At 58.7% G+C, this 115343-nt stretch carries 86 protein-coding genes, 18 pseudogenes and 1 other annotated feature; of the genes and pseudogenes, 43 read left to right on the top strand and 61 right to left on the bottom strand.

The annotated features are described in order from the left end of the window. Window positions 1–117 precede the first annotated feature (117 nt). The 4 genes from ACVINW_RS19575 to ACVINW_RS19560 form a co-directional block, all read right to left on the bottom strand. The gene (locus ACVINW_RS19575; RefSeq protein WP_456752794.1) at window positions 118–306 is read right to left on the bottom strand and encodes a hypothetical protein; all 189 of its coding nucleotides are present in this window, start codon (window positions 304–306) and stop codon (window positions 118–120) included. A 464-nt stretch (window positions 307–770) separates the two neighbouring features. After that, on the bottom strand, window positions 771–1187 hold the full coding sequence (locus tag ACVINW_RS19570) for a hypothetical protein (protein ID WP_456752793.1): 417 nt from the start codon (window positions 1185–1187) through the stop codon (window positions 771–773). Between the two features lie 590 nt (window positions 1188–1777). After that, a complete protein-coding gene (locus ACVINW_RS19565; RefSeq protein ID WP_456752792.1) occupies window positions 1778–1984 on the bottom strand; it encodes a cold-shock protein in 207 nt (68 codons plus the stop codon). Window positions 1985–3019: 1035 nt separating this feature from the next. Then, complete coding sequence (locus ACVINW_RS19560) at window positions 3020–3268, bottom strand: DUF3551 domain-containing protein (RefSeq protein ID WP_456752791.1); 249 nt, start codon at window positions 3266–3268, stop codon at window positions 3020–3022. Between the two features lie 575 nt (window positions 3269–3843). Here ACVINW_RS19560 and ACVINW_RS19555 point away from each other — a divergent pair. The 4 genes from ACVINW_RS19555 to ACVINW_RS19540 all read left to right on the top strand — a co-directional run bounded on the left by ACVINW_RS19555 (window position 3844) and on the right by ACVINW_RS19540 (window position 6129). Then, window positions 3844–4824: a lytic transglycosylase domain-containing protein gene (locus ACVINW_RS19555; protein ID WP_456752790.1), complete on the top strand. Its 981-nt coding sequence runs from the start codon at window positions 3844–3846 to the stop codon at window positions 4822–4824. A 218-nt stretch (window positions 4825–5042) separates the two neighbouring features. Further along, window positions 5043–5225 carry a hypothetical protein gene (locus ACVINW_RS19550; RefSeq protein WP_456752789.1) on the top strand — a complete coding sequence of 61 codons (183 nt, stop codon included), beginning with the start codon at window positions 5043–5045 and terminating at the stop codon, window positions 5223–5225. Window positions 5226–5322: 97 nt separating this feature from the next. Next, window positions 5323–5535, top strand: coding sequence for a hypothetical protein (locus ACVINW_RS19545; protein ID WP_456752788.1), 213 nt, complete (start codon window positions 5323–5325; stop codon window positions 5533–5535). Window positions 5536–5979: 444 nt separating this feature from the next. Next, window positions 5980–6129 (top strand): hypothetical protein, encoded by a 150-nt coding sequence (locus tag ACVINW_RS19540; RefSeq protein ID WP_456756607.1) that lies wholly within the window; start codon window positions 5980–5982, stop codon window positions 6127–6129. Between the two features lie 285 nt (window positions 6130–6414). On the opposite strand, the gene ACVINW_RS19535 is transcribed toward ACVINW_RS19540, so the two are convergent. The 3 genes and pseudogenes from ACVINW_RS19535 to ACVINW_RS19525 form a co-directional block, all read right to left on the bottom strand. Next, window positions 6415–6804, bottom strand: coding sequence for a PRC-barrel domain-containing protein (locus ACVINW_RS19535; protein ID WP_456752787.1), 390 nt, complete (start codon window positions 6802–6804; stop codon window positions 6415–6417). A gap of 411 nt (window positions 6805–7215) precedes the next feature. After that, window positions 7216–7924: pseudogene (locus ACVINW_RS19530) on the bottom strand (patatin-like phospholipase family protein); the annotation flags it as partial. A gap of 166 nt (window positions 7925–8090) precedes the next feature. Next, entirely contained in the window at window positions 8091–8879 is a 789-nt protein-coding gene (locus ACVINW_RS19525; RefSeq protein WP_456752786.1) for an effector protein NopP, read from the bottom strand. A 1356-nt stretch (window positions 8880–10235) separates the two neighbouring features. On the opposite strand from ACVINW_RS19525, the gene ACVINW_RS19520 reads away from it, so the two are divergent. Then, on the top strand, window positions 10236–10763 hold the full coding sequence (locus ACVINW_RS19520; RefSeq protein ID WP_456752785.1) for a GNAT family N-acetyltransferase: 528 nt from the start codon (window positions 10236–10238) through the stop codon (window positions 10761–10763). A gap of 1039 nt (window positions 10764–11802) precedes the next feature. Here ACVINW_RS19520 and ACVINW_RS19515 read toward each other — a convergent pair. From ACVINW_RS19515 to ACVINW_RS19505, 3 genes are all read right to left on the bottom strand, one after another. Next, a complete protein-coding gene (locus tag ACVINW_RS19515; protein WP_456752784.1) occupies window positions 11803–12153 on the bottom strand; it encodes a hypothetical protein in 351 nt (116 codons plus the stop codon). An 84-nt stretch (window positions 12154–12237) separates the two neighbouring features. Then, complete coding sequence (locus tag ACVINW_RS19510; protein WP_456752783.1) at window positions 12238–13470, bottom strand: type II toxin-antitoxin system HipA family toxin; 1233 nt, start codon at window positions 13468–13470, stop codon at window positions 12238–12240. Then, a complete protein-coding gene (locus tag ACVINW_RS19505; RefSeq protein WP_456752782.1) occupies window positions 13470–13841 on the bottom strand; it encodes a helix-turn-helix domain-containing protein in 372 nt (123 codons plus the stop codon). Before ACVINW_RS19505 ends, ACVINW_RS19510 begins: the two co-directional genes overlap by 1 nt. 205 nt (window positions 13842–14046) lie before the next feature. Between ACVINW_RS19505 and ACVINW_RS19500 the strand changes: the two genes are divergently transcribed. Together ACVINW_RS19500 and ACVINW_RS19495 are read left to right on the top strand one after the other, a co-directional pair. Then, on the top strand, window positions 14047–14517 hold the full coding sequence (locus tag ACVINW_RS19500) for a hypothetical protein (RefSeq protein WP_456752781.1): 471 nt from the start codon (window positions 14047–14049) through the stop codon (window positions 14515–14517). After that, a pseudogene (locus ACVINW_RS19495) lies at window positions 14516–15023 on the top strand (SOS response-associated peptidase family protein); the annotation flags it as partial. The gene ACVINW_RS19500 and the pseudogene ACVINW_RS19495, both read left to right, overlap by 2 nt. Here ACVINW_RS19495 and ACVINW_RS19490 read toward each other — a convergent pair. Beyond that, window positions 14998–15294: pseudogene (locus tag ACVINW_RS19490) on the bottom strand (efflux RND transporter permease subunit); the annotation flags it as partial. The pseudogenes ACVINW_RS19495 and ACVINW_RS19490 overlap by 26 nt on opposite strands. A 22-nt stretch (window positions 15295–15316) precedes the next feature. On the opposite strand from ACVINW_RS19490, the pseudogene ACVINW_RS19485 reads away from it, so the two are divergent. Beyond that, a pseudogene (locus tag ACVINW_RS19485) lies at window positions 15317–15808 on the top strand (LysR substrate-binding domain-containing protein); the annotation flags it as partial. Window positions 15809–15858: 50 nt separating this feature from the next. Here ACVINW_RS19485 and ACVINW_RS19480 read toward each other — a convergent pair. Continuing rightward, window positions 15859–16194: a hypothetical protein gene (locus ACVINW_RS19480; RefSeq protein ID WP_456752780.1), complete on the bottom strand. Its 336-nt coding sequence runs from the start codon at window positions 16192–16194 to the stop codon at window positions 15859–15861. Window positions 16195–16864: 670 nt separating this feature from the next. Between ACVINW_RS19480 and ACVINW_RS19475 the strand changes: the two genes are divergently transcribed. Together ACVINW_RS19475 and ACVINW_RS19470 are read left to right on the top strand one after the other, a co-directional pair. Continuing rightward, window positions 16865–17260, top strand: a complete 396-nt coding sequence (locus ACVINW_RS19475; RefSeq protein WP_456752779.1) for a hypothetical protein — start codon at window positions 16865–16867, stop codon at window positions 17258–17260. Window positions 17261–17609: 349 nt separating this feature from the next. Then, entirely contained in the window at window positions 17610–19298 is a 1689-nt protein-coding gene (locus ACVINW_RS19470; protein WP_456752778.1) for an outer membrane beta-barrel protein, read from the top strand. Window positions 19299–19498: 200 nt separating this feature from the next. Here the strand turns inward: ACVINW_RS19470 and ACVINW_RS19465 are convergent, their stop codons facing one another. Continuing rightward, entirely contained in the window at window positions 19499–20641 is a 1143-nt protein-coding gene (locus ACVINW_RS19465) for a tyrosine-type recombinase/integrase (protein ID WP_456752777.1), read from the bottom strand. 472 nt (window positions 20642–21113) lie between these two features. Here ACVINW_RS19465 and ACVINW_RS19460 point away from each other — a divergent pair, with 472 nt between their 5' ends. From ACVINW_RS19460 to ACVINW_RS19450, 3 genes and pseudogenes are all read left to right on the top strand, one after another. Next, entirely contained in the window at window positions 21114–21362 is a 249-nt protein-coding gene (locus tag ACVINW_RS19460; RefSeq protein ID WP_456752776.1) for a transposase, read from the top strand. A 200-nt stretch (window positions 21363–21562) separates the two neighbouring features. Further along, window positions 21563–22414: a hypothetical protein gene (locus ACVINW_RS19455; RefSeq protein ID WP_456752775.1), complete on the top strand. Its 852-nt coding sequence runs from the start codon at window positions 21563–21565 to the stop codon at window positions 22412–22414. A 393-nt stretch (window positions 22415–22807) separates the two neighbouring features. After that, window positions 22808–24035 (top strand): annotated as a pseudogene (locus ACVINW_RS19450) (IS3 family transposase). Further along, window positions 23092–23208, top strand: a sequence feature (AL1L pseudoknot). It overlaps the preceding pseudogene by 117 nt. A 183-nt stretch (window positions 24036–24218) precedes the next feature. On the opposite strand, the gene ACVINW_RS19445 reads toward ACVINW_RS19450, so the two are convergent. Next, window positions 24219–25850, bottom strand: coding sequence for an acyltransferase family protein (locus ACVINW_RS19445; RefSeq protein WP_456752774.1), 1632 nt, complete (start codon window positions 25848–25850; stop codon window positions 24219–24221). An 833-nt stretch (window positions 25851–26683) separates the two neighbouring features. Here ACVINW_RS19445 and ACVINW_RS19440 point away from each other — a divergent pair. From ACVINW_RS19440 to ACVINW_RS19430, 3 genes are all read left to right on the top strand, one after another. Then, window positions 26684–28924, top strand: coding sequence for a tetratricopeptide repeat protein (locus ACVINW_RS19440; RefSeq protein WP_456752773.1), 2241 nt, complete (start codon window positions 26684–26686; stop codon window positions 28922–28924). Between the two features lie 363 nt (window positions 28925–29287). Continuing rightward, window positions 29288–30466: an MFS transporter gene (locus ACVINW_RS19435; protein ID WP_456752772.1), complete on the top strand. Its 1179-nt coding sequence runs from the start codon at window positions 29288–29290 to the stop codon at window positions 30464–30466. After that, the gene (locus tag ACVINW_RS19430) at window positions 30459–30848 is read left to right on the top strand and encodes a DUF3088 domain-containing protein (protein ID WP_456752771.1); all 390 of its coding nucleotides are present in this window, start codon (window positions 30459–30461) and stop codon (window positions 30846–30848) included. The genes ACVINW_RS19435 and ACVINW_RS19430 overlap by 8 nt, the downstream gene beginning before the upstream one ends. A 14-nt stretch (window positions 30849–30862) precedes the next feature. Here the strand turns inward: ACVINW_RS19430 and ACVINW_RS19425 are convergent, their stop codons facing one another. The 3 genes from ACVINW_RS19425 to ACVINW_RS19415 form a co-directional block, all read right to left on the bottom strand. Continuing rightward, entirely contained in the window at window positions 30863–31834 is a 972-nt protein-coding gene (locus ACVINW_RS19425) for a LysR substrate-binding domain-containing protein (RefSeq protein WP_456752770.1), read from the bottom strand. A 447-nt stretch (window positions 31835–32281) separates the two neighbouring features. Further along, a complete protein-coding gene (locus ACVINW_RS19420; RefSeq protein ID WP_456752769.1) occupies window positions 32282–34441 on the bottom strand; it encodes a prolyl oligopeptidase family serine peptidase in 2160 nt (719 codons plus the stop codon). Window positions 34442–35039: 598 nt separating this feature from the next. Beyond that, a complete protein-coding gene (locus ACVINW_RS19415; RefSeq protein ID WP_456752768.1) occupies window positions 35040–36905 on the bottom strand; it encodes an alpha,alpha-trehalose-phosphate synthase (UDP-forming) in 1866 nt (621 codons plus the stop codon). 137 nt (window positions 36906–37042) lie between these two features. Here ACVINW_RS19415 and ACVINW_RS19410 point away from each other — a divergent pair, with 137 nt between their 5' ends. Then, window positions 37043–37165, top strand: a complete 123-nt coding sequence (locus ACVINW_RS19410) for a hypothetical protein (RefSeq protein WP_456752767.1) — start codon at window positions 37043–37045, stop codon at window positions 37163–37165. A gap of 584 nt (window positions 37166–37749) precedes the next feature. Here the strand turns inward: ACVINW_RS19410 and ACVINW_RS19405 are convergent. The 3 genes from ACVINW_RS19405 to ACVINW_RS19395 all read right to left on the bottom strand — a co-directional run bounded on the left by ACVINW_RS19405 (window position 37750) and on the right by ACVINW_RS19395 (window position 39629). Next, window positions 37750–38283 (bottom strand): DUF2285 domain-containing protein, encoded by a 534-nt coding sequence (locus tag ACVINW_RS19405; RefSeq protein ID WP_456752766.1) that lies wholly within the window; start codon window positions 38281–38283, stop codon window positions 37750–37752. A gap of 58 nt (window positions 38284–38341) precedes the next feature. Then, entirely contained in the window at window positions 38342–38533 is a 192-nt protein-coding gene (locus ACVINW_RS19400) for a transcriptional regulator domain-containing protein (protein WP_456752765.1), read from the bottom strand. A gap of 463 nt (window positions 38534–38996) precedes the next feature. Beyond that, complete coding sequence (locus ACVINW_RS19395; protein WP_456752764.1) at window positions 38997–39629, bottom strand: type VI secretion system ImpA family N-terminal domain-containing protein; 633 nt, start codon at window positions 39627–39629, stop codon at window positions 38997–38999. A gap of 510 nt (window positions 39630–40139) precedes the next feature. Between ACVINW_RS19395 and aepX the strand changes: the two genes are divergently transcribed. From aepX to ACVINW_RS19375, 4 genes and pseudogenes are all read left to right on the top strand, one after another. Next, complete coding sequence (gene aepX, locus ACVINW_RS19390) at window positions 40140–41009, top strand: phosphoenolpyruvate mutase (RefSeq protein ID WP_456756443.1); 870 nt, start codon at window positions 40140–40142, stop codon at window positions 41007–41009. Window positions 41010–41492: 483 nt separating this feature from the next. Continuing rightward, window positions 41493–42272 carry a phosphocholine cytidylyltransferase family protein gene (locus ACVINW_RS19385; RefSeq protein WP_456752763.1) on the top strand — a complete coding sequence of 260 codons (780 nt, stop codon included), beginning with the start codon at window positions 41493–41495 and terminating at the stop codon, window positions 42270–42272. 38 nt (window positions 42273–42310) lie between these two features. Further along, window positions 42311–42919: a CDP-alcohol phosphatidyltransferase family protein gene (locus ACVINW_RS19380; RefSeq protein WP_456752762.1), complete on the top strand. Its 609-nt coding sequence runs from the start codon at window positions 42311–42313 to the stop codon at window positions 42917–42919. A gap of 111 nt (window positions 42920–43030) precedes the next feature. Next, a pseudogene (locus tag ACVINW_RS19375) lies at window positions 43031–43184 on the top strand (IS66 family transposase); the annotation flags it as partial. Window positions 43185–43281: 97 nt separating this feature from the next. Here the strand turns inward: ACVINW_RS19375 and ACVINW_RS19370 are convergent. The 25 genes and pseudogenes from ACVINW_RS19370 to ACVINW_RS19250 form a co-directional block, all read right to left on the bottom strand. Beyond that, a complete protein-coding gene (locus ACVINW_RS19370; protein WP_456752761.1) occupies window positions 43282–44457 on the bottom strand; it encodes a cytochrome c in 1176 nt (391 codons plus the stop codon). Window positions 44458–44892: 435 nt separating this feature from the next. Further along, complete coding sequence (locus ACVINW_RS19365; RefSeq protein WP_456752760.1) at window positions 44893–46296, bottom strand: hypothetical protein; 1404 nt, start codon at window positions 46294–46296, stop codon at window positions 44893–44895. Then, window positions 46293–47636 (bottom strand): DUF1552 domain-containing protein, encoded by a 1344-nt coding sequence (locus tag ACVINW_RS19360; RefSeq protein ID WP_456752759.1) that lies wholly within the window; start codon window positions 47634–47636, stop codon window positions 46293–46295. Before ACVINW_RS19360 ends, ACVINW_RS19365 begins: the two co-directional genes overlap by 4 nt. Before the next feature lie 10 nt (window positions 47637–47646). Beyond that, window positions 47647–49320, bottom strand: a complete 1674-nt coding sequence (locus ACVINW_RS19355; RefSeq protein ID WP_456752758.1) for a DUF1592 domain-containing protein — start codon at window positions 49318–49320, stop codon at window positions 47647–47649. Beyond that, window positions 49317–50267, bottom strand: coding sequence for a hypothetical protein (locus tag ACVINW_RS19350; protein WP_456752757.1), 951 nt, complete (start codon window positions 50265–50267; stop codon window positions 49317–49319). Before ACVINW_RS19350 ends, ACVINW_RS19355 begins: the two co-directional genes overlap by 4 nt. Window positions 50268–50597: 330 nt before the next feature. Then, window positions 50598–51446 carry a carbohydrate ABC transporter permease gene (locus tag ACVINW_RS19345; RefSeq protein WP_456752756.1) on the bottom strand — a complete coding sequence of 283 codons (849 nt, stop codon included), beginning with the start codon at window positions 51444–51446 and terminating at the stop codon, window positions 50598–50600. Beyond that, window positions 51443–52393: a carbohydrate ABC transporter permease gene (locus ACVINW_RS19340; RefSeq protein WP_456752755.1), complete on the bottom strand. Its 951-nt coding sequence runs from the start codon at window positions 52391–52393 to the stop codon at window positions 51443–51445. The genes ACVINW_RS19345 and ACVINW_RS19340 overlap by 4 nt, the downstream gene beginning before the upstream one ends. Further along, window positions 52390–53569: pseudogene (locus ACVINW_RS19335) on the bottom strand (ABC transporter ATP-binding protein). Before ACVINW_RS19335 ends, ACVINW_RS19340 begins: the two are co-directional and overlap by 4 nt. A gap of 604 nt (window positions 53570–54173) precedes the next feature. Continuing rightward, the gene (tnpC, locus tag ACVINW_RS19330; RefSeq protein ID WP_456752754.1) at window positions 54174–54806 is read right to left on the bottom strand and encodes an IS66 family transposase; all 633 of its coding nucleotides are present in this window, start codon (window positions 54804–54806) and stop codon (window positions 54174–54176) included. Next, window positions 54754–55020, bottom strand: a complete 267-nt coding sequence (locus tag ACVINW_RS19325; RefSeq protein WP_456752753.1) for an IS66 family transposase — start codon at window positions 55018–55020, stop codon at window positions 54754–54756. The genes tnpC and ACVINW_RS19325 overlap by 53 nt, the downstream gene beginning before the upstream one ends. Window positions 55021–55058: 38 nt before the next feature. Further along, entirely contained in the window at window positions 55059–56324 is a 1266-nt protein-coding gene (ltrA, locus tag ACVINW_RS19320) for a group II intron reverse transcriptase/maturase (RefSeq protein ID WP_456752752.1), read from the bottom strand. Window positions 56325–56538: 214 nt separating this feature from the next. Further along, window positions 56539–56673 (bottom strand): hypothetical protein, encoded by a 135-nt coding sequence (locus ACVINW_RS19315; RefSeq protein WP_256436599.1) that lies wholly within the window; start codon window positions 56671–56673, stop codon window positions 56539–56541. Window positions 56674–56874: 201 nt separating this feature from the next. Further along, a pseudogene (locus ACVINW_RS19310) lies at window positions 56875–57649 on the bottom strand (IS66 family transposase); the annotation flags it as partial. A 70-nt stretch (window positions 57650–57719) separates the two neighbouring features. Beyond that, window positions 57720–57950 (bottom strand): IS66 family insertion sequence element accessory protein TnpB, encoded by a 231-nt coding sequence (gene tnpB, locus ACVINW_RS19305; protein ID WP_456752751.1) that lies wholly within the window; start codon window positions 57948–57950, stop codon window positions 57720–57722. Further along, on the bottom strand, window positions 57947–59221 hold the full coding sequence (gene ltrA, locus ACVINW_RS19300) for a group II intron reverse transcriptase/maturase (protein WP_456752750.1): 1275 nt from the start codon (window positions 59219–59221) through the stop codon (window positions 57947–57949). Before ltrA (ACVINW_RS19300) ends, tnpB (ACVINW_RS19305) begins: the two co-directional genes overlap by 4 nt. Before the next feature lie 513 nt (window positions 59222–59734). Beyond that, entirely contained in the window at window positions 59735–59953 is a 219-nt protein-coding gene (tnpB, locus tag ACVINW_RS19295; protein ID WP_456752749.1) for an IS66 family insertion sequence element accessory protein TnpB, read from the bottom strand. Beyond that, window positions 59950–60345 carry an IS66-like element accessory protein TnpA gene (gene tnpA, locus ACVINW_RS19290; protein ID WP_456752748.1) on the bottom strand — a complete coding sequence of 132 codons (396 nt, stop codon included), beginning with the start codon at window positions 60343–60345 and terminating at the stop codon, window positions 59950–59952. Before tnpA ends, tnpB (ACVINW_RS19295) begins: the two co-directional genes overlap by 4 nt. Before the next feature lie 147 nt (window positions 60346–60492). Continuing rightward, window positions 60493–60807, bottom strand: coding sequence for a DUF1592 domain-containing protein (locus ACVINW_RS19285; protein WP_456752747.1), 315 nt, complete (start codon window positions 60805–60807; stop codon window positions 60493–60495). A gap of 6 nt (window positions 60808–60813) precedes the next feature. Next, window positions 60814–61101 carry a hypothetical protein gene (locus ACVINW_RS19280; RefSeq protein WP_456752746.1) on the bottom strand — a complete coding sequence of 96 codons (288 nt, stop codon included), beginning with the start codon at window positions 61099–61101 and terminating at the stop codon, window positions 60814–60816. A gap of 181 nt (window positions 61102–61282) precedes the next feature. Then, window positions 61283–63124: a DUF6351 family protein gene (locus tag ACVINW_RS19275; protein ID WP_456752745.1), complete on the bottom strand. Its 1842-nt coding sequence runs from the start codon at window positions 63122–63124 to the stop codon at window positions 61283–61285. Further along, window positions 63121–63327, bottom strand: a complete 207-nt coding sequence (locus tag ACVINW_RS19270) for a DUF1587 domain-containing protein (protein ID WP_456752744.1) — start codon at window positions 63325–63327, stop codon at window positions 63121–63123. The genes ACVINW_RS19275 and ACVINW_RS19270 overlap by 4 nt, the downstream gene beginning before the upstream one ends. Window positions 63328–63538: 211 nt before the next feature. After that, a complete protein-coding gene (locus tag ACVINW_RS19265) occupies window positions 63539–64285 on the bottom strand; it encodes a TonB family protein (RefSeq protein WP_456752743.1) in 747 nt (248 codons plus the stop codon). 10 nt (window positions 64286–64295) lie between these two features. Further along, entirely contained in the window at window positions 64296–64691 is a 396-nt protein-coding gene (locus ACVINW_RS19260; RefSeq protein ID WP_456752742.1) for an ExbD/TolR family protein, read from the bottom strand. A 3-nt stretch (window positions 64692–64694) separates the two neighbouring features. Continuing rightward, window positions 64695–65378 (bottom strand): MotA/TolQ/ExbB proton channel family protein, encoded by a 684-nt coding sequence (locus ACVINW_RS19255; protein ID WP_456752741.1) that lies wholly within the window; start codon window positions 65376–65378, stop codon window positions 64695–64697. A gap of 27 nt (window positions 65379–65405) precedes the next feature. Next, on the bottom strand, window positions 65406–67538 hold the full coding sequence (locus ACVINW_RS19250; protein WP_456752740.1) for a TonB-dependent receptor: 2133 nt from the start codon (window positions 67536–67538) through the stop codon (window positions 65406–65408). Window positions 67539–68121: 583 nt separating this feature from the next. On the opposite strand from ACVINW_RS19250, the gene ACVINW_RS19245 reads away from it, so the two are divergent. Next, entirely contained in the window at window positions 68122–69045 is a 924-nt protein-coding gene (locus ACVINW_RS19245) for an ISAs1 family transposase (protein ID WP_456752739.1), read from the top strand. Here ACVINW_RS19245 and ACVINW_RS19240 read toward each other — a convergent pair. Together ACVINW_RS19240 and ACVINW_RS19235 are read right to left on the bottom strand one after the other, a co-directional pair. Continuing rightward, complete coding sequence (locus ACVINW_RS19240) at window positions 68968–69288, bottom strand: hypothetical protein (RefSeq protein WP_456756606.1); 321 nt, start codon at window positions 69286–69288, stop codon at window positions 68968–68970. The two genes, ACVINW_RS19245 and ACVINW_RS19240, sit on opposite strands and share 78 nt — an antisense overlap. A 202-nt stretch (window positions 69289–69490) precedes the next feature. Further along, complete coding sequence (locus ACVINW_RS19235; protein WP_456752738.1) at window positions 69491–71323, bottom strand: hypothetical protein; 1833 nt, start codon at window positions 71321–71323, stop codon at window positions 69491–69493. 362 nt (window positions 71324–71685) lie between these two features. Here ACVINW_RS19235 and ACVINW_RS19230 point away from each other — a divergent pair. The 6 genes and pseudogenes from ACVINW_RS19230 to ACVINW_RS19205 all read left to right on the top strand — a co-directional run. Next, window positions 71686–71805 (top strand): annotated as a pseudogene (locus ACVINW_RS19230) (DDE-type integrase/transposase/recombinase); the annotation flags it as partial. 106 nt (window positions 71806–71911) lie between these two features. Further along, window positions 71912–72202 carry a hypothetical protein gene (locus tag ACVINW_RS19225; RefSeq protein WP_456752737.1) on the top strand — a complete coding sequence of 97 codons (291 nt, stop codon included), beginning with the start codon at window positions 71912–71914 and terminating at the stop codon, window positions 72200–72202. 1101 nt (window positions 72203–73303) lie between these two features. Continuing rightward, window positions 73304–74347, top strand: a complete 1044-nt coding sequence (locus ACVINW_RS19220; protein ID WP_456756442.1) for an aminotransferase-like domain-containing protein — start codon at window positions 73304–73306, stop codon at window positions 74345–74347. A gap of 309 nt (window positions 74348–74656) precedes the next feature. Further along, window positions 74657–75469, top strand: coding sequence for a class I SAM-dependent methyltransferase (locus ACVINW_RS19215; protein WP_456752736.1), 813 nt, complete (start codon window positions 74657–74659; stop codon window positions 75467–75469). 154 nt (window positions 75470–75623) lie between these two features. After that, window positions 75624–75782 carry a hypothetical protein gene (locus ACVINW_RS19210; RefSeq protein ID WP_456752735.1) on the top strand — a complete coding sequence of 53 codons (159 nt, stop codon included), beginning with the start codon at window positions 75624–75626 and terminating at the stop codon, window positions 75780–75782. A 105-nt stretch (window positions 75783–75887) separates the two neighbouring features. Beyond that, window positions 75888–76187, top strand: a complete 300-nt coding sequence (locus tag ACVINW_RS19205; RefSeq protein ID WP_456752734.1) for an ATP-binding protein — start codon at window positions 75888–75890, stop codon at window positions 76185–76187. A 385-nt stretch (window positions 76188–76572) separates the two neighbouring features. On the opposite strand, the gene ACVINW_RS19200 is transcribed toward ACVINW_RS19205, so the two are convergent. The 4 genes and pseudogenes from ACVINW_RS19200 to ACVINW_RS19185 all read right to left on the bottom strand — a co-directional run. After that, complete coding sequence (locus tag ACVINW_RS19200) at window positions 76573–77664, bottom strand: aminotransferase-like domain-containing protein (protein ID WP_456756441.1); 1092 nt, start codon at window positions 77662–77664, stop codon at window positions 76573–76575. 121 nt (window positions 77665–77785) lie between these two features. Continuing rightward, window positions 77786–79066, bottom strand: a complete 1281-nt coding sequence (locus ACVINW_RS19195; protein ID WP_456752733.1) for an extracellular solute-binding protein — start codon at window positions 79064–79066, stop codon at window positions 77786–77788. Continuing rightward, the gene (locus tag ACVINW_RS19190) at window positions 79047–80087 is read right to left on the bottom strand and encodes a hypothetical protein (RefSeq protein ID WP_456752732.1); all 1041 of its coding nucleotides are present in this window, start codon (window positions 80085–80087) and stop codon (window positions 79047–79049) included. Before ACVINW_RS19190 ends, ACVINW_RS19195 begins: the two co-directional genes overlap by 20 nt. Window positions 80088–80570: 483 nt before the next feature. Beyond that, window positions 80571–81460: pseudogene (locus ACVINW_RS19185) on the bottom strand (transposase); the annotation flags it as partial. Window positions 81461–81816: 356 nt separating this feature from the next. Between ACVINW_RS19185 and ACVINW_RS19180 the strand changes: the two are divergent. Both ACVINW_RS19180 and ACVINW_RS19175 read left to right on the top strand, forming a co-directional pair. Then, window positions 81817–83712 (top strand): hypothetical protein, encoded by a 1896-nt coding sequence (locus ACVINW_RS19180; RefSeq protein ID WP_456752731.1) that lies wholly within the window; start codon window positions 81817–81819, stop codon window positions 83710–83712. Between the two features lie 468 nt (window positions 83713–84180). Further along, window positions 84181–84966, top strand: coding sequence for a class I SAM-dependent methyltransferase (locus tag ACVINW_RS19175; protein ID WP_456752730.1), 786 nt, complete (start codon window positions 84181–84183; stop codon window positions 84964–84966). A gap of 416 nt (window positions 84967–85382) precedes the next feature. Here the strand turns inward: ACVINW_RS19175 and ACVINW_RS19170 are convergent, their stop codons facing one another. Both ACVINW_RS19170 and ACVINW_RS19165 read right to left on the bottom strand, forming a co-directional pair. Continuing rightward, window positions 85383–86537: a DegT/DnrJ/EryC1/StrS family aminotransferase gene (locus ACVINW_RS19170; RefSeq protein ID WP_456752729.1), complete on the bottom strand. Its 1155-nt coding sequence runs from the start codon at window positions 86535–86537 to the stop codon at window positions 85383–85385. Between the two features lie 27 nt (window positions 86538–86564). Continuing rightward, window positions 86565–87509 carry a dTDP-glucose 4,6-dehydratase gene (locus tag ACVINW_RS19165; RefSeq protein ID WP_456752728.1) on the bottom strand — a complete coding sequence of 315 codons (945 nt, stop codon included), beginning with the start codon at window positions 87507–87509 and terminating at the stop codon, window positions 86565–86567. A gap of 1046 nt (window positions 87510–88555) precedes the next feature. On the opposite strand from ACVINW_RS19165, the pseudogene ACVINW_RS19160 reads away from it, so the two are divergent. The 6 genes and pseudogenes from ACVINW_RS19160 (at window position 88556) to ACVINW_RS19135 (ending at window position 96285) form a co-directional block, all read left to right on the top strand. Continuing rightward, window positions 88556–89571: pseudogene (locus tag ACVINW_RS19160) on the top strand (IS110 family transposase). Window positions 89572–90193: 622 nt separating this feature from the next. After that, window positions 90194–90742: pseudogene (locus tag ACVINW_RS19155) on the top strand (glycosyltransferase family 2 protein); the annotation flags it as partial. 414 nt (window positions 90743–91156) lie between these two features. Further along, window positions 91157–91416 (top strand): annotated as a pseudogene (locus ACVINW_RS19150) (transposase); the annotation flags it as partial. A gap of 1120 nt (window positions 91417–92536) precedes the next feature. Continuing rightward, window positions 92537–92977: a very short patch repair endonuclease gene (locus tag ACVINW_RS19145; RefSeq protein WP_456752727.1), complete on the top strand. Its 441-nt coding sequence runs from the start codon at window positions 92537–92539 to the stop codon at window positions 92975–92977. Then, window positions 92978–95365 carry an ATP-binding protein gene (locus tag ACVINW_RS19140; RefSeq protein ID WP_456752726.1) on the top strand — a complete coding sequence of 796 codons (2388 nt, stop codon included), beginning with the start codon at window positions 92978–92980 and terminating at the stop codon, window positions 95363–95365. It begins immediately after the preceding gene. Next, window positions 95362–96285 (top strand): hypothetical protein, encoded by a 924-nt coding sequence (locus ACVINW_RS19135; protein ID WP_456752725.1) that lies wholly within the window; start codon window positions 95362–95364, stop codon window positions 96283–96285. The genes ACVINW_RS19140 and ACVINW_RS19135 overlap by 4 nt, the downstream gene beginning before the upstream one ends. Here ACVINW_RS19135 and ACVINW_RS19130 read toward each other — a convergent pair. Next, window positions 96235–97509 carry a DNA cytosine methyltransferase gene (locus tag ACVINW_RS19130; protein ID WP_456752724.1) on the bottom strand — a complete coding sequence of 425 codons (1275 nt, stop codon included), beginning with the start codon at window positions 97507–97509 and terminating at the stop codon, window positions 96235–96237. The genes ACVINW_RS19135 and ACVINW_RS19130 overlap by 51 nt on opposite strands. Window positions 97510–98028: 519 nt before the next feature. Between ACVINW_RS19130 and ACVINW_RS19125 the strand changes: the two are divergent. Next, window positions 98029–98421, top strand: a pseudogene (locus ACVINW_RS19125) (IS21 family transposase); the annotation flags it as partial. A 477-nt stretch (window positions 98422–98898) separates the two neighbouring features. Here ACVINW_RS19125 and ACVINW_RS19120 read toward each other — a convergent pair. Together ACVINW_RS19120 and ACVINW_RS19115 are read right to left on the bottom strand one after the other, a co-directional pair. Further along, window positions 98899–99723: a PD-(D/E)XK nuclease domain-containing protein gene (locus tag ACVINW_RS19120; RefSeq protein WP_456752723.1), complete on the bottom strand. Its 825-nt coding sequence runs from the start codon at window positions 99721–99723 to the stop codon at window positions 98899–98901. Beyond that, complete coding sequence (locus tag ACVINW_RS19115; RefSeq protein WP_456752722.1) at window positions 99710–100534, bottom strand: hypothetical protein; 825 nt, start codon at window positions 100532–100534, stop codon at window positions 99710–99712. The genes ACVINW_RS19120 and ACVINW_RS19115 overlap by 14 nt, the downstream gene beginning before the upstream one ends. Window positions 100535–102257: 1723 nt before the next feature. On the opposite strand from ACVINW_RS19115, the pseudogene ACVINW_RS19110 reads away from it, so the two are divergent. The 3 genes and pseudogenes from ACVINW_RS19110 to ACVINW_RS19100 all read left to right on the top strand — a co-directional run bounded on the left by ACVINW_RS19110 (window position 102258) and on the right by ACVINW_RS19100 (window position 107006). After that, window positions 102258–103656 (top strand): annotated as a pseudogene (locus tag ACVINW_RS19110) (IS1380 family transposase). Between the two features lie 1176 nt (window positions 103657–104832). Further along, complete coding sequence (locus tag ACVINW_RS19105) at window positions 104833–105705, top strand: isocitrate lyase/phosphoenolpyruvate mutase family protein (protein WP_456752721.1); 873 nt, start codon at window positions 104833–104835, stop codon at window positions 105703–105705. 392 nt (window positions 105706–106097) lie between these two features. Then, a complete protein-coding gene (locus ACVINW_RS19100; protein WP_456756440.1) occupies window positions 106098–107006 on the top strand; it encodes a LysR family transcriptional regulator in 909 nt (302 codons plus the stop codon). Window positions 107007–107250: 244 nt separating this feature from the next. Here the strand turns inward: ACVINW_RS19100 and ACVINW_RS19095 are convergent, their stop codons facing one another. From ACVINW_RS19095 to ACVINW_RS19085, 3 genes and pseudogenes are all read right to left on the bottom strand, one after another. Next, a complete protein-coding gene (locus tag ACVINW_RS19095) occupies window positions 107251–107895 on the bottom strand; it encodes a DUF2285 domain-containing protein (protein WP_456752720.1) in 645 nt (214 codons plus the stop codon). A 13-nt stretch (window positions 107896–107908) separates the two neighbouring features. Further along, a pseudogene (locus ACVINW_RS19090) lies at window positions 107909–108037 on the bottom strand (transcriptional regulator domain-containing protein); the annotation flags it as partial. Window positions 108038–108201: 164 nt separating this feature from the next. Then, window positions 108202–108426, bottom strand: coding sequence for a DNA -binding domain-containing protein (locus ACVINW_RS19085; protein ID WP_456756439.1), 225 nt, complete (start codon window positions 108424–108426; stop codon window positions 108202–108204). A gap of 740 nt (window positions 108427–109166) precedes the next feature. Here ACVINW_RS19085 and ACVINW_RS19080 point away from each other — a divergent pair. Continuing rightward, a complete protein-coding gene (locus tag ACVINW_RS19080) occupies window positions 109167–109499 on the top strand; it encodes a helix-turn-helix domain-containing protein (protein ID WP_456752719.1) in 333 nt (110 codons plus the stop codon). 208 nt (window positions 109500–109707) lie between these two features. Next, window positions 109708–109932, top strand: a complete 225-nt coding sequence (locus ACVINW_RS19075) for a helix-turn-helix domain-containing protein (RefSeq protein ID WP_456752718.1) — start codon at window positions 109708–109710, stop codon at window positions 109930–109932. Window positions 109933–110543: 611 nt separating this feature from the next. Here the strand turns inward: ACVINW_RS19075 and ACVINW_RS19070 are convergent. Beyond that, a pseudogene (locus ACVINW_RS19070) lies at window positions 110544–111943 on the bottom strand (IS1380 family transposase). A 143-nt stretch (window positions 111944–112086) separates the two neighbouring features. Next, window positions 112087–112308, bottom strand: a pseudogene (locus ACVINW_RS19065) (NTP transferase domain-containing protein); the annotation flags it as partial. A gap of 1352 nt (window positions 112309–113660) precedes the next feature. On the opposite strand from ACVINW_RS19065, the gene ACVINW_RS19060 reads away from it, so the two are divergent. After that, window positions 113661–114440, top strand: a complete 780-nt coding sequence (locus ACVINW_RS19060) for an amidohydrolase family protein (protein ID WP_456752717.1) — start codon at window positions 113661–113663, stop codon at window positions 114438–114440. Window positions 114441–115343 lie beyond the last annotated feature (903 nt).

Raw genomic sequence — 115343 nt, 5'->3', positions numbered from 1 at the left:
TCCGCCTCTTTCGACGCATCGCTGGATTGGATGGCGCATGCGGGCGAGCGAGCAACGCGGTCGCTCGTTCGCGTGATTCCAGGCGCGATGATTGTACTGATAGCGCCGGCTCTGAAATCAGGACGGGCGGACGGGCGGCCTGCATGCCGGCAAGTCAGGGCGATCCAGCTCTGCTCTTTCGGGCCGATCAACGCGACGTTCGTAATTGGCGGCCAGCTGCAACAAGCGCTTCTTGATGAACGGGTCAGCTTGCTCTGCAAGTTCCCGCACGATCCGCGCTCTCTCTCTACAAAACTCGTCGTCCATGGCATCCCACCAGAAACTGCCTCCCGGATAATGCAGTCGAGAAGGTAGGCTGCATATGACCCAAGTTAAACTGCAAGATATCTTCCCGCAGTCCTTCGGCCCTGGAAGCTTGCCTTCGCGTCGTTCAGCACAAGCGCAACTCTTTGGGTTGCCCCTTTCGGCAGACGACTTTGCACGACAGGTCCCGTTCGGCGGACGACGACCATGAACTTTTTAGGGATGTAGCGATGGACAGTCGTCCTTCTTGCTGCGCTCCTCCTGATACTCCGCAGGCACAGTACAAAGAGAGAGACGAAATCCGATCATGACATTATCGCAATCACGCCCAGACTTTCTCCGCTCGGAAAGCCATCATTCCGGGTCCATCAAGAACCGATATGTTTTGATCGACCTCGGCGAGAACATAGCATTTTTTGCGCAAGTTTAGCGCCGCGCGCGCCTCGCTTAGGATTAAGCCGGCCACTTCATGCTGTACGTCGATTGGCTCCACCTTTCCGTCGGCGCCGCCGCGAGCTCTGATGGCGCGCGCGGGGAGGAATTAGTGATTTTGCCGCATCTGTGACCGCTTGCGCAGCGACTTCCTTGGATGCGGGATCGATGGTCGATTGAGGCAGCTCTCTTTGATCGGCGACGGCCTTTTCGAGCGCAGAAAGGAATCGCCGCCCTTCTTGCGTGATTTCCCATCCGAGAGCATCGCGAATGATAAGCTTCGCCGAAAAAATATTCAGATCCGGCGCCTGTTCGGCCAACCGCTTCATGCGATCGGTCCAGTCACGGCCGCTGTTCATCAGGATTTCCACGGCCCGTCGGATTTCGGCAATCGACGCCCGCCCAGCGGACTGGCCGGCCAGCACTTTCAGGACGGTCAGCTGGAAGGACACTTGCCGTGTCTCCGATGGGTTGGGTGTGCGGTTCCCGTCCAATGGTTCAAGATCAGGCGAACATCGTCAACAACGTGCCTTGGTTAACCTCAACTATATTGGCTACCTGAGCTTGCCCGCGTCCTCGGATTATATGCCGAAGCATCAAGCTCATGCCGACCTTGCCCTCGAGTGCGCACGGACGTCAGCGCAGCAGAATAGGCCTCAGGCCGCAGCGCCCAGGCCAGTGTTGTCCATAACGGACGAAGTCTCGCTCTGTGAGCTCTTTCATACGCGACAGCACAACGCCTGCGTTGCGAGCACCGGCCGGCACGTATGCTTTGAGCCATGCGCGGCGTACACCTCCTGGCCTGCGGGACAGGAGCGTACGATTCGGACCGTTCACGGCACTGCGGAAATCGGCCGGTCCCACACCGCACGAAGGCGGGCAGAACTGCCTTGGCATCGGCAAGCAACGCCTCGAATGAAGTGCCGCCCAGCTTGCCGCATTACCTCGGTGGAGGCGACGGTCTTACCGCGCGGCGGCACCAGATACCAAGACAGGCGCGAGATCACACGTTGCAGGGGCAGCAGTCCGGATGCGCACTTCGTCAACCAACCCGAAGATCCTCAGCTGACGCCTTGCCTGAGCGCCCGCTCTTGAGCTCGTAACTCACCCGAGCCCCCTCTTCGAGGGTGCTGTAGCCGGCCTTTTCCACGGCACTGATGTGCACGAAGACATCGGCACTTCCGTCCTCGGGCCGGATAAAGCCATAACCCTTGCTGGAATTGAACCACTTCACAATACCAATTGCCACGGCGTCATCTCCATAGTGAACCTTCGTGATCTAGCGAAGAGTCTTGGAGCCATCAAGACGCGTGGCAAAAAGACGCTCGTCCGCTCTGGGAATCGCGTCCGCAAATTTTTGCTCTGTAACTGAAGTGCCGGCTATTTTGTTCAGCGTCACCCCTGATCTCGAAACCCCTTCGCTTCAGAGGTCGATGGGCGACCAGCCTGCGGCTCATTTATTGCGGATTACCGCGCTACGGGAGAATTGCAGAGCCGAGCCGTAAGCTTCTTTGCGCAACCCGGAGCAGCATCGGCAGTGCGCGCCACCTCTGTACATAACGTACACTCGCCCCTCATCCATGTGGACAAGGTTGCCTCCGAGCACGACGTGATCGGGACGGCGCTCGAACAAACCGCTCGAGAGCTTTAGCAGCAGCGTGCGCGTCGCCAAGGCGTTCTTACGGTCCCGGAGCGGCTGCACCTTTGAGCGCGGACCGACGATTTCTAGAAATTCCGTGTCAGCCTTCCGCCAGTCAAATCCGTATGAGGCGATTAGAGGCCATGTTGGTCGCCGCGATCTCGCGGTCCTGCTGCAGATGAGACCGCATCTTCTCGTCGGCATTCGACGATATCTCGTTCTTGAGGACAAGTTCGGCTCGGCATGGAAGTCGAATGCGTTCTCTGCGTTGACGAACGAGACGGCCTCATCGATACCCGGACGCAGGCGCTTGCGGATCAGTTGCCTCTTCCGTAGTCGAAGATCGCGGCCATGCGACCACGAAACCATATCCGCGCGGGTTCGAACGCGGCCATTCGTTGGACACAACCGTGCAGAACGGGTGGTCAACGTCCGTGACCGCTATCGCCATGTCGGCCAGCGGTCGCTTATGGTCGGAGAGGTTGTCCTGATGCCTTCGACCGCCGCAGACCAACGAACGACAGCGTAGTGCTACTGCCAATAATGGCGCGGTGTCGCATTCGAACCCACTCTGACCTGGAGACCATTGGCGATTTCTAGGCCTGTCCAGGCTCGGACAGTGCCGGGGCTCCCTTCGGACATGCACTAGCGATGTCGATCTCTGTAATGCCGCCGCTGCTCGCCAAATGCCGCCCGTGGGTTGAGCCCGCACGTCACGTTTCGCCCGGACGCAGATGCGAGGCACTGTGCACGGGTCTGGTACATGCAATCGCCGGGATATCCGACGCCTCTCCCCTGCACGCACCATGGAAAATCCCGAGCGCTCGCCGGAATAACGGTTACGTACCCCGCGATCCCAAACGCCAGAGCGGCAAACAACAGAGACACACGCATTGGTGACTCCTCAGCTCGAAGCCCGATTGTTCCAACGGAGCGAACGATCTATAGTTCCCCTTGAAAGCTCATTAAAGATGATTCAGGCCGGCTGAGACTTTCAGCTCTAAATTCCCGCGTCGGCATGTGCACGCAGAATTCCCGGCGTTCAGATGCGAGCTCATACCAACGCCATGATAGCCGCCCCCGACGCGCCGCACCGATCATATGCGAACCGGTCGTTCTGGTTAGCGCGCTCGTCCATCTATCGAAAGCCTGGTGACGCCAGCAGGCATTACGATCGAGACTTTCCGTCCTCTGTGCGGTAGCCGTCTGCCTATCGACTTCGGGGCCCGGCGCGATCGAGCACATTAAGTTTGACCGGCCTGGGCAGGGCGACGTCAGGTCGGCCAAATGTGCAGTCGGTCGACCGCGCCAATTCTACCCTCCCGCTCTTGCCTGCGGGCGTGCTAGCCTGATCCAGCAGGTCGCTTGCCCGGAAGCCGCAGCCGCATGGCACTCAGGCTCGCGATCGATCGAGATGGAACGGGACGGGTGCTTCGACGTTGTGCGCAAGCCATGCGAAAGCTATCGCCATGAGCTTTGAGCTCTGTCAAATTCTGAGGCTTGGCGGCTTCGGCCGGACTTCCGACTTCCTGTTGATAGCCCTTGTGTACTCGACCATAGCAGCTATGGCTCCGCCTGCATGCGCATCCGACGCGATCGATCATTCATCGCGCGAGCAGCCCTCCCGCGAAAAAGACCGAACAGAAGCAGGTCAGCAGCCGACGCAAGATCGCGGGCTCGAACTGACCACTCCAGTGAAAGCACCAAGCCTTTGTGAGGCACTCGCCGCGGCGGCAACGACCAGTGGTCTGCCGGTCGATTTCTTCACTCGCCTGATCTGGCAGGAAAGTCGCTTCAAGTCGGACGCCGTCAGCCCGAAAGGTGCACAGGGCATAGCTCAATTCATGCCGACAACGGCAAGATCGAATGGACTTGAAAACCCCTTCGATCCGGTGGATGCGATAGCAAAATCAAGTAACCTGTTGCGCAACCTGCGCAATGAGTTTGGCAATCTTGGTCTTGCCGCGGCCGCGTACAATGCCGGACCTGGTCGTGTCCATGAATGGCTTGGCAGTCACCGGCCGCTCCCGCAAGAGACGCGCAGCTATGTGCGGATCATTACTGGACGTGATGTCGAAGAGTGGGTCGGAGGCCACGCCGCTCCAACGGACATAACGTCGGTCGTGGGCCTGTCGTGCGATGCGCCGGCAGTCGCTCAAATTGCATCCAAGCCAAACGCGCTCGAGCCGACACCTGAACCCGTCAAACCATGGGGCGTTGAGGTCGTCGGCGGACCGACACCGGCGAAGGCTCTTGCTCGCTATCGGGAATGGCAGCCGAAATACGCGACGATCGTTGCCGACCGCCGGCCTCATGTCGTCATCCGGGGAGTGTTAGGCCAGATGGGCGCGGCGCGAGTACGAATTGGCGAGGACAGCCAGATCGGGGCCAGGAAGCTGTGTGAAGTGCTGCGAGCAGCCGGAACCTATTGTGAGGCGCTCCGGAATTGATTTCGCGAGCGGACTGAATACCGTCGAACCATCCTACATAAGACGTCAATCGCCCGCTTGATCGCGGAACTCACCGCCGCTCAGAGGCGGCCGAGACCTCACAATCAAAGTCTCGTTGCGCCGCAACGCAGAACAGATCGGCACCGATCTCGCCTTAACGAATGGTTAACCCTATCGGCGCAAGCAGGGTTATGGTCAAGCGAGCGATGGGAGCAACCATGGATTCTGCGTTTGCGCGTGGTCAGAAGGTCAGAAATGAGCGCGGCCGCGTAGGCATCGTCCGCGCGATTTTCATCAATCGAGACGGTCAGAAAATGTGCGCAATCGAGCAAGGAGAGGTGCTGGATTTCGTCGAACAATCCCGGTTGTCCTCGATCATTGAGTCAGAGATGGCGGCATAACGCATTCTTCGACAGAAACCGATATCGGGGAAGCATGCGCCCGAGACTGTGTCAGCACCATTTGAGGAATCACTTCAAGGACGGCAGGTTGGCACGCATGAGCAGCGGCCAGATCTGTATCATCCGTGACCTCGGTCCGGTCAAAGGAGGCAAAGGCCTCCGGCATCATGAAGTTATCCTGACAGTCTCCTGGTTCGGCATTATGCAATTCGCCAAGAATATCTTCTGGCGTCGTGCCAATCGCGTGAGAGATCTATCGCAGCCGGAAGAACATGCCCTCGCAAGTCGCGAAGGCAATGTGGCTCGTTAGGCAGGATTGATATCAGGGGCCGCACCGCCACTTTGGTGTTGTCCCGCACCGGCCGCGCCGCCGATCGCCTCGAAGACGCCGATGTGTGGTCGCGAGCGCTCGGTGGCAGTGGGTCAGTTTGAAGACTGACCCCGAAAGAATTCTTTTGGTTAATCATGGCGGGAGCTGGCAGCCGTTTGTAACGAAAACGTTGCGGTGGCACAAATTGCACATGCCATCTGGTCCTATTGGGCGTAGGCTCTGGTTCTAACGCCGGAGTTGTGTCATGGGCAGTGAACTCCTTAAAAGCGTCTGGATCGTCCTATTCGGCCTGAGCCCCTTCCTCATAATCGGCATAGCGATGTTCGCGCCGTAGACCACATTCAACAAATAGGCCGCCTCAGTGGGCGGCCTATTTGGTTCTAGTCTCTAGCAATCAGCCTTGCGACTTCTCTCGCAGTCCCAGTGCTGGTGTACGCATTCAAGGTCGACGATCCACAGGTCGACACTAACCCGACGACCACGACCACCACGATCGTGGGCGACGGCGTCTACAAGACCAAAACCGAGGCCGAGCCCGCGGTAAAAACCACCAAGGTTTGCACCGAGCAATAGGACTTTGTGGAGACAGCGGAAGCCTCCCAAACCATAGCAATTGGAGACCATGCCGCACTGCAGTTGAGCGTCATCCCTGCCGTCATCGTCGTCAGTGGTGCCGGCTACCTGTTGGCCCACATGCACTGAGTAACAGGCTCTATGCGAAAAGCCCGCTCGGCTTCCCGAGCGGGCCTTTTTTGCGGCGTTCGCAATGGCGCCAGCGTGAACCCACCCGCACGTCTTTCGACAACAGCGTCAGATAAACCGACGAGCGGACGCGTGGTCGCTTCAGCTTCGGGCTCGTTACTTTTCAGCAACCCAGGTCGTGCTGGCCTTATCGTACTTGAAGCCCGGTGCAGCTTTCAAACTATCTTTCGTTTCGTCCAACGTGAGCCACCACTTGTCGTCCTTTTTTTCGGTCTTAACCGCAGCAAACGGCACAATCACGTCCTTCTCGCCCGCTCCCAAAAATCCACCGACCCCGACGACAAGCCCGGTCAATTTACCGGATTTATCGACCAGCACGTCGTCGATCGTGCCGATTTTGGATTCCTTGGAATCGTAAACATTCTGCTTGTAGTAGTTGGTCACGGTCCAGCTTTCAGGCGGAGCAGCCGTCATCGCGTCCGCACCAAAAGCGGCCGAACAAGATGCGATGATCCCGAATGCCGCCATGATAGTCGTCAACTTCATTGTTCTATTCTCCGATAAGCCCTAATGACGGGCCCGGGGAAACGTGACTCGGCACTCCTTGTTCCTAACGCGGCGGAGGCATCCACGGTAGCTCGGCCGTGCGGGCAAAGTGAAACTTCGATCGCTCAGCACAACGGCGAGAGGTGCGCGAGCTGGTTGAAGCGCTTCCGCTCTCGTCTTGGGACGCGTTGGTTTCGGGCCTCTTCAGCTCGGGAGCAACCGAGCACGAGCGGATGGGCCGCGTTGTCGTCCGAGCCGACCCAAGCAATTGAACTTCAGTAGTCGCACTCGCAGCATCTATGGCGAATCCGCTGACTCACCTCGAGAGCCGCCATTCTCTCCTTTGTCAATGTAGCTTATTTCAGCCCTGCGCCAGTGGTTCTTACTCTCGGGTCCTTAGCAGGCTGCTCGACCAGCCTCCGCGACCTGCCGCAGCAGCGCGATCATGCGCTGCTCCTTGAGCAGCGTGGCGTTGAACGCAACCTCGTTCAACCGATCGAGGATCTCGCGCGCGGAGCGCGGTGTTCCGGGTCGTTCGACCGGGTTGACCGCGACGAGAAACGTGTCGCGCGAATCGCACTCGCGCACGAGCGGCGTGATCGTCGGCTTCCCGGAGTTTCCACCATTCCAATAGGGCTGGCCATCGATCTCGATCGCTCGGAATAGGGCCGGCAAGCACGCGGAAGCAAGCAGAACGTCGGGTGTAAGCCCGGCATTGCGAAACACACGCCCGGGCCGGTATGAACGTTGGTCGCCGTCACGAACAACCGGATCGGGGAGTTCGCAATCGTCGAAAATCGACCGGGTCGGCGAGGACTTGATGCAAAGGGTTAATGCCGGCAAGATTCAGGTCGTAGTGCGAGAACACGCGGCTCGCCAGATCGAAGGCGAGATTAAAGGGCGGCGTATCAAGGGTTCAGCGACCGAGGATGACGTCCAGCGGGCTTCGCCGTATGGGACTGAACCGTGCTGAGTCAGCGACGCGCCGCCAGAAGCTATCCAATGCAGACTTGGCGCCGGCCGGGCCGTTGGTCATAAAACCGCCCGCCAACGCGACGGCGTTCATCGCGCCGGCCGACGTGCCGGATATCGCCTCGATACGCAGCCACGGCTCATCAATGAGCCGATCGAGCCCCCAGGCGTCAGGACATTAACGGCCACGCCCTTAAGCTTGGCCGGCTTGCTTTCCTCAAGGATCGCGAGAAGCCAATTATCCTCAGCCAAGGGTCTATGACATGCCACCTAGAAAGGCAGAATGGCTGCTGCCGGAATATCGGGCGAGTTGTCTATTGTTGGGCAAGGAGTTCGTCGAGCGCGCGAGTGAGTTCATCTATTTCAACGTCATCGTCGCACGACTCGGTCGAGATACTTACAACACTCTGGTCATCGTCATCCTTGGTGTCCCGTGCTTTAGAAAGGTACAGTTCAGGTTTATTTGCACGCTGCCATTCACCGTCAGCATTCCTAGTCCACTTATCGGGACGCTGGGCAGGATCAAGCACCATGTTGGCTTCATCCACCTCAACAAAACCCATCGCCGCAAGGCGGGATTGCGCTTCCAGACTGACCGGCGTGGAATTGATCAATGGTCGCTCGCCGTCGAGCCGAAGTTGATATTCCAGCAGAATATCCCCCGCGTTGTCGACAAGCGGATGACTAAGCCGAAGAGCTGTGGTCGATGTGATTTCAGTTCGCCCGGGAAACAGTTCCCGCCACTTTTCGCCTTCGAATATCTCATCCATGCGAAATCCGGCTTCTGTTCTTAGAAGCCCAACGCTTTCGTTGCCTAACTCATAGCTGAAATATCGGGCGTCGTGGGTATGTCTTCTCGCCGTACCGGAGCCCTCGGCCAGACCTGCTGTGCGCGCAGCTTTCGAGGATACGAAAGGCGAATACTCTTGTGAGTTCGCGGCAATATGCTTGATTTCAGCGCTATGAAAATCCCTCATCTTTTTCTTGAATTGAGACCTTGTGACCTCGATGACAGGAGGTTGTTGAGCGAGGAAGTACGACGGCGCTGCCGCCGCCGACGAACCAGCGTTCGGATTCGGCGTCGCCTGAATGCCTGAAAGCACGTCCACAAACCTCAGGGTATCTGTGTCAGGTTGCGTGGCACTGTTTACTGAGTGCTCGACTTCATCAACCTCCCTTGCATGAGGGAGCGATTCGATACTCGACGAACTGATAGGCCGGTTATGCATGGTAAGTCGTACTCTTATCCGCGGCGTTCTTGTCGCATGGAGCCATTCCGAGTCCGGTCGCAAACAACGAGCTGAGACTGTACAATATGACGCGGCGCACGATTCAAGCCCCATCGATGGTTCTTGCGTGAAAACTTGCGGCTCAACCCTGAGCGCCGTCAGTTTTCGGTGGCGGTAGAGCTGTTCACAACATTGCGTCTGACGCAGGCGTGACGGAATAGATCGTTGCCAATGTCGTCCCGTCCAGGCACCAGCAGCTACGCTGCGGCGTCGTCAGCTTTTCGAAAGCTTGCTCTGGTAGGACGTCCGCTCAGCTGATCTTGGACGTGAGGCTACGTGGACCCGCACAATTGTGACCCGTCGAATGTAACAGTTTGGTCGCAGGTGCAGCATGCCACCTCGAAAGAGCAGCAAGAGGGATCGGCGAGGCAAAAGGCGTTTGAGCCGTTCTTGTCGACGGCGCTCCCTGCCGGCACTGGTACCTGTCCTCATCAGTCTGAAGAATGCGGGCGCCGAATTGATGACGCGACTAATAATGCCGCGGCTCGGGATCATTAACAGGGCACATCAAAGCCGTACGCCACCGAACTTCGCCGATCAAGGGCATATTCTCCGCCTTCGAGAAGCGTTTGATCTGCGCAATCAGCAATCCCATCGCTCATGTCGACGAATTCCAATAACCGAACGATGAAGGCGCCGTTGAGCAATCTTCACGTTTGCTGCGAGCCGGCTGCTCGCAGCGAGATTCCGCCCAGGTCCCCCACAGAGGGCGACGAGAGTTTCATTGAAATGATGACTCGTGCCAATAGGCGCAGCGAGAACGCACTTGACCAGCATCGCCCTGCTCTTCGCAGATTCTCCGAGGCGCTTATTCAAGAGGGCCAGACGATATCTGGACTGGACCACGACTCGCGGGTCAGCTCCGCTCGGAGGCTGTTTCCGCGCGACAAGAATCTTATCTCCGCGTTGACTTTGTTTCGTGCTGCGGAGCTCCGCGCTAAATTTGGTTCGTGATGCGGAGCGCGCCTTCCGGTCCTGGCGCTTCGAGCGGGCAGCTGAGTGCCTTGGCGAACTCAATAGTCATTCGCACGGCTTCGGTCGGGTTGGGCGACACGGCACGTGACCATCTATGGCATTCAAGAGCATGTCGCTCGCTATTTCAGTGATGTTAACAATTAACCTACCGTCCGACCTGGCCCGGGGCAATCGGCTCGCTCTGTCCGAAATCAGATGACGGACGATATTCAGGTACGGCGCATCGGTGCCGACGAAGTCGATAAGCGTTTGGAGCGTCTCGCCGACATCCTCATTGACTGCGTCGCCCACGGCGACTCGGTCAGCTTTCTGCCACCGCTAACTCGACGACGTGCGCTGGTGTATTGGCGTAGCGTCGCGGACGCGGTCGTTTGCGATGGATGCGTGTTATTAGCTGCGGAAGATGGCGCAGGTCAGATTGTTGGCTCGGTCCAGATGGTACCTGCCGCGTCTGAGAACCAATTGCATAGCGCTCGCGTCGTCAAAGTCCTGGTTGAAAGAAGTGCACGCCGTCGCGGCATCGGGCGCCGGCTGCTCTCGGCAGTCAGCGGGTTGGCACGAACGGAGGGAAAGACGTTGTTGACGCTCAGCACTACCACAGGTTCTGCTGCCGAGCGTCTTTACGCCAGCGAGGGATGGCAGCGGGTGGGTATCATACCTGGGTGTGTGCTCGCCCCTGACGGAACATATCGCTCGGCGACCTTCTTCTACAAGCATCTCTGATACTGCGTAGCCGGGGTTCGCGCTTGCTATTCACAGACAAGATCTGCCGGGTATCGTCCTGATAAATGATCATCGTCGGGGAGCATCACTGACATTGCAGCTTTGTTTTATGGTTTTATGAACAACGACGACTTGGGACCTCGAAGACTGCCATGGGGCTTGCGGCAAGGCTCAGTTGGAAGCGACGGTCGTAAAGGACCGCCCGGCGCACCAGATACAAGGCATCGCCGGACAGGTGCAAGATCAAGGCAGCCCGGAGGCGCACGTCAATCAGCCAACCCGAAGATCGACGCGCTCGTTGAGTCGCTGGTTCAGTTCCTCGTCCTCTCTCGAAGAGCTGCCGCGACGGGCGCGAAGGACAAATACGCATCCGATCAAAACGATCGAAACCAGCGCGTAGAACCCCATCCCATAGATTGATCTCAAATGGACGCTCGCAAGGACGAGCGGAAAAAGTCATCGTTCAAGCCTGTAACGGCGCGCCGATCTCGGCCATAGGCTGGCGCGTAAAAGGGATTGACCAGACAGGTCGCCGGAAGTCCCGCAGCGCCGGCCTCTGATTCAGCGACGCGAAGTCGCAGTCCATTCGGTCGCCGAGAGCGCGCGACAAGACGATGTAGTATCTCCGCCGGCAGGAGATGACGATCCTGCTGTGCGACGCGAGCCAGCTTCCGCTCGACCAAGCGAGGTACATCGCCAAGCAGGTCCAGCTCGCCGCTTCCATGAAGCGCGACCTCCGCGACGTCGTCCGGATCCTCCTGAACTATGCCGACTTCCCCGAGTCCGTTCGCACCCGACAAGGAACGATCCCGGTTCGACCGCGACACAGCCGCGCGGATCGATCACGGGCTCGTCCAGCTCGAGAAGGCCAGAAAGGGGCCGGCCTCGGAAGCAAAGCCCTTTTGGACCTGTAAGAAGCTGCGGGAGAAATTCCTCAAGTACAAGCTGCCGCAACTGAAGGAGAGCTACCGGGAGGACTACAAGCATTATCTCGAGCTCGAGCCGTTCAAGGCCGTCGAGGACAAGATGGTTTGCGAGATCAAGCTCGGCGACCTCGAGCGCGTCCGTAACCGTCCGCATCGTCACCGGCGAGAAGGTCCGCGGCGCGATCGAGCCCGCGCTCGCCGCGCGCATCGGTCTCGCCGAGATCGGCATCGCGGTCCGCTTCGACCGTTCGGCCGCCGAATGCGCGTCGCTGCTGCGCGGGCTCGCCGCCGCGAAGGAGCGCCACGTCGACGCGTTCACGCGCTTTTCCCACCGTCTCTGCGCCGCCGGCGGCGAGGGTATCGACACGCAGGAGCTCGCCGTGCGCATCTACGACCGGTCGCCGGCGACGAGGCGCGCCGCGGTATCTCTCGTCCGGACCATCGAGCCGCCGTCGATCTCGCACGGCGTCCCGCCACCCGTCCAAAAGCGCACAGGCAACTGGTCATATATGACCAGTTTATTATTAATATTGGACGTATACGACCAATTATAGAGCTTTTGCGATCTTGGATTCGCCGTGGTCGAAGGCGGCTTCGTAGTCGCGCAATCGTGCCCCGCTCACGCCTGCCTGCCGGAAAGCCTCGCGCCATTCATCGGATACCCGTCCAGCCGTTTCTCGGATGATCTTCCGCGCGTCGGCCTCGGGAATTTCGAAGAACTCGCATGCTTCGAGGGCGAGCTTGATCGACCGGTCATGCGCGCCGCCTTCCATGATCGCCGTCTCCAGATGCGGATCGCGATCGGGTGCGGGATTCACGTCGAACATCGGAGAGAGGCCCCAGCGTCCCGAACCGACGTACAGAAATCCGTGGTTCTTCAGATGATCGTCCTTGTTCGAGACGAGTATGGTGAAGACCATTCGCCTGTAGAGCTCTTGGAAATCCGCCTTCGGCTCGGCAGCGGACGTCCTCATGAAATCGACGATCTCCGTGTACGAACCGAGTTCCGTGCCCGTCTTTCCGAGCGCCGTCCTTGCGGAGATGTAGGGAATACGCGCGCGTCCGCGTCGATCGAAACGTTGGACGAGCGCGACAGGAAACTGCGTGTCGGCGAGCTCCAACCTGACTTCGGGAATGCGGATACCGCACGACTTCGCGAGCCTCAGCGTCGCGACTTCGACCTGTTCGATCGGGTGCTGGTCGTGGACGGACGTGAACTTGGCGAGCCAGAGAACGTCGCCGTCGCGGACGTTGGCTTTGGGCCGAGCCCCGCCCGAAGCGCCCGCGCCCGCGAGAGCGCGCATCTGCTCCGCCGCCAATTCCTTGCCTTGTTCGTAGGCGCGTGCGAGCGCCGTGATCGATTGCAGATCGAGCAGGCGCGGTACCGCCTCGTCGGCCTTCCCGGTGATGAGCTTTCCATGTTCGTCGATGAAGCGCAGGGCGCCTTGCCTGCACGTGTCGTCCGACAGGGTCAGATATTCGAACTCCGAAAGACCCTTGCCGTAGGCGCGTTCGAGCAGTCTGCGCCCCCAGCTGTCGGGCGCAGCGTCCGAGAACACCCCGGCGAGTGCCTCACGCGGTTCTCCGGATTGCGACGACGCATGGTAAGGCCCACCGTCGAAGGGCATGTTCGGCTGCAGCGCGAAAGCGCGGGCGTCCTGCGACCAGGTCGCATCGTAGGCGAAGACCGAAAACTGGCGGGGACCGGTCTTCGTAAAGCGCAGCTCGCCCACTCGCGTCAGAGCCTCGCCGAGGGCGACCCGGGCGTAGTATTCGCTCATCAGAAGGCCACCCCATTGGGATCTACATCGTTGGGCTCGTCCTTATCATCCGTCGGCTTCCGCCTTCGCAAGGAGGCCGCGAACGATCGACCCCGCTGCGGCGTCCGTTTGGAACTCAGCGCCAGACCCAGATCATCCTTTCGGACGTCGACCAGGTCGGCCAATTTCTCGACGAGTCCCAGAGAAACGAGGACGTTCGCGAGCGTACCTACGGCGACCTTAGGATCGCCCTTCTCCAGTCTTTGGATGGTCTTGGCGGACGTACCGGCGCGCTCCGCCAGATCGGTCACTGCGATCCGGCGGCTCAGCCGGGCCGACCGGAGGTCGTGACCCAAGCGCTCGAGCGCTGTGTTGGATTTAGGCGAGCTCATGATAACTACCCACAAATGACCGGCTAACTCTATTTATAGGTCATATATGACCAGTTGATTAAATCCACAAGAGCGCGTTTAAGGTCTTATCGATACCGATCCGATCCGGTCGGCTTCGATCCGAGACGCGATGGATCTGACTCGCGCTTATGTTCTCCATATGTTCTAATTGGGCATGGTTTCAGACAGACCAGCGAGTTGGCGAATGCCTAGCCCAAAACAGATGGAAAAGATGGCTGCCGGCGCTGCGGTCGACACAAACGGCCGGCCCACGGTGGGTACTGCCGAGCAGATGCCGCCGGAATACTGGGACGGCGTCCTGAGGGACGTCAGCGCCGACGAGAGACAGGTCGGCCGCCCGATCCAGTCCCGCAAGGTGTCTCAGATCGGCCGGCACGTGCTGCGGGTCGCGTGCAACCGCTGCGGCCGCATCGTAGAAATCCAGAAGGCCGACGCCGTCAGGCTCTACGGTCCGGACGCGGCCTGGAAAGACGTGGGGCAAGGCCTGCTCGACGCAACCTGCCAGCAACGGACCGGGCGGCACGAAGAGGACGGCTGCTGGCCTTCGTTCGATTGCAGCGCCGGCGAATGGCGCCGAAGCATCATCCCGCTCCCTTCAGCGGCGGCGACCGCAAGGCCAGGCGCGACGTCGATATCGCCGCGTCGTTACGTCTAGGAAACGCGCCGCAAAGCGCGAGGCCAAGGGCAGCCGGTCGATTTCAAGGAATTGCTGCGAATGGAGCCGGACGGCGGCACGACCAACATCAGAAACGCGAAGAGCAAACACTGGGCACGATGGCAGGGTCCGGAGCACCGCTGTGTCGTGCCGTTCAACTCCTTCAGCGAGTTCACAAGCCGGAAGGCGGTGACGTCTGGTTTGCGCTCGATGACGCCCGTCCCCTCGCCTGCTTCGCAGGTATCTGGACGAACTGGACGTCGGTTTGGAAAGTGAAGGAGGGCGAGACGACCAACGACCTCTACGCCTTCCTGACGGCGGAGCCGAACGCGGAAGTCGGCGCCATCCATCCGAAGGCGATGCCCGTGATCCTGACGACGCCCGACGAGGTGGAAGCCTGGATGACAGCGCCGCCCAGCGAGGCGCTGAAGCTGCAGCGGCCTCTCCCGGACGGGTCGCTCAGGATCGTCGCACGCGGCGTCAAGGAAGATTCCGCCGGACCTTAATTCCTCGAAGTCGATACGGGCGCGACCCAGAGGAGAGACGGCCGATCCAGGCGCGCAGCGCCTCCGCCAACCGACGGATGACGACATCGAACACCCGCGTGAAAAGCAGATCGAACGCGGTGACGCCCAACATCCCGAAGAACACGGTCGTCCCGATCGCGTGCCGCAACTCCGCGCCGGCGCCTTTTGCCGTCATCAGCGGGACCACGCCGAGAACGAAGGCCAGCGAAGTCATGAGGATCGGCCTGAGCCGTAGCCGGCACGCGTGCACGACGGCGTCGACGACGCTCACCGGCTTCCGCAACATCGTCGAGGACGGCTTCGATGCGGGCGTCCGCCTCGGCGAGAGCGTCGAGAAGGACATGATCGCGGTGCGCATCGGTCCGGACTGGCGATTGGTCGCGGTCGCGTCCGCCGCTTATCTCAAGGCGCCCCCGAAGCCGAAGCCCCCGCAGGACCTGCTGAAGCACATTTGCATAAAGCGCCGGGAGGCTGCTGGCGGGCACTACGTGTGGGAGTTCGGCAAGAACGGCTCCGAGCTCAGGGTGCGGATCGACGGGCAGGTGACGTTCAACGATTCCCGCGCGATGATCGACGCCGCCGTGCAGGGCTTCGGTATCGCGTACGTCCCGGAGGACATGGTGGTGCCGCAGATCCGTTCCGGAGAACTCGTCGTCGTGCTGGACGACTGGTCCCCGAAATTCGAAGGCTACTACATCTACTACCCGACGTCGCGGCAGAACTCGGCCACGTTCAAGGTGATCGTCGACGCGCTACGCCGCCACGAAGGCCGAAGAAACAAGGCTAGTCCCGCCGCCCGAACGTGCACCGCCGCTCACGACGACGGTGCATTCGGCGTCTCGTCGGACGTCTTCAAGACGATCGCGTCGAAGCCCATGGTGATGGGATAGGACTCGCCTTTGACCACGTCGGTCCCTCCCAGGTTGAGCACGGCCCGCCCGATCTTTGGAAACCGAAGCGGATCCGGCGAACCCGGGGTCGGGAACGTCATCAGATCCAATTTCTTCCCATTGATGTCCTTATCCTTCTCGGTCGGCAGCACGAACTGGTAGACCTCGTTGCCGTAGCCGAGAACGAAGAAGGCGTAGGGCAGACCGTCCACGCCGTCCTTTCGTCTGAGCACGATCGCCGCAATCACGTCGTTCGGCATCGGCCCGGGCTAAAAAGCGTAGAAGAGGACCAAGTGCGGGAAGCCGCGAAGACCTTCAAGCTTGTCCTCAACGCAGCCACTCACTTTGGCGGAGAAGAGGCTATTGAACTCTGAGAACATTTTCCATTGGGTGTTCTCTAACGTTTTGCAATGGAGCAACTTCCGCGCCTTTTCGTCGGTTCAATGGCGAACCGCGACCGCAAAGAAGTTGCGCAATTGCACGCCCGCGTAGAGCGCCAATACGCGCACTCAACATTCTCCAGCGAAGACGCGGCGCTCGATTTCGTTCATCGTGTTGTCGATGAGGCTTTTCAGCGCGCGGGTCGAGCGCCTCCAAGCGCGGTACGGACAGCGTTTTGCGAATCGGTCTGGGAACTTCTGTTCACTGACCCGTGATCTTTGGCATGCCGGATCCCCCGAACTTCTCCCATCTCTCGTTCGACGCTCTACGGCATTGGCGGCGCCTTCTCACGGTCAAGGACCGCGTCCTAAATGATCCCGCGTTCTACACGGACCTTTGGCGTACCAAGACCATAAGCTTACTGGAAGCGCTCGTACACCAGTTTCCCCCGGTTCATCTTCGATCCCTCGCTTGCCAGCGGCGAGCCGGGCTTTACGGTCTCTCTGATAGACGTTTTTCCGCGTCCGGCTGAGACAGCTCCTTGTCACCATGATCGGGCTCGCAGCGTACACGCGCGCTGATCTTCCTCCGGCTCGTCGGCGCGACTTCTTCGTATACATCGACGAATTTCAGAGCTTCACGACGCTCGCGCTGGCAAACATGCTCTCGGAACTGCGCAAGTACCGGGTTGGGTTTACAGTCGCCCATCAGTACCTGCATCAACTCGATCCGAATATTCGGTATGCCGTTCTCGGCAACGTCGGGACCATCATTTCTTTCCGGGTCGGCGCCGAGGATACGCCATACCTCGCACGCGAGTTTCAGTCCCGCTTTGACGCCATTGATTTCCTCAACCTCGAAAATCACCACATGTATCTCAAGCTCATGATCGACGGCATGCCGAGCCGGCCATTCAGCGCGGTGACGATAAAGGCGCGACAGTGAAGCGGCGCTTCGCTTGCTCATAAGATAGCTTTCTTATCGCGTTACTCCTAAACTAGGTGGTCGATGCCTCGCTTTGCCGCGCGACCACTCCTAGAAATATAAATGTCGCGCATCAGACCATTGTCAGCAAGTTGACGCGACGCACTCTCACGAAACGCCGGCACAACATACGAATTTGGCTCGGCACGGGGATTGCTTCATTCAGGGCACCATCACCAGTCGCAGTACGGTGATCTTCGGGGCCGGCTTGGCGCGCGCAGCGGTTAGTGTCTGATCTGCCCCAACGATTGCCGTGCGGCGAGAACTTAAGGAGCCGAATTATGGACCAGGAAGTGCAGGGCAAACTTTGATGCGATCGAAAACTATTATTTGTGGTGCCACAACAATTGCGCTCGTCGCAAGCAGCGCAGCCAAAGCGGCGGACCTTGAGCAACAACTGAAACTGCCAGCAGCGGTGTGGAATTGGTCGGGCGGCTATATTGGCGGACACGTCGGCGGTGGGTACGGCCGAACCTCCTTCAGCAATCCCTATGGTCCATCAATCTATGGCGGCATCGTCGATACCCCGGCGTTCCTTGCAGGTGGTCAGATCGGCTACAACTGGCAGAAGAACCGCTGGGTATTTGGCATTGAGCTGGACGCCAGCGGTGTTGTCTCCGACGGCACAAATACCTGCCTAGCCCCTTCCGGCTTCGTTGTCAGCGCGAACTGCAAGGCAGGTCCGAGCCTCTTTGCCAGCGGGACCGGTCGCGTTGGTTACGCCTTTGGCGCGCTCGGGCACACGCTGGCCTATCTCAAGGCAGGCGTGGCCTGGCAAAACAATCGGGGTGATGTCGTCAACAACGTTGAAGGCGGCGGCTTGCCACAGGAGAAAACCCATTTCGACGATGGCCGGCTCGGCGGCGTCATCGGGCTGGGCGTCGAGCGAGCCCTTACGCCTGCATGGTCGGTGAACGTTGAGTATGACTATCTGCATTTTGGCGGGCCAAGTGTCGCGACCGCCGCGACAGTACAGTACCCGTCTGCAATTCTGCCGCCGAACACAACCAACCTGTCCAGCAACTATCACATCGGGAAGATTGGCCTGAACTACCATTTTGACGCGGACCCAAAAGCGACAGCATGGGCCAATGCGCCGCTGTACGCAAAGTCAGCCAGCAGCGTACCACCCATTCCCTACGCGTCCGGCTGGTCATTCGAAGGCGGCTCGCGGCTCTGGCTAAGCCGAGGACGATTCCAGTGGGACCACAGCGGGGTGCCCTATGGCTGGCCGCTCGAACCTAGCATACTCATATCGAGGCTCACTTATCACGGACTGGACGGACTGTCCGGGGAGTTATTCGGCCGTCTTGACAGCCCTTGGGGAGTGTTCCTGAAGAGCAACATCGGCACCGGGCGCTTCAACAAAGGAAACATGAACGATGAAGATTGGGGCGGCGCGTATGTCAACACGGTATCAGGGCAAGCAAACGGAAGGTTCACCTATTACACGGCCGATGTCGGTTACGATTTCCTGCGCGGCACCGACTACAAGGTCGGCGGATTTATGGGCTGGACCTACTACGGCCAGAGCTCGGACACGACCGGATGCGTGCAGATGGCAAATCCCCTTACTTCATGTCTTAGCTCGGGCGACAACAGGGTGGTCGGCAGCGAGGATACTCAATGGAATGCGCCCCGAATCGGCCTGAGCGCCGAAACCATGTTGACCGAGCGTTGGCGCTTGAGCGCTGACGTCGCCTACCTGCCATGGACCGATTTCAAGGGGCGGGACTATCATCTATTGCGCCCCAAGACGACCTTTGACGAACAACGCGGCAATGGTGGTGGCGGCGTCCAGATTGAAGGCGTGTTGTCCTACTTCCTCACCGAGAACATCAGCGTCGGCGTCGGTGGCCGCTATTGGGCTATGTGGACCAATAAACGGGGCGACTCTCTGTGCAGCAGCAGCGGCTGCGTGGGTGAGCCGGCCGTACTTGCGAAGTACAGCATGGAGCGCTGGGGTACGTTCTTTCAGGCCTCCTATAAGTTCGATTGAACGGCCCACCAAAGCCAAGCTCCGGATTCCTCTCGACCCATCCGAAGCCGGCTCGTGAGTATCGACGTCGGCGCCACAATCGGGCACCGACGTTGCGGGTATTGACGGTGAAGCATCTCGGGATCCAACCGAGCTCAGCTTGCTTGCGAAGCATGATGCCAGCCGGAGCGAGCCCCAAACGCCTCTCGCGTCGAGCGCTTCTATAAGCATGCGACCAGAGTGTCCGCGCTCACACTTCGCTCGTGGCCAATAATTTCACTGCTAGCATCCCCGCGCTGAGGAGCCGTCGCCACGTTTCGGGTCGGCTCGGAAGCGAGTAGCTGCTTTATAAACCCCTCGTATTTATCAACGGCTTCTCGCATCTCGGCTTGATACTTGTAGTTCTGATAAATGCCGACAATGCCGCTGCGCGTACCCGACACGTGATTTAAGAGCTGCTCGGTTACTTCGAGCGGGACACCAAGCCGCCGCATGACCGTCGCATAGGTGCGCCGGAGGTCATGGTGCGTGCAGTTGGTAACGCCACAGAGCTTGTCGAGCTTCGGCTTGTACCGCTGCCAATTCGTCGATGGCCGTACCTTACTTATGAAAGCAGCAGCCATGTTCGGTATCGGCACCGTATGCTCGTGCCCATTCTTGGTGCCGTCAGCAGGAATGGTGATGCACCCGTTCTCAAACTTATATTCGGTAAAGTGCGAACTCTCGGTGAGACGCTGCCCGCATAGCGCCAACAGCCATATGAGCGCTTTATACGGTTCGTACTCAAGAGAATTGGCGGCCAGGAGCACTTTTTTCCGCTCGGCATCATTGAGGACGCGCCGTCGCGGAATGTAGCTGTGCGGGCTCTGCAGCCCCGCACAGGGGCTGCTTTTGAGATACGTCGGAACGCACCAATTAAAGAACGTTCGGATATCGTTGTAAGCATGATGAGCTTCCGACTTTGCTTTTATGGCTCTGACGGCGTCCTGCACATCTTTATGCGAGATCTTGTCGATGGTCTTTGACCAGTGAAAGTGCTTTTTGAGAAGACGGTTAGTTTCGTAGCGCTCACGCTCACTCCACTGCCCCTGTCCTAAATATTCATCTCTCGCGTCCTCGAAGGACGGTGCGGTGGACGGCTCGTAAGGACTCCCCAAGGCGACGAGCGCCTTCTTCCGATCGTCGGCGAGGGAGAGTGTTGGGTAGTACCCCAGTTTGACCTTGGTGCGGCTCTTGCCGATGACGGCGATCCACGTCATGCGATGCTTGCCAACGCGGATACCGAAGCCCGGTGTTTTATCGTCGTAGAAGTTGCCCTCTTTGAGGGAACGGATGGTGATGTCGGTGAGGTGAAGGGTCGCCATTTTTTGCTCGCTTTGGCTCGGGAAACGTGTCCGACTTCGGCGAGCGCAACCCACTTTAGAGTGACTTTCTTTCGGGGCTCACCGTACGAAATGTACAATTGGCGTGTAGCACATCCTGTCTGAACCTTGATTTCGGCTGGCGGATCCCAAACTTTAGGTCCTCGGGAAGCGCCGCGTTGAGCCTTGAACTTCTGCGAGGTACCTACCATGCGGAAGAGCGACATAACTTGCCCTAGTTGCGGGGCTGGCTTTCGGCGCATCGAGCTCACGTCAGAGCCCGGGACCAAGGGCGAATATCGCTGCCCGGTTTGCGATACCGCGCTTGGGAAATTCAGCGGAGATAAGTTCATTGGTAAGCGGCAAGGAGACCCCGTCTGGCGGAGGGGGTGAACGATTGGCTATCGGCTGCTGAGTTTGTGAGCCGATGTGAGCTTGTATGTCTGCGCCTAGTTCTGGAACTAGAACCTTCCATATGATCGAAGCGGTCGCCGACCGTCTTGAGGGAGCGCCGCGGCAGCTTCGCCGACGCTGGTCGGACGAGTTTAAGGCCCAAGTCGTGATGGAGGCGCTGGAGCCTGGCGCGAGCGTCTCGGCGATCGCCCGCCGGATCGGCATTCACCCGTCGCAGCTGTTCAGCTGTTCGCCTGGCGCCGTGACGCTCGGGCCGAGCGGCGGCGTTAGCCTATTGTCTTCTTCCTACCGTCAGGCTTGCGATATGTAATTTCGATTTTCGTCGCCGCCCCGATAAACATGCCGCGCGTTCCAGTATGTCTCACGCGGCACGTCTCGTGAAGAAATCGTACCTCAAACTCTCAAAGCGGTGATCCTAGGTCTAAGCTAGGTTCATCAGGCATGCTCTCGCGAGCGAGCGGCTCCGGACAAGGATCATCACCGCCTAGCGGCCAACTTGAGGAGTTTAGTATGGAGATCAAGGTAGATCGATGGCATGAGATTCTAAGGGGAATATGGCTAGTACGGTACTTTCCGTTTCTGCAGACACACCTATTCCTGTATTTTCTTATTGTCCTCGCAGTCGTCAGCCTCTTAATTTGGGCATTGAGAAAAACGCATGCCGCCGAGATTTATATAATCTGGCTTTTTTTCACTTTTTTCCTTGTGCTATTTTACCTTCTAGACTCGTTTCCGCTCAATTTGCCAGCCGCAGGGATTGTCTCAGACATCTACGATACTCTTGATGATGCCGATTTCGAAGCAAAGCTTGTGTTCGGTGCATTCGTGCTTCTGATTGCGCCGCAAGTTTTGACGTATTTTCTTAGCGGTCTATCCGGTTCAGCCTCCCGGCCAATGTTGGTCTCAGACATCACCAACGCGGGGCTCTGGAGCTTGGTAAAGTTTCTTGCGGCATTTTCTGGTATAGTTACGGCCACTTCGCTCCATAGTGACGACCCCTGGAGCACGACGACCGGCACATTTATGCTTATCCCGCTCGTTGTGGCTTTTTTACTTGTATGGGTGCGGCACGTTTCTGGACTAGCGATAGCTTATCTGTACCAGAAAGAGATATTCGCTCCATTTCGATGGGTCCATGAAAAGTTCACCAAATATCGGGAGCCCGAGGATAAGAATGCGCTGACGATCAAGGAGCAGATGAGGAAGGAAGTGATCGACACAATTCGCGAAGGCATGCGCGAGGGAGTGCGCGAGGGCGTACAAGAATTGATGCGTGAAAGTGGAAAGCTGCAGGAGCTCATCCGCAAGATTGAAATCAGCGATATTATAGATGTCCCTTCAGGCGTCCCGAAAGGATCATAAATTTATCGAAGATACGCCTTCTCCGTCAGTCGCGCGAGGACAAATACTTCTCTGCAAATACACCCAAGTCCACAAAACCGCTTGTAAGGTCTTTTGTCTCTGCCAAAAATGGGGTTTCCGTCACAGACTCGTCCATAAACCTCATGTTCCGATCTCTTTTTCATAAATGCTGCCTAGCTCGACACGACCGAGTGCGCTTGGGATGAACGCGGCATCAGTTGGTGCCGGTGCGGTGCCTGTTTCGGCGCAATAAGAGAAACGCAGACCACTGGGGTTGCGCTAACGACTTTGCGATGTGTCAGCAAGCATCACATCCCTGAAAGGGTAGCGGCGCTGCGATTGCTGAGCCGCCCCGGGTTTGCCGAAGGCTCCAACTCCTGAGGGGATGGAGCCATGACAAGCAAGACGACGAACAGATTTTCGCCTGAGGTCCGGGACCGTGCGATAGGGATGGTTCTGGATCACGCTGGCGAGCACCCTTCGCGCTGGGCGGCGGTGACATCGATAGCGGCCAAGATCGGCTGCACTCCGCAGACGCTGAACGACTGGGTCAAGAAGGCCGAGATCGATAGCGGGCAGTGAGGTGGCGTTCCGACCGACACGGCCGAGAAGCTGAAGGCGCTGGAACGAGAGAACCGTGAGCTTCGGCAGGCCAACGAGATTCTGCGCAAGGCGAGCGCCTATTTTGCGATGGCGGAGCTGGACTGCCGGTCCAAGCCATGATCGCCTTCATCGATGATCATCGTGGGGCGCATGGGGTCGGGCCGATCTGCAAGGTCTTGCCGATCGCCCCCTCGACCTATCACGCCCATGTGGCCAAACGGCGCGATCCCGCCAAGCTGTCGGCGCGCGCCAGGCAAGACGCTGCGCTGAAGGTCGAGGTGCGGCGCGTCTTCGATCGGAACTTTTCCGTGTACGGCGTTCGCAAGGTCTGGCGACAGCTCAAGCGTGAAGGCTTTGATGTTGCCCGTTGCACGGTGTCGCTTCATGCGGGACATGGGTTTACAAGGGGTGATCGGGGCAAACCTGTCAGGACCAAGATCAGCGACAAGGCCACGCCATGCCCGCTCGATCACGTCAACCGCCAGTTCAAGGCGTCGAGGCCGAACGTCCTTTGGCTCTCCGACTCCAGCTATGTCGCGACCTGGACCGGCTTTGTCTACGTCGCCTTCGTCATCGACGCCTATGCCCGCAGGATCGTGGGCTGGCGGGCCTAGCGCACGGCGCACGCCGGCTTCGTGCTCGATGCGCTGGAGCAGACCTTGTACGATCGGCGGCCGGTCCATCGCGGCGGGCTCGTGCACCACTGCGACAGAGGCAGCCAATACGCATCCATTAAGTACACCGAGCGTCTGGCTGAAGCTGGTGTCGAGCCTTCCGTCGGCAGCGTCGGAGATTCCTATGACAACGCTCTCGCCGAAACTATCAACGGACTCTACAAGGCCGAGGTGATCCATCGGCGCGGGCCATGGCGAAGCTTCGAGGCCGGCGAGTTCGCCACCCTGGAATGGGTCGAGTGGTTCAACAATCGGCGGCTCCTGGAGTCCATCGGAACAGCCCGCCCGCCGAAGCCGAACAACGCTACTATGCCATGTTGGAACAATCCGCCATGGCGGCATAACTTAGACCAATTGGCCTCGGGCAAACCCGGGGCGGTTCACTCGTCCGCTGCGCCGGTCACATCCGCGACCTTTTTGCCGCATGACTCACGCGACCGAGGCTTTGCGCGGCGGCCACAGCAAGACTCTGACGCCGAAGACACCTCGTTTCAGGGCTTCAGGATTCGAATGTCTGAACATGCGGCTCATTCATAACGCGTGACCGCGTTACAGGAGAGTTGCAGAGCGGAGACCATGGCACGCTCATCCGCGGCCGAGCTGGAGCGAATGGTCCGGTCTCCCTTGCAGAGCCAGGCGGCTGTCAACTCCTTCGCACAGCCCGGAGCAGGATCATCAATCCGCGCCATGCCTGCATTGAAAGTGCATTCGTCCTTGCCGTTACAGGCTGCTGCGAGCGCAGCCGTGGCGTTGCCGCGCGCCGAGATCCAGCGGCAGTTGCCGCCATAGGTGGCAGAAACGACCGAAATACCGGATTGCTTGACGGCAGTATCCGCGGTCGCATTCCGCACCGCATATGTGGCCGCCGCACCGACAAGAGCGGCTAGGCCAACACTTCCCATACTTACCAGGCGCGCGCGCTGCCCCGGCGAGGCTGCCTGATAGCAGCTGCGAATTCGCCTTCGGGCCGGCACCTCGAAGCCGAAATGCAGCAGGATCGCGACGCAGGTGGACAGAGTAAGAGCAAGAGCGAGCGCGACGAGATGGCCAAGCAGCTGGGTCGCGGTTTCCCAGCGTACGACCGGAAAACGCCGGTAGATGATAATGTGTACAAGATAAAGGGCAAAGCTGGCCTCTCCGAGGAAGACAAGCCATCTTGCCGACAACAACCGTCCCACACTGCTGACGGGCTGAGCCGCCGCGACAAGGATGAACGCAACCGGCGCTGCCAGGGCGATATTGTTGCGTGCAAGATCGAACAGGCTCATGGTCGCCCCAAATGGCGGCTTGTGGGCGGTAAACCAGAACACCCAGCCTATCGCGCCGACACCAACAATTGCGGCGATATCGAGCAGAGCGCGACATGGTCTGAAATCCTGTCCCGACCACACTTCATGGAGCTTCGCCAAACAGCAGCCGAGGACGAATTCCCATACCCTGCAAAACGGCGAAAAGTAGACGATCCACAGGATGAGCGTGTTCTTCCAGTTCGGCAGAACCGCCTCCGTCCCATAGGCATGAAGCGCAAAAAGATTGATGCGGCCCTGAAGCATGAGCACCGCAAGGTCGATGCCGAGCTCGATCGTGACTGCTCCAATCGCGAACAAGATCGCGGCAGACACGGTTCTGATCCGCGCAAGTAACGGGCAAACGAGCGGAAAAAAGAGATAGAAGAACCATTCGGTGCTCACTGACCAGGAGACGATGCCGATCTCTTCGTACTGCCAGACGGGTGCAACACCGGCGACATTTGCGAAGAACCACGTTTGAATCATCCCGAGTTGAAACGGAACGATTTGCCACGAAAATCCCTCAGCCGCCGCCTCAGTTCCGAGAAACCAGGGCCAGACCATCGGTCCGGTCAGTAATTCGACAAGAAAGAGAACAACAAACAGCGGATAGATTCGCGCTATGCGCGCAACGAGAAAATCCGGGATCGCTTTCCGCGGGCTGCTCACAATCGAGCTGCCATAGTTATACTGAATGACAAAACCACTCAGCGTGAAGAAGACGGACATCCCGAGCAGGCCCAGTGTCCCAATGGTGATATCGAGTGCGAGACTGGGTCCCTGCAGGAACACGCTGCCGCCGTGAGACAAGGCCACCGCTGCTGCCGCGACAAACCGGATACCGGTCAGCGCGGGTATCTGCTTAGCCATCGATATCGCTCGTCATTTGCGAATGCGGTACAAATCCTGGCGATCGATGGCACAGGCAGGCAGCTGGGGAGAGAGCGCAATAGAGGTAAGGAGTGCCGATCGCATCGTGCAAGCGTGCCATGCGATCAGCCAGACTCCTTCGGTAGCTCAGATCCTGATCGGAGCGCCCGCGCACCTTACTGGGAAGCCGACTGGCGCTGAAACTCTGACTTCTGGCAGGGGCAGTTCGGATTCGAGGCCCATATTTGGCGCTCGACCGGCTCTGGCGCCAGGCACGCCCCTGGACCAATCACCGCCATACTCACTGACCCGCATCCTCCCGGAGCGCTTCCCGAATAGAGGGCCGTGGCCAGCCAATTTGCTCGCTGTGCGAGGCGGAGGTTCGGGCGCCGCAGGTGCTCGCTGCAAGTCCACGTCAGAGCAGAGCAAGAGACTGGCATTGGCGACACACGACCAAGCCCAGCCTCCAGTCACGACGGGACCAAGCGACAGATCGGGTCCTTTGGTAGCGCCAATCTGAGCCGCGCGTTCATTTCTTTTGACAGCGACTGTCAAGGAATCTCGCTGCGGATTGGCGCAACAACTCACTATTCTTTTCCTGCACGACTGGCCGCGCTTTCGCTTGGTCCTCGTGCCAGAGAAGGAAAGGAAAACGCGATGAGAAAGAAGATCGCTGAGATCAAGACCACCATCCGTACCACCACTCCGTACACGGGTACGCTCTAGGTTTGTGCAACGGATGCCTTGAATGCATCTAGCTGATGAGAGCATAGCGGCATCGGAGGGTGGTCCTATCGACCACCCTCCTTTGTGACAGGTTTCGGGAGAGTATAATGGTCGATTTGATCCAGCAGCGCGTGCTTCCAGCCATATCATCATCTGTCGAGCTCAGTCCGATTACGATTTTGAAGGCAGAAGCGGGCATGGCTCCGGTGCCGACGATCAAATCGGCACTCGCGAGCTCCAATTCCAACTTCTCCATCACCGACGGCGACTGGCGGACCGGCGGCTATCTTGCCGGGCTGCAAGCGCTCATCGACGTCGAACTGAGGTGGGCGAAAGAAAATAGGCCCGAACTGATTGAGGAGGCGCAACAATCCTTGAAGCGGCTATTCCCCCTCCTGGTCAGCGACGCCTTTACCGTGCCGAAGGATCTCACCAATACTTCGAGCAAGGAGGAGCGTACCCGGTTCTACCATCATGAATATCAAAACAAGCTCCTGGTCGGACTAGCCGAATTCCTGATCAAGTGCGCCCGACAGCTCAGCGAACGTCACATCATCGTCATCGATCGGGCGGCCGCCCTGTCCGGCTCGGCCAAGAATCTGATCAAACTACTCGTCAGGCTGGACGACAATGCGCGGCTGTTTCGGTTCGTCCTGATCGATTATGAACAACGCCTTTATTTTCCGGAGGCCAGCGAAGTTCATTTCGGCAGATATAGCTCGCAAGAACTGGGCACGATCCTTGATCGAGACCTGCCTGCCGATAAACGACGGCAGATCTACGATGCAAGCGGCGGCAATCCGTTGATTGCGGAGGCTTTGAGCAAATGCGCGGCAGCAGGATTGCCGGTCGTCGGCTATCTCGATCCGACCGCGACCGTGGATCTCTATCTAGCGAGCCTCAACACCGGGGAACGGCATAGCCTTCTCAAATCGTACATTGAATCCGATTGCACGACGCCTGATCTGATCGCGCAACGAAACTATGCAATTTTTGAGCACGCGACAGCAGACCATCTGCACGAGCAGTTGCACCGCGCTCGCCTGGACCGCTATCTGGCCGGCGAGGCGCCACTCGTGATGCTTCATGCGCTGTCGGTACGGGACAAATTCAAGCGTCTGGAACTACTTGCAGAGCCGAGTCAGATCCTTCAAAGCATCGGCCTATATGATCTCTGGTTTAGCTACTTCGGGGAACTTGTCGCCGATCCTGCGCTTCGCACCTACGGCTCGGGAGATGCTCCAGTGAACGCCGCCTTCATCAACGCGGCTTTCGTGCTGTATTCGCTTGGCTGCGGGCGGGTATCGGTTCCCTATCTGGATGAATTCTACAAGACCTTCCCCAAGAGCCGATACACGCCAACGGTTCTCTACGCCCAATCAATGACGTATGGACGCTATCAGCAGCCGGTCAACCTCACGGTGGCCGAAGAGTATGCCGTGCGAAACCTGGAAGTTATCGAGCGTGATTTCAAGAATCATGACAAGTACGATTACATCAAGGTGTTTGCAGAGAACGCCTATGCCTACATCAAGGCCAAGCAGGAGAAGTATCAGGAAGCCCTCGCCCTTTGCGCGGAAGGCCTTGGCAAGATGCTCAAGGCGTATGGCGACGAGCGCTTCAGGCTTCACCAGTCGATTCTGATCTACAACACCAGCCAGGTCTATGAACTCGTCGACGACCTTCCCCGGGCCGAGAAGCAGTTGCGTGAGGCCATTGCCTACGATCCCTATTATGGAGAGTATCACAATGACCTGGGTAACCTGCTTTCGAAAGTAGCCGGAAGGGACGCTGAGGCTCTCGAGGCATATGCACGTGCCATCGAGCTTTGCCCACCCTATTACGAGGCTCATCTGAACAGGGCCGCACTTCGCAACAGGATGGGAGATGCCGCGGGGGCGCTGGCCGATCTCGACAGAACACTCGTCATCAAACCGAATGAATGGCGAGCTCACTTCGAGAAGGGTAACATCTTGCTGCGGCAAGATCGGCCGAACGCTGCTCTGGAGTCCTATCTGGCGGCGGCCGAGATCAATCCCAATAATCCCGATTTGCAGAGCAATCTCGGCCTTGCCTATTCCGAGCTTGGCAAGGCGAACGAGAGCATCGCGCACTATCTTCGGGCCCTTGAGCTCAACCCTCGGCACGCGCCGACGCACAACAATCTCGCCATCGAGTACTTCAACGAGGGCCGGCCGGATATATCGCTGAACCACGCCACGGTCGCCGTCGAGATTGGGGGAGATCCGGATTACCTCCTCACCCGTGAGCACATCCAGAAAAGTCTGCAAGCTGACCTGGCTTCGCGGCGGGACCGAGCTTCTGTTTCTCCCGCAAAGCCAGGATGAGGTTGCGGCTCATGGCAGTTTTGCCACCGAATCCGAGCGACGTGCGACAGGAATCGCTAAGGAAATGGGTGCTGCACCTGGAAGGTTCGACGGGGTCTCGCGAACGTTGTTGCGGCAAGCGCTGCAAGCCAGGCTAACCGGCAAGGGGAACGCGTTGGCCGGCATTTTCTGGCGAATGACCGAACTCCGCGAGGAGTTGACAGGTAGTACGATGCCTTTTTCCAAGTCGTCTCGTTGCGAGAGGGTTCGTCATCCCCTTGCGGGCTCATCGCACCGATGCCGCCTCACGAGACCAATGCCATTCATCTTCGGCTTTTCGTCAAGGGACATCCACTCGGCGATGCTCGATGAGCCAGGTCAACAATGAGTGGGGCGAGCACACGTCAGTTCGTCTATCTCTCGCATTTGATCATCCAGATCGGCGGCTGGGCGTTCCGGATCGGCATCCTGATCGGCCTTCTGCAATCCGGCACGAGCGCCGCGGGTATAGGCATTGCGGTCACTTTTGCGCCTATCATGCTGGGGAGCCTCTTGCTGTCGCCGCTGGTCGACAGAGGCGACCCGATCTCAGCCATGATGATCGTCAATGCTGTTCGCATATGCGCGCTGCTCGCCATCTTCGGTACCGGAGAAGCCGATTCATTTCTGAGCTATGCCGCGATGGCTGTCCTGAGCCTGGTCCAGCCCGTTTACTTATCTGCAGAAGTTTCCTTCTTCCGTCGTATCACGTCGGAAGACGGCATGATCTCGGTACTGCGCAACATCGCCAATATCGACTGGCTCACCTATCTCCTGGGAATGTTTGCAGGTGCCATGCTGTCCGATCAATTACACTTGCCAGGCGTTTTGGTCTTCAACGTATCGGCGATCATCTTCTCCTTGATCGTGCTCCTTGGCATCAAGCAGCAGTTCAGAAGGACACCGGCAGTCCTTGAGGCGCGGCCTTCGGGTACCATCCTGGATCTGGCACCACTCTATCCCGCATTCCTTGCCGTCTTTCTGCTCAATCTCGGCGCCGGCATCATCAATGTCTATCCCGCGATACGTGCCACGGCTGACGGGGTTCTCGATAAGAGCGCGCTATTGACGATCGTCATGAGCAACGGCGTTTTCGCCTTGCTGGGCGCGCTCGCCGTCAAGCCGATCTTCGAGCTGTTGGGCGCCTTGCCAACCATCGCCGGGGCCGCAGTGCTGCTTGCGGCGTGCCTTGCAATGATGTCACTCGATGCAGGTCTGTCCGTGGCAATCGTGTCCAGCAGCGCGATGCTTGGCTTTGGCCAAATATTTGCGGCTGCGGCTCACGCGCACATGGTCTCTTCGGTGGCTCCCGACCGAGCCGGTCGCCTTTCGGGGCTATTTCAAGGTTGCACCTATAGCGGCGTTGCGGGAAATGGCTTTGCTTTGTCGGTTTTGGGTGATCGGCTTGCTCTAAGCATGGTTATCCTCCTATGCGCGGGGAGCGCATTCCTAGCATTTGCGGTTGCAACCTTCGCCGTGGTCAGATCGAGGGACTCTCAAGCTGCATGTCCAGGCGATGGCTAGATCAGGGGCCCGCATCATGCCATGGGATCAGCTGTTCCTTTTAGAACGCCCCTTTGCAGATCCGGCCCTTCCAGGACGGGAATTCTATTGCTGGCACTGCTTGCTGCTGGACGGGTTGCTGTCGGCATTTCCAAGCTGCGCTGCGAGGCTCGATGTTCGTCGAATCTCCTGGGCGAGGCCGCGAGCCGCGCTCATCGAGAGGCTTGGGCAGGATCATCAGTCCGCGCCAGTTCTGATTTTAGAGAAGGGGAGCCCTTTACCAGAGAATGCGAGGTACGCGAACGGCCTCGCCTATGTCGACGAACCATTTGCAATCCTTCATCTTCTAGCCGCGCGCCACGGATTTCCGGAGCCTTACCCTCGAACAGTCCGCACCTTGTAGGCGGATGATGGCCGTCAACGACTTGATGCCACCAGGGGACTATCCGGAAGCTTCGATTGAGCGGCTTGCTTGATCTGCCGAGTTGGGACCTCGACGAGCGATGGCTGATGATCCCGGCTCAGTATTTCTGACAGCGCCCAGCGCTCAAACTGTTTGACAGCCGCGTTATTTCGCGCTTGCTCATTGACAAACATGTAGATCGAGCGATTGACCGGCACGAAGCCAAATGGAGCGACAAGCTCTCCTTTCTCAAGGTTGCTTCTGACCAGGATTTGCGAGGATATCGCGGCTCCCAGCCCACTTTTTGCCGCCTCCATAGCCAAGGAAAATGTATCGAACACAACCTTGCGAGATCCCTGCAAGCATATTGCAGCTGCGCCGGCCCATTCGCTCCAGGCGTCCAGCCTGTCGGCCTCGTGCAACAGAGAGATAGAGCGAATATCTTTCGGGTTCTTGATCGCCTCGAGTGTGGCAGGCGCACAGACCGGGCCGATCATCTCGTTTGAAGCGTGCACCTCGCGGATAGGAAGCGGCCACTTCAGCCGGCCGGCGAAAAACAATACGTCCAACGCGCCGACCAAGAGCGCGTCAAGATCGCCTTCGGTTTCAAAGAGAAAGTCTACGTCTTGATGGAGTTGGCGGAACCGGCCTATACGGGGCAATAGGCCGTGCGACAAAAAGGTTGTCGAACACCCGATCACCACGGAACGTCCTGCATGGCGCCTTCGTAGCTCGTAGCATCCTTTCTCGAGCATCGTGAACGCGCTCGCACAGCTGCGCTTGAGCTGTTCGCCGTCGGATGTCAGCCGCACGCCCGAACTATGCCGAATGAATAGCCTCCTGCCGAACCAATCCTCGAGAAGGCGCATCTGGTAGCTTACCGCGCCGGTCGTCATGTTCAGCCGCTCGGCCGCCCTCGAGAAGCTTGGAAACTCGCTGACCGCCTCAAATAGATGGAGACTTTTCAGGATCGGTAACTTGCGCATCTTTCTTTCCTGCCTCTAGCTTGGATAGCTGTCGTGCAGCCTTGCTGTGTGCTCCGATTTTCTCCAGCACGACAACCGCGGTCACTGACTGCCGGGACCGCGCACGACCGGGACCTCTTTCGGGATCGGCCTGGGCCGGAGAACTCAACCGACCTCGCTCCCTGCCCGGTCGGATCTGCGTCCCCAGGGCACAGCTCGCTTCGATATCCATCCGCATACAGAGTTGATTGCGGCACGATTTGTACAGAAGCCGGAACGGAGCTTAGTCTGGAAATCGAAATTCATGAGCAGTCTGCCTTAGCAATACTTCATCACTCGCCGGCGAAGCGCCTCGGCGGCCATGTTGCACGACGCCCTGAGGGTTGAGGAGATCGAAAACCCATCGCCGCGTGGGAACTGCTTCGGTTGCCCCTTAAATCCGTAGCGTCTCACCCGTCGATTGGCTGTTCAGTGTATTGCGTCCCATCCCAGCTTGATGAATTCAGTCGGTTCTTCAGAACAAAGCCGCCTCGATGCATAGGTGTATTCAAGGGCCAGTCGACGCGCAACTTCGATGAAATTGGCCGCAGCGCTGTGTCCCCCATCGATGTTCTCGTAGTAGAAGTAGGGCTGGCCGAGGGCAGCGAGCTTTGCTGCAGCCTTGCGGCCGTGCGCGGGATGCACGCGATCGTCCTTGGTGGAGGTGAGAATCAAAGGAGCGGGGTAGGTCTTGCCCGGTATCAGCTTCTGATAGGGCGAGTAGGCCTCGATCCACGCGCGCTGCTCGGCGATAGCGGGATCGCCGTACTCGCCGATCCAGGAGGCGCCTGCGCCCAATTTGGTGTATCGAAGCATGTCAAACAGCGGCACCTGGATGATCGCCGCGTTGAAGAGCTCGGGGCGCTGGGTGATTGCGGCGCCGACGAGTAGCCCGCCCTGGCTGCCGCCTATCACTCCCAGCCGCCGCGGACTTGTGATCTTGCGGCGGATCAGGTCCTCGGCAACGGCGATGAAATCATCCCACGTCGTTTGCTTCGTTGCCCCCTGGGCTGCCTGATGCCACTGGGGGCCAAACTCGCCGCCCCCACGCAGATTTGCAACGACATAGGCATTGCCCTGTTCGAGCCAGAGCCGTCCCACGGGTCCGAGATAGGAGGGCAGAAGCGAAGCCTGGAACCCGCCATAACCATAAAGAAGTGTCGGAGTGGCGCCGTCAAACCTCGCGTTCTTCGGTCGCACCAGTGAATAGGGAATTGACGTGCCGTCATGCGAAGTCGCTTCGAATTGCTCGACGACATGGTTGGACGCATCAAAGGCGGTGGGTGTCGTCTTCAATTCCTCAAGCCTTTGAGTGTCGGCATCAAAATACCAGACTGACGTTGGCCTCAGATAGCTTGAGACAGCGAACATCGCCTGATCCGCGTCATCGGAGGTGGCCGATACGCTGACATTCGCATGTTCCGGCAGTGGGATCGGCGTCGCCGACCAGGCTCCTTGGTCGTACATGTAAACGAACGCTTTGCTTTGAACGTTGTCTAGGATCGTCAGGATCAACAGGTTCTTTGTGAAGCTTAGCCCGCTCAGGGCCTGGCGCGGCCCAGGCTGGAAGACGAGCGAGGCTTTGGCGCGCAGCGGATCCTGTTTCCATTCGCTCAGGTCATACGAAATCAGCGAGCCGGCACTGAAGCTGACATCACCGGACGGCGTCCAGTCCTCATCAAGCTTCACAAGCAGGCGGTCACTTATGAGGCCTGTGATGGAGGCCTTCTTCGGCAGGTTGAGCCTGACGGGCCCGTCGGGCCGGAAAACCACATGCTCATGCTCGAAAGAGCTGATCACACGGATGGCGCCGGTCGCATGAATATGACCTTCACTGTCACGAAGTACGAGGGGCTGCGTCACAACATCGCCAGCCTCGCCCCGAAAGATCTCGCGAGCTTCGCCGAGCGGCTGACCGCGCTTGAGCTCCTTCACCACAAAGGGGTAGCCGGCCGGCGTCAAAGAGCCCTCGCCCCAATCCCGTGCAACAAGCAGGGTGTTACGATCGATCCAGCTGACGTACTGCTTGCCCTCCGGAAGATAAAAGCCGTCCGCAACGAAGGCCTTGGCCTCGCGGTCGAACTCGCGTATGGACGCGGCATCCTTGCCGCCATCGGAAAGACTGATCAGGCAGAGCCGCTCTTCCGGCGGAAGGCAGTCGCCACCGTGAAAGACCCAATTCCTGTTCTCGGCGACAGCCAGGGCGTCCACGTCGAGGATGGTCTCCCACTGTGGATCCTGGCTACGATAGCTCTCCAGCGTGGTGCGCCGCCAGACGCCGCGCACCTGCTTCTCGTCTTTCCAGAAATTCTCCAACCCGCGCCGTCCGAGCGAGACGTATGGAATTCGATCCTTTTCCTGCAATATGGTGAGCGCCTGCTCGTAGAAACGTTGATAGCGGGGGTCTGATTGGAGCACCCCGAGCGTCTTCTCGTTCTCGGCGCGGACCCAAGCCAATGCGTCTGACCCTTCGATCTCCTCAAGCCAGAGGAATGCATCATCAGGCGCCGCCATAGTTGTTCGCTCCTCCGAAAGCGCCGTGGAGGAGGCAGTCGAAAGCAGCGCTGTGGAGAGGACTGATGTGTTCATGGACTTGCTCCGGCTGAGGTCGAGGGCCACGCTGGCTCGGTACGTCAAGCAGGAGATGTGGAAAGTACGCAACGCATGACATGGCTCGGCTCGCGCTACCGCCTCGTGGACCATCCATTGCAAGCTGCGTGCCGGCTCAAGAGCCGCAAGTTTCAGCCGCTCGGGGCTGCACGAGATGTCCGCTTGCCGACATTGGTTGCCAAGCAGACGCTGAAGTCTCGGCAGCGCCGAGCTCTCAGCACTGCCATTATTATCGGATCTTCACCCGCCAGGAACGGAACACAGACGCGTTGCCTGCCCGCATCGTAACGCTTATCTCCACATATGAGGCACGTTCTTCCGAGCCGGCCGCCGGGCAGATTTGTCGACTGGGGTCATGACCACAAAGAACAGCGCGTTGATCAGCAGCCAGCTCGTGATCAAGCTAAGGGCCGTGCGCATGGCGATCTCCAATTCCTGACTGCCCATCTGCCGAGACGTTCCGCTCATCTTGCGGGCGGCTGCGGGGCCGCAAGAACTGTCTCAGCCGCCAAGTCTATATTGTGCCTCTGTCCTGCTACAGAAGCCCCTCATCCGCCGTGCTGCTCCGCGCGCCCGGTCAATCCTCCCCCGCTCCAGGCTGTTGTTCGGGACGACCACCAATCGGAGCTGTGTCCACCGGCAGATCCCAGAGTCTGTCCTGAGTATGTATCAGTGGGGCCTCTAACGCCTCATAGGCCTTCTTCTCATCTTCAAAGGCCGCCTCCTTCAAGGCGGCATCCGCGGGGTCGATTTCGTTATAGTTGGCCAGCGCCTCGGCATGCCTTCGGAACAGCGGCATTTGAGCCTCGTTGGTCCAGCCGAGACCCAGACGGTGGAACTGATCAGCCGGAACGGTGACCCGGCTTCTGTCGAGCTCTCGAACGTTGTCCGCCGACCAGTCGTGAATGGTAAAGGATTCGATTTTATCCATCATCGAGCGCCAGCGCGTGACACGCTCCTCAAGCGGCATGTTGGCGGCCTTCGAAATAGCGGCGGCGATCTCTTCAGGGTGGTTCGGATCCACCAACAGCGCCTCGTTCTCGTTGAAATCTTCGGCCGCACCGGCAAATTTGGATAGAACCAGCACGCCGGGATCCTGCGGATCTTGTGCAGCAACATATTCTTTTGCCACCAGGTTCATGCCGTCGCGCAACGGTGTCACCACACCAATCTTGGCAGCCCGGTAAAGCCGCGCGAGTGCAGCCTGGCTGAACGAGTCATTCGTGTAGTGGATCGGCGTCCACTCGTCCGTGCCATGCTCGTTGTTGACGCGGTCGATAGCCTTCTCGACGTGGTCTTTATATTTCTGATACTCTTCGACGTCGGCGCGTGAGGACGGTGCGATCTGCAACAGCGAGATGCTGTGCGGCTCGGTCCTTAGAAGCTGATCGAGCCCTTCGACCCGTTTGTCGATACCCTTGGTGTAGTCGAGCCGGTCTACGCCGATCGCGAACTTGGCGCCCTCGAAGTTTTGCAACAGTGACGAGACTTTTTCTTGCTCCGCAGGAGAAAGATCTGCCGCAAGATACTCCGCGAACTGCCTGGGATCGATACCGATCGGGAACTTTTGCAGTCGCGTCTGGCCGCGCTCCGTGGTCACGACGCCATCTTTGCTCTCGAGCCCGAACTGGGTTCGCAGACCGGCCGCGAAATTGTTCAGGTCCCGGTTCGTCTGAAACCCAAGCAGATCGTATTCCAGCATCGACTTCATCAGTTCGCGATGATTGGGCACGCGCTCGATCATGTCGGGCGCCGGCCACGGCGTATGGAGGAAGAAGCCGGTTGGCCGCTCGATGCCAAGGTCATGCAAGGCGGCCCCAAGCGGAAGCAAATGATAATCATGCACCCAGAATGCGTCCCGATCTCGGACGTCGAAGGCCGCCCGCGCAATGAAGTCGTTGATGTTTCGATAGCTGCCATAATCCTCTTCGGAGCCCGACATCTGGTCCGGCAGGGAGTGCAACGCCGGCCACAACGTCGAATTGGAAAAACCGCGATAGTATCCAGGATAGTCCTTGGCCGGCAGCTCGAGCCTGGCCACCTCGCCTGCGCCGGTCTTCACGAGTGGCAAAGGGCGCTCGGTCCCATCGCCGCGGTTTTCGGAGGATCCGATCCAGACCGCGCCGGAGCGCTGCACGACCGGCTCGAGGGCCGCGGCGAGCCCGCCGGTCTGAGGTTTATTGGGGTCGAAGGGCGCGACGCGGTTCGAAATGACGACAAGCTTCAAATCAGGTTGCTGGTTGACTGCATCGCGGCGATCCACCTCGGCCGAGACAGCAGGATCGGAAGGACCTGCATCGGCTTGTTCGTTCAGCTCCGGCGGTATCTCGTCCAGGTGCTGGTCAAAGGCCGCTTCGTCTATCGTTTCATCTCGCTGAGTGGGACCTGATGTACTGCCGGAAGCCGACGTTGCCGTATCGAGCGCGTCATGGATTCGAACCATCTCGTAACTCCGTTTGACGATGTTTGCGTTTGAAGCAGTCGCAGATCGGCCCCCGAGGTGTCTCCACCTCCATAGTGGCAGGTCTAGCTTTCCGAAAGCTGACCAGTCGGCGCGCCAAAGAGCTGAATAGTGCTCCCATGCAGGAGTTCGGCGCGATTGCGGCGGATGATGCGCCGGCATGTCGCATTCTTGCGGTGAAAGAGGCAATCGAGAGCAACGCGGCAGAGAGCAGCGATGTTTTCGTGGCTTGCTCCGGATGAGGTCGAATGTCCGCGCGCACCGGCTTCGCGGTCGGTGCGCAAGCGGCGCAAAACAAGCAGCGACCCCGAAACGCACATAGATGGTTTGTGCCAGCCGGCGGATCATTCACCGCAAGCTGATGCCGGCCAAAGACCGGCATATTTCAGCTGCTCAGGGGCCCCGCGGCCATGTTCGCCTGCCGACACTGGTTGCGGAAACCACCGACATCGACTGGATGCCGGCCGGAGAGCTTGTCAGGCGGCCGGCAGTTTCGATCCTCGGGGGCCATGAACTCAACAGTGTTGCACCCGCCGGCCAGCGCAGTGCTTGTCTCCGGAAAGCTTGCTCCCAGAGCGTTACTGGTCTGACCTGTCGACCTGCGTCATCACGAAAAAGAGCAGCACGTTAATCAGCAGCCAGATCGCGATCAGGCTCAGGGCGGTATACATGACGACCTCAAAATCGTTCACTGCAAGCGTTTGCCGGGCTGGACGTGCTCCGCCGCGATATTCGCACCAGAGGTTTGACCAGCGGGGACATACTTGCTTGCCTACAGGCTGCTGCCCTTGGGAGCACGGCATGCAGCTGGCCGATCAGCGACAGCTCAGGTGGTGCCATCACTGTTTTTTCCCTTGTGGCGAAGCAAGTCACGATAGCCGCCTCGAATGAGGCGCAGCCCCATCTGGACCAGGCGAATGGTCCGGCTGCGCAGATCGTGTGTTTTCCACGCTCGATCAGGGATGCGAGACTTGCCAAAGAGGCCTCGCGCGATGTTGCGGTAGCTGTTGCCTTCGAGCCACCCGTCCACCGCCCGCAAGGCGAGGATGTGCCGACGCCGGGTCCCGCTGGATTGAGCAAGAAGCGGCCGTCCGACGGGGCGCCGTTCGAGCGCCAGCCAGAATCGATGCGCAGCCTGTAAGCGAAGGTCGAAATTCCGGTCGAACGGCAAGTCGACGGCAACCAACGATCCGCACCGCGGAAGTTCTCTCAGCCAAAGCCGATGCTTCGCTCCTCCGAGCGGCACGATGGCATGCCATCCGTCCGGCGCTTCACGAAGCTCGCTGCCCGCCAGGTCGGCGAAATCAAGCTCGTACGGATTGGACGCGGTCGAGCCGACCGCCGTGCGAACGGTCAGCACGCTCGGCAGCGTCTCGGGCGACCAGAAAACAGCCTGTTTGTCGAACGTCTCATTCGGGTCAGCTGCGAAACGTCAGCCCCCACTTCAGACGGAAGTGGTCCCTCCCATCTGACCCTTTGCTCTCGACCAAGGCCCCGAAATCCTTTTGATACTCGCGATCGCGGCGCAGCCACTCCCAGGCTATGTCGGCCGGTTCTGCTTTACTGACATTGTGGTATGCGCTCTCTGATCTCCAGTCGGCACCTGACATCGCACCATTTTCCCCGCAAGCTTTGAATGCATACGCAAGTAAACGGCAGGGTTGTGACGATTTATGGCTGCACTCATTTAGATATTCCACACTGGACGCACTTATGCGATGGAACGATCAACTTTTGCGATGGAAAGGACACACGTCCGCTTCTCACACCGTCACTCTTCCCTTTTGGGCACGCGTGTTGCAGTGATTGCGATTGCTCCAACGCGCTGAACGGCCAGCTGGCGCGCCCAACGGGTCAGGGTGACGCTTGCGAAACTTCGAATCCTGACACGCCGGCAACAAAGCCGATCGGATGCGACGATCGCGCGGCGACGCCGATATTGCACTCACCGCAGAGATCCGGCCAGGCGGGACTCTCATCTTTCCTGCAAGAATAAGCATGTGGTCCATGAAGACATGCCAATCACAACCGGCGCCAGGGATAGCGCTACGTTGGTGCTGCTGCTCAAGCCGCTCAGCCGGGAATGTAGGTGGAGCAACCGCCATTGGGACCCGACATGGCACTGATGCGAGTGGTGGCGCGTTCGTAATACGATTGCAGTGCACGGAACAAAACGTCCAAGGTGAACTGCCCATTGACCAGCTTTCCCCCGAGTGCGCGAGCCAGACCATCGAGCGCGTCACCGGCGGCAATCACTCCCGAAGCGTCAGCTTCAGTCGGCTCGATCGTGGCCAGCGCCGGCCCGAGACGAAGGAGCCAGTCGATCGCTGCGGCCCGCGCATCACCCCTCGTGACCGGCGGAAATAACCCCTCCCAGTGCGCCTCCACCAAGCCGCGAAGGACGCCGAGGCCGATGGCAAGACCCTCATAACCCTCGGCTCGAAACAAGCCATAGGTGGCCCAGGAGGCGACCAGAATGTCTTTTGACCGGTTCGACAGGATGTTGAGCGACAAAGTATTGACCTTGCTCCAGTCAACCGCAGCCGGTCCGTCCAGATCCATACGCCGAACCTCGGCCTCGAGCCGTTTGAAGATGGCGGCCTCTCGAACATTATTGCCGGCAGGTAGAGGACCAGGCACGGGCGCGGCGCCGTGGCGCGAACGCGCAGCGATATTGTCGCGGACTACGATCCAGTAATCAATCATGCTGGCAAAACCATATGCGCGTTGCGATCTGTCGCGTCGTCGGAACAATCGACTTCGTGCCCCCGGGCTGTGTACCGTGAGTCGATGATGCTGAAAGCCACCACACCACTCCTATGCGGCTGGCTTACCGGCTGACATGCGTCGATCAAACCTCATGCCAATTCAGAAAGCCTGATTGTAATACCGTTTGCTCGATCGAACGTGTCATGGGTCGGACAGCATGTTGCACGCCCGACATCAGAGCCGCTGGCAGCCCGGATAGCAGAGGCCGGCAACAACGACCGGAGATGTGGAGATAGAGGGCTTGGCCGTTCCTGCGATCTCCGGCGATGTCTGCCATCCGGGAGCCAGTCAACTACCAACGCTCGTCATTGATCCAGATGACAGACACAGTCACGTTCAGTGACAAACGTCAGCCGGTCAAGCGCACAAGGATTCGGCATGCAGGCCCCGTCACCTTCTGTCCCCGCCAGCGGCCATCCCCGGTCCGCCAACCCATCATTTGCCGAAATGATGCGCGCCCAGGTCTGCTCCAGTGATGAGCTCTCGTTTCTCATGGAAGCGCACGATGGCCTCTCCGCCGCGATCGCCGGGCGCGCGGGCTTCAAGGGCCTTTGGGCATCGGGCCTGTCGATTGCCTGCTCTCTGGGTTACCGGGACGCCAATGAAGCATCCTGGAGCCAAGTCGTCGACATCGTCGGGCGAATTGTGGACTCAAGCCAGTTGCCAGTTCTGGTCGATGGAGATGGCGGCTTCGGTAACTTCAATAACGCTCGTCTGTTGGCCCGCAAACTCCGTCAATGTGGCGCTGCCGGCGTTGCGCTCGAAGACAGTTGTTTTCCGAAGATGAACTCGTTCGTTGGCGATCGGCATCCGCTTGCTGACATCGACGAGTTCTCCGGCCGCCTGCGCGCCGTGAAGGACACAGTCGCGGACGATCTGATCCTTGTGGCCCGTATCGAATCGTTGATTGCCGGACATGAACTCGACGAAGCTATCTCCCGTGCCAACGCATACGCGGACGCGGGATCTGATGCGATCCTCATTCACTCGCGAAGAACCGCCGCGGACGAGATCTTCGCGTTCACGCGTGCTTGGCAGAACAAGTTACCGGTCGTCATCGTTCCAACGAAGTACTATCGAACCCCGGTCTCGGCATATCGCAGAGCTCGCATTTCCACAGTGATTTGGGCCAACCACTCCATGCGAGCTGCAATAGCGGCAATGCGACAGGTCTGCAGTCGTATCATCGCTGAGGAGAATACTGCCAGCATTGAGCCCAGCATTGCGACGCTCGACGAGGTCTTCGAACTTTTTAAGTACAACGAACTCGCCAATGCGGAAGCGCGATATCTGCCCCATCACACTGAGCTAAAATAGCAGGTTTCATCCACGCAACAGCGCACGAAAAGGGTTTTCGCCATGAAACCGCCCACCTTCCACTACGCGCGAATCAATGATTCACCATTGCCATACCATCAAATAGTCCGGCGGCAGCTCTTACGGCGCGCAGCTCTTACGGCGCCCAGTTATACATTACTGCAGACTCCCGCTCCTACTCAGTTGCTGCCTCGTAAGGGCGATCTCGCAGCGAGCTCGCGGACGGGAAGCCGGAGACAGGCTAATCTCGACATTGTCTCGTAGTCGAGGCGCGAGGCGTCTTCAGGGGCCGCTCCGATTTGCTTTCGGAGATGGCTAAGCGATACCAACCATCCTGAGCTTCACCGCGACACCGACGCCTGCGCGTTCGGAACATCTCCCCTACAGTTCCATGAAAAAGAGCCGAGATCAATCTCAGGCTGCTCGTGGAAGCTCTCAACTCGAATTGCCGACGCGGCATCCACGACGACCAAGGAGACCCCGATGGCTGATACCGCTCCTAAAACGGCCATCGTTCTCGCCGCCGGCTTGGGCTCACGCTTGCGACCACTGACCGATCTACGACCAAAACCGCTGATAGAGGTCAATGGAACACCGATACTTCACAACGCTCTACGGCATTTGCAGGCGGTAGGCGTGCAAGACGTGTCGATCGTCGTCGGCTACCGAAAGGACGCTATTCAATATGCCTGTGGCGCTCGCTTCGGCGAACTCAAAATTAACTACGTCGAGTCTTCTGTATTCGACCGCACCGGTAGCGCATATTCCCTCTGGTTAGCTCGCGACGCACTCCTATGCGGCGACATATACCTCCTGGAGGGCGATGTCTTCTTCGAGGAGGACGCCCTGCACTATCTTACTCGGGGCGAGGCTCGTGACGTTGCAGCAGTTGCGCCCTTCAAGGCAACAATGCAGGGATCTGCAGTACTGGTTTCAGACCGCGGATTTGTCTCAGGTTTTCGCATGAAACAGTCCGGCGCCGACCTGTTGCCTGGCCGCCCCAAGCTTTTCAAGACAATGAATTTGTTTCGTCTCTCAGCATCGTCGCTCCGCACGACGATTGTCCCCGCGCTCAACGAGATCGTCGGGTCGGGAGCCACTCAAGCCTATACCGAGGAGCTTTTGGCGTATCTGGTGGAGCGCCGCGGGCTACAGCTCGCAGCGATGCGCTGCGACGATCTACGATGGTGCGAGATCGATAGCGCCGAGGATCTTCGTTTCGCCAACAGCTTGTTCGCCATCCGAGCAACACCCAACGGCTAGGTACGCTTATGGTATGATGACTGACGCGGGTATTGATCATGCTTCGATACTTGTTTGACCCGGCAAATGCTATCACAGCGTTTGGTGTGATTTTGTCGGGGGTTGCGTTATCCCTCGCTATGGACGGCCGCATTGAAGTTGCCGTTGCAGTTGCTCTCTGGGCGATGCTCGCCGATCACCTTGACGGAATTGTCGCACGTCGTACCAGAGGCCGGTCGAGAATAGTCGGTGAGATGGGCAAGAGCTTGGACGGATTCTCTGATCTTATATACGGCGCCGTGTTCCCCTGCATCGCAGTACTGCAGTTGAACGGTGTTACGGCTCTGTCTGCCACCGTCGGTACAATGCAGCTGCTAGCAGGCGCGCTCCGCTTGAGCCACTTTAGCATCGTTGGGTTATCAGCAGATCGTTCTTTTACAGGTGTGCCGCTATCTTACGACGTTCCGCTCCTTGCCATGCTCGTACTGATACAGCCTCTCGTGAATCAGCCATTGTTCTCATGGTTGGTTCTCAGCTCGTTCGCTGCCCTCGCTACGTTGCATGTTTCGTCAATTCGTGTCCGAGCACCGGCTCGTCCAATGTATATCGCGATCTTGCTCTTTAGCATCGGAGCATCAGCAGCCCTATCGATCCGGACGATGATTTAGGCTGTTAGCGAGCACCTTGATGCGAGAGCAGGCATGGCCGCCATTGCTCGGCGCGGCAAAAACGCCGCGGCGACGGCGGACCGGCTGGGTGGGAGCGGAACGACGCATACGGTCGAGCTCGCCTTCTGCTGGGTGCGCATGCGGCAACTTCTACGAACTCGCGACCGCGGGCCCCGCTCCGATCGCGAGCGAGGCGCTGAAGCACATCGCCACATTCTGTGCGATTGAGAAGGAGATCCGGGGCCGTGCCGCGCGGAAGGAGCGTAAGCGCTGTGCGGGCATCCCCTTCCGAATTAGGTGGCGATCTGTCCAACCATCGCTGCTCGCCGGCCGTGAAGAAGTTGATCAATTAGCCACAAGTCTTATCTCTGCCGGGCGACATCAGCAGGCGTCACCGGCGAGCCCACATTTCCCCAGCTTCTTCTTAGATAGTTGCTCAGGTTGGCTATCTCTGTATCGTCCAGCTCGCTTGCAAGGCCGTCCATAGACTTCCAGGACGGCTGTGGGAATGGTGCCGGCCGGGCGCCATAGAGAATGATGTTGATTAGGGTGGCCGGGTCGCGGGTCTGAACTATCGGATTCCCAACTAACGGAGGGCCCGTCGTGACATTGCCCAATCCGTCCGGCAGATGACAGGTCGCGCAGCGCAACATATAAACAAGCTGACCGGCTGAGGCTTGAACTGCAGAGGGCGACGTTGGGGTTTGGCCGGCAGGCGCAAGAGCTTTCAAGTAAACCGCCATGGCGTGAATGTCCGCCGTGCTAAGGTGCTGGGTACTGTTGCCAACGACTTCGTTCATTGGACCGAAGATGCCTGCGCGAGAGCTGTGCCCTGATTTTAGGTACCTTTCAAGATCGCTCGTCTGCCATGACGCGAGACCATCCTTAGCGCCAGTGAGATTGGGAGCTGACCAAAGTCGCATCTCGCCGGGCCGGACCCAGTCGCTATAGAGACCACCTGTTAACGCGAGCTCAGCCTTCTCGGCCCCGAAGCTGTTACGTGGTGTGTGACATGCGCCGCAATGCCCCAATCCTCGAACCAGGTAAGCTCCTCTATTCCATTCTTGAGATTCGTTGGGGTCTGAGTGCCAACGGCCCGGCGTGAAGAACAGACGGTTCCAAACCGCCATCATCGATCGCTGGTTAAACGGAAATCGTAACTCATTCGCGCGAACAGTGTGCCGCACAGCCGGAAGACTACGAAGATAGGCCCAGAGTGCATCCAAGTCTTCGTCGGATAGAATTGTGAAAGCCGGATATGGGAATGCCGGATAGAGGTGCGCGCCATCAGCGCGAATGCCTTCGCGCATCGCGCGAACAAACTGCTCCTTGGTCCAGCGGCCAATCCCCGTATCCGGATCCGGGGTTATGTTCGAGGAATAGATCGTGCCAAAGGGCGTTTGAAATGGAACGTTGCCTGCGAACGGTTCGCCATCACCCGCAGTATGGCAACTAATGCAGTTCCCAGCGGCCGCTAAGTATCGCCCCTGTACCGAGAATTCCGATTCTTCGGCGAGGGATAGTCTTGCTTCAGGCATAGCGATCTCCTGGCTGAAACCCGGAGGCGTGAGAGCTCCAATGAGAATCGCTACAGCAAGCGCTTGAAGGCGGCCTATGGCGAATTTAACGCGCTTCATGTCTTCGCGGCCCAAGCGTCGCAGTGGCCGTTTGGATTGGCGGAGCCATTAAAGATCTGGCAGTGACCGCAATTGGTTCGATCGTCCACTGTCGCAAAAAAAGAACATCCACTGCAGGTCTTACTCTGATCAGGCGATCGGTCGACGTAATGCTGCCCGTCACGCAACGCCTTCTCCGCACTTGTTGCCGTTGGATCCGTACAAACCTGTGCCGTCGTGTCCTTCTTGCAGGCGATAAGCATAGACATTGCGCTGAGCATGGAGAGCGTGGCCGCTCGGCACAGGACTCCCCGGCGCGAAACCTTCTCAGGTTGCATCGTTTTGCTTTCCCAGTCTTTACGGATTCTCAGAATGCTTGCGCATCTCTTGCGGAGCCTCATAGGCTACAATCGGGGCGGATTTCATCCAGCTCCCCTGATGTGAATTATTGTTACCGCACCCGTTGCATTCACCTGGATGCTGGTCTCCTTCATAAGTAAAGACTGGCCTCCCCCTATATGCCCAGACGTCTATCCCTTGAGTACCCTTTTCGATTTCGCGCCAGGGGTGCCGTGGATTGATCGAGATTACAGACCAGATATTATTGATTTCCGATTTTCCTGCCATTGCGATGAGCGGATGCCATATCTTGGCGCAGCGGTCTTCACCACCGCAGAAACTGGTCCAGTAGAGCGGACTGTCGCCAGTATCGTCGCAATCTAAGCGATCGGCTGTCTTGTCGACGCAATGGATCGTATAAAGTGTTTTGCCTTGTGAATCGGCATAAACTTCCTGATCGAGGCTCCCCTGCGGCATACCAGACGCCTCTACATTAGGGATCGTCCTGATGGTGACTGCAGGTGGATGTTGAGGAGGTTCCTTCAACACCGCCACTTGCCAACCCTTGGGTGCCCTTCCGTAGAGATCGCCGAAGATATCGCGAAACTCTTGGGACTCCTTCGCAACGTCTGCGTCTCTTGCATAGGTATAAAGCAACTTTCCCTTGTATGCCCACTGCCTCATGCTTGGTCGTGTGACAATTGTCCACTCTTTGAGACCGTCGCTCGTTGCAAGAGCAGGCGAAACGAAGGGGCGCCACAGGTGTGGATCTCCAATAGTCTCATTGGAGTCGGCGTAGTAGAGAACTTTTCCAGAGGCGTCAGCCAAGGCCTGGCCAAGTGCTGTTTTTTGGACTGTGACCCTGGGCGGTGCGCCTGCGAGTGGCGCGGAGGCGACTTTCCACGGGTAAACCTCCTCAGTGATAACACCTCGCATATTTCCGTTCACGTCCCCGGGAAACTTGTCCTTGATCGACATGTAGAGCGGAGCGCCCTCGTATGCCCATTGCCTTGTGCCGTCTGCGCGTTGGACAATTGTCCATTTTCCGACAGGCTGGGCGTCTGAGGGTGCCAGCAATGGGGGGCGCTTTTGGCCGCAGGTACGGCGTGTTTGACTGTCCGGCGTCTTGATCGCGAAATCCGCATCAAGATTCTCGGAATCGTTAGTAAAATTATCGGATGCCGTGCGCATAATCTCTGCTTGAATCTCGTTCGTGCAAGACTCAAGAGGAAAAAGCTCGTTCGCATCATGGTTGAAAGAATAGAGCGCCATGCCGTTGGCGCTGACAAAAATGGGGCCCTCGTCTGTCAATCGGATATTGACGCCCGGCGGGACTGCTAACTCGAATTGGGAAGCGCCAGCCGCCGACCGCAATAGCAGCAGCAAGGCTGCAACAACGGAAATGCCAGTCTTGACTGTCATGCCTGAAGAACCTCCTCGACGACTTTGGTGGTCTTCATTGATCCAAAGCCCCATTCGCTCTTCTGAAGGCCCATGGCCCGCATGACCGTCAGCCCAATCTGCGTACCAACATCTTCCGCGCCGGCGGCCACGTGAATCCCGGATTTCATCCGACCGCCAGCTCTGCCTGCGGTCATCATGGGAATCCCATCCATGGAATGGATCTGCGCCCTCTCATGGTCGCTGTGGGCGAACACTAAAACATTGTCCAGAAGCGTTCTGTCACCTTCACGGACGCTCGAGAGCGCACCAACAAAATAGGCCCACTCCTCCATCGCCTGGCGAATGAACCAGGAATGGGTCGACTGATAACCTTGTCCATTCAAGTGCTCTTCATGGGTCACAGCGTGGTGGGAGTTCGGCACTCCCCTCTTGGTCGTCGCCGCGAAGCTCTCGGAATAAGCCATATTGAATACGCGGGTCTGATCGCACGAAAGCGCCGCCACCAGAATGTCAGTCATGAGACGATGCCGTTGACCAACCAAATCAGCGTCCTCGCCGATCAACGCAACGTCAGTTGGCGCGGGCGGCACACGACAGGCGGGCGCCGGCGGTGGCTTTTCAAGCTGAAGCGCCAGGCGTTGTTCGAGGTCACGAAGCGATGTGAAGTATTGGTCAAGTCGCGCACGATCGGTGGCGCCTAAGTTTCGTTTCAACGAAGCGCTGTCTTCGAGGACAGCCGACAGCACGCTTTCGCGCACCATGAGGCGTGGGTTCGGATGAAATACTGGAGAATTGGGGTCTTGGAATTCAGGCCCGAAAATCCGCTGGTAGAAGGCCAGGGGGGAAATTTCCGGCGGATTGTAAGCTTGCGCATTGCGGAAGCTATAGCTGTGCTGACGATTGCCGGTCGCCGTCATCTCCAGTGACCGGAATCGCGTGCTGCCACCAATAGCGTCGGAAATCGTTACGTCGAGGCTCTCTCCGGGAACGGACGTCCTGTCGGTAGGCGCTTGACCACAACGGAGGGCTACCCAGCCCGTATAGTGACAGAGAGAAGGTCGGCCATCTGTAAAAGTACGATACCCGGTAAAGAGATTTATATGGTCTCTGACGGGCCGGATCGCCGCGAGTTCCTCCTTCAAGTCGAAGTTCGGCCCGGTTCTTTCGGGTACAAAGATCTCCTTGTTCATGCCGAGCCCCCAAAACCATGTGCCGAAGCGCACCGGCAAGGGACGCCCATTGGCGAGGGCGGTGCCGCTATTATTCAGGAAGCATTCCAGAAACGGCATACCGACGGTCACTGCAGCGCCGCCAATCATACCTCTCAAGACTTGCCTGCGATCGATTCTCTTGGACATGCCAATCCTCCTAGCGATCAACTCGAGCTTCTTGCGCGTCGCGGTGCGTGTCGGAGTCGACTGAGACGGCGTAAAAGGCCTTACTGCTTGTGATATCTCTCAGGAGTGCAATCAAGCGATAGCCTTCTGAGCCGAACCGGTTGGCCTCATAGTCGAGCCACGGGCGGTCCGCTGCGCTGGCCGGCCGTCCGACGCCGTAGCTGTACAATCTGTTCACCAAGCACGAGACAAGCGCGGGATTGTCATGAACTGCTTGGCCAAACCCAGACACGTCGACAAAGGATCTTCCGTCCAGTTCACCGGTAACATCAATGGGCGCGTCTCCCTCCGTCTTGCGGTACGCTCCAGCGCCATCGAAGTTCTCCAAGGCGAGCCCAATCGGATCCGTGATCTTGTGACACCCGGCGCACACAGGATTAGTCCTATGCGCATCCAGCCGGTCGCGGGCGGTTTTGAAGTGGCGATTGGCATCATCAAAGACTTCAAAGCTTACGTCTGGTGGTGGGTCCGGTACATGTTGACACAGAAGATTCTCTCTGACCGCACGACCGCGGCGCGTGGGCGAGCTCTTCCCTGGGTGCGAATACAATGCAAGGAAGCCAGGCGATGTCAGGAGCCCTGCGCTTTCTCCCGACGATACTTCATGGGGAGTCCAACCGTCGGGATCTGAAGCGGGACTTCTGTAGAGGGGACCGAGGGTGGGGTTGATGAAAGTCAGATTGCGGGTGAACAGGTCACGATAATCGCCGTTGCGCCTAATGAGTTGATCGGTAATCAGACGCAGCATTTGCTCTTCGGCGGAGCGTGCCACTTGGATGGTAAATCCAGGAAAGATTGTGGGATCTTTCGCGAGCGTAGCGAACTGATCGAATCTTAAGAGATCCCAAAAGAAAGCTCGAATGCCTTTCTCGATGCGTGGAGATGAGAGCATCCGGTCGATCTGGCGCTTCAGCCCATCGGCGTTGTCCAGATCTCCCTTTTCGGCGGCATCGAGCAGGGTTTCATCGGGCGGAGCATTCCAGAGAAAAAGGCTAAGACGCGTTGCCTTCGAATAGCTCGTCAGACGGTGCTGACTAGAATGTTCCGGATCTGGCTCGGCCGCCTCGATAAAATAGAGGAATTTTGGGGAAGTGAGCATACCGGCCAAGCTGTAGGTCAAGCCGGCATAGAAATCGCCAAGCCGACGGGCGCCTTTGCCTGCGGCCTCGACTTGCGTCTCTACCTCGGCATCGGTCAGAGGCCTCCGATACAGGAATCGCCCGGTGCGAATGAAAAACTGCTTGGCACAGGCAGGATCAGCGTCAACGACCGAAATTGGCATACAGGGTACAAATGATTTCCTGTGCCGGTCATCGATAACTTGCTGCGCCACCGTGAGCGCTGTGCGCTCGAATTGATCCAGCGCACCCGGCGTAATGGCGGCCGCTGATGCGCCGAGGGCCAGAAGCCCCTGCAATCGCTGCGGTGGCGCGAAAGCGACGTCGACCTTTATGTCTTCGCCGAAAATGTCGTGGATTGCTGTCACATATTGATCAGCCGAAATCAGTCGGACCGAAGCAGAACCGCCGGGGACTTCTGGCGGCCGGTTGGACTCGGAACGCTCAATCACCCAATATCCGACCGTGGCTGTTGTGGCTATGACCGCAATCGCTATAGCGGTCCACAGACTTGTTCCGACCTTCATCGATCCACCTCCTCGGCTGGATGGATGACGAAGATCCGAACGAATTCAAGCCTACGAGCAGAGGAAAGCGCCGTGCATTGGCCGGTTTCTGGATCTTTGTATCCATCGGCTAGCCGGTGAAGAGCGGCATATGCCGATGACGGGCTAGCCAGATAGACTTCGCCTGCCGACGTAACAATTCCAAAGTGCGAGTACCATTCCCAGACCTGATCGAGGTCTACATAGCCAGCTCGAATACCTTCGGCGCCCGAGGCGGTCAACGAGAGCTGCAGCCTCATATCGCGCATACGCTGCTTATGGATGTACGTTTCCTGCCAAATACCATCTGCAGGTTCAGAGACAAGCTGGCCATTAGCGATGCGGCCCTTGGCGTGATAGAGTGGTTTTCCACTGACTCGTTGGCTTTGCCAGGGAACGACCTTTAGAGCTGAGTCAACCACCAACTGATCTGAACCACGATATAGTTTTACTTCCACATCCGGGCTGTTCTGCTCGTCGGTCACACCCGAGATCTCGAGCAACAGACGATTTACTACTCCGGTTCGAATAGCCTTTCTCGTGCGCACTTCGCTGAAGAGATTATCAACCAATTTTCGGTGGCAGCCGAAGAACCTGAAAAGTTGATTATCGACTCTCTCTTCCGTCTTCAAATTTCGAAATTTCTTGTGGTCGCACGTCGTTGCCGTAGCCCGGCCGTCCAAAGTGCCATCCAGATTGAGGCCGTATGCCTCAATGCTTCGAACTTCGCGAAACGGCAGCGGATCGGTCACAGCCTCCGGGTTGAAGTAACCATTTTCACAATTGGGCCCACGATTGTCGATCCGCCAGCACTTATTGAGCTGGTCTTGCCGGGCAGAACGGGATGGAAACTGCGCTTCCCAATTCTCCCGATTATTATGCACCGGGCCGTCTGGGCATAGTGCCTTCGCGTCATTGAGCGGCGACATTGTCCAATCAGAGTTGGACAAGACCAAACCGATCGTGTGTCCGCTCCCGGACGCCCCCTGAAGTTCGCTGCTCGCAGCTAAGCACGAGTCAAAACTGTGAGCACCTACCGCACACGCCACTGTCAATGTTGCTAAAGCGATTACCGATCGCCTCAACATCAAGATTTTGATGGCCTTACGAGGTGCGCCGGTGGCTCCGGCAAAGGCCGTGTCCTTCTGAGTTTCGTCACGCTGTCCTGCCGACTGCGACACAGAGTTAGTGTGGTTAGAGGTGTCGACGGGCCCTACCGCAAACTTGATGCAAAGCATCGTTCAAACTCCGTTAGCCTATTACTTGACGGCGCCCCCGGTCATTCCTTCAACGAACCACTTCTGTGCGGCGAGGAAGGCGATGACGAGGGGCAACACCACGAGAGTGCATGCGGCCATGAGGGGTCCAAAGTCGTTGCCGGCCTCCTCGTTCTTGAAATACATGATTCCGAGCGGCGGCGGCATGAGCGACTGGTCGCGAACGGCGATCAGTGGCCAGAACAGGTCATTCCAATGCCCGACCACCGAGAAGATCGCAAACGCAATGACAGCCGGCAGCGCCATCGGCACCATGATCTTCCAGGCTATCGCGACTTCGGAGAGACCGTCGAGCCGCGCGGCATGAACCACATCATCGGGGATGGTCTTGAAGAATTGGCGAAACAGGAAGATGCCGAACGGCGAGACGACATAGGGAAAGATGAGCGCTGCATAGGTATTGAGAATGCCGAGCTGGTAGCCGAGGATGAACAGCGGCAATGAGAGCACCTGATGCGGCAGGAGCAGACCGATTAGCACTACGCTGAACAGCAGATCACGTCCGGGAAACCGGAGCTTAGCGAGCGCATAGGCGCAAGGGACGCAAACCAGGATCTGTAGTGCCAGGATCAAAGCGCATACAATTAGGCCGTTGCCCATGTAGCGCGGCAGCGGGGCTTCCGTCAGCGCCTTCGTGTAGTTCTCGACGCCATAGAATTGCGCGGGCCAGAATGAGAAGAACGCGCGGAAGATCTCGCCCGGCGGCTTGATCGACAGCGACACCATCCACACGAAGGGCACGAGAATGACTGCCCCGGTGGTGAGCAGCGCAGCATGACGAAGGATCGCGGTTGGCGGAGGTAAATGACTGATCGGGGTGGCGTGGCTCATTGGTAATGCACCTTCCTGTCCATGACGCGCGCCTGAACGAGTGTGAGCGTCACTACGATGGCGAGAAAGACCACGGCAATGGCAGCGCCGTAGCCGGCGCGAAGATACTCGAAGCTCTCACGATAGAGCGTGTAGAGCAGAACTTCGGAGGCGTGGCCCGGCCCGCCCTGGGTGAGCACTTTGACGGTGTCAAAGGACTCGAATGCCCTCAGTGCCACGACGATGACAACGAACATCGATACAGGTCCGAGCATGGGCAGCGTGACGGTACGCATTCGGTCGAGCCAAAAATCAGCCCCGTCGATATCGGCAGCATCGTAAAGGTCCTGCGGGATGCCCTTCAGGCCTGCGAGAAACAACACCATGGCGTAGCCCAGATTCTGCCAAATGCCGATGACCGCGAGTACCGGCAGGACCGTATTCTCGTCGCGCAGCCAGTTGCCGGTCGGCAGTCCGACCGCGGCAAGCGTTGGGTTGATGAGCCCGATCGTTGGATGCAGCATTGCTTCCCAAGCGACAGCCATGGCCGTGAGTGTCGCCATGAAGGGCAGGAAGTGGATGGCGCGATAAAAGGCGCGGCAGGATTTTTCGCTTTCAATGAGAAGCGCGATCAGAAGGCCGAAGAAAAGGGTACCCGGCACAACGATCAGAACGTAGAGGATGGTGTTGAGAAGCGAAGCCCTGAAACCCGAGTCGGAAAAGGCCTCGCGGAAGTTGGCAAGGCCCACAAAGGCGAGAGAATGTGCCCCGAACTGCCAATCGGTGAGCGCAATGACGAAGACCCCGATCACCGGCATGAGGAAGAGGACGAGCAGAAAGAAAACCGCGGGCCCTGCCAGGGTCCAGGCCGCCAGCGCTTCCCCAAAGGCACGCGAAGCGGGTATTCCAACGCGAGTGATCGCGGGCAGCTCTCCGGAGCTGCCGGAAGCAGCAACAGGCGCGCTCATCGGGCAATCTCCCGAATTGGTGTAACCGAGGCGTGTCCGATTTCTAACCCCTTGCGCAGCCGTCGCCCATCGCGGGTAAAGAGAAGCACGCGGTCCGGCCTGACAGCGAGATGCAAGGTCCGAGCGGGAGCGATATGAGGCGCCCGTTCGGCCAACAGCCTTGCGATCAAGGGATGATCGATGCCCGCCAGATCGAGATGGACGAAGAGATCGGAGCCCATATGCTCGATCATGCGCACAGAACCGGTCAGGGCGCCCTGCCCGCCGTGGTCAGCGAGATGAAAAGCCTCAGGGCGAACACCGAGAGTAAGGGGCGCGCCGGCGGGCGCATCGACTTCCATAGAGAGCGTCGATCCGGCCACGTCAATGAGACCGCGGTCGCGCACCACGCCGTCAAGCATATTGATCTTGGGCGAACCGATGAATTCGGCGACGCGCCGGTCGTTGGGATCGGCATAGATCTCCTGCGGCGGAGCAACCTGCAACAACTCGCCGTCGAGCATAACCGCCACCCGGTCGGACAGGGTCATGGCCTCGGCCTGATCATGGGTGACATAGATGAAGGTGCCCCCGAGCCGCTGGTGCAGCTCTTTGATCTCGGCGCGCATCTGCACCCGCAGCTTGGCGTCGAGGTTAGACAGCGGCTCATCCATCAGGAAAACAGCCGGATGACGCACCATCGCCCGACCGACCGCCACACGTTGGCGCTGGCCGCCGGAGAGCTGGCCCGGCTTACGGGTCAGAAGATGGCCGATGCCGAGTGCCTTGGCCGTACGGGTGACCTCCACGTCGATCTCATTGGCGATTTCGTGTGGTCCCCGGCAGCAGGCGCCCGAGAACAGGAAGTCTCTGGAAGGCCGAGAGCCGTCGCATCCGAAGTGGTAGGGTCATGTTGGAGGCGACCGTCATATGCGGATAGAGCGCGTAGGACTGGAACACCATTGCAATGTCCCGCCGCTTCGGCCGCAATCCATCCACAACTCGCTCGCCAATCGAGACCGAGCCGGTGTCCTGCATCTCAAGCCCCGCCAGAATCCGCAGCAATGTCGATTTCCCGCATCCCGACGGCCCCAACAGCGTCAGGAACTCACCAGCTGCCACGGACAACGAAACGTGACGCAAGACAGACGTTTGGCCGTAGTTCTTGCTGACGCTTTCGATTGAAACGGACGCCACCGCCTTTAATTCCCCATTGTCAGCATAGAATTTTGCGCAAGCGCGGCGAGGAGATCGTCAACGTCGTTGCACAAGCACCAGAGCTTCAAGACCGAAAACGCTACAGTGGGATGACGTTCATCGAATAATTCGATCGATTGCCCGACCAAGTGCGATGACGTGCGGCACTCCACGAGCGAGAGCGGTCGCGCAAAGCGTCGCGCATTCGTCGGGATCGCTTAGGAGCAGAATTAGCGCACTGCCACGCCACTCAGCACGGGCCGCGAGGCCACGGCGCAGCGACTGAATCCGACCTGCGACGCCTAGTTCGATGGCGACCGTTAGCTCCTGAGCTCCAAGGCCGAATCCCATGAAGGCACGGAGAGCACGTCGTGACCACCTGCCGGGAGATGACCGCGCCCGTGACAAGGCATTTTCCGGACCGCAAACCGAAGCATCGCAAGTTGCGATTGTTTCGTTCATGAACCGCGATGATCCGATTTTTGGTCGAGAGCGAGTAGAAGCCGTCTTGGAATAAATGATGCTGTCTTTGGACATCGTGTCGAGATGCTCGGTACGCATCCGGCCAGCACCCCGGGCAGTCGCGCCGGTCTGCCGCGGCGCCTCAGGCAGCAGCCGCTTTGGACTGTTGGGTCGCCTTCCAATTCCACGGGAGCAGGTCGGCGACTCTGTTGAGGGGGTGATCTGGAAGCCTGGCCAACACGTCAGCGAGCCAGGCTTGCGGATCAACGTCGTTCATCTTGCAGGTTTCGATCAGGGTATAGACAGCGGCGGCACGATTGCCGCCAGCATCTGAACCGGCGAAGGTCCAATTTCGTCTTCCGACAGCCACACCGCGTAACGCTCGTTCGGCAGCGTTGTTCGAGAGGCAGATGCGGCCATCGTCCAGGAAGCGGGTGAACGCCGCCCAGCGGTTGAGCAGGTAGTTGATCGCCTTTGCAGTGTCGTTGCCTGATGAGAGCAAGGTTCGCTGCTGGCGCATCCAGATTTCGAGATCGGCGACGATCGGCCTCGACTTATCACGACGTGCCGCAAGCCGCTGTTCCGGCGTTTTGGCGTTGATGGTGCGCTCGATCTCGAACAGGTGATATCGATGCGCCGCACCGCCTCGCTGGCAATCGGCGCCCCCTCCAGATTTCGCCAGGTCGAAGAACTTTCTGCGGCCGTGGCTCCAACACGCCGCTTCAAGGATCGGAGCCGGCTTCCCTTTGGGCCTTGTAGAGCTGGTTATATCCATCAAAGGCGTCGGCCTGCATAAGGCCGACGGAGCCGGCAAGATGGCTTTGCAGATGCTCTCCAGCCCGGTTGCGTGAGTAGTAGAACAAGGCCGCCGGCGGATCCGTGCCGCCAAACGGCCGGTCATCGCGAACATAGGTCCAGATCCGGCCGGTAACCGTCTTAAGCTTGGCCAGTACCGGCACCATCGGGTGAGTAGGCCGGAGGGATTTCACCTCCAACCTCTCGCAGAACCGGGCGTGAGACTCTCGCCTCACCCGGCTCCCAAGGCAAGCTTGCCGCCATCGCCGAGTTGCCAATGCACAAAGAGCCTGCGCTTCTCACGCGCGATCTTCTCCAGGAAGAGACGCGCGCGTCCTAAACGGTGATGGAAGCGCTTGTACTTTCGCTTCAGCCAAATCGCTAACGTCTGGTTGATGTAGCGTGCCAAAGGATAAAGCGCTGAGCGCGTGTATTGCCCATAATAAGCGATCCACCCCCTAACCATCGGGTTTAGCTCGCGAGCAATATCGTCCAGCGTCACCTCGGTTCGCCTGCGAAGTTTCAAGCCTCGGACCGTCGCCCGCATGGCGTTCAGCGCTGGTTTGCTGACCGCTGGGGTGAACCCACAGAACATCTTCTGCGAATGCGGCCCCAGGACCGATCGTGGCCGGAAGCAATAACCGAGAAAGTCAAACATGACCGTCTCGCTTTTACCTCGGCGTCGATCATCCTTGCAGTAGACGATCCTCGTCTTCGTAGGATGCAATTCCAGGCGGCACTCCGCCAGCCGAGCCTGGAGCGCTTCGCGAACGCTTTGCGCCTCCATCTCATTCCGACAATGTACCAACCCGTCATCCGCATACCGACACCACCTGAGATCGGGGAACATCCGTGCCATCCAGAGATCAAATGCATAGTGCATGAAGAGGTTGGCGAGGATCGGGCTCACCACGCCCCCTTGTGGGGTACCGCGGCTTCGCTCGATTATCGTTCCATCCTCTTGCACCATCGGCGCTGTCAGCCATCTTTCAATGTAGAGCAGCGCCCATGCGCACGTAACATGTTTCCGGACGGCCCGCAGCAGAAGCTCGTGGTCGATATTGTCGAACAGTCCCTTGATGTCGAACTCCAGAACCCAATCGTACTTCCAGCACCGCTGTCGCGTCACGCCTACGGCATCGAGAGCCGATTTACCGGGTCTGTAGCCGTAAGAATCCGCCAGAAAGATTGCGTCGAGAGCCGGCTCAATCAGTTGTTTGACAACCGTCTGTGCCACGCGGTCTGCCACAGTGGGCACCCCGAGGATCCTTTGGCCCCCACTCTTCTTTGGAATGGAGACGGCGCGAACAGGCGGCGGGAAATAAGCGCCTGAGCTCATTCGATTCCAAATCTTGTAGAGATTACTCTTCAAGTCGGACTCGAACTGCTCAATCGTCACTCCGTCGACACCGGCTGCGCCACCATTGGATCGCACCTGCAGATATGCTTCGTACACCTCTCTCTTGTCGATGTTGAACGGTTTGCTCGGCTGGTTCACCGTCGTCCTCCTGTTGTCAGTTGCGACGATGGCCAGCCCACCTGATCCGATCCCTTCGCTCCGGCCCCATTACGAGCCTTCGTCGCTAATACGGATCGGTCCGTCCCAGTGCTCCGCGTCGGTAATCTCGCCTCGCGGTCTTCTCCGCTTGTGCTTCTCCCTTTCCATCGGAGCGACTGGTTCCTGCAGTTCCGCGGCAGCGCCTGCATCCGATTCACGCCCCCTCAACGCCGGTCGCCGCCCGCCCGGTCATCAGGCTTCCGGCGGGCTCATCCCAGAGGGACGACACACCTCTGGTTTTGACGACGATTTCCACGTTACGACGGTTCATCGGCGGGTTCATTTTCATTCGTCTCTCGGACGCCTATCCGTTCGGGTATTCCCGACCGTTAGCTTCAACGCTCACGACCGCGCCTCTTAAGCGAAGCCGCTTGAAGTGATTTGAGACCTACTCCTGAAAGTCGATCCCGAGGGGCCTACCCTCATCGCTGCCACAGCTTGCGCACACAGATTTTCAGATCATCTCGATCATCCTTTCTGTGTGCTTCTGCAGCACACTATCGTCGGCGTGGATGCGTTCCGCGCTCATGACGTGGATCCGGATGGCCTCAATAATGGGAGCGAGTGCTACCACGCAGGCGCCGACCCGATCCGCCAGGGTCGCGACATCGATCTCGATCCCTTCGCGGGCATAGGTCTTGCTCTGCCGGTTCAATGGCTGGTGCAGCAGGAACTTGTTGACCAGCACCATCGCCAGCAGGTTCGGCCCGGCAAAGCCTCGCGGGATCGGATGGGAGGGCGCCGGCGCCTCGGTGATCGCCTCGCAATCCCGGCAGGAGAACTTCTCGCGGACATGCTCGATAATCTTCCAGCGCCGCGGCTCGCATTCCAGGGTCTTCGAGACCACCTCGCCGAGCTTGTGCAGCCGCTCGCTGCCGCACTTGCCACATGCGCAAGGCATGGGTTCGACGATACGTTCGACCAGCAGGTTATCCGGTAGGGGGCGTCGCGGCGGCCGTGGATATTGCGCGCGCTTCTGTTTGGCGGCTTCCGGCGCGGCGATCTCGGCCTTGGTTTCCTGTTCGGCCTGGGTCTCTTCAAGATCCTCGATGGCAAGCTCGAGCTGTTCGACCACAGCTTGCCGCGCTCTGAGGATTGCCCGAACTGCTCGCGCCGTGCCTTGGCCAGCATCAGCTTCAGCCGTTCGATTTCCAGCCGGCCGACCGTCACTTCGCTCTTCGCCAGTGTCAGCTGTTCGCGCTGCGCAATGATCATCGCATGCGCAGCCGCAGGTCGGCGGGAAGCGGATCGGTGGGCGTCGTCACGAGGACGAATCAACCATATTCGCCGCAAAAAATCCCGCTGGATTCCTGCCGTGAGTCAAAGAGCCACAGCTTAACCGGAAGCCTGTGGACGCCAGGTTGCCTGCGGCATCCGCCAGTCAATTCCGGACAGGAGATAGGATAGTTGTGCAGCGCTGATCGTCACAACGCCGTCCGCCAGCGATGGCCACAAAAAGCGCCCGCGCTCCAACCGCTTCGTGAACAGACATGCGCCCTGGCCATGGTGAGTCGGCCCCGGAGTTGCACCCGGAGCCGCTCTCCGAACCGTACGTGACGCTCTCACGTCATACGGCTCTCAACAAGTAACGAAGCAGAACTCAACCTCGCCCAATGAGCAAACAGCTTCGGCCTGCGGCGGCGGATCAATCTGAGCCAGGTGGAGGCTCTGACTTTTCCATTCTTCAGCCCTTTGTATTTGCGTCGCGCCCAGCGGTTTAGAGATTCGTCGACGTATCGATACAGGTTGTGCATTTCTGACCGCCCATATCTGCCGTAGTACTGCATCCATCCACGAAGGATGGGATTCAGTTCCAAGGCGATTGCGTCGACTTCCGTCTGCGAGCGAAGCCTGAGCCGGAGCTGCCGGATCGTCACACGCATAGACTTCATCGCCGCCCTGCTGGCCGCTGGCGAGAACGTACAGAAGTTTTCCTTCTTCTGATGATTTCTTGCCCTGCGCGGTCGAAAGGTAAATCCCAGAAAGTCAAATGACTGACTGGCATGGCTACCCGGGCGGTTGCTGTCTTTGCAGTAGACGATCTTGGTCTTGTCGGGATGCATTTCGAGTTCGCATTCCTCAAACCTTGCTTGCAGCGCCGCCTTGATGGCTTCCGCTTCAGCCTTGGTTCGGCAATGAACGAGCCCGTCGTCTGCGTATCGACACCATGGCGACCGCGGGAAGTTCCGCGCCATCCATGTATCGAACGCGTAATGCAAGAACAAATTGGCAAGGACAGGACTGATCACGCCGCCTTGGGGTGTGCCCCGGTCGCGAGCGGTGATCGCTCCATCTCTGCCTTGCATCGGCGCTATTAGCCAGCGTTCGATGTAGAGCAGAGCCCATTCGTCTTGCACATGCTTCCTGACGGCCTTCATGAGCAGCTCGTGGCTGATATTGTCGAACAGGCCTTTGATGTCGAACTCCAGCACCCAGTCCATCTTCCAGCACCGTTGCCGGGTGACGCCAACGGCGTCCAGCGCGGATTTTCCGGGCCGGTAGCCGTAGGAATCGGGAAGGAAGATTTCCTCGAGTGCTTGTTCAATCTGCAGCTTGACGACCGTCTGCGCCACGCGATCTGCTACTGTCGGCACGCCTAGAATGCGTTGTCCGCCGTTCTTCTTGGGAATGGAGACAGCCCGAACAGCAGGTGGAAAGTAGCTGCCAGAAGACATTCGATTCCAGACCTTGTAAAGGTTGCCCTTCAAGTCCTTCTCGAAAGCTTCCAAGGATACCTTATCCACGCCGGCTGAGCCCGCATTGGCTTTGACCAATCGGTAGGCCTTCATCACTGTTTGCTTGTCGATATTGTACTGCTTGCGTTCGGTTACACCCATCATGTCCTCCTGCTCATCACAGTTGCATGCGGGCGGAACCACTTGCCTCGGCCCCTTCGCTCCAGTCCCATTACAGTACCTTCATCACTACTACGAGCCAATCCGCCCCAGTGTCGTGCTTCGGTACTCTCGTCTCGCGGTGTGCGCCGCTTGAACTTCTCCCTTGGCATCACAACGACTGGTTCCTGCAGTTCTCTACAAGAGCCTGTATCCAGATCGCGTCCCCTAAACGCCGGTCGCCATCCGCGCAGTAATCCAAGCGCCTCACGGATTGATCTCAGGGATGGCACGCGCCCCTGATTTTGGCGACGTCTAAATAATTTTCGACGCGTCATCGGAAGATTCGCTTTCGCTCGCCTTCTGGATACTCACCTGCCCCGTAAACCCGGGACTTTTGCAACACTTGCTGATGACCGCGCCTTTTAAGCGAAGCCACAGTGTCGTGGTTTTGCACCTGCGCCTGGAACGCCGATGCAGGAGGGCCAACCTCCATCTCTCATAAAGCTGTACGCATCAAATTCGGCTATTCACCTCCTTCATGCTCTGCAGCACACCATGCCAGATGATCTTGATCAGGTCGCCGCGGCGGCCCCTAAAAACGTAGAGATCGCCAGCGTGAGGGTCCCGCTTCAAACCCGCCTGAACCAGACGCGCAAGGCTCGGGAAGCCTCGGCGCATATCGGTATGACCGGTCGCGAGCCAAACCCGTACATTGCCCGGTATGGCGATCATCGGCGCTCAAGCACCTCGAGGACCCGCGCCAGCGCCTCCGGGTCGACATGCGCGTCCACTCGGATGCGTCGTCGGTTGCCAAGATCGATCTCGATCAATCCAGTACGCGCGGCTGCCACGGAGCGCACTCGGCCGTCACCCGCAGGCAAAAGCTTCGGAGTTTCCTCCACCTCCGTAGCGACGATCTGCACCGGCGCAAAAGATGGTACGACCTGCTCTGATGTCCGTGCTTGTCGACGCCAGGTAAACACCAGGCTGGCCGCGACTCCGTTGCGGCGCGCAACCTCAGTCACCTTCGCGCCCGGCACCAACGTCTCCTCGACAATCCGTGCCTTGTCGTCCTGCGACCAGCGCCGCCACCGCTCCAGCCCGCCCAAAACCTCGACCCACATCGCCTGATGACCTTAAAGCTAGACTTAAGGCTACACGCTTCGCGAATTACCTCGCGTCACGCAAGACGGCGCCCGTCGGATGCGTACGATGCTCGAGCTCCAACGCGTCGTTGAAGAAGGCGCACACATCGAGGCGCCGCGAAGACATCAAGCGGTCGGCCTGCTTCTCGTGTTTAGATCACCCGTCTCGGCCGTCTGCAGCAGTTCGGCGTCGGGCGTTAAATCCCACATCCGATAGCTGAGGCGCGTCGCCCAGCCGTCACGGTCCAGCGCCCATTGCTTGTTGCCGGTCAGCGCCGCAGCTTCCATGCGGAATGCGAAATCGGCCGCCTGGAGCAAGCTGGCTAGGCGATAGCGCAGGCCAGCATAGAAGTTGTTCTGCGACTCGGCGCGTCCATGGCTCAGATTGACAGCGCTTTTGATCTCCTCCTCGGTCAATGGGCGGCGGTAGGATCCGGCCATAGTGGCTCAGCACCCGCGCGGTGCAGCCGTCATCGGCTCGTTGGCCGACCTGGGCACGCGGAAAAGCTTAGCGCGGTATTTCTCCCCGGTCACCTGGGTGGCTATGCTGTCCGCCAGTTTGGTGAGGGATTCAAAGCTCACGGGCTTTACCGAAAGCGCCGAAGTGCTGGCTGCCTGCAACCCGCCAATGCGGATCGTGGGCTCGAAGCGGCCGCGCACTTCAATCTCGGTGCCGAAGATATCGGCAATGGAGTCGCGATGGTCTGCCCCTGTCGGTCGCCTTATGCTCACCACTTGCGAACTGCGGCGCCTCGGCTGGAAGCAACGCCGCTAGCGGTGGGGCCAGAAACTAGCACGATGAGAGATAGAATCACGCCGGAGACACGCTTAATGCGTTCCCCACATACGATTGGCGACAAGCGACGATCGCCGGCTGGCGTCCGCGAGCGCCGGGGCCTAGCTCGAACTAATCGGGCTACCTGCACTTGTAGCTTTGAGCCTTGAAGATATCGCCGCTGAAATAAGTCGCGACGGTGGGATAGGCGCAAGCCGGAAGGCTCATTTGCGGCCCGTGAGGGTGCGGGTAGATCTTGTACACCGAACTCTCGCTGCCAGGTGCCGGCGAGGTAAAGACCATGCTGTCGGGCGAGACGCCTTTCTCCACCCAATCCACCAGCGCTCGGTACAATTGCCCGTCCGCTGGCACCGGTGGATTTGCGTTGGGGTTCGCTGCGCCACTGAAATAACCGTGAGACATGCCCGGCACGACGAACATCTTATAATAAGCCTGAACAGAAGCCGGGCCACCCATCTTAGCCATGACCCGGTCATAATATTCGGTAAGTCCCTGCACCCAGGCGCTTGGGTCATGCAGGCCGTTTACTTGCAGGAGTTTCGCGCCGGAAATCTTGAGGCGTGTCAGGTCAGAATCATAGTCGGGGTCACTACCGGTTTCGGATTGCATCGCCCTGAAAGATTGGTACGCCGCCGCGAGCTCGGCGTAAGTCAAAGTTTTCCAGCCGTCCTCGCCATTGGCAGTGGCGTTCTTGAAGTCCGGTGTTCCAATCTTGGGATTGCCCAGGGCCAATGCAATTATATCGGGTCCCCCACTTTTCATTTCCGGCCATGTTAAATCGCCCTGGAGCGAGCGGATATAGCCACCACGCGGATATCCGTACCAGATCCGGACACCCGTCACCGGAGCGTCCCACCCATTGTCCAGGGCCGGATCTGGCACGCTGCCGTCGATCGTCAGTCCGTACCAGACCTTGTTCATGACAAGGGCTTGCGCGCGGGTCATGCACGTGGGCGTGCCATTTGTGCCACCGTCGGACCTGCATAGGACAGCCGCATCTTTAGTCGGATCGTAGCGGCATCTACGGATGTCGAGGATGAAGCCGAGGTGCTGTCCTCCCACGATGTCGCAAGCCGCCACGGCCGCGGCCGACACCGCCTCAAGTTGCTCCCGCGATGGAGCTTTCCCGCCCAGATCGCGCAAGACCAGGAGCTCGGGATATAGCTGCGCGATGTCGCTTGTGGTGCTTGCACCCGCCCTGATCGAGACGATGCCATCGTATTGTTCCGGCAGATTCTGCGCGACATGGAGCGCCTGCCGCCCACCGCCCGAGCCGCCCTCGAAGTAGGAGTACTTCGGGGGGGAGCCATAGTAGGCTGTCGCCAGCGCCTTTGTCTTCACCGCCTGTTCGTAAAGGCTGCGATAGCTCCAATCCCGCCAGCCGGCGACATTGACCGTTCCGTCGGGATTCATGGCAAAAGAGGCGCCAGCGTACTGTTGCCCGCTGTCGGTGGTCGCCGTCACGGCGCCTTCTTCCGCCGCAATCCGCGGCGCCGGCAGGTTGCCGTTGCCAACGCTCATGCGACCGACGACGGTCTCTTCGTAACCGTTGGCCCAGCCACCCCCGCCCAGAGCGTGCACCCGATGGTTCCACGCATTCTTCTCGGGCAGCCACACTTCGATCCCGATGCCGCGCGAGGTCGATGGGGCGCCGGTGGGACCGGGCACGCCCGGTCCCACCAAAAGCTTCACCCAACAAAGATCCGCCGCGAACCTCGCTGGTCGGTTCGGGAAGATCTGTTGCTCCTTTGAGGGACTGGGGTACGGATCGTCCTTCTTGACCTTCTTCACAAGCAGGACGGTGGTATTGCCGTCTGGCTTAAACGCTGTCTTCATCGAATCGTCGCATCCCAACGTGGGTGTGGCCGCCGACACGACGTTAGGCGAAACGCAAGTGAGGGTGATCGCGACCGAGAGGATGCTGATTTGTCCAAGATAGCCGGTCCTTGTCACGTATTTCACTTTCTCTTTCCAATTTGGAAAGCTGCCAAGTTGCTAAAGAATGCAAAGCCGACTGGCGTCACCGAAAGCACCGAGGTGCTAGCTGCCTGCAAGCCGCCAATGCGGATCGTTGGATCGAAGAAGCCGCGCACTTCAATCTCGGTGCCGAAGATCTCGGCAATGGAGTTGCGGTACTCTGCCTCTGTCAGCCGCCTCTTGCTCACGTCTTCCGAATTGGCGCCGGACTGAACTGAAGCGATGGCGGCAGCCGTCGCACCGGACGCCAGCGCAGTTAAGGATAGAAGGGAGATGGCAAGATTTCGGATGCGCCCTATTACACGGCCTCTCGATAGACTGCGCGCCCGTTGGCGGCTTTCCGTTGCGCGCTCACAAATACCGCCCGCCCGCGCGTACGCTCCAACATGACGCCCGTCATCACATACCTGCCTTAAACTCAACGAAGATACTGAGATGAAGCGTTCGATGGCTCATCTCAGGCGGCGGAGGCGGATAATGCGCACTCCTGACCGTAGCAAGTGCCGCCTGGTCGAGAACCGAAGATCCGCTCGATTGGGACAAACTGACCCCCGATACGCGCGCGTCGAGATAATCGAACGTCACGCGGGCACGGCCATGCTGGCCTGTGGCGCGCGCAGATGCCGGATAGATCAGCGCGCTCTCCACGGCTCGCCGCATTTGGCCTTGAAAGCTCGACATCGCTGCAGCGCTTGGCCCCGCGCTTGCCGTCGCCTGTTGCTGTGCAGGGCGGGCGGCCGGCTTCTTTTGGGCCTGCTGCGGGGGCTTTGCGGGCTTAGGGCGCACGATCGGCGCCTCCGCCTTTGGAAGCGGCGGAGCAGGCTTCGGGGGAGCAACCTCTGCGGGCGGCGGAGGGGCCTCAGTAGGCGGTGGAGTAACCTGCGGTATCGGGGGCGTCTCTTCTGGCACCGGCGGAGTTTCCGCAACCATAGGAGGCGGATCTGCGGGCGCATCGGGTGGGGCCGCGACCAGCGAGATCTGCATCGTCGGCGCCGACGATTCGTTTGTTGGCCGGTGTTGCGTGAGCCAGCCAACGACGGCAAGCAAACAGAGGCCCTCCAGCAACAGCGCAGCGGCGAACGAAGCAGGCAGCGCGGAGCGTTCCTGCAGTGGGCTGAAATGATCGGCTGTCGCGATGGTCACCACGATTCCACTCCTACTTGGTGTCCTTCGCGGCGAGGCCGACCTGGACGATGCCAGCCTTGCGACACGCATCCATCACAGCGAGAAGATTTTGCAGCGTTGCGGTGCCGGCTCCCGCAATGGTAACGGCAGCGTGCTCTCGGTCCGGCTCGGCCGCCAATTTGGCCATCAGATCGTCAATAGTAAGCTTTTGACCATCCGTCTCGATAACGCCATCGGCAAACAGCGTAACGACGATCTTTGGGTGGGGCAGATCCTGCGCGGTGCTGCTTTGCGGAAGTTGCGAAGCGATACCGGTCGCCGGAATCATTCGCAGCGTGATCATGATGAAGAACACCAACAGGAAGAGCATGATGTCGATCATCGGAATGATTTCTATGCGGCCCTTCCGCACCTCGAGGTAACGCATTGGTCAGGTTCCCGTATTCGCGAGCGGGTGGATTGCGGGCCCATGAGGACGCTTTTCAGCTGAAGCCACACGAGGGGCATCGAGACGGTTGACCATCGAAATCTTCAAAGTCTCAAGTTGATGAACGACGAGCCGCGTCCAGTTGTTAAGGCTGTTGAAGCAAACGAGACCGACGATGGCGATGAGCAGGCCGCATGCGGTCGCGATCAGAGCTTCGCCGACGCCGCCGGTGATCTGTGTCGCCGCGTTGCCGGCATCGCCAAGGACCGCGAACGCCTTGACCATGCCGGCGATCGTGCCGAGAAGGCCGAGCAAAGGTGCTAGCGTCACGATTGTGTCGAGCAGCCACAACCGGCTATCCAGCCTGGGGACCTGCCATAGGATTGATTCCTCCAACAGCTCGGACAACCGATGCGCATCCTTAAGCTCGGGATGCTGCAGCGGCACTTCCAGCAAAGCGCAATGTGGCAGTCGCGGCGATTTCTTGACGAGGTCTGCTAGCGTCTTCCGGTCGAGGTGCGCGAATTGCGCGACCGTGTCGGTGACGCGCTTTCCGCGACGGATGGTCCGGCCAAGGAACCAGAAGCGATCGATTATCACGGTAAGCGCGATTAGCAGCAGGACGGCCATAACATAGAGAATGCCGTCGGACTGCGCCGCGAGCTCGGTGAGACGATCAAGGGTCATGTTCATTCCTTCGCTGATGATTTTCTGTCAGAACTGCACAGACAAGCTGCTATAGATGTTCCGGCCGATCTGCGTGTAGAACAGCGGCGTTGTTGAAACGCCGGAATAGCCGAAGAAGTCTACGACCGCATGACTATCAAGGATGTTGTCGATCCCGAATTTTACGGTCACGGCCGCCAAATTAGGCAGGGGGTTCTTGACCTTGTAGGTGATGGCCATATTGAGCTGATTGAACGGTGATAGTGGTTGCGTTTCCCCGATATCACCGAAGCGCTTGCCGACCCATTTGTCTATCAGTGAGGCGCGCCAGTCACCCTGTTCGTAGATCAGGCCGGCTGCAAGCGTCGCGTTCGGCGCCTCCTGGATCCATAGCCCGGTCTGGGTGCTCTTGGCGCTGTTAAGGCTGCCATTGCCGAAAACACTGAAGCCGTTACCGAGGTGGAGCGTTCCTTCGAGTTCGACACCCTTGTAGATGACCCCGCCCTGGTTGACGTAGGTCGAGATGCCGCCGATGTCCTGCGATGCGATCATGTTCTGGAAGTCGATGTAATAGACGTCACCGGCCAGCGTGAAGGCCTTACTCTGGTAACTCGTGCCGACCTGGTAATTCCAGGTGGTTTCAGGTTGGACATTGGCTGCCCCGGGCAGACCATTTGGTGGGGTTAGAAACCCCTCTGCGGCCTGCGCATAAACCGACCAATTGGATGAAAGCTTGTAGTTCGCGGCAAGCGAGGGCAGAGCCTTCCCCCAAGTCTGGGAGTAATCCAAAGGCCCACCCGTGTTAGGATCAACGAGCGAATTGTAGCTGCGCCTGACATAGGCATATTTCGCACCGGCCGTAATCGTCAGGTCAGGCAGTGCTTTCCAGTCTGCTTCGACATATGGCTGAACAGTATCCAGCGCGAGGTTCTGGTCATAGCTTGTGGAGATGTATTTCTGGTCCAATGTCATGTCGACCTTAAATTTAGCTCGATAGGACGGCTGGTGCTCGACCCATGCGCCGACCTTGACATCGCCGAAAGGCAGATCTTTTTGGAGAGAGATCACGTCGCCATAGGAGCGGACGCTTGCCGGATTCACTGTGCCCGGCACGTCAAACGCGCCAAACTTCGTGCCAATTGAATTTCCGCTGACATCCAGGCCCCGAAGTATCGGTTGACTGTAGTAATAGCCATAGGTGTAGAGCTTCTGGTCCAGATGCCAGCCGTCACCATAGTCAGATTTCAGGCCGAGGTAGTTGATGTCGGTCTGAAGATTCCAGCGGTTGTAACCGACGTAATTCTGCTTGCTTGGGTCGGATGACAGCCCAAACTTCGGACCATAGGCCGCGATCTGGGCGAGCGATGCACCCTGAGAGTAATCTCGCATCTGATTATTGTAGATCGATACGAAGGTGAGCGTCGTGTTGTCGCCGAGCGGCTGCACGAGCTTCAGTGCCGCGCTTTCTCGCTCCTTGCCGACGTTGGTGTAATAGCCGTCGCTTTTGGTAAATTGGGTGTCAAGAAAGACCGAAGCGCCGTTCGCGCTTTTGAGCTGGCCGGAATCAAGTTGGATACCGTAGAGCTGAGTATTGAAGCTGCCATAGCTCGTGGTCGCCGTTGCGGCCTGGGTCGACATCGGCGACTTGGTTTGGAGTGCAACCGTGCCGCCAAATGTCGCATCGCCCACGGTCGACGCCGTACCCGGGCCACGGTCGACGATGACCTGCCCGAGATCGTTGGTCATTATGAAAGCGCCGCTGGGCGTGCTAAGATTGAAGAGCCGAAGCGGAATTCCATCGAGCGTAACGTTAAATTGGCCGTCCTGGAAGCCGCGGATCGAGATGGCGCCCTCGTCTCCGCCCGCTGCTCGGCCGACCATCACGCTCGGCGCAACGCTGATGACACTATCGTAATTGGCGGTCGCCGGAATGTTGTTTTCGATATAGTGCCTGCTGATGACGGAGGTCGGCTGCGTCACCGTCAAGGGCGTGCTCGTCGGCGCTTGATACACGGCCGAATTGACGTCGCCAGCGCTGTCTGACGTCTGGACAGTTCCGAGGTCCGTCGTCTGGGCGTGCGCAGCCGTCGCTCCTACCACCGGCGGAACGCTCGCAGCCAGCAAAAGCGCCGCGTAGTGCCGCCTGATCCCCTGCCCGCCTGCGGTATTCGAAAGTCGCATCAGTAGCCCCTCTCCTGCTTTCCAATTTGAACTGCCTCGTGCTCATCGGCCCGGCGTCTCGTTGGCTCGTGCTATTGGCTCTATGTTTTGTACAGTGGGATGACGTTCATCGAATAATTTGGTGCATGCTTGCGCAGATGCGATGATTTGTTCCGCTCTCGGTGATTGCGGCGCGCAGTTTGTGGAGACCGCTCGGGAACTCAAGGTGACGCGGTTAGCGGACGGATTGATCCGCAGAGTCGACTAGCCGTCGACCCGCGGCCAAACTTATCTCGCGTCAAGGCTCACGGAGCGTCGCGGAGTAAAGCAGTTGGCGGCCTCCGTCGGAGGTCCGCCGATGCGCTCGCTGAGCAGTGGGGCGATCCCGTTTAGAAAGGAGCGCATGCACGGCGCGACGTGGCCGAAATGAACCGCACTCTCGCGCCGAACTGGCTCACAATCTTCTCGAAGACGCGCTTCTTCAAAGCTTCAGGCGCTCATCATCGCCTTAGGTGAGTATCCATACGACCTAGTCGCTCTTTGACCCACCAACCAATCAAGTTATCGCATTTTCGAACGAAGGCGTCGAAAATCGCGATATGTCATGCCTGTCGCATCACGCTCTCCTGCGTCGCACCATCGGGCGGTAGACGCAGCGGGCAAGGTCGGTAAGGCGCTGCGCGGTGCCTGCACGCGGGGGCCGGCAGGCCAGGCCGCTGCATGGTCGATGTCTGGGCGGCCAGCACGCGCATGGCGTTGGCTCAGAGGAAGGCTCCCAATCGCAACGAGGTTGCCGGCGTCCCTCGAAGCCTCGCCCTGCTCGATCTTGACGGCGCCCTTGTCACCGTCGAACGCCTTGCACTGTCGGCCCGACACGGCGCAAGCCATCCGCGACCGGAAGGGTTACTACGTGTTGGCCACCTGGAGCAATTGCGGCCGGCTTTTCAAGTTTTCAAGGCCGTCAAGGCGCTGCTCGACACCGCCCGGAAGCCCGCACGAGCGAGCCGGCGAAGGGCTATCGCTCACGGCCGCGTCAAGCGCCATGCGATGTCGCGCCGGCACCGCAGCTAGCAAAACAATACGATTTCCCGCTATCGCCGCCGTCGGTCGCGTCGACAGCTGGCGCGCCAACGCCGGCAGGATTGCCAAGCACACAGTCCGGTACTGTCTGCCTCGCGCCCGCTGTCGGCCAAGAAGCTGCCCGAGGCCGTGCACGCACTGGGGCATCGAGAACAACCGGCACTGCGTTCTCGACGTCCCGTTCGACGAGGACGCCCGCCGCAGCCGCAAGGACAATGCCGCGGAAAATCTCGCCATTATTCGCAAGCTGGCCCTCAATGATCTGCACGCCACGCCTGGCCCCGCTCGCACCAACCAGAAAATGCTTCAGGCCAGATGGAAACAACGACTTCCTTCTCTTCGTCCTCCCCCATATGCGATAGGCCTATTATCACACCCGGGTTTTTCCTTGAAATTGGCGACACGGTGCGAGGGCGCCGAAACGGCTAGGCGGATAGGTAGCAGTTAGCGTGGCGAGCGCACTCTGGCGACGGTGGAAGACGATAAATGCGGTTACGTCGATGTCTCTGACACCATCGCCATAGGTCAAACAGAAGGCGTTGTCGTCGGTCAGGTAATTAGCAATTCGCTTGAGCCGACCTCCAGGCATGGTCTCCTCGCCAGCATCGACCAGCGTCACCTTCCACCATTCAGCATGGTGCTGGTGAACCTCCATGCGGTCTTTTGCCGTGTCGAAGGCGACATCCGACACGTGGCAGGAATTCGTTGGCGATGTATTCCTCTGATAGCCCTTGTAGCCGCAGCAGATGGCGAGATCGTCGAGTCACAGTGCGAATAGATTTTGAGGATATGCTACAGAATCGGCTAGCCGCCGATCTCGATCATGAGCTTGGGCCGAATGTGGGTTTCTTCGGAGATTCGAGTTCCAACGCCACCCGCGAGGATCACAGCTTTCACGATTGGCTCCCTCTCCGGCTGGCCGGCCGTTGTCGCCTGGCTTCACGGCAGGATTGCTCCGCCAGCGCGGCGGGGCGCACGGGCTTGAGCAAAACCTGCCTCTCAGGCCGGATGGTCGTTGATGCGCTCATCCGCAAGTAAGGGTTTTGCGGACGACTACGATCCCCCTTGTAATAGACCGGGGTTTCGAACGTAGTGGCGACTACGTAATCCGCCTGCCGCTCGGCTCCAAAGGAGGCCATGACACTGGCTTCGTCAAGATGACGCGGGCCCTCTGGCTCGATCAGTACCCACGCTTTGGCCAGGTCGGCGCAGTGCTCAAGTCCGAGCGCTTCCACTGCGACTGCGTTACTGCCAAGGTATCCTCCGATCAGCCATGGTAGACCGAGCGCTCGCGTCTCGAGCGCATACAGCAGCGCCGGCGAGAGGCCAGAGAGGTCAACTACCGCCGTGCCGGCTTCAAGGCCGACCGCACGAGCCTGGGCCCTGGCTGTGGCCAAATAGTCGTGGAATGGTTGCGAGAGCACCAATTTTCCACCCCCCGGTAGGGACATGACAGCATCATAAGCGCGAAGATCTTTTGGCTGAAGGATCGGCTCGAGGATGCCAGCATTGACCACTGATGCGGTGAGCAGCTGTGCCAACACCGTTAGGGGCAATAGGGTGGCGACGCTGCGTCGCTGCTGCGCAAGAGGGCTCAGGAAGGCAACGACTGCGAGCATCCAGAACAAGGCGGCATAAGAACCGACGAGCCAGTAATTGACATTGGAGCCCAATGCGGACAGGTGCGGCAGAACCAAAAAGGTTGACGCTAGAGCTATGCTGGTGGGCGTCTGGGTGCGCAGAACCAATCCCCCACGATAGAACGTCGCGCCAAAACATGTTAAAGCCGGCACCAGGAACAGGGTTGAGTACTTGATGCTGATCAGATCGGTCCCCAGCAGCGCAATCGCTATTGTCACGATCAACACTGCAGCGAGAGCCAGGGATGGGAGCAGCTTGTGCATAGCCCCCCTGAGGATGCTGAGCAAAAGGGCTGACGCCATTGACACAGCGATAGCGAGTTGCGAGCGACTGGTGGCGAGCCAGTCGATCCGAAACATGAGAGATACCTCGTGCCCGGCATCCAGCAGGCCTACCACCTCAGCGCTGCTGACCATACGGGTCACCAGCGCGGTGATGCCGCCGCCGATCAAGTAGGCAGTAACGATCAGTAGAGCAAGAGCGACCAGCGCCGCGCCAAGCATGGGCAGCAGCGACTTTCGGCGCAAAACGACGACATAGAGCATAACGAGGAGGGCAATGGCCGCAGCCGTGGTCGGCCTGGCCATGAAGCAGCACCACCCGCCAACGCCGACAAGGATCGCCCCCAAGACCTGGCGGATGCGCCCTGGCCGATCGACTAGCAATAAGCCGATCATCACCATCACGACAGATTGAATGTTCAGCGTGTAGTAGCCGGGGGTGAGCGGCTGCCAAACGTGAAAAGCGACCAATCCGAGGCTTGCGGTCCCTGCCGATAGCACCGCAGCATGCTGCCAGCCCACTGTCCAGAGCCGCCGGATCACTAGGAAGGCGAGAATCCAGCCTAGCGCCATGGTGAGCGTGATGTTCGCCATGCGAAGCACTGCGATGTCACCGCCCGCCCACTGATATGGCCAGTGATAGACGAAGCCGAAAAGGGTCGGCGGGACATTGATTGCATAGGCGAATGGGTTCGCGATGGAGTTAAGGTAGAAACCCTCGGTGATGAGATTGAGACCGTAACTGCTGTAGTATAGGAGCCAGGCGAAAAGGGTCGCTGTGGTTACGGCGGACAGGGTCAGCAAAGTCCGATCCAGCAAAACTGACAACGTCCTTCGGTTGGTAAAGTGATGATTGTCTCTTGGCATAGACCCCTTCCTGCCAGCTTAAGACGAGGTCCATTCTAATGGATATCAGCCTTGAGGAGCCTGTAGCTGACCTATGCTCCGCAATCTCCTGCAAGAATTGGTAGAGTGCATCACTTGGTTGGACTGAGACCATTCTTTCCGGCTCTTGTAGCGAGACCGAACTTTGCATTACTCGAAACTAGAGTTCTACGACCCTAAACACGTTGGCGGGCTGGTGGCGCCATCGTGATTCAGCAGCATGATGGGCCGCTCATTGCCAATCGCACTATGCGGCCGATCTTCGTTGCACAGGGTTTTCGTGTCTCGCGGTGATCATCGATTGGGCGAGCCGTGCGGTGCTGGCCTGGCGCCTGTCGAACACGATGGACACGTCGTTCTGCGTGTCTGTGCTCGAACAGGCGTTGGCGCGCTTCGGCCGGCCCGAGATCTTAATACTGACAGGGCAGCAAGTTCACCAGCGCCGCCTTCACTGGCACGCTGGCCGCCAGCGGCGTCAGGATCTCGATCGACAGCCGCGAGCGCTGGATGGACGACCTGTACATCGAGCGGCTGTGGCGCTCGCTCAAATACGAGGACATCTATCTCAAGGCCTATTCGGATGGCCGCGAGACCAAATCCGGACTCGCCCGATGGATCGACTTTTGCCTAGCGCCCTCACCAGGCGCCGGAAAACCGCATGCCGATCGCGGGCCGGCATCACCGGCATTCGGCGAACAAGCTGTGAATATGAAGCTTCTCGCAAGCGAGACGCTTGGACAACACCGCGCGTTGCCCGCATCTCCACAGCCACAGCCACAGCAAGCAAGAGGAGCGTAATGTCATTGGGAAGAAGGAACGGCGGCGGCTCAACTTAAGAAATCGGTGGTCCTCAGTATAGGGTCCACTTCAGATGCTCATCGAATAATTGGTTGTGAAGCAGCACAGACGGCCTTGATCAACGGAGTTCGACCAGCCGTCATCTCGCGACCTGGACATCCATCACAAATCGGCGGGGACAACGGTAATCAACTGACCTCGGCCGGTGGTGCGCCGATGCCCTCACTGAGCAGTGGGATGATCCCGTTTAAGCGAGCTAACGAACGGCACCCTGTGATTATCCGCTTTCGCCACAACTCCAGCGTCCGGTCCGGCTACATTAATGACGTTGCGCGCCGGTCAACTACCAATGCTAGTAATTGACCTGAATGACAGAAGCGTGTCACCTATCGGCTGACGAACGTCAGGCTAGTCAAAGTCCATCTGCAAGAGTTCGGGATACAATATCAACCACAGTCGGCCTTCACCCACGGCCCTGATCGCCTGGAGCCCGTCGCTTGCAGAAATGCTACGCGCTCAGATCTGCTCCAATGGCGAGGTTTCCTCTATGGACGCACATGACCCACGCTCCACCCCACTCACGAAGCGTGCAGGCTTCAACGATCTCTGCGCATCCGGCCTGTCGACTGCCCGCCGTCTCGGCTACTGCGATGCCAGCGACGTTTGGTGAAGCCAGCTCATCAACGTGGTCGACGGCATCATGGACTTCGACTGAGCTATTTAAACTTGCAGGGACTTTCGCGGACCAGCCATGGGGTTCGCCTTTGTTGCATAACATACAGTTGCTGGCTTGGTTCTCCTCGTGCGACCGCTTGCGCCGCCCTCGATTTAAACCCGCAGCGCTCTCGGCGTTTGTTATTCTTGCGTTCTTCCACACAGGATCAGGCACGATGCTATCGCCGGAGCAAGTGATGTATTGCGATCACGGTGTTGCAGTCATCTCCCCAGGGAAATGCTTGCTTCACACCATGTGATCGCCTTCCCGACGCAAGAGCAGGAGCAGTTTTATTGAGCGCGCAAGATGGCACAATAGATCTGACACGAGCAATACCTCCCTGCACGACGGCACTGACGCGCGCGCTAAAGAAGGCGTTTCTTGAGATGGGAAGCCGGAACGACGTTGGACTCATTCTCCGCCACAACCGACCGGGAGGAAATGATCGGGACCGAGCCGCTGCTGCTCGGTGGATATCGCGCCGTTTGGGTTCAACTCCGGAGACTGATCGTATCTTGGTGACAAACGGCACTCAGAGCGCCATCGCGTTGCTCTTGCCAATGCTCGTACGCGACGGGACCACCCTTGGTGTTGAGGCGCTTACATATCCGGTGCTACGAAATCTCGCCGACCGAGCGCGCGTGAGAGTCGTCCCGATCGAGATCGATGATGAGGGACTGCAGCCCGACGTCCTTGCAAATCTGGCCGTCCAGAATCGGATTTCCGCGATTTTTGTAAACCCGACGGTTCACAATCCCACCACCGCGGTGATGTCCGAGAAGCGGAGGCGAGACATTGTCGACATAGCGCGTCGACACGGCATTGCCATTATCGAGGATGATGTTCTTGGTCGAATGCATGGACGATCACCGCGACCATTTGCGGCAATCGCGCCGGAATCGACGTGGTATCTTGCCGCGACTGCAAAGAGCCTCGCCCTCGGACTACGAATAACTCTTCTTCTTTGCCCAACCGATGAAGCCGCTAGTCAGTTGTATCGGCCGGTCGCCAGTATGTCCTCGTGGTTTCCGTCCGCTCTGTCGGCTGAACTGTTAACGAAATGGATTAGCGACGGCTCCGGCGCGGAGATCGAAGAGGCGATCGTTGATGAAGCGAATATCCGCTCTGAAATTGTTGCCCAGGCTCTAAATGACGCACCTTATCGCTACCAGCATGGTGGACTTCACTTGTGGATACCATTTCCCAGCGCCGAGTCAGCAATGACGTTTCAAGCGCGCGCGCTAGAACGGAACGTGCTCATTCGAAATTTCGGGATGTTCCTAGCAGCTCCCGAGGAACCGCATGTCGGTCCATGGGGCGTGCGAGTCGCAATTACGGCCCCGCCTGCCAGATCTGACCTCGCCGATGCGTTGACCATCCTCGGCCAGCTTTTTATCAATCAAAGTTCTCATGCAATTGCTCAACGGTGATCGTCACGGGAGGCGAATGTGAGCGTTGCAATGGCGGCAAATCTGCGACCTTGGATCGTGTTTCGTTCTTGTGCTTTCCATCGCTCAACAGCCATCGCTTCGTAAGCCGCCTTGCCGATAGGATCGCTCGCAGTTCGTCTTTCGGTTGCTCGTGCCGGCCATACATCGCTAACGTTTTCAACTGAGGTTCTCTCGGTGCCGCGGGGCACATCGCACCCAGTGGATTTGGTTATGCGCTCACATCTGTGGTCGGAAGAGCCACCCGCAAGCGGGCTAGCGTAACTCTGTAAGCTGAATGAAGGAGGCAACATGAATGAGCAGGTAACCTGGCGGCTCTACGATGGCTCCGCAGTTGGCTACGATGAGTATAGGCCCCACTATCCAGAGGGCGTCTTTGACATCCTGTCACGCTATCATGCCGCCCCCGCGGCCCTCCGGTCAGCTGCAGACATTGGCGCGGGAACCGGCATTTTCAGTCGACAACTAATGGAGTCGATGCCGAGTATTGAGACGCTGACCTGCGTTGAGGCAAATTCGGATATGGTGGCGGTCGCCAAGGAGCGCTCGTCGATGTTTCGGGGGCTCAACGTGCTGGTCGGGTTTGCTGAGAGCCTTCCGCTGGCGGCCTGTTCATGTGATCTCGTTACAGCAGCAACGTCAGCCAATTGGTTCGATAGGCCGCGGTTCTACGACGAGGCCGCACGGGTGCTGAAACCTTCCGGTACGTTGTTGCTGCTGCAGAATAAGCACCGGTACTGGGAGAGCACACTCCTGGATGATTTCGCCAGTTTTCAAGAATGCCACATCCCCGGATATCGTCGGGGTCTCTACTCGGACTTCTCGGGTGGCTATGGGAAAGCTGACTTTGAGGGGGAACTTCGTTTGCGTCCTGATCTGTTCGCGGTCGAGCGCCACAGGCTACAATGGTGCCAAACCATTACGGCAAATCAGTTTCGCGGCTACTGTTACTCCATGGGACACATAAAAAAAGCGATCAATCAGTCTGGTGCCACGGCAATCGCGAAGGGAATCGACGCGCTTCTGGAGCGGCATCAGAATGCGTCAGGCGATGTCGTCGTCAACTGGCTCACCGATGTCGTTTTAAGTAGAGCCAAGCCTTAAGGGCGTACTCATTAGAAGATCAAATGTGTTCACTCATCCGCCCCTTGATCAGTTCCACGAGTTCGGCCTGCACGGCAAAAGACTTCGTCGACATTGAGCCGCCAGCCTCAGCCATGCTGAATGGCTCGCACCGCTGCTCGAGCGGGACGAATCCTTGCGCGATAAACGCCTTATCGTGCGCCTGCGTTACGCCAAACTGCGCCAGCAGGCCTGTGTCGAGGATGTCGGCTACCGCACGGCGCGCGGCCTCGATCGCACGCTGTTCGCCAGGCTCGCGGAGGCCATTGGAACGACGAGCATGTCAGTCTCTTGATCTGCCGTCCGGCTGTGTCGGCATAGCTGGCTGGCCCGCAACGCTCGGCAACAGGGCCTGACGTGGCAAGCTCCGTGCTTTATCAACACATTCAGCGCATATTCGATGACCTCGCGCTCGCACGCGGCCACGGCCGCCATGAACGGCTGTTGCGCGCACTGCGTCGATCCTTTGATCCTCGACGATAGGGAGTTCGAGCCGCTCGCCGCCGGCGCCAGTCACGACCTCCTGGAACTCCTCGATGATCGCTACAGCCGCCGTTCCACCATCGTCACCGGCGAGCTGCGCATGGGACCAATGGCATCGCCTATTGGCGGTCCCACCTATGCCGACGCCGCGTTGGATCGTTTCATTCAAAACGCCTGGGCCTCGGATCTCGCCGGCGAGAACCTGCGGGGAACTTGATCGCAGCAAAGCTGTTACGCCTCGGATTCGTGACGCTGTGAGCATGACGCTGCGCTTTGACAACGCTACCGCGTTGCCAACAAGGCCACGGCAACAGCAGCAGAAAACGGGGGGCCGGCCGCAATCCCAATTGACCGTGCGGTTGCTCAAGGCCAGAAAACAACCGCCGGAAACGCCTCCATCGCCGGGCCAGATCATCTCGGAATCCGCGGACAAGCACCTGCGAAGCGCAAGTCCACGGATCGCTGCTGTCGACGTCGAACGTACTGTGTACCGAGTTCATCGTCCACGGGTGGCATGGCGGCGGTCGGACTGCGCCGTTCGAAGAGGTAAGTACTCGGGCCACTCGCGGTTTTTTGTACAACACGTGCCAAGAGCCTACTTTTTAACGCGGCCTCTTGGACGAATTGAGCGTCCTGGCGATCAACTTCAGTCCCTTGTAAACCAGGTCGAGCGAGGCCGGGCTGCTCAACGACAGGCGAAGAGCGTTCGCTCCAGCGAACCGCTCTTCGACAGCGAACTGAGCCGATCCGCGTACCAAGACGCCTTCGGATGCGAGGTGGGGGATGATCTGCTCTTCGCTTGCGCTGGCCGGGAGCCGTAGCCATAGGTGCATCGACCCCGGTGGGCAAGATATCTGGAAGTCGTCGAGAATATCGCACGCGAGTTCCTGCCGACGTCGGCATTCGTGCCTGATCTCGGCGAGGATGGTGCCTGCCATACCGCTCTCGATCATTTCCGTGACCAGGGCTACCGACAGGGGAGATGGAAGCCAATGCGAAAGCCGGCTGACCTCCCCCAGTTCGGCCGGAGCGTCGATGCCTTTGGGAATGACGCAAAAGGCTGCCCGGATTCCCTGCGCCAAGCATTTGGTCATTCCCATTGTGTACCAGCTGACTTCGGGGGCAAGAGATGCAATCGGCGGCGGAGCATCGGCATGGAGCAGCCCCAATGGATCATCTTCAAAGATCTTAACCCCGTGTCTCCGGGCGATCGCTGCGATCGCCATACGGCGCTCGGCCGGCAGGGTCGATGTTGTGGGATTGTGGAAGGTCGGATTGCAGTAGAGCGCGGCCGGGCCCGCTTCTCGGCAGAGACGGTCAAATTCACCTGGGATAATGCCATCATCATCAATTGGAACGCCGCAGACCTTGATCCCTGCGGCTCGCGCGAGGTTGGGCAAGACCCCATAGCTCAGTTGCTCGGCGAGAATGACGCTGCCTATAGGGGCATGCAACCTGAGGAAGAGAAGAAGCGCACTCTGTGTCCCGTTCGTTAAGATAATGCGTCCTCCGTTTCCAAGTGCCGGGTACCGAGGCGCCAGCCACTTCCTTGCCGCAGCAATGTCACGGCTCGATCCGATCGGCGTCGCGGCTCGCAATAGGCCAGCTAGGTCGGGCCTACTGCCGATGCCGCGAAGCGATACTCCCAGCGCAGAATCGAATGAGGGAGCGATGGGCGGGAGCGACCGCGTCATGTCGACGGTCAAAGAAGCATTCTGCATATTTATGCCAGGGAAGGACTGGGACACTTGTCGTGGCGATAGTGTCTCGATCGGAAGGAACGAGTTTAAGCGGGCGACGCTTCCTGCACCATGATCATCCCGCGCCAGGAACAAAACGCTTCACAATCTTCACAATGTCATTCATTGCCTCTCCCGGCGTCTTTTGCTGCATGATCACCTGACGGAGGCTCTCCGTGACCTCGTTGCTAATGCGTCCGGCCTCCTTGCCGGGAAAGGTGAACCACGGAGCCGCATAGGAGACCGAGGCGAGGCCGGCTTTGTAGATGGGTCGACCAGCGTACCAATCCCCCAGCATTCCGCCCGCCTTCAGTGCAATTTTGTTCGGCGGAACGTAACCTGTACTCCTGCCGACGATTGTTTGGCCCTCGGGCGCCGCGCAATATCGCATGAATTGCCAACATGCCGACTGCCGCAACGAATCCTTCGAATGAAGGACGGCCGCAACACCCGCCGCAGGAATCCGACCGCGAGGATGCGACAAAGGTAGCGGGACGGTCATCACCTTAAACTTGCCTGCAACGGCGGAGTCGATCGCCGCTGCGCTGCTGCTGGAATCGAGAATCATTCCGAGCTGCCCCCCGTTGAACAGCATGCGAGCTTGATCCCGGCTCACGTCATAGCGCGCCTGGCCGATCCGGCCGAACTCTGCGAGAATCTCAAGTGACCTCCTGCCTTCATCCCCCGTAAAGGCGATCGCGCCGCTATCATCCAGCATTCTGCCACCGGCGGCTTCAATTAGGGCAACCCACGTCCAGTTGCTATCTGCCTGGTATTGGAAGTATCCGCCCTGCACGCCCGGTCCAAGCGCCTCGATTTTCCGAGCCAACTCCATGAGGCCGTTCCAGTCCGTGGGCATAGCATTCTCCGCAAGGCCTGCCTGTTCGGCGAGCGTGGCATTGACGAAAAAAACCGGGAAGGATAGGCCCACCGCCAATCCATAGGCATCCGGGCCGATGCGACAGATGTCCACGACCGGACCAGAAATGCCGAGTTCTGCAAGCCCACTATCGGCGACCAGCTCATTGATCGGTTGGATAATTCCCTGACTTTTGAGTGTGGCCAGATAGGAAAACCCCTGGAAGGACACATCCGGCAGGTCGTTGATCACGGCTTGTCGGAGCGTTGATTGCAGTTGCGCGCTCTGGTCCCGGTTTGTCTCGCGGATCGTCGCCTTCATCGGGGGGTGGGTGTGGTCATAGCCGATTACGAGCTGGTCGAACATCGGCCTGAAGATCGATGGCGTAACGCTGACCTGAACGGCTCGACTATCAAGCGCGAGAGAAGCACGCCCGGATAGTGATACGATCGGGATCGCGCATGCAGCTTTAAGGAACTCACGGCGTTTGGGGAGCATTGGCTGACGCCCTTCGGATTGCGTTATGTGGAGCGAGTTCCGGAAATTGTTCGAACAGGTCCTGCACCTGATCGATGAGATCGCAAATATGCTGCGCAGTTTGGCGCGCCGTCTTGCCCCCAACAAAGAAGAAGTGGCCTCCTGATACGCGCCGCCGAAGACGCGTAGGCAGGCCGTCGATGACCTGGATGAACCTATGCCATCGATCTTGCGAGAGTCGGCTAATTGCATCGGCGCGATGCATGCGCGAAGTGATCGCTTGGATGGTGATGCTTCCCCATAACGCTGCGTCACTCATGGCATGACGGGCGTCGTTCTTGCTCTCCGGAGCTATGCAGGCACAGATCGGATATCGTGACCACTCGAACGTCGCCATAGCCTGGACCGCATCGCCGAAATCGGTCGGATGGCTTGTATCGGGTTCGCCACGCAATGCAATTGGAGTGCCCTGCAAGTAATGCTCATAGTAATCCTGGGAGCACAGCGGCGCGCGCCCTTGCTCGACCAATTGTTCATTCAGATGGTGTAACCAGCGTTCTTTCCTCATGAGCCCATCGAGGCCGTACGTATCGCCCGGCTTCCAAAGGCCGTCCCCCGTTTGGTGCTCATTCTCACGAGGTGTCTCGATCAACCCTGGCAGTGGGGGTGTTGCAGCAAGCGAGATGAAACAGTGCGGAGGTATGTTCCGCCGGACCATTGCATCGCAGATGCGATTGACGCTGCGTCCGGCAACACTCCATCCGGCGATCACGATGCGCCGCCGGCGAACCCCAACGAGGTTCTCGACGATCTCCGCCCAATCGTCGGCCACAGTCTGCAGCGAGATCGCTGCATAATTGTGATCCCGTCGTTCGGCATGAGATAGGGCGATCAGGCCAAGCCTTCGCCGCTGCAGCCAAAAATCGAGAAAACACGTCTCGTCGGCTCCCTCGTGGCCATAACTGATTCTGCCGCGATGCCCGCCTCCCGGAACGAATACCACCACATCTTCGTCGCAAGGGCGGCAGCGCGAATAAACCAAGTATGTCGAATCCCGCATTACGACCTCACGTTCCATCCCTGGAGTGAAGTCCGGCACCTCAGAATTATAAAACACACTCATTGATACGAATGATTTCGCTTCTCGCTCATGCGACCACCGTCCAAGGCGCTATCGTTCAGAAAAAACAATCACGTGACGAATATCTAATAATGCGATGGAACAAATTATTTTTGCGATTAGTTCTGTAACGAAGGCGGGCTGTCTCTTCGTTCGACCGATCGACCTCTGCGCAGGGCGAACTAATCGTCTCTCGCGGCGTAGCAGACGTCGAGAAGGCCCTTCGGCGCATCGAAGGCAACTTCACCGTCGGACTTACCGCCGAAGGTGAGATGCCCTCTTCGGAAAGACCGCGGAAATCGCTGCCCCAGTTGTCCATTTCGGATATAGCCGAAAAACGCCTTGGCGAAGTTCGGCAACCTGGCCAACAGCGCGGCAGCCGCACCAGCTTGTCAGCGAGGGTAAGGCCCACCCGACCCGATCGCGGCCACGGGAGCGGATGTTCTCGAGCCCGCGGCCGTCCTGATCCAGATGAATGCGTCCTCGATGCGCTTTGGGATGCGCTGGCTGATGGCATCGCAGTGCCCGGCCATCGCGGGGCGCCTGCGCAACATGCGACGTCACATTCATCGAGCGCAGCTCGTTGACGAAGCCTTCTGCATCATCGGTCTTGTCGACACCAAGCGTGCTCGCTGTTGGTCGGCACCAGGCTCGATATGTGCAGCGCGGCCACGCGTTCGGCATGTCTCGTTCGCCAGCGCCAGGCAGGCAACAGTCCGTGGCGCGTCTCCATCAGGCCATGCCCGATGAAGAACGGCTGCGGCTCGCCTTACCCTTGCGGTACAGCCTGGCGTCCGCATCGGAGGTCGAAACATGGGTGTCGTTGGAGCGCTTCTCGCCATAGAAGTCCGCTTCGGCACACCCGCCGCCTTGCGCTGGCGGCTCGCCGGAGCTCTTCATCGAGGCCGAGGCCTCGATAAGCGTGCAGTGATCGCTCGACAGAAGCCCCTTCACCCTGGGCTGCGCCAGCACCGCCGCCAGGAATTTGGCCGCGCTGTCGTCTTGCAGCTGGTCGCGGTTCTTTCAGAACCCGAATAGTCCCAGGCTGCGTCGTCGACGCCGGTTCCGGCGAACCAGCGGATTAGCAAGTCGTATTCCACCCGCCAGAAGCCGCTTCGAACGGATCGAATAAAACGCCTGCAACAGCATCGCCCGCAGCAGCTTATCCGGCGGGATCGACGGCCGCCCGATCGGCGAATAGAGCTAGCAAACTCGCGCTCCAGCGCCGACAGCGCCTTATACACAATCGTCCGCGTCGCGCGCAGCGGATGGTCAAACCGCACCCGCGTCTCCAGGTCGACTTAAGCCGAACAGCTCGCCCGTTGTCGCCGCCGCGCACGCACCATCTCCGAATCCCGCCGGAGCCGATGAATCACGTCTTCGGCCCACGCGAGCGCCTTTTTCAACAGCCTGCTCGGAGTCCGGCGAAGAAATCAGCCGAATCGAGCCGGCAAGATGGCCTCGCGTCACAATCTACGAGACATTGGTTAGGCGGTTGTCGAGGTACAGGTCCCTCCTCCCTGCCGAGGGAATTCGGCGCCGAACTCTACCAATTCTTGGAGGAGATTGCAGGACGCAGGCTAGTTAGAAGCTCCTCGGTGTTGATATCGGTCGTAATGGGTGACCTCTACAAGGCTAGCAGGAAGGGACTATGCCGCCCGCCAACCACTTTGCCAACGGATGGACGTTGTCAGTCCTCCTGGATCGGGCTTTGCTGACACTGTCCGCCGCAACTACAGCGATCCTTTTCGCCTGGCTGCTATACTATAGCGGTTACGGTCTCCGTCTCGGTACCGAAGGATTCTACCTCAACTCCATCGCGAACCCATTCGCGTACGCAATCAATTTTGGGGCGTCCCTTTTCGGCTTCGTCTATCATTGGCCATATCAGTGGGCGGGGCGCGACATCGCAGTGCTTCGCATGGCGAACGTTATCCTCACCATGGCGCTGGGCTGGATTCTCAGCTTCCTCGTGATCCGGCGTCTTTGGACAGTGCGCTGGCCACATGTGGCGGTGCTCTCGGCAGGGATCGCCAGCCTGGCATTAGTGGCCTTTAACCCCTTGATGAAACTCACCCCTAACTACGACACACTGACCTTTCACTCGCTCTTGATGGTGATGATCGGATTGTTGCTATCCGATCAACCAGGGCGCATCCGCCAGGTCTTGGGGTGGATCCTGGTCGGCGTTGGCGGCTGGTGCTGCTTCATGGCCAAGCCGACCAGCGCTGCGGCGATGGCCCTCCTCGTTATGCTCCACGTCGTCGTTTTGCGCCGAAAGTCGCTGCTGCCCATGCTTGGCGCGGCGCTGATCGCTCTCGCCCTGCTGATCGCTACCGCCTATTTGATCGACGGCGGCATCACCGGGCTGGTGACCCGTATGGCCAACAGCGCTGATTTGGAAATCCTGCTGGGCTCCCGGCATGAGGTGTCTTTCATGTTTCGGATCGACCCGCTCGCCGTCAGTCGCGGGCAACTCGCGATCGCCGTGCTAATGGCGACAGCCTTTCTGCTCAGCATTCTCGTGGGGTCTACGCGCAAGTTGCTCCGTTCGCTCGCTCTCGCTTCGGTGTTGATCGTAACAGTAGCGGTTGCGCTGCTGGGGACGCAGCCAATCAGCATCGAGCTCTCGACCCTGTTCCTGATGCCGGCCTTCACATGCCTTGTCGCGATGTTCTATCGTGGGGGATTGGTTCTGCGCACCCAAACTCCCACCAGCGTCGCGCTGGCACTAACCTTTTTGGTCCTGCCGCACGTGTCCGCGCTGGGCTCCAATCTCAACTACTGGTTCGCCGGTGCGAAGACCGCCTTGTTCTGGATGCTCGCTGTCGTTGCCTTCCTGAGTCCTCTTGCGCAACAGGAACGCAGCGTCGCTACCCTACTGCCGCTGACGGCGTTGGCACAGTTGCTCACTGCATTAGTGATCAATGCTGCGATTCTCAAGCCGTGGGGTCAGGTGAAAGATCTGCGCACTTATACCGCCGTGACGCCGATGCCCGGTGGTGGAAAATTGGTGCTCTCGCAACCGCTCCACGACTATCTGGCCACAGCTAGAGCCCAGGCTCGCGCTGCCGGCCTTGAAATCGGCACCCCCGTGGTCGATCTCTCCGGCCGCTCGCCGGGCCTGCTGTTTGTGCTCGAAACGCGAGCGCTCGGTTTACCTTGGCTGATCGGGCCATGGGGCAGTAACAGTAGCCCAGCGCACTTCGGTCAAACATGGCCGCTTGTGCCATCTCCCGGAAGTAACGCGGCCGCGATGGAAGCGCTTGGACTTGAGAGCTGCGCCGATCTAGCCAAAGCGTGGGTACTGATCGAGCCGGAGGGTCCGCATCGTCTTGACCAAGCTAGTGTCATGGCCTCCTTTGGAGCCCGCGAAGCGGACTACGTCGCTGCCACCGCGTTCGAGACCGCGATCACCGACTCTGATGATCCGGACGCTTACAGGCAATTTTTACTCAAGCCTGTGCGCTCCGGCGGGCTGGCGGAGCAATCCTGCCATGAAGCCAGGCGACAACGGCCGGATAGCCCGAAATGGAGTCGACGGTGAAAGCCGTGATCCTCGCGAGTGCCCCTGGCAACCCGACGCAACTCATCGGTGGTTCGTCGAACGGTGGCGCTTGTTTGCATCCATCTTGTTCTAACTACCCTGCCGCGGAGCGAATCGGGGATGTAGGGGCTGGTACAGGTGCTAATCTTCGGCTGCCTGCGGCAAACCGACTTCAAGAACGTAACTGCCGCCAGGATGCAGCGCGCTGGTATGCGAAAGGGGCCTTGGGGATATGCGTTTCGGCAAGGTCAAATCACTCGGTTCGCCGAGCGGTCCAGTCGACGTTGTGATTGCGACGTTATCGAACACGGACCAGCTCGCGGTAGTGGAGATCTATTGAATTTTGCGGCCCGGCGGGATCGTCCCGTTCGCCGTCCACAGCGATGCACCATAAAGGACGGGACACCGGTCAAAGCTGCATCAGCGCGACGATTATCGTTCGACCGCCGTGCTAGCTAAAGCCACAGAGTGAGCTGGATTGTCAAATTGACAGAACACACGAACAGCCAAAAGGCTCATTTCGAATCTATTCACGACGCCTACGAGGCTCATTACTACGACAAGACTTCGATGGCCTACCGGCATCGGTTCATTTACGCGCCGCTGTTTGCTGGCGTTGAACTGAATGGAGCGTCAGTCGCCGACCTGGCCTGCGGCAGCGGTCACAACTCTCTCGCACTTCGTAGGTACTTTTCATCTATAAGAACAACCGGCTATGACATATCGGAATCGGCCTGTCGCGACTATCAGACCAACGTGGGCAGCGCCGCACACCAGCTCGATTTGACACGCCAGCTGAATGCGGTTGAAACGCATGACGCTGCGATTATCATCGGAGGTCTTCAATATTGCATTGTCGATCTTAAGACAACCATTCGCAACATTGCCCGCATGCTACGTCCCGGTGGACGGTTGTTAATGATGGAGCCGAACGATGAGTTCTTCCTCAGCTCTGTTCGTCGCCTCTGGTATCGAAAAGACCGCTGGTTTGAAGGGGGCTCTGAAGCTGCCTTAAAGCACGACGAGATCGCCAGCCTGGCGGCGCCCTACTTCGTGACGAAACGCGCTATCTATGTGGGAGGGCCGGCTTTCTTTCTTATTTTCAATAGCCTGATCACGCGCGTGCCCTTGCGAGCGAAGCCATATCTTGCTCCCCTTTTGTTTCCCTTCGAAGAGTTGTACAATTTCCTTCCAGGGCGCTCGGCCTACGCTATATTTCTAGCGGAATGGCAGCGGACGCAGGAAATGCCCTGACCGGGCGCAGGCGTACGTCGAACGAACACATCCGAGGGCATCGATCAGCCGCACCTTGCATTCGGCCTGCGTATTCCGCAGGTTTTCAGGGTCCAACCGATTTATCTCCTGGCGGTCGACGCACGGCACATTGTGGGAGGCGGTGAAGCGAAACTCGTTCCGCGTGTCGAACGATGCCGCGTCGTCCGGTCACCATGATCACTTCCAACCGGCCCGTCGCCGTGTCCGATTTAAGCGTATGGTCAAGCGTAGACAAAAGCCGATCTCTTTAAATTGATTTGGACCTCGCCCATCTCTTGCGCCGGAAATAAAGTGGGCTCAAAACAACTGAGTAGGCATCGCGGATCGAACTTGGGAAACACTGTCATCGAGCGGAGCGTTTTCCTCACAGACTCAAATTTTCCCGGCTAGGGTCTTTAATCGCCGGCAAGCGGATAGACAACCTGCCTGACAGTTGCGATGACGTAGTCCTGCTCCGCTTGGGATATGTCGGGAAAAAGCGGTAAGCTCAAGGTCTCATCGCCCCATTTCTTCGCGACCGGCCACTGGTTGGCCAAACCGCTCAGGCGGTGCCGGTAAAAACTCATTTCAGGCACACTACGGTAGTTTACCGTCACGCCGACGCCGGCATCATTCAATCGAGCGATGGCAACATCACGCGCGCCGTTCCCCACGCCAACAACAAACAGATGTTCCGCACTAACGCCCGTGCCGATCTGTTCTACCAGGCGCAATGGTCCGTCTTCGAAGGCAGAGCGGTAGCGGTTGGCCAAGCGCGTTCGTTCAAGCAGGCGCTGATCAATCGCGGCAATCTGCCGCGGTAGTAACGCAGCGAGAAGATCCGGGAGGTTGGCCTTGGTGCCAAGGCGGTTCATATTCCAATGATTATACCGCCCCTCTCGAAAACGATCGATCGCAATTGCTGACATTCCGTGCGACCGCGATTCCAGTGTACGCTGATGGAGTGTATCCGAGTTGAAAATCGCCGCTCCGCCTTCTCCGCAGGTTATGTTTTTGGTGGCGTAGAAGGAAAAGATCGCGGCATCGGAATAGCGTCCTGGTCTATACCCGTCCCGAGCGCCTTCAAAACAATGTGCACAATCTTCAATGATGATTGGCTCGGACCCGGCCAAGCATGCCCGATTCACGGCATCACGAATGCCGCGCACGTCACACATCTGACCGTACAGATGGACAGGCATCACGGCGCGCGTTCGCGCCGTAAGGGCCTTCTCTACAGACTCCGGCGTCATCAGCAATGTTCCGGGATCAACATCCACAAACACCGGTGTGCCTCCAGCCAACACTATGACGTTGGCAGTGGCGATGAAAGTCATGGCCGGTACGATGACTTCGTCGCCAGGCTGAAGCTCCATCGCAAGCAGCACAGCGAAGGCACCGTTGGTCCAGCTGTTCATCAGAACAGCGTGGGGCACTCCAAAATACGATTCGATTTGCCGCTCGACAGATGCGCAGACTTGACCTGTCGTGAGAAAGGGCGTGTCGAGCACTGCCGCCACCGCAGCAGCATCAATTTTGCTCAAAGGATGGCGGTAAAACTGGACGTTCATACCATATGATCCTGACAAGACAGGCACTCAAACAAATCTCGAGGTGTCCAGCTTCGCGACGATCTCGATGATTTCCTCATCGAATTTCTTCAGTTGCGACCAACCAAGCGCGCGCAGTTTCGAGTCATCAAGACTATACCTGATATCCTGCCCCGATCGATCAGAGGCTGCGACAAAGGCGGAGCGTTCCTCTATACTGAGAATCTGCGCAATTCGGCGAAGAACCTGAATGTTGCTCCGCTCTTCCGTACTGCCGATATTGTATGTCTGATTTCTCCTGCCTTTTTCGATCACCGTTGAAATGCCGCGAACGGCATCATCCACGTGCAACCAAGAGCGAATGTAGCTCCCGTCACCATGCATGATAGCGGGCAAGCCGCGCTTCATCCGCCAAGCACTCTTTGGGATGAGCTTTTCCGGGTATTGATGTGTTCCATAATTATTGGTTGGACGTACAATGTTCCAACTTACGCCGTAAGTACGCCCCCAGCTTTTTACAAGCATATCGGCGGCCGCCTTTGTCGCAGCATACGGATTGGACGGCACAAGTGGATCTGCTTCGGTATGGGAGCCATCTCTAATGTCCCCATAAACCTCGTCAGTGCTGATTTGAACGAATGTCGGCCGTTCGCGCTCGTGCTTGCGACGGATCAGCTCGAGGCAATTTTGAACGCCGAGAAAATTCGTTTCGCAGAATTTTCGCGCATTCGTAATCGCGTTATCGACATGACTTTCAGCAGCAAAATTTACAAAAATATCGCATTCCGGAAGAAAATCTAACGTACAGATATTCGCCTCGTAGAATTGGTAATTGCTGTTCCGGTAGAATTCAGCGTTCACCAAACGATCGGCCGCATAGCTGATCCGATCTATATTCCTGACGAAATGCCCTTCATCCAGGCATTGGCGCACAAAATGCTTGCCAATAAAACCAAGTCCACCCGTTACGACGACAATTTCCGCTCTGTTCATCGAACCGCTAGCGCTTCCACCGAAAATTACTCATGTTAAAGAAGGGACGCAGTAGAAAGGCGAGATAAGCGGGTACCGAACTTTCGGTACTACTTTAGTTGCCGGTAATGCCGTGCGAATTGCTCAAAGACCCTCGGCCGATCTAGCCGCGACTATCGCATGCGGTGGTGCTCCCAAAACCGCAGTGTATCGAAGAGCCGCGAATTTCTTTGGCCTTGGTCTCTCCCCTTGGCATCTGGCTTCTTCTCCGGAGGTCCGAGATCCTGTCGTGCCGCTCATCTTCATCTCCTTCAACTTGGCCTAGGGAGAACGGGCAAGGGCCGTGCCAGCGCTCCTCGCGCGCATTAGGCGCTTGATTGCACTTTGAAAAAACTCCAGGCGCCAACCGACGCACGGTGTTTTGAATCTCACAGGTTTGGTGTGCCGCTGTCAGAATCCTGACCAGCGCTGAGGGGGCCTCGCGCGTCCGGACGTCGCCCATGGGCTGAATCAACAATTTAAAGCTCTGGCCCAACAAGGACCGGCGCATGAAGCGCAGTCGCGTTTCGAGAAGCAGATCATCGTGCTTCCAAAAGGGGCGCGAGGCTGGCGCTTCGGTCACCGATCTGGGCCGCAAGCACGGTCGTCAATGCCGCCAGTATCTACAAGCAGAAAATCGAGTTTGGCTCGATCGAGGACTCGGAGCGGAGCGCCTGAAGAGGTTGGAGGACGAAAACGCGGCTGAGGCGGCCCTTCTGAGTGCGACCGCGTTACGCCTTTTTGTGACTGGCTACGCAGCCGTCCGGCTCGTCAACATCCTGTTGCTGGACATATTGACTGCTCTCGCCATATCGCTCTCGCCGGGCAACCGTTGTCCTCCCCGATTGAGTTGATGCTCCTCCATGATTGCCAGCAGGTCGTGTGCGTGGGCGATCTCGCGCAGCTCGGCAGGACCATGAGGGCCGCCCGCAATCGACCTGCGCAGGAGTTGTGGCTGCGCAGATCAAGTGGCCTGCGCGATGAATGACGCGCACACTGCCACGCCCCAGCGACGCGGGATGCGTGCGATGGAATTTTTCTGTGGCCTGGATGGTCGGCATGGACGAGACGGGCGCTCTGCGTGGTGGACGCCACCGGCAAGGTGATGTTGGAGACGGCGGTGGTGACTGACCCCGACGCGATCAAGGCGGCGCTGATGCCGTATCTCAGCCGGCTGCGAGGGGGCGGTCACGAGGCGGGCTCGCTGTCGCCCTGGCCGCATCCGGGGCTGCTCGGGCTCGGCCTGCCGGCGACGTATCTGGAAACCCTCCATGTCCGTGCCGCGCTGAAGGCGCAACGCAACAAGACCGACCGGGCCGGACGCCCTCGGCATCGCACACATCATGCGCACCGGCTGGTTCCGGCGGGCGCATATCAAGAGCGCGGCCTATTACCGGCTGCGGCTGCTGTTGACCCACCGGCGCAACTGAAGCGCAAGTTTCTAGATCTTAGCATCTGGATGAACCGGGGCGGGCGCGGCGGTTTTGCGCAGGCGGTGCGCGAAGCGGTTGTGGGCGATGCGCTGGTCGGTGAGCTGATCGACGCCATGCTGAACGCACGCGCCGTGCTGTGGAAAGGCGTTTGGCCGGCTGCACGATCTGGTGGTCTGCCTGGTCGCCGGCCACGAGTTGTACGGCGCTCCATGCAGATTCCTGGTGTCGTTCCGGTCGCGACGGTCAGCTTCATGACCGCGGTCGATGATCCCCTGCCACTTCCACCGCTCGCGCCATGTGGCGACGTATTTTGGTCTGACGCCGCGGCGCTGGCACTCCGGCACGTCAATCGACGTGCGACGAGCGGTCTTTGAGGCGGCCCAACGCGTTGCCGACCCGATTCAAGCGCAAGGACAAGGCCAAGACCTGGGCATGGCATCGCCAAACGCTCGAGCCCCCGCGAGGTGGCGGTGGCACGCAAGCTTGCAGTGATCATGCATGCGACGTTGGTCGATGGCACGCCCTATGGCGGTGATCCGGCGGCATCCCGGGCGGACGCCAGCGCACGTGCCGCCGCCAGCGAGCGCAGGCTGCCCGGCACCCATGCATGACCAGAACACGAGTGTGACGTATCCAATGACACGAGGAGCGCAACAGTTTGAACACGGAGCTCCGCGACAGCGGTATGGACCTGATGCAGATCAACGGCGACGGAACGCACGCTTCTTGCCTGTGGCCACGCCCGTAACGTGCAAGCTAGACCACGCCGGAGTGCCTGTGATGTGGCTCCGTCATGCCGATGGAAAATTGCGCCGCGATGGCCTCCCCGCTGCCTTGCTGGACGTTACGCCGTCGATGAGCGCCGAAAGAGTGCACGGCGCACGGGGACTCGCGGCCGTAGTGGCGCATCTCGTTCAGGCGTGGCGCAGCGGGCTTGTCGCAAATGGAACGGAAGCGAGAATGCGTGAGATCAAGCCAACGAGACAACCGATTAAGGGTGCAAAACTCTAACCAAAATTGGTCCATTTTGCTGGCCTCAGATTGCCGAGGTGATGGGTTCTACCAATTCTCGGAGGAGATAGCGGGGCTCAGATCAGTTAGAAGCTCCTTAAGGCTGATATCCATTGGAATGGGCCTCCTCTACGAGGCTGGAAGGGTCTGCGCCAATGGTGGACAGCACCGCGATCCACGCTGGCCTTCCTGCCATAAGCGGCCCATGGGAAGGGGATATCTATGGATAGAAATGTCAATTCGGCTAAGAGCCGGCTAGGGAAAAGGAGGCCGAAGTCCCTCTCCGTTTTGGTACCCTGTTACAACGAAGAGAATGGTATTGCTGAGCTCATTAGAAGATGTCGGCAGAGCGCTTCTGATGTGGCCAGCGATGGCTATGAAATTGTGCTTGTGGATGACGGTTCTGCCGATGGAACGTGGCAGGCAATCTCAGCAGAGACCGAGCGCGGGCGGAATATTGTCGGCATCAGGCTGTCGCGGAATTTCGGGCAAGAAGTTGCGGTAACGGCAGGCCTATCAGCGGCAAGTGGCGAGTTGGTTCTCGTTATCGACGCGGACCTGCAGGACCCTCCAGAATTGCTTTCATCCATGGTGGAGGTCATGCAGCGCGAAGGCGCGGACGTCGTATATGGCCAGAGGAAGACACGCGCTGGCGAAAGCTGGTTTAAGACGACGTCAGCAAGCATCTTCCATCGCCTACTCAAAAAAGCCAGCAGCCTTTCGATTCCCGTCGACGCCGGCAACTTCAAGTTAATGACGAGCCGGGTCGCTAAACTCATAGCGCAGATGCCCGAGCGGGACAGGTTCATACCAGGGCTGGTGGCCTCCGTTGGCTTCAAGCAGGTACCGTTCTTGTATGACAGGGATCGGAGATTTTCCGGCGAAACGAAGTATCCAGTATCAAAATTGGTTCGTCTTGCGATCGATGCCTTCCTCAGCTATTCGCCGATCTTGTTGCGCCTATCATCGGCGAGCGCGGCCCTGCTGGTCGTAGCGATCGTCGCGGCCTCCGTCTACTCACTGTACTGTTGGCTCTACCTTGAAGTGGTTCCCGGCTGGACCAGCTTGATGATTTCGCTTTTGATCGTGTCGTTCTTCCAATTTGCCTCGCTGAGTATTATCAGCGAATACATTGGTCGCATATATCTCAGCACGAAGAACAGGCCGCTTTTTATCGTTGACCAGATCAAACGCAGCGGCTCAGTTCACGGAAGAGCTGATGATCGCGACGAGGCTGGGGCGAAGACGGCTGACCTGGCTCGCAAGCACGGCATCTCCGAAGCGACAATCTTCAATGCGAAGGCCAAATTCGGCGGCATGGACGTGCGCTGAAGGCCCTGGAAGGGGAGAACGCGAAGCTTAAGAAGCTTCTGGCCGAGCAGACGCTCGCTGCGCCAGCGCTTCCGGGCTCCTTCAAAACAATGGTAGGCCCACGTCAAGGACGTGCTGAACGCCAGCGCCATCAACGTCCGGAAGAAGAAGCCGCCGAAGAAGGAAGTGGCGGAAATCCGCAAAGGCGAGCCAGAAAACCCTACGGTAAGCGGCTCTCGCTTGAGTCTGGCTCCTTAACTAGGCGCGATCCGGAGCACTTTGAACAACAAGATGCCGGCCAACCCTTTGGCGTAGTCCTTCGCAGGGTCCAAGGTTCGCGTTCGGGCGACTAGGAAGTCGTCGCCGTCAAAGTTGATGCCGTGGCTACCGCCAGATTGCATCAACCGTACCGGGAACGTGCCATCGTCGTCTCGCGGAAACACGACGATAACGAGATCGCTTCTTCCCGGCATCCTGCCCTCCCTTGCGAAGCCAACCGCAGAACGTTAGCGTAAACGCATACTATCCTTGCGGGAAGTAGGCAGTGCCATGGCATATTACGTCAAGGTCATCCCACCGAGCGGTCGCGCTCGAATTCACGAAGGCAGCTGCAAGTTTTGCCGTGACGGCCAAGGGATGGAGAACCAGGACAAAGGTACTGGACCAACCTATTGGCATCCGCCCTATCCTGCTCCAGGCTTGATGACGATTGCCGAGGCGAAGGGCTATGTGGCTGGTTTAGGACCGCGATATGTAGACACCGGTCAGTGCCAGTACTGCATGAAAGGGCAAGTCGGCGCCCCGAGGCTGTGAACGCATGCGCCTGCCGCTCCCAATGCTAAGCTGCTCAATCCGTGGGCGGAATGGGCTGTATTCGCTTTGCCGGAACGCCATTTGCGCCGTATAGATGGACCGATGCGGGCGTGGCGGAACTGGTAGGCGCATCGGACTTAAACCATTGAGTACCCTGGGGAAACCCTGGGTGCAAAACTGCTCAAAGTCGGGGAAACCTTCACTGGCAATCCCGAGCCAAGCCCCCGCCCAGAGGGAAGGTGTAGAGACTAGACGGGCAGCACCTACAGCGGACAAACGCCAGGGTGAAGGGATAGTCCGGACGCCGGATGGGCGGCGGCGAAAGCCGAAGTGGTATTGAAAATCCGTGGGGCCGCAAGGCCTGTGCCGGTTCGAGTCCGGCCGCCCGCACCACAACCGACGTGTATAACCTAAACGTAGGGTTGAAGCCCTGGCCCCAAGATGGATACTCTAACTAAGGCGCAACGCAGCGAACGCATGGCACGCATACGGAGCAAGGACACGACTCCAGAGCTTGCTGTACGCCAAGCTTTGTTTGCTCTCGGTTACCGATACCAATTGCACCGTCAAGATTTGCCCGGAAAGCCCGACTTAGTCTTCCCATCAAGGAAAAAAGTAGTGTTCGTTCATGGCTGCTTTTGGCATGCGCATGCCGGCTGCAGCGTTGCCAACATGCCAAAGAGCCGCACTGAATTTTGGCAGGCCAAGTTCCAGCGGAACGTAGAGCGTGACAAAGTGAACAAGCGCGCGCTGCGCCGGATGGGCTGGAGCACGCTGACGGTTTGGGAGTGCGAGATCAAGCACACCGACCGCCTTGTGCGGCGCGTGACGAATTACTTGGGCCCTAAAAGGGCCAAGAAAAACAAGGGAAGATCGTCTTAGATGGCGAGCGAAACGTCCACCACAAGGTCCAAGAAGGCTGCTGCCAAGGAAACACTCACGTTTGACGTGAGCACTGGTCTCAAGCGCGTGCTGGGCAGCGAGCTCATTACGGACGATGAGGTTGCAATCTTCGAATTGGTCAAGAACTCGTTCGATGCGGGCGCCGGCAAGGTCCATATTTTCTTCGGGCCGAGCAACGTGATCGTGGCCGATAATGGCCGCGGCATGTCCTACAAGGACATCAACGACAAATGGCTGTTCGTCGCCTACTCGTCGAAGCGCGAAGCCAAGCAGTCCAAGGATTTCCGCAATATCGTCGCCGACCGCACGCACTATGCAGGCAGCAAGGGCATCGGGCGGTTTTCTTCGGATCGGCTCGGCAGCCAAGTCATCTTGCAGACCCGGCCGAAGGCCGAGGACACTGTCCACCGGCTCGACGTCAACTGGAGCCTATTCGACAAGAATGACCAGGAGCATTTCGATGAGGTCCCGGTCGACTACCGAGCGACTAAATCATTCGACCTGCCCGGCGAGCTGCAGAAGTTTGGGGACAAACTACGCACCGGGACCGTCATTGAGGTCCGCAACTTGCGGCACAAGTGGGGGCGGCAGTCCTTGCTTGCGCTAAAAGCGTCGCTCGCCAAGCTGATCAACCCGTTTGGGTCCACAACCGACCGTTTTACCATCGAGATTACGGCACCGGCCGAAGCCGACGAGGATAAGGAGGCGCGCGCAAAGGCGACCAAGGCTGGAAACGAGGCCTTGCCAGGGGCGGTCGTCAACGGCTTGGTCGGCAATCCCATCTTCAGCACGCTCAAGGAAAAGACCACCTTCATCTCGGTTTCGATTGACAATGGAAAGATCACGACCGAGCTGACCGATCGTGGTGAAGTCATCTACAAGATCCGCGAGCCCAACCCCTATAAGCACCTGGATGGCTCGAACTTCCATTGCGAAATCTACTACCTCAACACGTCTTCGAAGCAGACATTTGCCCGCCGTGCGGGCTTGCCGTCGGTGCAGTTTGGGTCGGTTTTTCTTTTCCGCAACAATTTCCGGGTTTATCCGGTCGGCGAAGTCACCGATGACTGGTTCGGTTTCGACCGCCGCAAGCAGCAGGGGTTCAGCCGCTTCCTCGGTACGCGTGAAGTGATTGGCCGCGTCGACGTATTCGGCTCCGACGAAGACTTCCAGGAAGCGTCGAGCCGCAACCAGGGCCTCATCGACACGCCAGCCGCACGCCAGCTGCGCGAGGCGGTGATGAGGCATTGCCTCCAGCGCCTTGAGAAGTACGTGGTGCCCGTCTCGTGGGTCGATCCGGACGATGCCAACACGGGCGACCTTTCGCGGTTAATGACAGACCAGGGTCGGGCTCGCGTCACCAAGGCGGTGGCTAGCCTCGTCGACAACGACGAGGTTGAGCTGCTCGATTACAGCAAGCGGCTCGTCAGCATCGTCAACGAGCGGTCCAACGAGTTTGAAACCTCCCTCGGCGGCTTGCGCGCGATTGCTGAAAAGACCGGCAACAAGCCTCTCATGGAAAAGCTCACTAAGGCCGAACGGCGTTTCGAGGAGCTACGTAAGTCGGCGGTAGAAGCCCACAAGATAGCGGACCGTGAGCGTGCGGCCAGCGAAGCTGCCGTGGAGCGCGCGGAAACGGCCGAGGCAACCGCCGAAATTGAGCGTCGTCGCGCTCACTTCCTCGAATCGGCCGTCAAGGTCGACGCGAAGACTATCCTGAACTTGCACCATCAAGTCACAATCTACGCGGTAGTTGTCGCCCAACAGATCGAGAATTTCCTCAGTGCGACTGCCGGCCAGAAGTCTATCCCCAGGGAAGCCGTATTGGAGGCGATGGAGCAAATCGCCTTCCTTAACAACAAGGTCATGGCTATTACTCGATTTGCGTCCAAGGCCAACTTCCAGCTCGATTCGGAGATGGTCGAGGGTGATGTCACGGCGTTCATCGCCGAGTACATAGAGAATATCGCGAAAGTGACCGGTTCAGCCCGCATGCGCATCGTCGTTGAGAACGAGCATCCAGGCTTGAAGATGCGGTTCAATCCGATCGATATTTCCATCGTCGTCGATAACTTGATCAGCAATGCGCGCCGCGCCAAGGCGTCACGCATCAGCTTCAAGCTCGAAGCCGTCGACAAGGGCGCCCTGCTCATGACCGTCCATGACAACGGGCAAGGGTTGGCACGGGGCGTCGATCCCAAGCGTATCTTCGACATGGGCTATACGACCACCCGTGGGTCGGGCTTGGGTCTCTATCACGTAAGGCAAGTGTTGGGGGAAATTGGCGGCACAATTGACTTGTCGGACAATGACGGGCGTGGCGCAGCCTTTGCCATTAGGATTGGGGTCGGTAAGAGGGGCAAATGAGGTTAGATTTCAACGTTCTGTGGGTCGATGACCAACCAAGGGCTATCCAGGACCAAATCACGCGCATCGCTGGCTACATGAAAGAACAGGGGTTTCACTTCAATCCTGCTCTTTGCCATACGATGGATGCCCTTGAGGGCAAGCTCAACGAAGATGTCTTCGTCGACGAAGTCGATATGGTGCTAGTCGACTGGGACCTCGGTGCCGACGCTAAGGGTCAGGACGCGATCGAGCGCATCCGCGAGAAAATTCGATACAAGGACGTCGTGTTTTACTCTGCACAAACGACGCCGGGTGAGCTTATGAACTTGGTGCGCGCGCACGACCTCGAAGGCGTTTACTGCTGCACCCGGACGGATCTCGTCAATGAAGTGGAAGGCGTATTCGATTCCTTGATCAAGAAGGTGCTCGACCTTGACCATACCAGGGGCATCGTCATGGGTGCGACGAGCGACGTCGACCACATGGTCAACGAGTGCCTTGGAACCATCCATGCCTCGTTAGAGGACGAAGGAAAGAAGCAGTTCATCGCGACAGCCCTTGCTGCCGTGGAAAAAAAGCTGAAAGAACTCACGAAAATTGCCGAGAAGCTGAGGACCGAGACAGACATCGCGAGGTTCTACAAGGCGCACATGTTGTTCACATCGATGGAGCGCCTGAAGCTGCTCAAGAGCGCTTTGAAGGAAGGCGGCTCGCACGAAAATCCTGGTGCCCACGCCAGCGTAGCCAAGTACATGGACGAAGTCGTGCCTGAGCGGAACGACCTCGGCCACGTCGTGCTCGTGCCCGAAGGCAAGCCAACCCTGGTCGTCAACGCCGTAGGCGCCCAAGTGAGCCTGGAGGACATGCGGGTCCTCCGTTGCACGATCCTAGACGTGCGCGCTGAATTCCGCAGCTTGTTGAAGACGCTTGGCAGCTGATTGGGACTTACGCTTGGGTGCCGTCATTGCCTTCATCAAGAATTCGCCGATGGCCCTGGCGACCAGCGGAGGCACCGCATTTGCGACCTGGGTGAAGCGTGGGACTTCAACCCGGCGCAAGTGGCCGCCGGTAGTGTACTTGCCCTTGAACTCAAACCAATCCGGAAATGACTGCAAGCGCGCATTCTCGCGCACGGTAAGCGTCCTCGGCTCGGCGTAGTGCAGCAAATCGTCCGGCATGCTGGTTATCGTCGGCGACGGCATGTCGGGGTCGAGCACGCGGAGGGCGCGCTTCTTCAAGCCGAACTTGTTGCGGACTTCCTCATTGATTGACGTGTTGAGCCGCCCTTCGGCGTGGCTCAGCTCGATGATCTGCCGGAAACGGTCGGCGATGGCCTCGTCGTGCCGGGCCAGCCTCAAGTCGGTCGGATGGGCTGCACCAGCGTTCATAAGCTTCTGGTACTTAGTCAGCGGCGCCTTGTATTTGGTCTCAAGGAAGCCAGCCGTATCACGAGAATCCTGCGTGCCATTGCGCACGGTTTCCAGGTCAGAGATTGCGGACTTCGATGATACCGGCGCTTGCAGGCCAATTGACCGCAGGAACGACGGCAATTCCATTTTTAGCTCTTCAAAGGGATCCTTCACGCCGAGCGAGCGGCTGGTCGCAAGCACGAAATAACGCGTCCGTCGTTGGGGTACCCCGAACGCGGACAAATCCAGCAAGGCGTCATGGACGTCATAGTCAACAGCTAATGCTGTGCGAAGCTTGCTGGCGTAGTTAGCACCTGTCTCGAAGTCGGACGTGAATCCGCGGACGTTCTCAATGAGCACCACCTTCGGCTTCAGCAGCTTGACCAGCTTGAGGTATGAGGAGAACAGCTTGTTGCGGGGATCATCATGGCGCCGACGCCCCGCGCTGGAGAACCCCTGGCACGGCGGTCCACCGACGAGAAGGTCCACGCTTCCTTGTAGTTTTTTTAACGATTGGCCATGCTTCGACAGCAGCGATTGGATGCCGATGGGCTCCCTGGGAAGCCATTTCGGCCACGCGAACTTGTGCGAACCCTGCCCTTCGACGAGGTTGGCCTTGAGCGTCGCAAAGGCGAAATCGTCGTGTTCGATTGCGAACAATCCACGCCATCCGGCCTGCAGCAAGCCCAATGACAGGCCCCCACACCCCGCGAAGGCGTCGACAAAGACCGGTGGCTTCAGGGAGGGCTTCATTACCATGTCGGGACGACAATCGTGCTCATGCAGGCACTATGCCGTGGATTCGATGGCCGCGCCAGGTCAAAGTCTAGCCCCAGAGTCTTAACCATTGCCTCTATGTCATGGGAGCCACACCACGCCTGCTCCGTGGCAGGAAGGCGAGCGCGGTTCTACTGCGTCGCAGGCGTTTTCCGTGCGGTGGCTGTAGGACTCGCGCGCCGCAGATTAAATTGGCCCTGAGGTATCTGCACTTTCGAGATTGGTTTCTGGTAACCGAGGCGATCAATTTCTACGTGACGGTCACCGGCAATGTCCCCCCACATGGAAGCTGGTGCGCGTAACCGCCCCCACCGCTGCGACATTCTTAACGGGGCCCGCAAGGACACTAACGTTCATCTTGAGCAGCATGGGGCGACCAACTCCGGGACTGAACGGCGGTCCTCCAAATACCTCGGCCATGGACAGCCAAATCCTCTCCTCGATCTTGGGGCAAGCTATGCCTGCGAGCAAACCATAGCTCGCACGGTCCCGTTGGTTCGGCTGGCCATCCGACCGTTCGAGGCCGTAGGCCTGAGCTGGCCGTTGCCCGGAGAACTCACGGACGCGGCCCTATAGGCCCTTCTGCTCGCCAAGGCCGGCAACGGCAACCGGCAGGGTCACCGCCGCATCGCCGAGCCCGACTGGGCGGCGGTGCACCGCGAGCTCAAGCGCAAGCACGTGACGCCGTCGATCCTGTGGGAGGAGTACATTGCCGCCGAGCCCGGCGGATACCGGTACTCGCGCTTCCGTGAGCTCTACCGCGCCTGGGAGGGGCGCCTGTCGGTGACGATGCGCCAGTCGCACGCGGCCGGCGACAAATTGTTCGTCGACCACGCAGGCGACGGCGTGCCGGTGGTGGTCGATCGCCTCACTGGCATAAAACATCAAGACCTTTCCATACTTCTTTGCATGCAATGCGCCTTGCCTGAGGGGTCGCGAATGCCAGATCATTATCGTACAATTGCTATCTTTTCGGTCAGCCTGGATGAAAGGCCGAAGCCCACGGTCGTCATTCATCGAGATGGCAAGCTTGAGCCCGACAATCCTGACCTTCACCTCGAGGAAGTGAATGTCGTGCTGCAGATGGAGGACGATTGGGTCGACATTACGCCTGCGCAGTACAGGGCGATGATCCAGTTGGTGCGCCTTGTGCTACATCAGCAGCCGCTTGCGCGGATCGTCTTCGAGGGAGGCGCTCGCCTTGGGGCTTGGACTACTTGCCTCGCTATGACCGTGCCCGTCACGGCGTTGCCGATGGTATGCGTATTCGGCCGACGAAGATTCAGGAGTTCCTGGCACGCAAGAAACCTCTGCATCCGGTTATAAGGCGCCGCACTTTTCCGTTGCGCAAGCGAAAAGGCGCGCCTACTCGCCAGGTCCATTAAGGACGATCGGAATCCAGTTCGCGCTTACGCCGGCTTCACGGAAAATCTCGACAACATCCTCTTGCGTATAGAATGCCCCCCGTTGGTAGAGGACCGCATAAAAATTTCGCCAATCGGGATGCCCGCCATACCCCCGCATGTCTGCGAATACCTGGTCAAGGTGGTTCTTCATGCCCTCTTTCGTTCGCAGATATTTATATTCAACTGCAGCGAAGAGTGACGGGACGCCTATGTCCGGTTTGTATGTTTTAAAGCTCTTTGCAATCGCAACTTCCCTGCGCGCGTCCAAGAATGCGAGTTTTAGGATACCGAATACCGCATCACGAACTTGAGTTTCGCGATCCGGCGTGGTCTTGGCTTGCTCGATGATTTTGGCGGTGTTCCGCAGCATTGTCTCAAGTACGCTCAGCCCGGTTACCGCTCCTCCAAGCGCGACGGCGGCCATGGGTTCGTAGAAGCCCCATGCATCCGCCAAGGCGGGACAATACTGCTCTCCGGCGGTGGAACTGTACGCAAGTGAGGTTAGCTTCGCATCGCTGCCGTGGGCTTTCAGCTTCTTGCGTATATCCTTTGCAAAGTCGGGCATATGCAATCGTTCGGCCAGCATCTGACACTCGCGAAAGGCCGTGCGGGTGCGATGTGCCAGCAGCTCCTCTGCATCTTGCAGTTCATCATTGTTGGGGTCCTCGAGTTCGTCCGAGCTGCTCCCCTCGATAATCTTTACATAATGGCGTTCAGCTTCAGCGGCTCGACTGAGAGTCTCGGCTATCCTGATCGCAAGAAGTTGCTCTTCACGCCCAGCCATATCTATTTCCCTTGTTTTCAACCTCGCAGAGTCTATCGCGCCACCGCCCGGTCATCAACGAGGCGAGCTCAGGTAATGGGCACCCGAATACAAGTCGTCGGTCGCGCAGCCACGTGCTTTGCAATGCCACCACCCAGCAGCGGATCGGCGGAGTCAGGTTGAAGCCCAGAATCGGGCCGCCACTCATTTTCCGCACGCTTGCGAGCGCACGGTCCGGATCAAGCTCACCTACGAACCGAGGATAGCGTGTCGTCGGTATACCATCCGGAGGTTCGTTCAAACGCTTAACAGCGAACATTGTTGCCGAGGCGTGATCGGAGGTGTATTCGGCCGGAAGGCGCAACATCAAGTGAAGATCAAACTGAACGACGTGCTCACGTACCCAATTCTCTTCGGCCAAGGCAACCATTTTGTTGGCGGCCAGCAGGTTCACATAGTAGGGCCTCAAGGCAATGACGCCGAAATCCAGGCCTTCCTCGGCGTCGTCGATGAAGAACATTTCGGCGCTTTTGAGATCAAAGGGGATTGGCAGGTCACAGATGCGCTCGGCCCCGAAATTGTCCTGCAGAACAGCGCTGAGGATCTCGACTTTCTCACTCTTGAGCGCTTCATGCAGTTCACTAAGGATATGGTCGGCGGTCAGCAGAAAGTTGCGTCCATCAATGTGAAGAAGCGTGCACGCAAATGCCCTGAAGCTTGGCAGCGGGTCCAGTGAGACCTTTTCCCTGAACGTCACGCAAAGAGCGACAAGGTGGCGACCGAACGACTGGACAAACGCCGATCCGTTCTTCTCATCATCCGAGCCGCTCATCATCATCCTCGTGGAAGAAATTTCACCGGAAGGGAGACAGCCGGAGTTGTTCGATATTCGAGTTCTTCGCTGACGATCCTATATCATGGAGCCATTATTCGCCCTGCGGCGCCTTGCTCCTGAACCTGGCGAGCTGGGGCTTGCTGAAGCCCGGCACTTCCGCCAACGCAGCGCGCACGCCGAGTGTCGAGTGTCGAGTGTCGAACGCCTAATCACCTACGCAACCACAAACTTAAAAGAAACAGGACAACGATCGTGAACGCGGCGGCAATACCGAACGTTCCCTCACCACTCACCGTCATTAAGCCGAAACCGAACTGGATTCTGTCCATGGCACCTCTCCTTAAATTTCGAGAGATGCTTTTCGGGGGCGATTTATTTGTGCGCCGGAGCGGGATCGCTTGGCAAGGGGGCCGTCAGGAAAATTTGAAAATAGCCTAGAATGTAGACCGAAACCTACATCCCTGTAGACCACAAAGTACACCTCGGTGGTAGTCGCGGTGAACATGCAAGGTACGTCGTGCAATTAATTGCAGTGGTCATTGCGATGGAGCACGTCTTTGGCTCATCTGTGATGGCATGATTCGCGGCAGCTATGGTAACATCAGCTTTCCTGCGGCGCCCGTTGCCGAACTTCCGCTAGAGCCTTTACCCACGGCGGATGTTCATCGGCGTCGCTGAAGTAAAACGGCCTCGCCTTCACAATTTGCGGCCTCCCAGAACACGGCCCCCTTGGCCTGGGCAGCGCGGCCCGTAGGCATGGCTCGCCCTGAAATGCCTGTGAGCCGCCATAAGAACGAGAACAACAAGCCGAGCGGAACGGGAAGCCACCGCACGGCGGAAGTGGCTGATCATCGCCAATGCCGAAGTGTCGGCATTGGCGCCGGTTCGATTAGAAGCTCTACGTGAAGCTCCTTGTATGCAGATCCCTCGCCCGGCCCCGCTTGAACTCACTCAACCAATAAGCCCCCTCCAGCGTAACAAAGCCGCCCTTCACATCGATGCATGATGCCGGCGGAAGGCGAGTACCGCGCCCCACCCCATCATTGCCACTAATCCAGCGTGAAGGCCGCAGCATCCCAGGCTGTGCGGCACCAAACGCCTCCTGCTCCTCAGGCGGCCTGATTTTCGAGTGCGGCCCAAGCATGGACTTGCTGATAGCGCTTGGGGGCTCAGGTAGTATTGGGCACCCATTGAACAGCTGATCAAAGAAGACCTCGCTTACGGGGATCTGGGTGGCCACCCGAAAGGTGCCGGCCGGCGCAGCTTCATCGGTAGCCGGTTCCCATTGCAGCTCTATCTGCTGGTTTTGAAGGGCTCGCCTGCCAGCCCTTGCCAATTGCTCAACCAATTCCCCCTGGAGAGGCGTCCTGCAAAAGGCGCTTACGACGGTTGTCATCTCTCAGACCTGAAGAATCCCAATCCTCAGCAGGCACTATTCTCATGCCGGCTCATTCCTTTTTTGAGTTCTGTTGAGAACTTGCAGCCAAAGCTCTGGAATCAGGCAACACCTTCGGCAAATGCGTCCATCCAATACTAACGGGCAATGCCGACCAGACGCGTGAGACCAAGGGTTTCTGCCAACACTGTGCCCTGCTACGGGTCGACGAGACCCGGCGCGACGCCTAGCCCGCATTTCTCACAGTGTTGAGGCGCATCGGGGCGCGAATCAGCGAAAGTTCTTTTGCGAGAAGGACTTTGCGGTGATTCAAGGAATGCCCCGATGCCGACAGAGTGTAGCGCAGAACGGTTTGATTTTGGAGTGGTGGAAGGTCGGGCTGTGGAAGCGGCCTTTGATGCTGGCCTGGTGACGTCGGATGCTGGAGCGTTGCTTCTGGGCGCCACCGATCGAGCGATCGATCTGGTGGGGCGTTTTGCAGATTGCTTTCGCGATCATCGCCGTCCGGACTTGATCGAGCATGCGGTCGGTACGTTGGTCGGACAACGGGTTTTTGGCATTGCACTTGGCTACGAAGATCTCAACGATCACGACGAGCTGCGGCACGACCCGCTTATGGCGGTGCTGGCGGGCAAGCTCGAGGCCAAGCGCGAGGACTGCGCACCGGTGGCCGGCAAGTCGACGCTGAACCGGCTGGAGCTGAGCCGAAACGAGCCTTCGCGCTATCACAAGATCGCCTACGACGCGGCGGCGATCGAGTCGTTGCCCGTGACGCTGTTTCTGGAGGCGCACCAGCGACCGCCGGCGCAGATCATCCTCGATCTCGACGCCACCGACGACCCCCCTGCACGGGCATCAGGAAGGACGCTTCTTCCACGGCTATTACGACTGCTACTGCTATCTGCCGTTGTACGTGTTCAGCGGACGGCATCTGCTGGCGGCCAAGCTGCGCCCCTCCGATATCGACGCCAGCGCGGGCAGCGCCGCGGAGGTCGAGCGGATTGTCCGGCAAATCCGCGCCCAGTGGCCGTTCGTGCGCATCCTGCTGCGAGCGGATTCGGGCTTTGCGCGCGAGGTGCTGATGACGTGGTGCGAACAGAACCGCGTGGATTATCTGTTCGGGCTCGCCCGCAACACGCGCCTGGTCGCCATGATCGAAGAGGAGCTTGCCACGGCTCGAGCTGCGGCCGAGAAGACCGGTCGCCCGGCGCGCCGCTTCAAGGACTTCCAATGGAGCACGCGCGACACCTGGAGCCGAAGGCGCCGCGTCGTCGCCAAGGCGGAGTGGACGCAAGGCGAAGCCAATCCGCGCTTCGTCGTAACCTCGCTCAAGCGGGCCGAGGCGGGCGCGCGGCAGCTCTATGAGGACATTTACTGCGCCCGCGGCGAAATGGAAAACCGCATCAAGGAGTGCCAGCTCGATCTCTACGCCGACCGCACTTCCACGGCGACCATGCGCGCCAACCAACTACGGCTGTGGTTCGCCTCGATGGCCTACGTGCTGATCTGTGCCCTGCGGCGCATCGGCCTTGCCGAAACCAACTTTGCCGACGCCACCTGCGGCACCATCCGCCTCAAGCTCCTGAAGATCGGCGCACTGGTGCGTATCAGCGTCCGCCGCATCAAGATCGCCATGGCCTCGGCCTGTCCGGCTGCCGAACCGTGGGGCATCGCCGCGCACCGCCTGGCCGAAGCCGCCGGAGCCCGCGCCTCGCCGGCCTGACACGCGGAGCTGCGACGCGCCAAAACGCCGCATCGCCAACTGGGCCCACTGGAGAAACCTACAACCAAATCCTGCCAGCCGCGCCTTCCCGCGCAGCAACCCTTCATGGCCATGGCTGGCCCACCAAATCGGCGTTGTCAGATCAGTCGGCCCTGTGAGAAATGCGGGCTAGTTCCAGGCCGTTGAAATCGATCGTTCTCGCACGGGAAGAAAAGCACGTTGACATGATACATTCGGAAGCAATAGGCGAGCGACAAACATCAACTCATTTTGATTGGCCCCGATTTGGCGATGGATTGCTCAAACGGCTCTGCGGCTTGTTGACTGTCATGTAGTGGCCATTCCTGTTCAGGACGCCCTCAAGCGTTGCCGGAATCCGAGCGACCGATATGACTTCGGTTGGTCGCTAGTCTAGTTGGCGAGCGTGAGACCGTCGAGGGCCGCGCAGGCCCTGCGGACCGGGACCTGCCATTCGCTGCGGACTTCGTCGACCAGCTTGCGCTTCCGGCCAGGCCTCATAGCTTTCGGCGGATCACGTCCCGCAGCATTCCTTGTCGAGCGGCAGGTCCGGCACCAGCTTCTTCAGCCTTCATCGTCCGTCGGCTCCTCCCGTCGAGGAGATGCGGCAGCGAAAACTCTGGCCAACAATGGTCGAGTTTTCCGGCCTCCGGCAGCTGGCTTGGATTGGCCTCACAGCTGATTTGAGGTTCGTCCGATTCAACGAGCTCTATAAGCCATATGATCTCAACTTTCGATGACTTAATTCAAAAATACGATAAGAAGGTTGGTTAGCGCGGTTGGGAGCGATTAGTGGTTGTCCAAAGTTTGTGAACTTCGCTGGTGTTCTAGTTTGTCTCTCATTACAGAACGGCTCAAAGTTGTCCGCTCCCGTGAAACCAGGGCCATGACAACGCGTTCGGCTGAGCTGCGCGATCGAGTCGCCGATGTGACTAGGCTCAATCAGGGCGAGCCGGATTTCGGCACGCCGGATCGAGGCCGATACCGATTTTGCAATGTATCGGCTCGACGCATTCGCTGTGGCTGTCCTAACCCGCAAGGGCTTCATGGCCTCACCTCATGTCTCCGCATTTCCGGTGCCTCGTCGTTCGAGGACCCCGCCCGGGCGTGCGACCGCATCATCGCCGCCTGCGCCACCCTGTCATGAAGGATCTCCCGGTGTCCCCTGCCAAACGCCTGCGCGCTCGCATGGCCGAGACCGGCCTTGTCCACATCATGGCCACCCATAGCCCGCTTTCCGCGATCCTCGCTGAAGAAGCCGGATTCGATGGCCTGTGGGCCTCCGGCTTTGAGCTGTCGGCGCTTTACGGGCTTTCAGACATGAGTCTGATCTCGATGACACAGCACCTCGATATGCTGCGGGCGATCGCCGGATGCGCGACGCTGCCAATCGTCGCCGACATTGATACGGGCTATGGCAATGCGATCAATGTGGTTCATGCCATCAGAGAATACGAGCGCGCCGGCGCCAGCGCCGTTGTCATCGAGGACAAAACATTTCCGAAGGTGACGAGCCTTGCTGCCGACGGACGCCAGGAGCTACTGCGCATCGAGGAGTTCCAGGGGAAGATCGAGGCCGCTGTTGCGACAAGACGGGACCCGAATTTTCTCGTCATTGCCCGCACTGAAGCCCTGATCGCGGGGCTTGGCGAGGCGGACGCTCTGCAGCGGGCGAAAGCCTATGTGGAGGCTGGTGCCGACATGATCCTGATCCATTCGAAACCGAAGAATCCTTCCGAAATCGAAAGCTTTTCGCGCGCCTGGACCCAATCGGTGCCGCTGGTGATCGTGCCAAACGCCTACCCGGATCTCGACGCGGAGCGAGTCAAGACGCTCGGCAATATCCGCATGATGATCTACGGCAATTACGGCATCCGCGCTGCGACAACTTGCATGCAGGAGACCTTCCGCCGAATCATCGCCGATGGCGGCGTCCAGAACGTCCATAAGGATATTCTGCCAGTGGAGGAGATTTTCAGGCTTCAGAAGATGCACGAGATCAGGGCGGCTGAGGCTCGCTTCCTTCGCTGAACGCGACCTTTAGTATCCTCCTTAATCAAGGAGATCCTGAAACGATACTCGGCGCTCGAGCTCCGCTCCAGCGCCATTCTGACACTATTGGGAACGCTTGGGCAATCGACCTTGGCCTTTGTTGCGGGCTCTCTCAACGGCAGGATAAGTCATCGCGGCCGACCATCCTCCAAGGCCCGTTTGAAGATCCAGTTCTGAAGAAAGTCATCGACGGCGATTGAATTTAGCGAGGCGAAGCGTACGGATCGCACCATGGAGCCGATTCTGTGCGCGAGATATCGCTGATAAGCAGTAATCCGGCTGTACAATCGAATAATGTGATGGAGCATTCGTTCATGGCAATGGCCTGCCGTCGCAGTCAGCGGGCATTCCAGAAGCTACCGGAGCAGAAGATGGCTGCCGAACACGATGAAGTGCCCCTCAATGCAATCCGGGCGTTTGTGACCATTGCGCGCGAAGGAAGCGTAACGCGCGCGGCTGACGCATTGGGGACAACACAGAGCTCAGTCAGCCGTTATCTGGCCGTGCTGCAGGGCTATCTGGGCACAGACCTCGTCGAGCGACGCGGTCGGCGAAGCGAATTAACGGAGTTCGGAAGGGTTTTTGCCAACACCGTCGCCGAGCCACTCGAAACAATCTGCTTCACCGCGAGGCGAATGCGCAGGCGGAAGCGTCCTGACGCCAATCGGATTGTGGTCCGCACGTCGCTTTCTACCTTCGCTTCTGCTCTTCTGATTCCAAATCTCCAGGCATTTTCCGCTGAGGTAGGGGGCGTGACTGTGGATGTTATTAGCTCGCTCTCCCCACCGACATCTTCCGACGATTTCGACATCTTGATCACACGTGACCTTTGCGTCGTCGAACCGGCGGATAATTGGGAAATCTACAATGAGACCCTCGTATGCGTAGGCTCTCCGAATCACGTCGCGGGAAAAACGCTCTCAATTGCTCGTTCAATGCCAATTCTGAACATTACATCCCGGCCCGACATACTGCCCACGTGGCTAAGGGCGATGAACCTGACTGCGAACGACATAAAGTCGGGAGCCCGCTACGATCACAATTATCTTGCTTTGCCGGCGGCGATAACGGGAAAATGCCTGCTGGTAGCGCCAGAGATCATTGTCAGCGATCTCGTCCGTGGGGGCGTGCTACATGCGATACCAGGATCGCGTGCTCCAAGCGGCATGCAGTATCGGGCCTATGCGGTCGACCGTAGTGACAATCCCGAAATCGCCCGTGCCTTTTGCCGATGGGTGGCTCGGCTCTGCAAGAAGGCCGCAATCCCGGAAGCCGCCTAATATCGCATGAGCTGATACCACGAACTAGGCATATAGACACGGACACCGCAAACCAACGTGGCCGAAGCTGGTCGTTTAAGCGGCGAGACGAATAGTCCAAACCAGCCATTCGCCTATGGCCCTTCCGCGGTCACGAAAACCGAGCCGAAGTAGTGGTATCCAGAGGATACCAAGCGGAAGGATGACATCAGTTAGCTTACCTGCGAGGGGCTATTTTCCGGGACCGCGGCTAACCGATCAGAGCTTAAGATTCATCGTACTTGTCTTTGCGCTTGTGACGCAGCAAGGCGCGATAACCGCCACGGATGAGACGCAGCCCCTTCTTGACCAGACGGACGATCAGGCTGCGAACATCGCTTGTTTTCCATCCTCGATCGGGAATGCGATGCGCGCCGAACAGGCCCTCCGCGATTTCGCGATAGCTGTTTCCTTCCAGCCATCCATCTGCGGCACGCAAAGCAAGGATGAGCCGATGCCGGGTCTGGATCGGCAGAGCACGTGGGGACGACCCGAGCGGACGCTTTTCGAGCGCTCGCCAAAAGCGCTGTGCCGCCTGCGAACGAATGTCGAAATCGCGGTCGAGTGGGAGATCGACGACAATCATTGAGCGTCTCGATGGCAGTTCTCTCAGCCAAAGGCGGTGCTTCGCTCCTCCGAGCGGCACGATGGCATGCCATCCATCTGGCGCCCGACGAAGTTCGCTGCCCGTTAGTTTTCCGAGATCCAGGTCGTATCGTCTGGACGATCTCAAACCGATAATTGGGTGGACGGGCAGCACGCTCGACAGCGCCTCGGGCGCCCAGAAAATGGCTTGTTTGTCGAACGGCGTTCGTGGATCCGGGGCGAAACGAAAGCCCCCACTTTCCTCGGAAGTGATCCGTCGTCGCATCCGATCGTTCGCTGCTGGTCAGGACCTCATAATCTCTCTCATACTCAAGGTCGCGACGTAGACATTCCCAGGCAATGTCCTCCGTTTCTACCGTCCTGGCGTCAGGATATGCTTGCTTCGATCTCCAGTCAGCGGCTGCCATCGTACTTTCTTCCCCGCACGTTCATGCAAGGAAATTGCAGCCCACGATTGTGACGATTTCTGGTTGTGCCAATGGGTTTGTTCAATATTGATCCGCTCCGTCGATGGAACAATCAATTTTTGCGATTAGCTGGACAAGAAATCAGTCCGCTTCAAGTGCATCCATTATTCACTCTTCGGCCAACCGCGTCGCAGGAGATGACGATAGCCGTGACGCGCCATCCATTTGGCGCGAGCCAAATGAGTGTCGAAAGCACGGCGCGCGCGATCGGGCTCAAGGACCGGATCAACACCAAGCACAATGCGCGCGACTTCGCGCCAATCTGCATTATCCGCCTGTGCATCGAGAAGGCGCAGGTAGGTAACGACGTGCTGCTCATCGTATGGCATAAGCTCAGGCGCGCTGGGCGCCACATCTGCGATCTTCGGATCGGCCGACACTCCTGGAACTCCTAGCAAACTGAAAAACTCTATAGAAATCTGGGCGACGGTAGCCCGCTTCACGGCATCTTGGTACCGGATTGATTGCCGCAGTCTACAAAATGTTTCCTCGCAGAAACATCGATTGGAGGCGGCTATCGGATATCTCGTGGCCTCGTTCCGTCGTTCTCTCGATTTCGCTCGCTCCGACCTTCGCCGGTGTTGATTTGACCGCGTCCATATCGCTCGGAGCGCGATGAGCAGATTTGCGTCCTGCAGGCCTGTGCTCGCTTGTTGCCTTCGAGTAGGAATCGACGCGTGGGGTTTGGCTGACGCACCCGTTGCCTCCTCTCGCCGGCCGATGATGGCCGCTCGGTTTGGTCGGCCGGCGAGAACATTGTTCTCGATTCCGATCCCCAAGGGAGAAAGTTTGCTGTTTGGTCGCGCCGCCTTGAAGAAAGCCGCGGTAATCCCGGTTAGCCATCCATTTTGCGGCCGCCAAATGGCTGACGAGCGGTTCGCGAGCGCGCACTGGCCGAGATCTGGATCGATATGCAACACGGTCCGATCAACCTCTTTCCGTCGGCGTCGGCGGCTTCCGGATCGAGAAGTCGCCAGCAAGTCATCAGATGCCGCGCGCCACGGGCAACAGCACTGAACTATCCGAACGAGGATCAGCGACGGTTCAGTGGTGGGGTCCGGATGATCTTATGCGCGCGCAGCAGAGCGACGCAGTTCCGGTTCACAACGAGCGTGAGACGTCATTTTGTCAAGTATATCGAGGTGCAGTATATCGAGCAAGCGGCATCCTTTCTCGCATGGACTTGCGGGAAACATTCGCCACCAATTTGCGCCGTCTGCGCAATGCGAGGGGATGGTCGCAGGACGAGCTTGCCTTCGAGGCAAAGATAAGCCGGGGCTATTTGAGCGAGCTTGAAACGGCCGAGCACTATGTCAGCATCAAAATCATAGGTCGCCTTGCCGAAAAGCTCGACGTTGAGCCTGCTGAGTTCCTTAAACGCCCTGCTAAGAGGGGGCGCTAGCTAGACCCATCCCAAGATGCGGTCTTGCTCTCAATCCATTTCTTCTGGCTACCGTAGCCGCTGAATGCTGGCCCAGGAGGTCATTTCCGCAGGATGACCTGGCGCATGTGCAGCAAACCGAAGCAGCTCTGGTTCAAAATGTGCAGATACGATATTTTGTGAAGTATATCGAGGTGCAGTATGTCGGGCAAACGGCTTTCTGTCCCGCATGGATTTGCGGGAGACATTTGCTACTAATTTGCGCCGTCTGCGCAATAAGAGGAGATGGTCCCAGGACGAACTTGCCTTCGAGGCCGAGATAAGCCGGAGCTATTTGAGTAAACTTGAAAAGGGCGTGTACTACGTCAGTATCAAAATCATAGGTCGTCTTGCCGAAAAGCTCGAGGTTGAGCCTGCCGAGTTCTTGAAACGGCCCGCAAAGAAGGACCGCTAGAACGCCCCAATACACCTCTTACTCTCAATCCATTTCTTCTCGTCAGTTCGGTAACCCTTGAATGCTGGTCTAGTGATTTCCGGCGGCCGGGAATGGGCTTCCGGCGGCCACCATGGATTCGAGAAGGGCCCGACGCACGACCGCGCCGATGTGGTCGTTGGAATGCACGCGACGATCTCCATGGCGACACCATCAGCAAGCAAGCTTAGAGCGGCCCAACATCTGCGACGACCACTGGGCCATAACTTCACGGCATCGAGTTGGTTTGAAGCAGTTCGAAGGTCAAGGCGACGAGCTCGCCGGGATCAGACACTAGAGAAACAGCGTGCTATGTGGTCTTGAAGGGCTCAGGGACATGTCCACGAGGCTTGGTGCTCGCCCGAACGGAGCCCGACCGGGCGGGACCCTTTGCTCACTCGCCATTGCTGCGCGGCCGCATCTAGCCCGCATTTCTCACAGGGCCGACTGATCTGACAACGCCGATTTGGTGGGCCAGCCATGGCCATGAAGGGTTGCTGCGCGGGAAGGCGCGGCTGGCAGGATTTGGTTGTAGGTTTCTCCAGTGGGCCCAGTTGGCGATGCGGCGTTTTGGCGCGTCGCAGCTCCGCGTGTCAGGCCGGCGAGGCGCGGGCTCCGGCGGCTTCGGCCAGGCGGTGCGCGGCGATGCCCCACGGTTCGGCAGCCGGACAGGCCGAGGCCATGGCGATCTTGATGCGGCGGACGCTGATACGCACCAGTGCGCCGATCTTCAGGAGCTTGAGGCGGATGGGTGCCGCAGGTGGCGTCGGCAAAGTTGGTTTCGGCAAGGCCGATGCGCCGCAGGGCACAGATCAGCACGTAGGCCATCGAGGCGAACCACAGCCGTAGTTGGTTGGCGCGCATGGTCGCCGTGGAAGTGCGGTCGGCGTAGAGATCGAGCTGGCACTCCTTGATGCGGTTTTCCATTTCGCCGCGGGCGCAGTAAATGTCCTCATAGAGCTGCCGCGCGCCCGCCTCGGCCCGCTTGAGCGAGGTTACGACGAAGCGCGGATTGGCTTCGCCTTGCGTCCACTCCGCCTTGGCGACGACGCGGCGCCTTCGGCTCCAGGTGTCGCGCGTGCTCCATTGGAAGTCCTTGAAGCGGCGCGCCGGGCGACCGGTCTTCTCGGCCGCAGCTCGAGCCGTGGCAAGCTCCTCTTCGATCATGGCGACCAGGCGCGTGTTGCGGGCGAGCCCGAACAGATAATCCACGCGGTTCTGTTCGCACCACGTCATCAGCACCTCGCGCGCAAAGCCCGAATCCGCTCGCAGCAGGATGCGCACGAACGGCCACTGGGCGCGGATTTGCCGGACAATCCGCTCGACCTCCGCGGCGCTGCCCGCGCTGGCGTCGATATCGGAGGGGCGCAGCTTGGCCGCCAGCAGATGCCGTCCGCTGAACACGTACAACGGCAGATAGCAGTAGCAGTCGTAATAGCCGTGGAAGAAGCGTCCTTCCTGATGCCCGTGCAGGGGGGTCGTCGGTGGCGTCGAGATCGAGGATGATCTGCGCCGGCGGTCGCTGGTGCGCCTCCAGAAACAGCGTCACGGGCAACGACTCGATCGCCGCCGCGTCGTAGGCGATCTTGTGATAGCGCGAAGGCTCGTTTCGGCTCAGCTCCAGCCGGTTCAGCGTCGACTTGCCGGCCACCGGTGCGCAGTCCTCGCGCTTGGCCTCGAGCTTGCCCGCCAGCACCGCCATAAGCGGGTCGTGCCGCAGCTCGTCGTGATCGTTGAGATCTTCGTAGCCAAGTGCAATGCCAAAAACCCGTTGTCCGACCAACGTACCGACCGCATGCTCGATCAAGTCCGGACGGCGATGATCGCGAAAGCAATCTGCAAAACGCCCCACCAGATCGATCGCTCGATCGGTGGCGCCCAGAAGCAACGCTCCAGCATCCGACGTCACCAGGCCAGCATCAAAGGCCGCTTCCACAGCCCGACCTTCCACCACTCCAAAATCAAACCGTTCTGCGCTACACTCTGTCGGCATCGGGGCATTCCTTGAATCACCGCAAAGTCCTTCTCGCAAAAGAACTTTCGCTGATTCGCGCCCCGATGCGCCTCAACACTGTGAGAAATGCGGGCTAGAACTGGATACAACGTTCGCCACCCTCGTCCTCGAACAGATTCGCGCAGATCGGCGCGTTCAAGGAAGCGGTTGGCGATGTATTCCGTTGATCTGATAGCCCTTATAGCCGCAACAGATCACGAAATCATTGATGCCATTGTGCGAGTAGATTTTTAGACGTGCCACAGAATCAGCTTGCCGCCGATCTCGATCGTGGGCTTGGGCCGAAGTTGTGCTTCCTCGGAGATTCGGGATCCAGAGCCACCCGCGAGGATCACAGCTTTCACCGCCGGCTCCGTTGCCGGCTATCCGCCGGTTGTTGCTTGGCTTCATGGCGGGATTGCTCCGCCTGCCCCACGCGGCGTACGGGCTTCAACAAACGCCGCCGCCTGTAAGCGTCCGGATCATTCTCTTCGTGGGCGGGGATTTTCAGCCTAGCGGCAGCAACCTGGTCCCGCCCGTCCGGCTGAGGCTATGGCACCGGCTTGGTCAAGATGATGTAAGCCCTCTGGATCCGCACCGACGGGCAGAGCCAGCGAAGTCCGCTCCGGCAACACGGACCTTTCCTTCGCGAAGTTTGTCTCTCGGCACATGCCCCTTCCTGCCAACCTGATAGACGAGGCCTCCATGGATCGGCCTCGACGAACTTTTAACGGACCTGAGCCCGGCAATCCGCTCCCCAAATTGGTAGCATCGATCACCACCTCAGTGAGAAGCGTTGGTCTTTTGCGGATCAGTTGGCGTTAGAACGCTTGTCAGGCAGATGTAAATCAACGACTGGTATTCTAGCGCCCAAACGCGACACGCAAGCAATCAGGACGCGGCGAAACACAACATCCATTGCGATCACGAGCGATCAGATATTTGTCAGAGCATCGTGAGAACCGTCCGAATTGAGCAAGGCCCCGTTAGATCAAACGCGAGCATCCGTTCAGGGATGATGCTCGCGATGGCGCCCCCCAGGGGTGAAGTCGCTCTCGCCAGCTAGTCCTGGCCGACTGATCGGAAGTCTCCTCTGTTTGTCCTGGAAAGTGTTCCATCTTCAGCGAGCGACGAGATCCGATAAATCATCGCCACTGACCTCCTTTGATCGCGCGACACAATCGCTGCGCCGGGCGAGGCATGAGTGCAAGCGCCGGATCGGGGTCTGACTGCAGGGCCCGGTCAGGCGAGCGACTGCGACGATAGCGGACCATATTCCGGTCTCCGCGCGCGATCGAGCATCTCTCAAGCTCGCCGAATTCCAAAGCCCTGAACGAGGAAAAGTCTGCAGCGGACCAAACTCGCGTGTTAACTCCGTCCAAAACGTACGAACTATTGAGCTGCTTTTGTCAGCGATTGTCCCTGCTTATGGTTCGCGCTAAAGGACAACAAGAAGGATGGCATTCCAAGCTGATGATCAATTAGAATATACAGCGAGCCCGTACTGCGATGACGAGCCAGCATTCCGCTCTGCAACGCGCGCCCATCGGCGAGATCTTGAAGGCGGCGCCCCGAGATCTGGAGGCGCAGCGGGACGCCGCTCGCTACGACTCAAGAAGGCTGCAAGTGTCTACGGCCGCCGGACGGCCGTCGACGAGCTAGCGAACTGCGGCCAGGCGCGCCCCGTGCTGGTTGGGGTGTGGGGCGAGGACACACCATGAGGATCGACCGCGAGGCCCACGTCTTCCGCCAGGAGACCCGCCTGATCGCACCCGTCATCGACGGCTCCCTGGAACGGCTAGCGAAAGCTTCGCATAACTGCGCCATCACCGGGCTGGTGCTGGTCCAACCCTCTTTCCTGCACAGCGATCCAACAGAGCTCTTCGCCCAGGCCAGTCACGCACGTATGCCTGTGAGGCTCATTCCGCCCCTCGTGCAACCGCTGGCGACCAAGGTGCTGGAGAAGTGGGGCCGATCAGGCGCCGCGGGTTTGGCGCTAAGCCTCGACGGTCTTGATCCGCTGACCGAGTCCCTCGAGACTGCTCTCCAACTGGGCTTCCACCTGGAGGTGTCTGGCGGAGTCGAAGGGCGAGAGCGTTTCGCAGAGCAACTGCTGGCCGACGGGCATCGTCTAGTGTTCCGAGACTTCGGACTTGCGGATAGAGCGCACGATCCCACCCTGGATCCGCGCTTGGGGCAGCTCATCGCACTCGCTGAAGGCGCTGAGGTTTGGGTGAAGCTGTCGGGAATCGGGCGTGTCCCGGATGATTGGGCCAGGGCAGCGGCGGGTAAGCTGCTGGACCGGCTCGGGCCGAAACAACTGCTCTGGGGGTCGGAGTGGCCGCACGTGTCGGCCGCCCACGCCTATGCGCCATCCTATGCGGACACGTTGGCCTGGCTTGAGGAACTCGTCCCGGACGAGGACGCTATAGGACAAATTCTCGGCGAGACCCCTGCCGCCCTCTACGATTTCCGCAACCAAAACCTGTGTACTTGAGCAAATAGCGAAATGCACATGTGCACGGCAAGCGAGCCTTCCGGACTTTGGCCGCACCGAAAGCAGCACTTTGCTTGATGGGAGGCGGCAGCTCGAGCTTGTTCATCAGAAACCGGCACCGCAGTCGCCGGAATCCGTAGACCGCGACAAGCAGGCCGCCCAGCAGCGGGCACGGTTGGGCTTTTTGACCCGGACGTAGGTCAGTCTGCGGCCGGCACACCGCAAGCCCATGAAGTCACCAAGGGATGCATGAGCATGAACTTGTCGAACTCCATTCTGGGGCCTCGCATTATCGACTTTCGCATTTGTTGGCAGGCATCGCCGTGGCAACCGGGTTGCCCGCGACGAACCGATTTTGGGTCATTGTTCGTAACTGTGCGAACGCGTTCAAATATGAGTTCGAGACCGACGATCATCCAGAAACCTGCGAAATCGAGCGCGATGGTCCCCGGCGCGAGATGCGTTGCTCGACAATCGATGCAAGGGATGGTCGAATAGCTGTGCTTTGCCGCGTCCGATAAGCAGATTATCAATACAGTTTCGGCTCACGCGTTCAGGTCAAGGGCAGCGGTCGGATTTCGCCGAGGCGCCGCGCCCGCGAGATTCCCGACGTTAAAAGGCAACACGTCGTCGGACCGGTCACAGGCCGGAAAGCAATGAGAGCCCGTTCCCAGAACTTCACTCCTGTCCAGCGCCAATCCGGCCATCGCGGATTTGATCAAATCTCGCGAGGCGAATTCGGCAGATCGAGAGCGACGTGGAGATCGGCCTAGTATTGCGCTCGAGTTCATATTCATCAGCTAGATACAGGAGCGTTTACGCTATCCTTTCAAGTGGTGCCGCAGCTCGGCATGCGTGACGTCCGGCTTGCCACCACAGTTTCCAGAACTAATTGGCACTTCG

The sequence above is a fragment of the Bradyrhizobium sp. USDA 4461 genome, assembly GCF_054055655.1.
This window is presented reverse-complemented; position numbering and strand designations above follow the sequence as displayed.

Excerpts from the sequence above, each read along its gene's own strand:
- ACVINW_RS19575 (WP_456752794.1), bottom strand. The coding sequence starts at position 306 with ATGGACGACGAGTTTTGTAGAGAGAGAGCGCGGATCGTGCGGGAACTT.
- ACVINW_RS19560 (WP_456752791.1), bottom strand. The coding sequence starts at position 3,268 with ATGCGTGTGTCTCTGTTGTTTGCCGCTCTGGCGTTTGGGATCGCGGGG.
- ACVINW_RS19555 (WP_456752790.1), top strand. The coding sequence starts at position 3,844 with ATGAGCTTTGAGCTCTGTCAAATTCTGAGGCTTGGCGGCTTCGGCCGG.
- ACVINW_RS19550 (WP_456752789.1), top strand. The coding sequence starts at position 5,043 with ATGGATTCTGCGTTTGCGCGTGGTCAGAAGGTCAGAAATGAGCGCGGC.
- ACVINW_RS19545 (WP_456752788.1), top strand. The coding sequence starts at position 5,323 with ATGAGCAGCGGCCAGATCTGTATCATCCGTGACCTCGGTCCGGTCAAA.
- ACVINW_RS19535 (WP_456752787.1), bottom strand. The coding sequence starts at position 6,804 with ATGAAGTTGACGACTATCATGGCGGCATTCGGGATCATCGCATCTTGT.
- ACVINW_RS19520 (WP_456752785.1), top strand. The coding sequence starts at position 10,236 with ATGACGGACGATATTCAGGTACGGCGCATCGGTGCCGACGAAGTCGAT.
- ACVINW_RS19510 (WP_456752783.1), bottom strand. The coding sequence starts at position 13,470 with ATGAGCGAATACTACGCCCGGGTCGCCCTCGGCGAGGCTCTGACGCGA.
- ACVINW_RS19505 (WP_456752782.1), bottom strand. The coding sequence starts at position 13,841 with ATGAGCTCGCCTAAATCCAACACAGCGCTCGAGCGCTTGGGTCACGAC.
- ACVINW_RS19500 (WP_456752781.1), top strand. The coding sequence starts at position 14,047 with ATGCCTAGCCCAAAACAGATGGAAAAGATGGCTGCCGGCGCTGCGGTC.
- ACVINW_RS19480 (WP_456752780.1), bottom strand. The coding sequence starts at position 16,194 with ATGCCGAACGACGTGATTGCGGCGATCGTGCTCAGACGAAAGGACGGC.
- ACVINW_RS19475 (WP_456752779.1), top strand. The coding sequence starts at position 16,865 with ATGATCGGGCTCGCAGCGTACACGCGCGCTGATCTTCCTCCGGCTCGT.
- ACVINW_RS19470 (WP_456752778.1), top strand. The coding sequence starts at position 17,610 with ATGCGATCGAAAACTATTATTTGTGGTGCCACAACAATTGCGCTCGTC.
- ACVINW_RS19465 (WP_456752777.1), bottom strand. The coding sequence starts at position 20,641 with ATGGCGACCCTTCACCTCACCGACATCACCATCCGTTCCCTCAAAGAG.
- ACVINW_RS19460 (WP_456752776.1), top strand. The coding sequence starts at position 21,114 with ATGATCGAAGCGGTCGCCGACCGTCTTGAGGGAGCGCCGCGGCAGCTT.
- ACVINW_RS19455 (WP_456752775.1), top strand. The coding sequence starts at position 21,563 with ATGGAGATCAAGGTAGATCGATGGCATGAGATTCTAAGGGGAATATGG.
- ACVINW_RS19445 (WP_456752774.1), bottom strand. The coding sequence starts at position 25,850 with ATGGCTAAGCAGATACCCGCGCTGACCGGTATCCGGTTTGTCGCGGCA.
- ACVINW_RS19440 (WP_456752773.1), top strand. The coding sequence starts at position 26,684 with ATGGTCGATTTGATCCAGCAGCGCGTGCTTCCAGCCATATCATCATCT.
- ACVINW_RS19435 (WP_456752772.1), top strand. The coding sequence starts at position 29,288 with ATGAGTGGGGCGAGCACACGTCAGTTCGTCTATCTCTCGCATTTGATC.
- ACVINW_RS19430 (WP_456752771.1), top strand. The coding sequence starts at position 30,459 with ATGGCTAGATCAGGGGCCCGCATCATGCCATGGGATCAGCTGTTCCTT.
- ACVINW_RS19425 (WP_456752770.1), bottom strand. The coding sequence starts at position 31,834 with ATGCGCAAGTTACCGATCCTGAAAAGTCTCCATCTATTTGAGGCGGTC.
- ACVINW_RS19420 (WP_456752769.1), bottom strand. The coding sequence starts at position 34,441 with ATGAACACATCAGTCCTCTCCACAGCGCTGCTTTCGACTGCCTCCTCC.
- ACVINW_RS19415 (WP_456752768.1), bottom strand. The coding sequence starts at position 36,905 with ATGGTTCGAATCCATGACGCGCTCGATACGGCAACGTCGGCTTCCGGC.
- ACVINW_RS19410 (WP_456752767.1), top strand. The coding sequence starts at position 37,043 with ATGCAGGAGTTCGGCGCGATTGCGGCGGATGATGCGCCGGCATGTCGC.
- ACVINW_RS19400 (WP_456752765.1), bottom strand. The coding sequence starts at position 38,533 with ATGTCAGGTGCCGACTGGAGATCAGAGAGCGCATACCACAATGTCAGT.
- ACVINW_RS19395 (WP_456752764.1), bottom strand. The coding sequence starts at position 39,629 with ATGATTGATTACTGGATCGTAGTCCGCGACAATATCGCTGCGCGTTCG.
- aepX (WP_456756443.1), top strand. The coding sequence starts at position 40,140 with ATGATGCGCGCCCAGGTCTGCTCCAGTGATGAGCTCTCGTTTCTCATG.
- ACVINW_RS19385 (WP_456752763.1), top strand. The coding sequence starts at position 41,493 with ATGGCTGATACCGCTCCTAAAACGGCCATCGTTCTCGCCGCCGGCTTG.
- ACVINW_RS19380 (WP_456752762.1), top strand. The coding sequence starts at position 42,311 with ATGCTTCGATACTTGTTTGACCCGGCAAATGCTATCACAGCGTTTGGT.
- ACVINW_RS19370 (WP_456752761.1), bottom strand. The coding sequence starts at position 44,457 with ATGCCTGAAGCAAGACTATCCCTCGCCGAAGAATCGGAATTCTCGGTA.
- ACVINW_RS19365 (WP_456752760.1), bottom strand. The coding sequence starts at position 46,296 with ATGACAGTCAAGACTGGCATTTCCGTTGTTGCAGCCTTGCTGCTGCTA.
- ACVINW_RS19360 (WP_456752759.1), bottom strand. The coding sequence starts at position 47,636 with ATGTCCAAGAGAATCGATCGCAGGCAAGTCTTGAGAGGTATGATTGGC.
- ACVINW_RS19355 (WP_456752758.1), bottom strand. The coding sequence starts at position 49,320 with ATGAAGGTCGGAACAAGTCTGTGGACCGCTATAGCGATTGCGGTCATA.
- ACVINW_RS19350 (WP_456752757.1), bottom strand. The coding sequence starts at position 50,267 with ATGTCGCCGCTCAATGACGCGAAGGCACTATGCCCAGACGGCCCGGTG.
- ACVINW_RS19345 (WP_456752756.1), bottom strand. The coding sequence starts at position 51,446 with ATGAGCCACGCCACCCCGATCAGTCATTTACCTCCGCCAACCGCGATC.
- ACVINW_RS19340 (WP_456752755.1), bottom strand. The coding sequence starts at position 52,393 with ATGAGCGCGCCTGTTGCTGCTTCCGGCAGCTCCGGAGAGCTGCCCGCG.
- tnpC (WP_456752754.1), bottom strand. The coding sequence starts at position 54,806 with ATGGATATAACCAGCTCTACAAGGCCCAAAGGGAAGCCGGCTCCGATC.
- ACVINW_RS19315 (WP_256436599.1), bottom strand. The coding sequence starts at position 56,673 with ATGAAAATGAACCCGCCGATGAACCGTCGTAACGTGGAAATCGTCGTC.
- ltrA (WP_456752750.1), bottom strand. The coding sequence starts at position 59,221 with ATGGGTGTAACCGAACGCAAGCAGTACAATATCGACAAGCAAACAGTG.
- tnpB (WP_456752749.1), bottom strand. The coding sequence starts at position 59,953 with ATGATCGCCATACCGGGCAATGTACGGGTTTGGCTCGCGACCGGTCAT.
- tnpA (WP_456752748.1), bottom strand. The coding sequence starts at position 60,345 with ATGTGGGTCGAGGTTTTGGGCGGGCTGGAGCGGTGGCGGCGCTGGTCG.
- ACVINW_RS19285 (WP_456752747.1), bottom strand. The coding sequence starts at position 60,807 with ATGGCCGGATCCTACCGCCGCCCATTGACCGAGGAGGAGATCAAAAGC.
- ACVINW_RS19260 (WP_456752742.1), bottom strand. The coding sequence starts at position 64,691 with ATGCGTTACCTCGAGGTGCGGAAGGGCCGCATAGAAATCATTCCGATG.
- ACVINW_RS19255 (WP_456752741.1), bottom strand. The coding sequence starts at position 65,378 with ATGACCCTTGATCGTCTCACCGAGCTCGCGGCGCAGTCCGACGGCATT.
- ACVINW_RS19250 (WP_456752740.1), bottom strand. The coding sequence starts at position 67,538 with ATGCGACTTTCGAATACCGCAGGCGGGCAGGGGATCAGGCGGCACTAC.
- ACVINW_RS19245 (WP_456752739.1), top strand. The coding sequence starts at position 68,122 with ATGCCTGTCGCATCACGCTCTCCTGCGTCGCACCATCGGGCGGTAGAC.
- ACVINW_RS19225 (WP_456752737.1), top strand. The coding sequence starts at position 71,912 with ATGGACGACCTGTACATCGAGCGGCTGTGGCGCTCGCTCAAATACGAG.
- ACVINW_RS19220 (WP_456756442.1), top strand. The coding sequence starts at position 73,304 with ATGGGAAGCCGGAACGACGTTGGACTCATTCTCCGCCACAACCGACCG.
- ACVINW_RS19215 (WP_456752736.1), top strand. The coding sequence starts at position 74,657 with ATGAATGAGCAGGTAACCTGGCGGCTCTACGATGGCTCCGCAGTTGGC.
- ACVINW_RS19205 (WP_456752734.1), top strand. The coding sequence starts at position 75,888 with ATGACCTCGCGCTCGCACGCGGCCACGGCCGCCATGAACGGCTGTTGC.
- ACVINW_RS19200 (WP_456756441.1), bottom strand. The coding sequence starts at position 77,664 with ATGACGCGGTCGCTCCCGCCCATCGCTCCCTCATTCGATTCTGCGCTG.
- ACVINW_RS19195 (WP_456752733.1), bottom strand. The coding sequence starts at position 79,066 with ATGCTCCCCAAACGCCGTGAGTTCCTTAAAGCTGCATGCGCGATCCCG.
- ACVINW_RS19180 (WP_456752731.1), top strand. The coding sequence starts at position 81,817 with ATGCCGCCCGCCAACCACTTTGCCAACGGATGGACGTTGTCAGTCCTC.
- ACVINW_RS19170 (WP_456752729.1), bottom strand. The coding sequence starts at position 86,537 with ATGAACGTCCAGTTTTACCGCCATCCTTTGAGCAAAATTGATGCTGCT.
- ACVINW_RS19165 (WP_456752728.1), bottom strand. The coding sequence starts at position 87,509 with ATGAACAGAGCGGAAATTGTCGTCGTAACGGGTGGACTTGGTTTTATT.
- ACVINW_RS19145 (WP_456752727.1), top strand. The coding sequence starts at position 92,537 with ATGGATACTCTAACTAAGGCGCAACGCAGCGAACGCATGGCACGCATA.
- ACVINW_RS19140 (WP_456752726.1), top strand. The coding sequence starts at position 92,978 with ATGGCGAGCGAAACGTCCACCACAAGGTCCAAGAAGGCTGCTGCCAAG.
- ACVINW_RS19135 (WP_456752725.1), top strand. The coding sequence starts at position 95,362 with ATGAGGTTAGATTTCAACGTTCTGTGGGTCGATGACCAACCAAGGGCT.
- ACVINW_RS19130 (WP_456752724.1), bottom strand. The coding sequence starts at position 97,509 with ATGAAGCCCTCCCTGAAGCCACCGGTCTTTGTCGACGCCTTCGCGGGG.
- ACVINW_RS19120 (WP_456752723.1), bottom strand. The coding sequence starts at position 99,723 with ATGGCTGGGCGTGAAGAGCAACTTCTTGCGATCAGGATAGCCGAGACT.
- ACVINW_RS19115 (WP_456752722.1), bottom strand. The coding sequence starts at position 100,534 with ATGAGCGGCTCGGATGATGAGAAGAACGGATCGGCGTTTGTCCAGTCG.
- ACVINW_RS19100 (WP_456756440.1), top strand. The coding sequence starts at position 106,098 with ATGGCTGCCGAACACGATGAAGTGCCCCTCAATGCAATCCGGGCGTTT.
- ACVINW_RS19095 (WP_456752720.1), bottom strand. The coding sequence starts at position 107,895 with ATGCGACGACGGATCACTTCCGAGGAAAGTGGGGGCTTTCGTTTCGCC.
- ACVINW_RS19085 (WP_456756439.1), bottom strand. The coding sequence starts at position 108,426 with ATGCCATACGATGAGCAGCACGTCGTTACCTACCTGCGCCTTCTCGAT.
- ACVINW_RS19080 (WP_456752719.1), top strand. The coding sequence starts at position 109,167 with ATGCGCGCGCAGCAGAGCGACGCAGTTCCGGTTCACAACGAGCGTGAG.
- ACVINW_RS19075 (WP_456752718.1), top strand. The coding sequence starts at position 109,708 with ATGGATTTGCGGGAGACATTTGCTACTAATTTGCGCCGTCTGCGCAAT.
- ACVINW_RS19060 (WP_456752717.1), top strand. The coding sequence starts at position 113,661 with ATGAGGATCGACCGCGAGGCCCACGTCTTCCGCCAGGAGACCCGCCTG.